The 115,343-nt window shown below is 51.1% G+C and carries 109 protein-coding genes and 3 tRNA genes (1 of these 112 running past the window's edge); 49 read left to right on the plus strand and 63 right to left on the minus strand.

Going from position 1 to position 115,343, the window contains the following annotated elements; all coding sequences use genetic code 11:
• Positions 1-165 precede the first annotated feature (165 nt).
• Complete coding sequence (locus IE092_RS16795) at positions 166-942, minus strand: enoyl-CoA hydratase (protein ID WP_189358536.1); 777 nt, start codon at positions 940-942, stop codon at positions 166-168.
• A 92-nt stretch (positions 943-1,034) separates the two neighbouring features.
• On the opposite strand from IE092_RS16795, the gene IE092_RS18970 reads away from it, so the two are divergent.
• Positions 1,035-1,160 (plus strand): hypothetical protein, encoded by a 126-nt coding sequence (locus IE092_RS18970; RefSeq protein ID WP_268249286.1) that lies wholly within the window; start codon positions 1,035-1,037, stop codon positions 1,158-1,160.
• Position 1,161: 1 nt separating this feature from the next.
• Here the strand turns inward: IE092_RS18970 and apaG are convergent, their stop codons facing one another.
• Positions 1,162-1,536, minus strand: coding sequence for a Co2+/Mg2+ efflux protein ApaG (gene apaG, locus IE092_RS16800; protein ID WP_189358538.1), 375 nt, complete (start codon positions 1,534-1,536; stop codon positions 1,162-1,164).
• A gap of 139 nt (positions 1,537-1,675) precedes the next feature.
• Between apaG and rpe the strand changes: the two genes are divergently transcribed.
• From rpe to IE092_RS16840, 8 genes are all read left to right on the plus strand, one after another.
• Positions 1,676-2,341 carry a ribulose-phosphate 3-epimerase gene (gene rpe / locus IE092_RS16805; protein WP_189358540.1) on the plus strand — a complete coding sequence of 222 codons (666 nt, stop codon included), beginning with the start codon at positions 1,676-1,678 and terminating at the stop codon, positions 2,339-2,341.
• A 93-nt stretch (positions 2,342-2,434) separates the two neighbouring features.
• Positions 2,435-3,124: a phosphoglycolate phosphatase gene (locus IE092_RS16810; protein ID WP_189358541.1), complete on the plus strand. Its 690-nt coding sequence runs from the start codon at positions 2,435-2,437 to the stop codon at positions 3,122-3,124.
• Between the two features lie 241 nt (positions 3,125-3,365).
• Positions 3,366-4,862 (plus strand): anthranilate synthase component I, encoded by a 1,497-nt coding sequence (trpE, locus tag IE092_RS16815; RefSeq protein ID WP_189358543.1) that lies wholly within the window; start codon positions 3,366-3,368, stop codon positions 4,860-4,862.
• Positions 4,863-5,432, plus strand: a complete 570-nt coding sequence (locus IE092_RS16820) for an anthranilate synthase component II (protein ID WP_189358545.1) — start codon at positions 4,863-4,865, stop codon at positions 5,430-5,432. It begins immediately after the preceding gene.
• The gene (trpD, locus tag IE092_RS16825) at positions 5,432-6,463 is read left to right on the plus strand and encodes an anthranilate phosphoribosyltransferase (RefSeq protein ID WP_189358547.1); all 1,032 of its coding nucleotides are present in this window, start codon (positions 5,432-5,434) and stop codon (positions 6,461-6,463) included. The genes IE092_RS16820 and trpD overlap by 1 nt, the downstream gene beginning before the upstream one ends.
• Before the next feature lie 15 nt (positions 6,464-6,478).
• Positions 6,479-7,279, plus strand: a complete 801-nt coding sequence (gene trpC, locus IE092_RS16830; RefSeq protein ID WP_189358548.1) for an indole-3-glycerol phosphate synthase TrpC — start codon at positions 6,479-6,481, stop codon at positions 7,277-7,279.
• A 756-nt stretch (positions 7,280-8,035) separates the two neighbouring features.
• A complete protein-coding gene (locus IE092_RS19050; RefSeq protein WP_189358550.1) occupies positions 8,036-8,230 on the plus strand; it encodes a helix-turn-helix domain-containing protein in 195 nt (64 codons plus the stop codon).
• A 63-nt stretch (positions 8,231-8,293) separates the two neighbouring features.
• Complete coding sequence (locus IE092_RS16840) at positions 8,294-9,400, plus strand: DNA cytosine methyltransferase (RefSeq protein ID WP_189358552.1); 1,107 nt, start codon at positions 8,294-8,296, stop codon at positions 9,398-9,400.
• Here the strand turns inward: IE092_RS16840 and IE092_RS16845 are convergent.
• The 6 genes from IE092_RS16845 to IE092_RS16870 all read right to left on the minus strand — a co-directional run bounded on the left by IE092_RS16845 (position 9,390) and on the right by IE092_RS16870 (position 16,267).
• On the minus strand, positions 9,390-10,493 hold the full coding sequence (locus IE092_RS16845; protein WP_189358553.1) for a hypothetical protein: 1,104 nt from the start codon (positions 10,491-10,493) through the stop codon (positions 9,390-9,392). The genes IE092_RS16840 and IE092_RS16845 overlap by 11 nt on opposite strands.
• Positions 10,494-11,116: 623 nt before the next feature.
• Positions 11,117-12,970, minus strand: a complete 1,854-nt coding sequence (locus IE092_RS16850) for a M61 family metallopeptidase (protein ID WP_189358555.1) — start codon at positions 12,968-12,970, stop codon at positions 11,117-11,119.
• Positions 12,971-13,020: 50 nt separating this feature from the next.
• Entirely contained in the window at positions 13,021-13,497 is a 477-nt protein-coding gene (locus IE092_RS16855) for a DUF3429 domain-containing protein (protein WP_229793233.1), read from the minus strand.
• A gap of 178 nt (positions 13,498-13,675) precedes the next feature.
• Positions 13,676-14,299 carry a nucleotidyltransferase family protein gene (locus IE092_RS16860; protein WP_189358557.1) on the minus strand — a complete coding sequence of 208 codons (624 nt, stop codon included), beginning with the start codon at positions 14,297-14,299 and terminating at the stop codon, positions 13,676-13,678.
• Positions 14,300-14,302: 3 nt separating this feature from the next.
• Positions 14,303-15,034, minus strand: a complete 732-nt coding sequence (locus tag IE092_RS16865; RefSeq protein WP_189358559.1) for a DsbC family protein — start codon at positions 15,032-15,034, stop codon at positions 14,303-14,305.
• A gap of 36 nt (positions 15,035-15,070) precedes the next feature.
• Positions 15,071-16,267 carry an FAD-dependent monooxygenase gene (locus tag IE092_RS16870; protein ID WP_189358561.1) on the minus strand — a complete coding sequence of 399 codons (1,197 nt, stop codon included), beginning with the start codon at positions 16,265-16,267 and terminating at the stop codon, positions 15,071-15,073.
• Between the two features lie 156 nt (positions 16,268-16,423).
• Here IE092_RS16870 and IE092_RS16875 point away from each other — a divergent pair.
• The 3 genes from IE092_RS16875 to IE092_RS16885 all read left to right on the plus strand — a co-directional run bounded on the left by IE092_RS16875 (position 16,424) and on the right by IE092_RS16885 (position 18,213).
• Positions 16,424-16,499: transfer RNA gene (locus IE092_RS16875), tRNA-Phe, on the plus strand.
• A gap of 152 nt (positions 16,500-16,651) precedes the next feature.
• Positions 16,652-17,632: a hypothetical protein gene (locus IE092_RS16880; protein WP_189358563.1), complete on the plus strand. Its 981-nt coding sequence runs from the start codon at positions 16,652-16,654 to the stop codon at positions 17,630-17,632.
• Between the two features lie 41 nt (positions 17,633-17,673).
• On the plus strand, positions 17,674-18,213 hold the full coding sequence (locus tag IE092_RS16885; protein ID WP_229793234.1) for a hypothetical protein: 540 nt from the start codon (positions 17,674-17,676) through the stop codon (positions 18,211-18,213).
• On the opposite strand, the gene IE092_RS16890 is transcribed toward IE092_RS16885, so the two are convergent.
• Positions 18,210-19,208, minus strand: coding sequence for a phage integrase (locus tag IE092_RS16890; RefSeq protein WP_189358567.1), 999 nt, complete (start codon positions 19,206-19,208; stop codon positions 18,210-18,212). The two genes, IE092_RS16885 and IE092_RS16890, sit on opposite strands and share 4 nt — an antisense overlap.
• 50 nt (positions 19,209-19,258) lie before the next feature.
• Positions 19,259-19,870, minus strand: coding sequence for a hypothetical protein (locus IE092_RS16895; RefSeq protein ID WP_189358569.1), 612 nt, complete (start codon positions 19,868-19,870; stop codon positions 19,259-19,261).
• 341 nt (positions 19,871-20,211) lie between these two features.
• Between IE092_RS16895 and IE092_RS16900 the strand changes: the two genes are divergently transcribed.
• The 21 genes from IE092_RS16900 to IE092_RS17000 all read left to right on the plus strand — a co-directional run bounded on the left by IE092_RS16900 (position 20,212) and on the right by IE092_RS17000 (position 41,700).
• On the plus strand, positions 20,212-21,576 hold the full coding sequence (locus IE092_RS16900) for a replication initiation factor domain-containing protein (protein ID WP_189358571.1): 1,365 nt from the start codon (positions 20,212-20,214) through the stop codon (positions 21,574-21,576).
• 8 nt (positions 21,577-21,584) lie between these two features.
• Positions 21,585-21,896, plus strand: a complete 312-nt coding sequence (locus IE092_RS16905) for a hypothetical protein (RefSeq protein ID WP_189358573.1) — start codon at positions 21,585-21,587, stop codon at positions 21,894-21,896.
• Between the two features lie 545 nt (positions 21,897-22,441).
• A complete protein-coding gene (locus tag IE092_RS16910; protein WP_189358575.1) occupies positions 22,442-22,660 on the plus strand; it encodes a hypothetical protein in 219 nt (72 codons plus the stop codon).
• 153 nt (positions 22,661-22,813) lie between these two features.
• Positions 22,814-23,068: a hypothetical protein gene (locus tag IE092_RS16915; RefSeq protein WP_189358577.1), complete on the plus strand. Its 255-nt coding sequence runs from the start codon at positions 22,814-22,816 to the stop codon at positions 23,066-23,068.
• Complete coding sequence (locus IE092_RS16920) at positions 23,065-24,624, plus strand: hypothetical protein (RefSeq protein ID WP_189358580.1); 1,560 nt, start codon at positions 23,065-23,067, stop codon at positions 24,622-24,624. Before IE092_RS16915 ends, IE092_RS16920 begins: the two co-directional genes overlap by 4 nt.
• A gap of 7 nt (positions 24,625-24,631) precedes the next feature.
• Positions 24,632-24,946: a DUF2523 family protein gene (locus IE092_RS16925; RefSeq protein WP_229793235.1), complete on the plus strand. Its 315-nt coding sequence runs from the start codon at positions 24,632-24,634 to the stop codon at positions 24,944-24,946.
• On the plus strand, positions 24,946-26,010 hold the full coding sequence (locus IE092_RS16930; RefSeq protein WP_229793236.1) for a zonular occludens toxin domain-containing protein: 1,065 nt from the start codon (positions 24,946-24,948) through the stop codon (positions 26,008-26,010). Before IE092_RS16925 ends, IE092_RS16930 begins: the two co-directional genes overlap by 1 nt.
• Positions 26,007-27,293: a type II secretion system protein GspD gene (locus IE092_RS16935; RefSeq protein ID WP_189358582.1), complete on the plus strand. Its 1,287-nt coding sequence runs from the start codon at positions 26,007-26,009 to the stop codon at positions 27,291-27,293. The genes IE092_RS16930 and IE092_RS16935 overlap by 4 nt, the downstream gene beginning before the upstream one ends.
• A gap of 1,429 nt (positions 27,294-28,722) precedes the next feature.
• Entirely contained in the window at positions 28,723-29,745 is a 1,023-nt protein-coding gene (locus IE092_RS16940; protein ID WP_189358584.1) for a type II toxin-antitoxin system PemK/MazF family toxin, read from the plus strand.
• Positions 29,746-29,981: 236 nt separating this feature from the next.
• Positions 29,982-30,060 (plus strand) — tRNA-OTHER (locus tag IE092_RS16945).
• 217 nt (positions 30,061-30,277) lie between these two features.
• Positions 30,278-31,039, plus strand: a complete 762-nt coding sequence (minC, locus tag IE092_RS16950) for a septum site-determining protein MinC (RefSeq protein ID WP_189358586.1) — start codon at positions 30,278-30,280, stop codon at positions 31,037-31,039.
• 47 nt (positions 31,040-31,086) lie between these two features.
• On the plus strand, positions 31,087-31,902 hold the full coding sequence (gene minD / locus IE092_RS16955; protein WP_189358588.1) for a septum site-determining protein MinD: 816 nt from the start codon (positions 31,087-31,089) through the stop codon (positions 31,900-31,902).
• Between the two features lies 1 nt (position 31,903).
• A complete protein-coding gene (minE, locus tag IE092_RS16960) occupies positions 31,904-32,164 on the plus strand; it encodes a cell division topological specificity factor MinE (RefSeq protein WP_189358589.1) in 261 nt (86 codons plus the stop codon).
• A gap of 245 nt (positions 32,165-32,409) precedes the next feature.
• Positions 32,410-33,102 (plus strand): response regulator transcription factor, encoded by a 693-nt coding sequence (locus IE092_RS16965; protein ID WP_189358591.1) that lies wholly within the window; start codon positions 32,410-32,412, stop codon positions 33,100-33,102.
• A 55-nt stretch (positions 33,103-33,157) separates the two neighbouring features.
• On the plus strand, positions 33,158-34,837 hold the full coding sequence (locus tag IE092_RS16970) for a FecR domain-containing protein (RefSeq protein WP_189358593.1): 1,680 nt from the start codon (positions 33,158-33,160) through the stop codon (positions 34,835-34,837).
• Positions 34,838-34,841: 4 nt separating this feature from the next.
• Complete coding sequence (locus IE092_RS16975; protein WP_189358595.1) at positions 34,842-37,253, plus strand: CHASE2 domain-containing protein; 2,412 nt, start codon at positions 34,842-34,844, stop codon at positions 37,251-37,253.
• A 79-nt stretch (positions 37,254-37,332) separates the two neighbouring features.
• The gene (hemA, locus tag IE092_RS16980) at positions 37,333-38,616 is read left to right on the plus strand and encodes a glutamyl-tRNA reductase (RefSeq protein WP_189358597.1); all 1,284 of its coding nucleotides are present in this window, start codon (positions 37,333-37,335) and stop codon (positions 38,614-38,616) included.
• A gap of 94 nt (positions 38,617-38,710) precedes the next feature.
• Positions 38,711-39,790 (plus strand): peptide chain release factor 1, encoded by a 1,080-nt coding sequence (gene prfA / locus IE092_RS16985; RefSeq protein ID WP_189358598.1) that lies wholly within the window; start codon positions 38,711-38,713, stop codon positions 39,788-39,790.
• A 115-nt stretch (positions 39,791-39,905) separates the two neighbouring features.
• Positions 39,906-40,406: a disulfide bond formation protein B gene (locus IE092_RS16990; RefSeq protein WP_189358599.1), complete on the plus strand. Its 501-nt coding sequence runs from the start codon at positions 39,906-39,908 to the stop codon at positions 40,404-40,406.
• On the plus strand, positions 40,406-41,245 hold the full coding sequence (gene prmC, locus IE092_RS16995; protein ID WP_189358727.1) for a peptide chain release factor N(5)-glutamine methyltransferase: 840 nt from the start codon (positions 40,406-40,408) through the stop codon (positions 41,243-41,245). Before IE092_RS16990 ends, prmC begins: the two co-directional genes overlap by 1 nt.
• 14 nt (positions 41,246-41,259) lie before the next feature.
• A complete protein-coding gene (locus IE092_RS17000) occupies positions 41,260-41,700 on the plus strand; it encodes a GNAT family N-acetyltransferase (protein ID WP_189358600.1) in 441 nt (146 codons plus the stop codon).
• On the opposite strand, the gene IE092_RS17005 is transcribed toward IE092_RS17000, so the two are convergent.
• Genes IE092_RS17005 through cyoA form a run of 7 tightly spaced genes read right to left on the minus strand, consistent with a single transcriptional unit; the run spans position 41,697 to position 48,444 of the window.
• Positions 41,697-42,233: a response regulator transcription factor gene (locus IE092_RS17005; protein ID WP_189358601.1), complete on the minus strand. Its 537-nt coding sequence runs from the start codon at positions 42,231-42,233 to the stop codon at positions 41,697-41,699. The genes IE092_RS17000 and IE092_RS17005 overlap by 4 nt on opposite strands.
• Before the next feature lie 14 nt (positions 42,234-42,247).
• The gene (locus IE092_RS17010; RefSeq protein ID WP_189358602.1) at positions 42,248-43,564 is read right to left on the minus strand and encodes an ATP-binding protein; all 1,317 of its coding nucleotides are present in this window, start codon (positions 43,562-43,564) and stop codon (positions 42,248-42,250) included.
• Between the two features lie 22 nt (positions 43,565-43,586).
• On the minus strand, positions 43,587-44,363 hold the full coding sequence (locus tag IE092_RS17015) for an SURF1 family protein (protein WP_189358603.1): 777 nt from the start codon (positions 44,361-44,363) through the stop codon (positions 43,587-43,589).
• The gene (cyoD, locus tag IE092_RS17020) at positions 44,363-44,803 is read right to left on the minus strand and encodes a cytochrome o ubiquinol oxidase subunit IV (protein WP_189358604.1); all 441 of its coding nucleotides are present in this window, start codon (positions 44,801-44,803) and stop codon (positions 44,363-44,365) included. Before cyoD ends, IE092_RS17015 begins: the two co-directional genes overlap by 1 nt.
• Entirely contained in the window at positions 44,800-45,432 is a 633-nt protein-coding gene (cyoC, locus tag IE092_RS17025; RefSeq protein ID WP_189358605.1) for a cytochrome o ubiquinol oxidase subunit III, read from the minus strand. Before cyoC ends, cyoD begins: the two co-directional genes overlap by 4 nt.
• Positions 45,425-47,410, minus strand: a complete 1,986-nt coding sequence (gene cyoB / locus IE092_RS17030; RefSeq protein ID WP_373295341.1) for a cytochrome o ubiquinol oxidase subunit I — start codon at positions 47,408-47,410, stop codon at positions 45,425-45,427. Before cyoB ends, cyoC begins: the two co-directional genes overlap by 8 nt.
• A gap of 20 nt (positions 47,411-47,430) precedes the next feature.
• Positions 47,431-48,444 (minus strand): ubiquinol oxidase subunit II, encoded by a 1,014-nt coding sequence (cyoA, locus tag IE092_RS17035; RefSeq protein ID WP_189358607.1) that lies wholly within the window; start codon positions 48,442-48,444, stop codon positions 47,431-47,433.
• A gap of 156 nt (positions 48,445-48,600) precedes the next feature.
• On the opposite strand from cyoA, the gene IE092_RS17040 reads away from it, so the two are divergent.
• Complete coding sequence (locus tag IE092_RS17040) at positions 48,601-49,938, plus strand: MFS transporter (RefSeq protein WP_189358608.1); 1,338 nt, start codon at positions 48,601-48,603, stop codon at positions 49,936-49,938.
• A gap of 72 nt (positions 49,939-50,010) precedes the next feature.
• On the opposite strand, the gene IE092_RS17045 is transcribed toward IE092_RS17040, so the two are convergent.
• Together IE092_RS17045 and IE092_RS17050 are read right to left on the minus strand one after the other, a co-directional pair.
• Positions 50,011-51,495 carry a sensor histidine kinase gene (locus IE092_RS17045; protein WP_189358609.1) on the minus strand — a complete coding sequence of 495 codons (1,485 nt, stop codon included), beginning with the start codon at positions 51,493-51,495 and terminating at the stop codon, positions 50,011-50,013.
• Positions 51,495-52,133, minus strand: coding sequence for a response regulator transcription factor (locus tag IE092_RS17050; protein ID WP_189358610.1), 639 nt, complete (start codon positions 52,131-52,133; stop codon positions 51,495-51,497). The genes IE092_RS17045 and IE092_RS17050 overlap by 1 nt, the downstream gene beginning before the upstream one ends.
• Before the next feature lie 313 nt (positions 52,134-52,446).
• Here IE092_RS17050 and IE092_RS17055 point away from each other — a divergent pair, with 313 nt between their 5' ends.
• The 6 genes from IE092_RS17055 to IE092_RS17080 all read left to right on the plus strand — a co-directional run bounded on the left by IE092_RS17055 (position 52,447) and on the right by IE092_RS17080 (position 61,706).
• Positions 52,447-53,127, plus strand: coding sequence for an energy transducer TonB (locus IE092_RS17055; protein WP_189358611.1), 681 nt, complete (start codon positions 52,447-52,449; stop codon positions 53,125-53,127).
• 1 nt (position 53,128) lies between these two features.
• Positions 53,129-53,848, plus strand: a complete 720-nt coding sequence (locus IE092_RS17060; RefSeq protein WP_189358613.1) for a hypothetical protein — start codon at positions 53,129-53,131, stop codon at positions 53,846-53,848.
• Positions 53,849-54,098: 250 nt separating this feature from the next.
• Positions 54,099-55,823 (plus strand): Hsp70 family protein, encoded by a 1,725-nt coding sequence (locus IE092_RS17065; protein ID WP_189358614.1) that lies wholly within the window; start codon positions 54,099-54,101, stop codon positions 55,821-55,823.
• Positions 55,816-57,651 carry a tetratricopeptide repeat protein gene (locus tag IE092_RS17070; protein WP_189358616.1) on the plus strand — a complete coding sequence of 612 codons (1,836 nt, stop codon included), beginning with the start codon at positions 55,816-55,818 and terminating at the stop codon, positions 57,649-57,651. The genes IE092_RS17065 and IE092_RS17070 overlap by 8 nt, the downstream gene beginning before the upstream one ends.
• A gap of 269 nt (positions 57,652-57,920) precedes the next feature.
• Positions 57,921-59,855, plus strand: a complete 1,935-nt coding sequence (locus IE092_RS17075; protein ID WP_189358618.1) for a tetratricopeptide repeat protein — start codon at positions 57,921-57,923, stop codon at positions 59,853-59,855.
• A gap of 207 nt (positions 59,856-60,062) precedes the next feature.
• Entirely contained in the window at positions 60,063-61,706 is a 1,644-nt protein-coding gene (locus IE092_RS17080; protein ID WP_189358620.1) for a tetratricopeptide repeat protein, read from the plus strand.
• Between the two features lie 260 nt (positions 61,707-61,966).
• On the opposite strand, the gene IE092_RS17085 is transcribed toward IE092_RS17080, so the two are convergent.
• The 5 genes from IE092_RS17085 to IE092_RS17105 form a co-directional block, all read right to left on the minus strand.
• Positions 61,967-62,785, minus strand: coding sequence for a penicillin-binding protein activator LpoB (locus IE092_RS17085; RefSeq protein WP_189358622.1), 819 nt, complete (start codon positions 62,783-62,785; stop codon positions 61,967-61,969).
• 22 nt (positions 62,786-62,807) lie between these two features.
• Positions 62,808-63,422 carry a penicillin-binding protein activator LpoB gene (lpoB, locus tag IE092_RS17090; protein ID WP_189358624.1) on the minus strand — a complete coding sequence of 205 codons (615 nt, stop codon included), beginning with the start codon at positions 63,420-63,422 and terminating at the stop codon, positions 62,808-62,810.
• A gap of 39 nt (positions 63,423-63,461) precedes the next feature.
• Positions 63,462-63,857, minus strand: coding sequence for a YcfL family putative periplasmic lipoprotein (locus IE092_RS17095; protein ID WP_189358626.1), 396 nt, complete (start codon positions 63,855-63,857; stop codon positions 63,462-63,464).
• Between the two features lie 19 nt (positions 63,858-63,876).
• Entirely contained in the window at positions 63,877-65,439 is a 1,563-nt protein-coding gene (locus IE092_RS17100; RefSeq protein ID WP_189358628.1) for a COG3014 family protein, read from the minus strand.
• 142 nt (positions 65,440-65,581) lie between these two features.
• A complete protein-coding gene (locus tag IE092_RS17105; protein ID WP_189358630.1) occupies positions 65,582-66,556 on the minus strand; it encodes a dienelactone hydrolase family protein in 975 nt (324 codons plus the stop codon).
• Between the two features lie 132 nt (positions 66,557-66,688).
• On the opposite strand from IE092_RS17105, the gene IE092_RS17110 reads away from it, so the two are divergent.
• The 3 genes from IE092_RS17110 (at position 66,689) to IE092_RS17120 (ending at position 71,772) form a co-directional block, all read left to right on the plus strand.
• Positions 66,689-69,037: a Tex family protein gene (locus IE092_RS17110; RefSeq protein WP_189358632.1), complete on the plus strand. Its 2,349-nt coding sequence runs from the start codon at positions 66,689-66,691 to the stop codon at positions 69,035-69,037.
• A gap of 747 nt (positions 69,038-69,784) precedes the next feature.
• Positions 69,785-71,305 carry an aldehyde dehydrogenase gene (adh, locus tag IE092_RS17115; protein ID WP_189358729.1) on the plus strand — a complete coding sequence of 507 codons (1,521 nt, stop codon included), beginning with the start codon at positions 69,785-69,787 and terminating at the stop codon, positions 71,303-71,305.
• Positions 71,306-71,370: 65 nt separating this feature from the next.
• Positions 71,371-71,772: a DUF779 domain-containing protein gene (locus IE092_RS17120; RefSeq protein WP_189358634.1), complete on the plus strand. Its 402-nt coding sequence runs from the start codon at positions 71,371-71,373 to the stop codon at positions 71,770-71,772.
• A 15-nt stretch (positions 71,773-71,787) separates the two neighbouring features.
• On the opposite strand, the gene IE092_RS17125 is transcribed toward IE092_RS17120, so the two are convergent.
• The gene (locus IE092_RS17125; RefSeq protein WP_229793239.1) at positions 71,788-73,791 is read right to left on the minus strand and encodes a sigma-54-dependent Fis family transcriptional regulator; all 2,004 of its coding nucleotides are present in this window, start codon (positions 73,789-73,791) and stop codon (positions 71,788-71,790) included.
• A gap of 313 nt (positions 73,792-74,104) precedes the next feature.
• On the opposite strand from IE092_RS17125, the gene grxD reads away from it, so the two are divergent.
• Both grxD and IE092_RS17135 read left to right on the plus strand, forming a co-directional pair.
• Positions 74,105-74,416 carry a Grx4 family monothiol glutaredoxin gene (gene grxD, locus IE092_RS17130; RefSeq protein WP_189358636.1) on the plus strand — a complete coding sequence of 104 codons (312 nt, stop codon included), beginning with the start codon at positions 74,105-74,107 and terminating at the stop codon, positions 74,414-74,416.
• A gap of 2 nt (positions 74,417-74,418) precedes the next feature.
• Positions 74,419-75,027 (plus strand): UbiX family flavin prenyltransferase, encoded by a 609-nt coding sequence (locus IE092_RS17135; RefSeq protein ID WP_189358733.1) that lies wholly within the window; start codon positions 74,419-74,421, stop codon positions 75,025-75,027.
• Here the strand turns inward: IE092_RS17135 and IE092_RS17140 are convergent.
• The 9 genes from IE092_RS17140 to petA form a co-directional block, all read right to left on the minus strand.
• The gene (locus IE092_RS17140; protein ID WP_189358638.1) at positions 75,016-77,433 is read right to left on the minus strand and encodes a two-component system response regulator; all 2,418 of its coding nucleotides are present in this window, start codon (positions 77,431-77,433) and stop codon (positions 75,016-75,018) included. The genes IE092_RS17135 and IE092_RS17140 overlap by 12 nt on opposite strands.
• On the minus strand, positions 77,430-79,250 hold the full coding sequence (locus IE092_RS17145; protein ID WP_189358640.1) for a PAS domain S-box protein: 1,821 nt from the start codon (positions 79,248-79,250) through the stop codon (positions 77,430-77,432). The genes IE092_RS17140 and IE092_RS17145 overlap by 4 nt, the downstream gene beginning before the upstream one ends.
• A gap of 147 nt (positions 79,251-79,397) precedes the next feature.
• Positions 79,398-81,587 (minus strand): S9 family peptidase, encoded by a 2,190-nt coding sequence (locus IE092_RS17150; protein ID WP_189358641.1) that lies wholly within the window; start codon positions 81,585-81,587, stop codon positions 79,398-79,400.
• A 180-nt stretch (positions 81,588-81,767) separates the two neighbouring features.
• Positions 81,768-81,843 (minus strand) — tRNA-Thr (locus IE092_RS17155).
• A 55-nt stretch (positions 81,844-81,898) separates the two neighbouring features.
• Positions 81,899-82,375 (minus strand): ClpXP protease specificity-enhancing factor, encoded by a 477-nt coding sequence (locus tag IE092_RS17160; protein ID WP_189358735.1) that lies wholly within the window; start codon positions 82,373-82,375, stop codon positions 81,899-81,901.
• A 105-nt stretch (positions 82,376-82,480) separates the two neighbouring features.
• Positions 82,481-83,092, minus strand: a complete 612-nt coding sequence (locus IE092_RS17165; RefSeq protein ID WP_189358644.1) for a glutathione S-transferase N-terminal domain-containing protein — start codon at positions 83,090-83,092, stop codon at positions 82,481-82,483.
• Positions 83,093-83,239: 147 nt separating this feature from the next.
• Complete coding sequence (locus IE092_RS17170) at positions 83,240-84,004, minus strand: cytochrome c1 (RefSeq protein WP_189358646.1); 765 nt, start codon at positions 84,002-84,004, stop codon at positions 83,240-83,242.
• Between the two features lie 25 nt (positions 84,005-84,029).
• Positions 84,030-85,445 carry a cytochrome b gene (locus IE092_RS17175; protein WP_189358737.1) on the minus strand — a complete coding sequence of 472 codons (1,416 nt, stop codon included), beginning with the start codon at positions 85,443-85,445 and terminating at the stop codon, positions 84,030-84,032.
• A complete protein-coding gene (petA, locus tag IE092_RS17180; RefSeq protein ID WP_189358648.1) occupies positions 85,445-86,059 on the minus strand; it encodes a ubiquinol-cytochrome c reductase iron-sulfur subunit in 615 nt (204 codons plus the stop codon). The genes IE092_RS17175 and petA overlap by 1 nt, the downstream gene beginning before the upstream one ends.
• 306 nt (positions 86,060-86,365) lie before the next feature.
• On the opposite strand from petA, the gene mscL reads away from it, so the two are divergent.
• The gene (gene mscL / locus IE092_RS17185) at positions 86,366-86,788 is read left to right on the plus strand and encodes a large conductance mechanosensitive channel protein MscL (protein WP_308427152.1); all 423 of its coding nucleotides are present in this window, start codon (positions 86,366-86,368) and stop codon (positions 86,786-86,788) included.
• Positions 86,789-86,844: 56 nt separating this feature from the next.
• Here mscL and IE092_RS17190 read toward each other — a convergent pair whose 3' ends face one another.
• Complete coding sequence (locus tag IE092_RS17190) at positions 86,845-87,612, minus strand: Nif3-like dinuclear metal center hexameric protein (RefSeq protein WP_308427153.1); 768 nt, start codon at positions 87,610-87,612, stop codon at positions 86,845-86,847.
• Positions 87,613-87,620: 8 nt separating this feature from the next.
• Here IE092_RS17190 and IE092_RS17195 point away from each other — a divergent pair, with 8 nt between their 5' ends.
• Both IE092_RS17195 and IE092_RS17200 read left to right on the plus strand, forming a co-directional pair.
• Complete coding sequence (locus IE092_RS17195) at positions 87,621-88,781, plus strand: Do family serine endopeptidase (protein ID WP_189358650.1); 1,161 nt, start codon at positions 87,621-87,623, stop codon at positions 88,779-88,781.
• Positions 88,782-88,783: 2 nt separating this feature from the next.
• Entirely contained in the window at positions 88,784-89,482 is a 699-nt protein-coding gene (locus IE092_RS17200) for a DUF2461 domain-containing protein (RefSeq protein ID WP_189358652.1), read from the plus strand.
• Positions 89,483-89,494: 12 nt separating this feature from the next.
• On the opposite strand, the gene tatC is transcribed toward IE092_RS17200, so the two are convergent.
• The 28 genes from tatC to IE092_RS17340 all read right to left on the minus strand — a co-directional run bounded on the left by tatC (position 89,495) and on the right by IE092_RS17340 (position 114,273).
• A complete protein-coding gene (gene tatC, locus IE092_RS17205) occupies positions 89,495-90,262 on the minus strand; it encodes a twin-arginine translocase subunit TatC (RefSeq protein ID WP_189358654.1) in 768 nt (255 codons plus the stop codon).
• An 8-nt stretch (positions 90,263-90,270) separates the two neighbouring features.
• Positions 90,271-90,774: a Sec-independent protein translocase protein TatB gene (gene tatB / locus IE092_RS17210; RefSeq protein WP_189358656.1), complete on the minus strand. Its 504-nt coding sequence runs from the start codon at positions 90,772-90,774 to the stop codon at positions 90,271-90,273.
• 33 nt (positions 90,775-90,807) lie between these two features.
• Positions 90,808-91,005, minus strand: coding sequence for a Sec-independent protein translocase subunit TatA (gene tatA, locus IE092_RS17215; RefSeq protein WP_189358658.1), 198 nt, complete (start codon positions 91,003-91,005; stop codon positions 90,808-90,810).
• 44 nt (positions 91,006-91,049) lie between these two features.
• On the minus strand, positions 91,050-91,412 hold the full coding sequence (locus tag IE092_RS17220; protein ID WP_189358660.1) for a histidine triad nucleotide-binding protein: 363 nt from the start codon (positions 91,410-91,412) through the stop codon (positions 91,050-91,052).
• A 29-nt stretch (positions 91,413-91,441) separates the two neighbouring features.
• Positions 91,442-91,792, minus strand: a complete 351-nt coding sequence (locus IE092_RS17225) for a phosphoribosyl-ATP diphosphatase (RefSeq protein WP_189358662.1) — start codon at positions 91,790-91,792, stop codon at positions 91,442-91,444.
• The gene (hisI, locus tag IE092_RS17230; protein WP_189358664.1) at positions 91,789-92,190 is read right to left on the minus strand and encodes a phosphoribosyl-AMP cyclohydrolase; all 402 of its coding nucleotides are present in this window, start codon (positions 92,188-92,190) and stop codon (positions 91,789-91,791) included. The genes IE092_RS17225 and hisI overlap by 4 nt, the downstream gene beginning before the upstream one ends.
• On the minus strand, positions 92,187-92,951 hold the full coding sequence (gene hisF / locus IE092_RS17235; RefSeq protein ID WP_189358666.1) for an imidazole glycerol phosphate synthase subunit HisF: 765 nt from the start codon (positions 92,949-92,951) through the stop codon (positions 92,187-92,189). The genes hisI and hisF overlap by 4 nt, the downstream gene beginning before the upstream one ends.
• Positions 92,948-93,742, minus strand: coding sequence for a 1-(5-phosphoribosyl)-5-[(5-phosphoribosylamino)methylideneamino]imidazole-4-carboxamide isomerase (gene hisA / locus IE092_RS17240; protein WP_189358668.1), 795 nt, complete (start codon positions 93,740-93,742; stop codon positions 92,948-92,950). Before hisA ends, hisF begins: the two co-directional genes overlap by 4 nt.
• 60 nt (positions 93,743-93,802) lie before the next feature.
• The gene (gene hisH / locus IE092_RS17245; RefSeq protein ID WP_189358670.1) at positions 93,803-94,441 is read right to left on the minus strand and encodes an imidazole glycerol phosphate synthase subunit HisH; all 639 of its coding nucleotides are present in this window, start codon (positions 94,439-94,441) and stop codon (positions 93,803-93,805) included.
• 15 nt (positions 94,442-94,456) lie between these two features.
• Entirely contained in the window at positions 94,457-95,059 is a 603-nt protein-coding gene (gene hisB / locus IE092_RS17250; RefSeq protein WP_189358672.1) for an imidazoleglycerol-phosphate dehydratase HisB, read from the minus strand.
• The gene (hisC, locus tag IE092_RS17255; protein ID WP_229793240.1) at positions 95,056-96,135 is read right to left on the minus strand and encodes a histidinol-phosphate transaminase; all 1,080 of its coding nucleotides are present in this window, start codon (positions 96,133-96,135) and stop codon (positions 95,056-95,058) included. The genes hisB and hisC overlap by 4 nt, the downstream gene beginning before the upstream one ends.
• 54 nt (positions 96,136-96,189) lie before the next feature.
• Complete coding sequence (locus IE092_RS17260; RefSeq protein WP_189358749.1) at positions 96,190-96,975, minus strand: DNA-methyltransferase; 786 nt, start codon at positions 96,973-96,975, stop codon at positions 96,190-96,192.
• On the minus strand, positions 96,975-98,303 hold the full coding sequence (hisD, locus tag IE092_RS17265; protein WP_189358674.1) for a histidinol dehydrogenase: 1,329 nt from the start codon (positions 98,301-98,303) through the stop codon (positions 96,975-96,977). Before hisD ends, IE092_RS17260 begins: the two co-directional genes overlap by 1 nt.
• A gap of 23 nt (positions 98,304-98,326) precedes the next feature.
• Positions 98,327-98,980 carry an ATP phosphoribosyltransferase gene (gene hisG, locus IE092_RS17270; RefSeq protein WP_189358676.1) on the minus strand — a complete coding sequence of 218 codons (654 nt, stop codon included), beginning with the start codon at positions 98,978-98,980 and terminating at the stop codon, positions 98,327-98,329.
• Positions 98,977-100,230, minus strand: a complete 1,254-nt coding sequence (murA, locus tag IE092_RS17275; protein ID WP_189358678.1) for a UDP-N-acetylglucosamine 1-carboxyvinyltransferase — start codon at positions 100,228-100,230, stop codon at positions 98,977-98,979. The genes hisG and murA overlap by 4 nt, the downstream gene beginning before the upstream one ends.
• Entirely contained in the window at positions 100,230-100,466 is a 237-nt protein-coding gene (locus IE092_RS17280) for a BolA family protein (protein WP_189358680.1), read from the minus strand. The genes murA and IE092_RS17280 overlap by 1 nt, the downstream gene beginning before the upstream one ends.
• A gap of 19 nt (positions 100,467-100,485) precedes the next feature.
• Positions 100,486-101,250 carry an ABC transporter permease gene (locus IE092_RS17285; RefSeq protein WP_189358682.1) on the minus strand — a complete coding sequence of 255 codons (765 nt, stop codon included), beginning with the start codon at positions 101,248-101,250 and terminating at the stop codon, positions 100,486-100,488.
• Complete coding sequence (locus tag IE092_RS17290; protein WP_189358684.1) at positions 101,247-102,167, minus strand: ABC transporter ATP-binding protein; 921 nt, start codon at positions 102,165-102,167, stop codon at positions 101,247-101,249. Before IE092_RS17290 ends, IE092_RS17285 begins: the two co-directional genes overlap by 4 nt.
• 133 nt (positions 102,168-102,300) lie before the next feature.
• On the minus strand, positions 102,301-102,582 hold the full coding sequence (locus IE092_RS17295) for an STAS domain-containing protein (protein ID WP_189358685.1): 282 nt from the start codon (positions 102,580-102,582) through the stop codon (positions 102,301-102,303).
• 9 nt (positions 102,583-102,591) lie between these two features.
• Positions 102,592-103,230 (minus strand): MlaC/ttg2D family ABC transporter substrate-binding protein, encoded by a 639-nt coding sequence (locus tag IE092_RS17300; RefSeq protein WP_189358751.1) that lies wholly within the window; start codon positions 103,228-103,230, stop codon positions 102,592-102,594.
• A gap of 56 nt (positions 103,231-103,286) precedes the next feature.
• Entirely contained in the window at positions 103,287-104,051 is a 765-nt protein-coding gene (locus IE092_RS17305; RefSeq protein ID WP_189358687.1) for an MlaA family lipoprotein, read from the minus strand.
• Positions 104,051-104,527, minus strand: a complete 477-nt coding sequence (gene mlaD / locus IE092_RS17310) for an outer membrane lipid asymmetry maintenance protein MlaD (RefSeq protein ID WP_189358689.1) — start codon at positions 104,525-104,527, stop codon at positions 104,051-104,053. Before mlaD ends, IE092_RS17305 begins: the two co-directional genes overlap by 1 nt.
• A 74-nt stretch (positions 104,528-104,601) precedes the next feature.
• A complete protein-coding gene (mlaE, locus tag IE092_RS17315; protein WP_189358691.1) occupies positions 104,602-105,369 on the minus strand; it encodes a lipid asymmetry maintenance ABC transporter permease subunit MlaE in 768 nt (255 codons plus the stop codon).
• Positions 105,366-106,169 (minus strand): ABC transporter ATP-binding protein, encoded by an 804-nt coding sequence (locus IE092_RS17320; protein WP_189358693.1) that lies wholly within the window; start codon positions 106,167-106,169, stop codon positions 105,366-105,368. The genes mlaE and IE092_RS17320 overlap by 4 nt, the downstream gene beginning before the upstream one ends.
• 206 nt (positions 106,170-106,375) lie before the next feature.
• A complete protein-coding gene (locus IE092_RS17325; protein WP_189358695.1) occupies positions 106,376-106,600 on the minus strand; it encodes a hypothetical protein in 225 nt (74 codons plus the stop codon).
• Positions 106,601-106,903: 303 nt separating this feature from the next.
• Positions 106,904-108,367, minus strand: coding sequence for a glutamate synthase subunit beta (locus tag IE092_RS17330; protein WP_189358697.1), 1,464 nt, complete (start codon positions 108,365-108,367; stop codon positions 106,904-106,906).
• Positions 108,368-108,428: 61 nt separating this feature from the next.
• Positions 108,429-113,123 (minus strand): glutamate synthase-related protein, encoded by a 4,695-nt coding sequence (locus IE092_RS17335; protein ID WP_189358699.1) that lies wholly within the window; start codon positions 113,121-113,123, stop codon positions 108,429-108,431.
• Between the two features lie 439 nt (positions 113,124-113,562).
• On the minus strand, positions 113,563-114,273 hold the full coding sequence (locus IE092_RS17340; RefSeq protein ID WP_189358701.1) for a transposase: 711 nt from the start codon (positions 114,271-114,273) through the stop codon (positions 113,563-113,565).
• A 270-nt stretch (positions 114,274-114,543) separates the two neighbouring features.
• On the opposite strand from IE092_RS17340, the gene IE092_RS17345 reads away from it, so the two are divergent.
• Positions 114,544-115,343: the beginning of a methyl-accepting chemotaxis protein gene (locus tag IE092_RS17345; RefSeq protein ID WP_189358703.1), read on the plus strand. Its footprint extends 826 nt past the window's final position; the window shows 800 of its 1,626 coding nt (coding positions 1-800); its start codon is at positions 114,544-114,546; its stop codon lies off the right edge, out of view.

A 115,343-nucleotide genomic window follows, 5' to 3' on the forward strand; every position in this document is an offset into this window, starting at 1 on the left:
ACATTTATTGGCTGTTGATTGTTAAAGAACTGTATTCTTTTCTGCTATCGCTGCGAAGCGTTGTGTTCGTCAGCAGCAGAGAAACGAGATTATGACGGACATCCCGGCGTTTTGCAAGCCCCTTCGCTCAAAATCATTTATACCGGGATTGTCGCCAGCCCAATCTCACCGGTGTTTAAATTCCGCCGGACGTTTTTCGAGGAAAGCACGCATTCCTTCTTTCTGATCTTCGGTGCCAAAGGTTGCCTGGAACATGCGGCGCTCAAAATGCACACCTTCAGCCAGCGTTGTTTCGTAAGAGCGATTGACTGACTCCTTAATCATCAGCACAGCCGGCAACGACATGGAAGCAATCGTATTCGCTGCATTCAGGGCTTCTTCCATCAGCATCTCCAGAGGAACGATGCGGGAAACCAGGCCAGCGCGCTCTGCTTCAGTCGCATCCATCATACGTCCGGTCAGACACATATCCATCGCTTTGGATTTAGAAATCGCACGTGGCAAGCGCTGCGTACCACCGGCACCGGGAATAGTCGCCAGTTTAATTTCCGGCTGACCGAACTTGGCATTATCCGCCGCAATAATAAAGTCACACATCATCGTCAGCTCACAGCCACCGCCGAGTGCATAACCAGCTACCGCTGCAATCACAGGTTTGCGAATCGTGCGGATTGTTTCCCAGTTACGGGTGATGAAGTTCCCTTTATAGGTGTCCATAAAGGTGTAATCCACCATCGAAGCAATATCAGCACCCGCAGCAAATGCTTTTTCGCTGCCGGTCAGAATAATGCAGTGAATACCGTCATCCTGGTCAAATGCTGTCAGCGCGTGACCCAGCTCAGACATCAGCTGATCATTCAGCGCATTCAGTGCTTTTGGACGATTCAGGGTAATCACACCCACTTTTTCTTTTGTCTCTACGATAATGCATTCGAAATTCATGGGAACTCCTGTCAGTGATAAGGTGATGGCTTCAAAAAGAGCGTCATATACTCTGAGAAACCACCGGGTACATTAAATAGAAAGGCACAACGATGTGGATACTGTTACTGGAAGCCGGTGTCGCGATGCTGATCCTGGTAATGATTGTCTGGTGGACGATGTTCAGCAGCAAAGCCGACAAACGCACCGGTCAGCAAGACGACCAGCAATCAAAATAAGTCAGTGTAAGGTGCGTGGCAGAGAAAGCGTGAACTCCGGGATATCCACATCAAACCGGTGCGCGTCTTCCGCAACGCAAAAGTAGCTGCCGCGCATCGTACCCTGCGGCGTTTTCAATACGCAGCCACTGGTGTATTCAAAGCTTTGCCCCGGACGGAGAAATGGCTGATGCCCAATCACACCCAGGCCTTTCACTTCGTCACGATGGTTAGCCGCATCTGTAATCACCCAGTGACGGGAAATCAGCTGCGCCGGCACATCTCCGTTATTGGTAATCGTAATGGTATATGCGAACGTAAATTTCCCGTGATCAGGGTCGGACTGTTCTGCCAGATACTCTGTAACGACTGCGACTTTCATCTGATACTTGGTCATGAATAGCTTTCTGAGTAGTCCTGAATCAATGTGCATGCTGAAAATTGCACAATAGCATCACCGTATTTTGCCAGAGCTTCGCCCATCCGGCACAACGAGGCGCGGTAAAATAGAGCATCTTTTTCAGCAGGAAACAAATATGACTACCTACCGCATTGCCCCGAGCATCTTATCCGCCGATTTCGCCCGCCTTGGCGAAGAAGTCCGGAATGTCGTTGCTGCAGGCGCAGATATGATCCACTTTGACGTGATGGACAACCATTACGTTCCGAATCTGACTGTCGGCCCGCTGGTGTGCGAAGCAATTCGCCCGCATGTACAGGTGCCGATTGATGTGCATCTGATGGTCAAACCGGTGGATCGTATTATTCCGGATTTTGCCAAAGCCGGTGCCAACTACATCAGCTTCCATCCGGAAGGTTCAGAACATATTGACCGCAGCCTGAAACTGATCCGTGATCATGGCTGCAAAGCCGGTCTGGTACTGAATCCGGCAACGCCGCTGCATGTGCTGGAACACGTGATGGATAAACTAGATCTGATTTTGCTGATGTCGGTGAATCCTGGCTTCGGCGGACAATCCTTCATTCCGCACACACTGAAAAAACTGGCTGCAGTCAGAAAACTGATTGATGAATCGGGTCGCGACATTCTGCTGCAAGTCGATGGCGGCGTGAAAGTCGACAATATCGCAGAAATCGCAGCGGCCGGCGCCGACACCTTTGTCGCTGGCTCTGCAATTTTCGGAAAACCAGACTACGCCGCGGTAATCAGCGCAATGCGCGCAGAACTCGCCAACGTCTGATTCACGGATATCACCACCCCGCCGCCTTCAGCGCCGGGGTTTTGTATTTCTGTCTTTCGCCATCCCGCGTTTTACCTATCTAAAATTCTCACCATGCAAAAACTGCAGCCCGTCAAAGCCCTGATTATCGATCTCGACGGCACACTGGCCGATACTGCTCCCGATTTCGTTGTTGCGATAAATCAGGTGCGCGCTGAACTGGATCTGGCGCCGATGCACAGCGACGCTGTTATGCGGATGGTCGGAAAAGGAGCCGAGCACCTGATTCTGTCGATGCTGAAGCTGGAATATCCGGAAGATCAGGCAAACGCCAAGCATACAGCTGTACTGGAAAGATACTTCCATCACTACCAGGCGGTGAACGGTAAATACGCGCAATTATTTCCCGGCGTCAGAGAAGGTTTGCAGGCGTTGCAGCAACAAGGATTTCGCCTGACCTGCGTCACGAATAAATCGCTGCAGTTTGCAGAAGATTTATTACAGCTGACAGGTATCCGCCACCATTTTGAATTCGTGTTCGGCGGTGACAGCTTTGCCCGCAAAAAACCCGACCCGACACCGATGCTGGAAACCTGCCGGGCGCTCACACTTTCACCGGAGCAGGTTCTGGCGATCGGCGACTCGGAAAATGATGCACGCGCAGCCCGTGCCGCAGGTTGCCCTGTGCTGATTTTGCCATATGGATATAACCACGGCGAACCTATACAAACAATTGAAAGTGATGGTATAGTCGATTCTCTGATGGTAGTAGCTGAGCTGCTGGCATCAGTAAATACCCAATGAATTTCTCATTCAACATCACGAATGTTTCTCGATAACAAACGTCTGACAGTAATACCAGGTACCTATGAGGCCTGGCTATGGCGACGCTGGCAATTCTGAACCACTGAATGCCGCGAGTGGTTGTGCACATCCTTCGTACAACCACCCGTTTGTTAACTCTTCCCCCGTTTTATTTTTTCAACACCCGGTCGCGCTGCTGCCTGCTTTGGCACAGTTGTATCCGGGCGGCTGAGGAAAATCCATGACAGAACTCGAATTCAAATCGCTGGCCGCGCAGGGCTATAACCGCATTCCTATGATTGCGGAGGCGTTTGCGGATCTGGAAACACCGCTGACGCTGTATCTGAAACTCGCTCAGAGCAAAAATTACGGCAAAAATACCTTTTTGCTGGAATCCGTCAAAGGTGGCGAACGCTTTGGCCGCTACTCCTTTATCGGTCTGACCGCTACCACGCTGATCCGTGCCACAGGTAATCAGGTTGAAGTGGTGCGTGATGATCAGGTGATTGAACAACACGACATGAATCCGCTGGATTTCATCGCGGAATATCAACAGCGTTTCCGCGTCGCAACGCGTCAGGGCTTGCCGCGTTTCTGCGGTGGTCTGGCTGGTTACTTCGGTTATGACGCTGTGCGTTACGTTGAAAAACGTCTGGCCGGCAAAGCGCCGAAAGATGAACTCGGTATGCCGGACATTCAGCTGATGCTGACTGAAGAAATTGCCGTCATCGACAATGTCTCCGGCAAACTGTATCTGATCGTCTACGCCGATCCATCCAAACCGGAAGCTTTTTCTCTGGCGAAACAGCGCCTGCGCGAATTGCGCGCCATGCTGCGTCGTCCGGTGGATGTTCCGGTGACTTCTGCCTCTGTGCGCACAGAAAGTATCCGCGAATTCAAAAAAGAAGATTTCCTGCAAGCGGTGCTGAAGGCCAAGGAATACATCATGGCCGGCGATCTGATGCAGGTACAGGTCGGTCAGCGTATTAAAAAGCCGTATGTGGATTCGCCGCTGTCTCTGTACCGCTCGCTGCGCTCGATCAATCCTTCGCCTTACATGTATTTCTATAACTTCGGTGACTGCCAGATCATCGGCGCATCGCCGGAAATTCTGGTGCGCAATGAAGCACTCAGCGATGGCAACCGCAAAGTTACGATCCGTCCGCTGGCGGGCACCCGTCCACGTGGTGCGACTGCAGAACTGGATGAGCAACTTGCAAAAGAATTGCTGGCCGATCCGAAAGAAATCGCAGAACACGTGATGCTGATTGATCTGGCGCGTAATGACATCGGCCGCATTGCCCAGACCGGCAGTGTGCGCGTCACCGAGCAAATGGTGATCGAAAAATATTCCCACGTGCAGCACATCGTTTCTAACGTTGAAGGCTTGCTGCGTCCGGAACTCAGCAATCTCGATATTCTGAAAGCCACCTTCCCTGCCGGTACCTTATCCGGCGCACCGAAAGTTCGTGCGATGGAATTAATTGATGAACTGGAGCCGGTCAAACGCGGCGTCTACGGCGGTGCCTGCGGTTACCTGTCGTTTGGCGGCGAAATGGATCTGGCGATTGCCATCCGTACCGGTGTGCTGAAAGACGGCATGCTGCATGTACAGGCTGCAGCCGGTGTGGTGGCTGATTCGGTACCGGAAATGGAATGGCTGGAAACAGAAAACAAAGCCCGCGCTGTATTGCGTGCTGCTGAACAAGTGCAAGACGGACTGGATGGAGAAATTTAAATGTTACTGATGATCGATAACTATGATTCGTTCACCTATAACCTCGTGCAGTATTTTGCAGAGCTCGGTGAAGATGTCCGTACTTACCGGAATGATGAAATCACGATAGAACAGATCGAAGCGCTGAAACCGGATCACATCTGCATTTCGCCCGGCCCGTGCACACCGAAAGAAGCCGGTGTGTCGATTGCCGTGATTCATCACTTCGCCGGCAAAATCCCGATTCTCGGTGTCTGCCTTGGCCATCAGAGCATAGGCGCTGCATACGGCGGCAATATCATCCGCGCCAAAGAAGTGATGCATGGCAAGACTTCCGCGATTGCGCATACCGGCGTCGGCATTTTTAAAGATATTCCAAGTCCTTACACCATTATCCGTTATCACTCGCTGGCGATTGAACGCGCCAGCTTGCCGGATTGCCTCGAAGTCACGGCATGGACAGATGACGGCGAAATCATGGGCGTACGACATAAAGAATTTAATTTACAAGGCGTGCAATTCCATCCGGAATCGATTTTGTCCGAGCATGGTCATGCCTTACTGCGCAATTTCCTGAAAGGAGAGCAGTGATGGTGATTTCTCAGCAAGAAGCATTAACCCGCTTAATCGAACACCGTGAAGTGTTTCACGATGAAATGCTGTACCTGTTCCGCCAGCTGATGGGCGGAGAATTATCGCCGGTAATGATTGCGGCAATCACCATGGGCTTGCGCGTGAAAAAGGAAAGCATCGGTGAAATCACCGCTGCAGCGCAGGTCATGCGTGAATTCTCGACCAAAGTACCGCTGGCAAATAATAAGCATCTGATTGATATCGTCGGAACAGGCGGTGACGGTGCACATACGTTCAATATTTCGACCGCATCGATGTTTGTGGTGGCTGCTGCCGGTGGTCGCGTTGCTAAACACGGTGGCCGCAGTGTGTCTTCTTCATCCGGCAGTGCGGATGTACTGGAAGCGCTGGGCGCGAATATCAATCTGACGCCGGAACAAATCGCACAGTCGATTGCACAAACCGGCATCGGCTTTATGTTTGCACCGAATCATCACGGTGCGATGAAGCATGCAGCGCCGGTGCGTAAAGAACTGGGCGTGCGGACGATTTTCAATATTCTGGGCCCGCTGACCAATCCGGCCGGTGCACCGAATATTCTGATGGGCGTATTCCATCCGGATCTGGTCGGTATTCAGGTACGTGTATTGCAGCGCCTCGGTGCGCAGCATGCGCTGGTGGTCTGGGGGCGTGACAATATGGATGAGGTATCGCTGGGCGCGCCAACCATGGTGGGCGAACTGGTGAATGGTGAGATCCGCGAATATGACATTCATCCGGAAGACTTCGGCCTGCAAATGGTGTCGAACCGTCAGCTGCGTGTGGAAGGTGCCAGCGAATCGCGCGAAAAAGTGCTGGAAGTCTTGCGCGATACCGATGGTCCGGCACGCGATATCGTGGCGCTGAACGCGGGTGCGGCCTTGTACGGCGCCGGTGTGGCAGCATCGATTGCGGACGGCGTGAAAAAAGCGCAGGAAGCGCTGGCTTCCGGTGCGGCACTGAGCAAACTGGAACAGTTTATTCAGGTTACCCGCCAGCTGGGAAAATAAGTCAACGGAGTCGGTATGTCAGATATTCTGAATAAAATCCTGGCGGTGAAGGCGGAAGAAATTGCGGCTGCCAAAGCGCAGTTATCCGCCGCCAGCCTGCAGGCACAGGTAGAGCAGGATCAGGCGCTGCGCAGCAATCTGCGTGGCTTTGAACAAGCAATGCGCAAGCGGATTGCTGCCGGTGATCCGGCGGTGATCGCTGAAATCAAAAAAGCGTCGCCATCCAAAGGTGTGCTGCGGGCAGATTTTCATCCGGCAGACATTGCCAAAAGCTATGCGGCACATGGCGCAGCCTGCTTGTCCGTGCTGACCGATGAACAATTCTTTCAGGGCAGTCCGGCGTATTTGCAGGCAGCGCGTGCCGCCTGTGATTTGCCGGTGCTGCGCAAGGATTTCATGATCGACACCTATCAGGTGTATCAGGCCAGAAGCTGGGGCGCGGATTGTATTCTGCTGATTGTGGCGGCGCTGGAACTGGGGCAAATGCAGGAGCTGGAAGCCTGCGCCCATGCGCTGGGGATGGATGTACTGGTCGAAATTCACGGTCAGGATGAACTGGACGCGGCACTGCAACTGAAAACGCCGCTGTTAGGCATCAACAACCGCAATCTGCGCACGTTTGAAGTCAGTCTGGATAACACACTGCAACTGCTGGATCAGTTACCGGCAGACAAACTGGTGGTCACTGAATCTGGCATTCTGCAGCGCGCAGACGTGGAAATCATGCGCAAAGCCAACGTCCACAGCTTCCTGGTCGGCGAAGCATTCATGCGGGCAGACAACCCCGGCGCTTGCCTGCAGCAATTGTTTTACTGAGCAAATTCGGTACGGGTCTGTGCAAATATCGTCATTTGATATTTACAGAGGCCCGGACTTTCTGCCGACGACCGCCGGATGGCTGTGCTGAAGTCCGCATTTGAGGCAAAACGGGCATTTTTCGGGTAGAAAAAAGATGGCAGAGCGGCGGAAGAAACGCTGTGGCAATACGCATCAACAAACAGTCCATTGCCAATGCCAGCCAGACGGTTTCTCCCAATCAGCAGCCGCCCGGCATCAGCTGCAACACGCTCTGACGCTGAAGTTCAACCACCCGTTATCAACAAAGGGCACTTAAGAAACGAAACAACGCCCGGCATAAGCAATGCCCCACGCTCATTACTTTACCGTTTTAATGCCAAAATGCGGTGTTCGGCACAGCAACCCGGCTGTCGTCGGCAGAAAGTCTCGGCTTGCGGGAAATTGAAATGACGATATTTGCACATAGGTCAGAATTAACTCCGATTTATGTTTTTTCAGCAACTCAGGAGCGCTCCCAATCGGCGCATTGTAATTCGCCCTACGGAGTACGTCTTACGGCCTTGCGCAAATTCGAGACGGAATTCAGGACTGAATGTCGGTCGCGTTGTTTATTCGTTATTTCACCTAATTGCTTACGGGGTGCTGCATAACACCTCTAATCAGGTGGCTAAATTCAGTATGCCACTACAAGTACCCAGTCCTGCGAGCCGTGTATGTTGAAAGAGGAGTTATAGCAAAGATATACTGCAGCAATGTCCGAAAGTGAACGAAATAATGGCAGATATACTACTAACAACGTCTCAAGCCGCTGAGTTTCTTGGGGTTACGCCTTCAAGAATTAGGCAGCTTATCCTTGAGAACAGGTTGCCCGCCATGAAGGTTGGCAGAGATCAGCTTATTAAAAAATGTGATTTGGAGCTTTTTGCTGAAATACCGCGAGCAAGGACAGGGAGGCCTCCGCAAACATGATCTAACGCTTGAGTTAGGACATATTGTGCGTTACAATTTCTTTGAAAAAATTTTAGGTGCGATATGAAAACAGCGATCTCCCTGTTTAGTGGTATTGGTGGCTTGGATGAAGGACTTCATCAAGCTGGTTTTGCGCCTTTATTTTGCTCAGAGCTTGACGATAACGCATTCAAGACTTTGCGGCACTGGAGTGAGCGACGAGGGGTTTCGCCACTATTTGGTCGCGATATAAACGATATTGACCCTGCCGCATTAAAAAGAAAATTGGGACTAAAAGCTAGTGAGCTGGACTTATTGGCAGGAGGGCCACCATGCCAGTCATTTTCCTTGATCGGTAGTAGGAGGGCAATGAATGATGACAGAGGGTTGCTACTCCTGAAAATGGTTGATTTTGCAAGGATCTTTAAGCCGAAAGCGGTATTGATCGAGCAAGTTAAGGGGTTGCTTAGTGCTAAAGGGGCAGACGGTAAAGCAGGGTCAGCAATACAGTCAATTATTAGTGATCTAGAAGAAATTGGATATGCTGTAAATTATAAAGTTCTTCGAGCTGCGGATTATGGCGTACCTCAACTACGCGATCGTGTATTTATCATTGGCCTTTTGGGAGGAAAGAAATTTTCTTTCCCAGAGCCTACTCACTTCGATTGGGAAAAAAAACCACATCAAAAAGGACTATTTACATCATCAAACCGGTACCTTACTGTGAAGGACGCTATTGGCGATCTCCCTCCGCCTGTAAAAAAAGGGGCTTTGGAAATTATCCCAAGTCATTTAGACATTACCCCAGCTAGAGATATAGAACGAATAACTGGAGTTCCTGAGGGTGAATGCCTTGCACGGCAATTGCATCTACCCGAAGACCAGCGACAACGTCTCAATCCCGAAAAAGATACAACAAAATTTCGTCGGATGTCATGGGATAAACCTGCACTAACATTACGTGGTGGTGAAGCATTTTATCACCCAACAGATAATCGTTATTTAACACCTAGAGAATATTTGAGAATTCATGGCTTTCCTGATGATCATATTATTTTTGGTCCAATTCGAGGTAGAAGCGGTAGTGTAAAAGACCTAGATCAACATAGACTTGTCGCTAATGCAGTTCCACCACCACTTGCAAAAGCGGTGGCGGAAGAAATTTTAAATCAACTAAAGTTTAAAGTTTGATAATTGCAGATAGCTCACGCCTTAGTACTGCCTTAAGAAGTTCTCTTTTCTCTGGGTATATTTTTGGGAGGAGAATGTCTGTACACTCATCACTTCCGTCGAGTTTTATGCCAGAATTCTTTTCAACATAGCTTGAAAGAGTTAGGGCGTTTTCGCCTTTTTTGCCTTGGCTGTATTTCATGCTTAGGAAGTTTACCTTTCCGCTTTTGTGCTCACTTTGCGAAGAAGACTCGATACTAAGCTTTGTTGTTAACTCAATATTTTTAAGCAATTGATCTTGAACTAGCCAAATCGTCTTACCCCCCCAGAATTCGGCTAATGCTGATTTTGCAAAAAGTTGCGTTGCCATCCTTCCCCAGACCTGTCGTTTATTAATTCCCGGACAGTTATGTATATTTCCAAGTATTGCTGATGTAAAAGAGGATGCAATATCTGTTCCTGCTGCTGTATCTGAACCTGATGTGCTTGCGGTCATTACTTCAATAATAAATGGCTCATTCAAATTAGGGAAATACTTAATGTTTTTGTTGGGGTCAAATTTCCCAGAAATGTATTTTCCGGTTTTTGCAGACTTTTGAATTTCTTCAATATCGGAAACAGCGGCTATATCATGAAGGGCTATTGCTTTCGAGAAAGTGATATCCCGCTCAATTTTCGAAATGATAAAATCAAAGTGGTAATTAATTGAAGCTTCATCATCTCCATATTGCAAATAGACTTCAGACCAGACGCCTAGCTCTACATTCTGTGGTAGTCCTGCCGCAAGAAGTGCTTCTTTCTCATGCAACTTTAATGATTTGTTTACTGATATTTCCTCTGGACGTGATTTGAAACCCAGAAGTCTTCTAGGGCAAACAATCCATACATCATTTCCATATTCTATAGAGCAAATACCTGGTATTACTGATGAAAGATCAGAATCGAACTTATCTCTCAATGGAGAGTTGTCGAGTCGAATTTTAGTTTGATGACGATTTCCACCGCCATCGCAGGTGCTATCCGTAAATGGGCAATAGGCCGATGCTCTTTCAGACACGACTTTGGGCGAGTTGTCATATACATCATTCCCATAGACTTCATAAAACTTTGGCATGTATCTCTCTTTTGAATGTTTTGACGCCTACGTGGTTTATAGGGCTTGGCATTGGGTCTTAGCCCTACGATTGTCGCTACTTGTCGTGACTTACACAAGATTACTACATTCATCAAACTCGCCTCTTTAGCCCAGGCTAACCTTCCATCGGTATTTAGTTCACCATCAGGCGAATGTAATACAGCGAAATTCTCTTGATTTTGTTTCTTTGTCGAGTCTTCCAAATATTGAACCGGCGACCGGTAACCTAATGTCGAATATTACCGTGTAAAGACCTGCGGTTCTGGCTGTTCTGATAATTACACGTCTAACAACACCACTTTGTGCCAGTTTCCGCATTTGCTTTTCACGGACAGCCAGACTTTCTGCCGACGACCGCCGGACTACTGTGCCAGAATCCGCATTTGAGGCATTTTCGGGCTGCGGCGGGCACTTTGGGGCAATTCGGGGGCAAGCGAAGATACGGACAGGCCGTCCTACGCTCAGATTCAGGCTCAGCAAGTGCAGGAACCACGAGCAGATCGCATTTTCCACAGCAGCTTTCCTGCAAAACAAAACGGCGCACTGATTGGTGCGCCGTTTTGTTTTCTGCTGTCAGACCGGTTTATGCACCGGCCGGAACATCAGCGTTTGCCTGCTTTACGGAACGTCGGGCGATGCGTCTGCAGCGCGGCCTTAGTGCCATCCAGCAAACGCAATTGCTGCGCCGGCACATCGTCCGCCTGCAGGGTGGCTTTGACGATAATCAGCTCATCGCGACGGAATGCGTGAATTTCTACCGTTTCACCAACGCGGTAACGCGCCAGCTGACTGTTTAAGCCATCCGCAGCATCGGCGGCTGTCACACGCAGGCCATTGATCGCCACCAGAATATCCAGTGCGGACAAGCCCGCCAGATGCGCAGCGCGGCCTTCGAAGGCACTGGCGATTTTGCAATCGTTACCGTCTTTCACCACGCGCACACCCAGACCGGCTTTGACCGGTACCGGCACTTCCAGCGAGACGCCGAACGGTGCGTACAGTTTTGCCAGCGGCACGTCTTCGGTGCCGTATACATGTTTGCTCAGGAATTTGCGCAGATCGACGCCGGTGACTTCTTCAGCAATTTCAGCAAATGCCAGTTCCGGCACACCTTGTTGTTTGCCTTCGGCAGTCAGCGTGTAGAAATCGCGGCCATAACGCTGCCACAGTGCGCGCATCACATCATCCAGCGATTTTTTACCGGCAGTTTCTGCGCGGATCGTCAGATCCAGACCCAGTGCGACCAGTGAGCCTTTGGTGTAATAGCTGACAATCGCGTTCGGGGAATTTTCATCCTGACGGTAGTATTTGGTCCACGCATCAAAGCTGGACTCCGCCACACTTTGTTTCAGACGACCACTGCCGCGCAGCACGCCGTTAATCGTTTTGCTGACCAGTTTCAGGTAAGCCGCTTCATCGATCAGGCCGGAACGCACCAGCATCAGATCGTCGTAATAACTGGTGAACCCTTCAAACAGCCACAGCAGGCTGGTATAGCTTTCCTGACGCAGATCGTAGTCGGCAAACACCGCCGGTTTGATGCGCTTCACATTCCATGTATGGAAATATTCATGGCTGCACAGACCGAGGAAGGCTTTGTAGCCTTCGCTCATTTCCGGATTGTGTTTGACCGGAATGTCGTTGCGGTTGCAGATCAGCGCGGTCGATGCGCGGTGCTCCAGACCGCCGTAGCCCTCGCCCACCACCATGGTCATGAACACATAACGGTCCATCGGTGCTTTGCGGGTTTTCGGTTCGAAGAAGGCAATCTGCGCTTCACAGATTTTCTTCACATCGGCCACCATGCGGTCCATGTCCATATTCGGCACACGACCAGTGATCACGAAGTCATGCGGAATGCCGCAGGCGTCAAACGAAGCGATCGCGAATTCACCGATTTCCACCGGATGGTCAATCAGCTCGTCGTAATCCGCTGCAATATACGTACCGAAGCCGTAACGTTTTGCTTTCAGTTCCGGCAGTGAAGTCGCCACGCGCCAGGTTTTGCAGGCCGCATCCGGCGCACGCTGGATGTCCACGACGTGCGCTTCGCGCTCTTTGCCTTCTGCGCACAGGAACACACTGGTGCCGTTAAAGAATGCATGGCTCTGATCCAGATGCGCAGCACGCACGGACAAATCCCATGCATAGACTTCGTAACGCACTTCCAGCGCTTCTTTGCAGGCTGCCGCTTTCCAGCTGGTTTTGCTGAGCTTTTTCAGCGCAACTTTTTTGCCGCCGCTGCGTGCCTCAATACGAATGATGTTGCGCGCAAATTCGCGCACCATGTAGCTGCCCGGAATCCAGACCGGCAGACTCAGTACCTGTCCGGCAGGATCAGGATGCTGTACCGTCAGGCTGACTTCAAACAGATGACCGGCCAGATCTTTCGGCACGATCGTATATGCCACTGCAAACTGCTTATCCCCGGTTTGGTTTCTTTTTAATGTTGCCATTTTCGACAATCTTTCTGTATTTCTGTGTTATGTACAACCGTGTGCCGCGCTCAGTTGCGCACGTTTGCCGCGATAAACGTCAGGATCTGGGTCGTGACCACAACGCGGGTCAGCTGCAGACGCAAACGGATAAACCAGTCCGGCATGTGATACGCCTCGTACAGTTTTTTATCGATTTTGTAAGAAGCGATAAATCCGGCTACCTGCACAATAAAACCGACCAGCATGTTACCGATGGAAAACCAGCCGATCAGAATCGGGATCACACCCCAGATCAGCGCCTTACGGGTTTGCTCATCGTTATCATCACGCGCCATGATGGTTACACCCCAGTGCAAACCACCGAGGAAAGACAAAATCACAATGCCGTACACCAGCTGCGCTTTAATGAAATAACCAAGCCAGTCCGGATGCACGACCCAGCAACCCAGTGTCATCAGGAAAAACGGGATCAGTCCAACCAGACCCAGACGGGTCAGCAACTTCTGATTTTGTACATGCATCATGTCAGCACACGTCACTTTCATTTCAGGATTTTCCGGATTGCCGGATCAATCTGACAGAGATTTCACCGTAAATACGTCAATTCTGAAAATTTTTTATCAAAAAAAGGAAAACGCTATTCTAGGGGCAAAAAGCACGGCGGAATACAGTTATGCAAAAAAGCTGCACTGCATTTCCGTGTTCCGCCACACTCTGTTTATTTCAGGGAAACTTACTGTTGTCATTCTGGCTGCCGGCCGCCTGCAAATCTGCGGGAAAATCAATATCCTGCACGACACCGGCATCTGTCACCGGCACCTGCAACAGCGGGAAACTGCGTAACAAAGCCTTTGCACCCTGATCACCTTCCAGTGCCATCAGTTGCGGGTACAGGGCTGCAGGAAACCGCACAGGATGTCCGCCCTGTTTCTGAAAGACCGGCTGCACCACACAGGATTCTCCCTGTGCTGCCTGCGCCAGCAATTGCAGGGTTGCTTGCTGCACAAACGGCATATCGGCCAGCGCGATCATCACCGATGCGCTGTCAGCTGCTGCCGCAACGCCCGCCGCCAGACTGTGTCCCATCCCATGCTCTGCCCCGGCACACAACACGATCTCACAGCCGGCTTGTGCGAACAGCGCAATCAGTTCCTGCTGTTCAGGACGCACAACGGCGATCACACGGGCAAAGATGCTGCAGTACAAGGAGGCAGATTGCGCGGCAACACGGTTTCCGGATGGTAAAAAGGCCAGCAGCTTTTGCTGCCGGCCTTCTGCATCAAACCGTGTTCCCTTCCCTGCTGCCAGCAATACTGCCGTACATGCGGCGGCGGAAATCCGGCTCATCGCTTATCGTTTTGGCGCCTGACCAATACTGGCAAACTTTTCTTCCAGCGTTTTCGCATCCACTGCACCCGGAATACGGGTGCCATCAGTAAAGAAAACTGCCGGAGTACCGTTCACATTCAGCTTACGGCCCAGTGCATAGACTTTGTCGTGGGGTGTCACGCAATTTGCCGGTGCAGTAGCCGTCGGCATTTTGCCGCTCAGCATCCACTCATCCCAGGCTTTATTGCGGTCAGATGAACACCAGATGTTTTTCGATTTAGCAACGGAGTCTTCCGACAGAATGTTGTACATGAAAGTGTACACAGTGACGTTGTCCAGGCTGGCCAGTGTTTTACGGAAGCGTTTGCAATAACCGCAGTTCGGATCTTCAAACACAGCGATCACACGTTTGCCGTCGCCTTTAACCATTTTCAGTGCGGAATCCAGCGGCAGATCGGAGAATTTGATCTTATTCAGTTCTTCAACACGGTTGCGCGTATAGTTTGTGCCGGATTTTGCATCCACCACATTACCGACAAACAGAAACTGGGCCTTTTCATCGGTATAAATAATATCGCCGCCGACGCGCACTTCAAACAAACCGCTGTAGGGCGTTTTTACGACGCTGTCGACTTTGACACCATCGCCCAGACGCGGCTCCACCAGTTTTTTCACGGCCTGTTCCTGCGCTGTCTCCGCCATCACACTGCCTGCCAGTAATAACAAACCGGCAAATACACCTTTTTTCAGCATTTCATATCCTTATTATTCCGGTCGCGGATAATCTGCTTATCCGCGTCCCATTGCATGGGAAATCAACCGGTTTTTAATGACAGGCAAGCGGTCCAGCAAATGCATGCCAGCCTTTCTTGCCAGACGTACCGGTGCCAGATCTGATCCGAACAAACGGGCCAGCCCGTCGGTTGCCACCTGCATCAGCAATACATCTTCTTTGCGTGCACGGCGGTAACGTTCCAGCAAACGGCTGTCACCGCAATCTTCCGTATCGCCTGCACGTCCGAGTATCCGCAGCAGATCAGCCACATCGCCAAAGCCCAGATTCATACCGTGCCCGGCCAGCGGATGCACCACATGCGCAGCATCCCCCACCAGTGCAACACGCGGAGCGATCAGGCTTTGTGTACGGATCAGGCGCAAAGGGAATGCCTGTACATTCTCCGGCAACACCGGCGAGAGCTTACCATGAGTGGCATAACAGTAGTGTTCAAGGCGGCTGATCAGATAATCCATACCGCCGCGTACCAGCTCGTCTGCCAGCAGATCCGGTGCCGACCAGACCAGCGATACACGCTGTCCCGGCAAAGGCAACAATGCAATGATGCCCAGATCTTCAACAAACCACTGATGCGCCACGCCATGATGCGGCAGACTGGCCTCAAAATTCGCGACCACGCCTTTTTGTCCGTAAGAACGGTAGCTGATGCCAATATCACACTGACCACGCACCCAGGACTGCGCGCCATCCGCACCGATCACCAGCTTGCTGCGAATCTGCGTACCGTCCTGCAAAGTAATGCAGGCGTGATCCAAATGCTGCTGCAATCCGGTTGCCGTTCCGGCGACGGCCTGAACACCCGGCACAAAGCGCATTGCTGCGTCCAGCGCCAGCATCAGATTACGGTTCTCCAGTATCCATGCCAGTTCGTTACTGCGCGCACCGTAAGCGTCAAAACCCAGCTGACCATCCTGTAACTGCTCACCGCCTTTCACATGCATCGCAGTTACCGGCTCAATACGGGCTGCATTCATCGCATCCCATACGCGAATTTGTTTCAACAGGGTATGCGCTGTATGGTTCAGTGCAAACACGCGCACATCCCAGTCTTCAGAAGGCAGCACCGGCGCCAGTGACGGACTTAACACCGTGACCTTCCAGCCCGACTGCGCCAGCGCCAGCGCTGCAGCACGTCCGACTGCACCGTTACCGACTACACAAATATCGCTTTCATACACCTGAGCAGACATGATTTCATCCTGGCTGAGATTAAAGATGCGCCATTATACGGCAGCCATCTGCTGCTCAAAAATGCGCTAGCGCAAGCGCATACAGCGCAGAGATTTCCTTTTTTTACCCGCGGCTCTTGCAAAACCCCTCCCACTTCCCTATAATGCGTCCTCGTTGGCCTGGTAGCTCAGTCGGTAGAGCAGAGGATTGAAAATCCTTGTGTCGGTGGTTCGATTCCGCCCCGGGCCACCAAGATTTAGTATAAGAAACAAGGGCTTACAGCGATGTAAGCCCTTTTTCTTTACCTACTAAAGATTGTTGAGTCAACAGAGTGTCAACGAAAACTCCCCCCTCTATTACTTGTTATCATTTAATATCCTAAAAAATACAATTGAGGATATTAAATGGAACAACAGTTTGTCCAAAGACGAGCCTACTACAAGCGAGGCGTCTTCCTAGCGAAAGATCATCGATCCAATCTCCAAGACAGTCTTTCTCAAGCACTAATGGATTGCAAAACTCTGGGCAAGCGAAAAGAAAGTCTTGGCGAACAAAGTAATAATGTTCGCGCAATTATTTATCATCGTTCATTTAATAATATTCTTTTTGGAATCCTTGCTTCTTATGAAAGAGGCACGCACCAACTAACAATTGCAGAGGATGATGAGGCAGAAATGTTATCTGTTGAACAGGTTTCCCCTCCAGAGTCATCAGATAACAAAAAGCGTGAGTTCCTTGAAGGCGTTTGCTATTTTGCAATCCTTAAGAATCATGTTGCCATTGTGCAATCAACATCATTGCGCAGCAAACACCTCGAGCGGCACCTAAATTGGCTCTTACTTAAAGGCAACGTAATAACGCAGGAAAATCGCATTAGTCTTTCAGACTTCGTCGTTAAAGCCACACGCGAAAAACTAGAGAAATTTCACGTCAAAGAGTTCGAGATTGGCAGTCCTCTGATTGAGATGGATCCTCTCGACGCAATAAGTGAGCAAATTAGTCCAACAAAATCATTAGCCGAATTTGCCGGCAGGGGAGTCAAAGCACTTCAACAGTTCTTTTTTGAAAACCAGCTAAATGCCTTGAAACTTTCTGATGCTATTGATGGAAATATTAATGTCGCTGTAAAAGTAAGCTATCGACGAACCACTACTTCCAGTGGTCATGCACTATTAGATACGTTAGCAAATGCCGCAAGACATCTTGATGAAGATGAAGTGAAATTAAAGCTAACTGACGGTAGTACCGTAAAAGGTAGTGAGTTAAAACTTTCAAAGAATTTGAGAGTAGAATCATTCAACGGAGTTCCCAATCCAGACAGTATTTTCCCTAATATGTCTGAATGGCTCCGGTCGATTTTGGATAATCAAACTATTGATCCATGACAGTGTTCCGGTCAAATTCAGGGTTCACATATGCAAACTCGTTGCTGGGTGTGCTCCTATTTTGCCTTTTTTTTGCGATGGGTTACATCTCTCCAGCATTCCTCCGGGAATCATTTATTCAAGCAATTTTGAAATTATTGGTTTCTACGAATGTTGCAATTTGGGGCTTTGCCTGGCTGGCTTACGGAAAGCTATCAGACACGACAGATGTAACCGCTCTAGACTATATGCAACATCGTAGACTTGATGAGATTATTAGAAAAAAAAATGAGAGATTTTGGAAGTCTGCATGCATCCTAGTAATTGTGGCAATTGTCATGGTACTTCCATCTATATATGCCGATTCAGCGATAGATATTCCACGCATCACCTATGGTGCATCATTTTCCGCTTACGCATTTGCCCTCATCTTTTTTTTCTCATCAATTAGGCAACTAGAAGAGATTAGGGAGTTCAAGTCAAAAATCAAAGAACAGGAGCGGCAAGAGAAATTACGTAGTGAGCAACTACAGAAGATAACTTCCACCGATACAAAGCCTTGGGAAACTGATCCAAATTTGAACGGGTTCAGGAAAAACTAAGAATTCAAATTCGATAACGGGTTTAGCCTTACAGCCTCCTGTAAGTGCTCTGGCGCCAAATGCGCGTACTTCATTGTCATTGCTAAGCTACTGTGACCCAATATACGCTGCAGCGTCAAAATATTTCCCCCATTCATCATGAAGTGACTTGCAAATGTATGGCGTAATACGTGTGTAAGCTGCCCATCCGGCAGTTCGATCCCACTCCGCTGAATTGCACTTCTGAAAGCTGCTGCCGAACTTTTAAACAACCGACCGGCAATGCTTTGATTCGCTGTATCCTGCAATTCTGCCAATAACTCCTCACTTATCGGTACTGCACGACTTTTCCCTGACTTCGTCAAAGCAAACTGCAACACCCCTCTTTGAATTTGCGTGTTTCGCAACTCTTCAGCCTCACTCCAACGTGCCCCGGTTGAAAGGCATATTTTCGTAATTAAAATTGCATCACGATTTCGCCCCAGCTCAAGCTCACTCAAAAGTCGCTTAATCTGCTCATCCGTCAGAAAAGACAATTCCCTCTCTTGAATCTTGAATTGGCGAATATTCGCCAGAGGATTTTCTGCTTTCCAATAGCCAAGCCGGGTGAGCTCGTTGAATACCGACCTCAGATAGGCATGTTCTCGATTTAGATTATTTTGCGAAATCCCCTCTTCCATTCGCTTACGCCGGTAATTCGCAAACATTTCGGGTGTAAAGCGATCAGCTAATGGATCACCTAATGCAACGCAAAGATGCTTCAGTCGGCTGTAAGTGTTTTTGCCAGCACGAAGGCCGGAGCCATGATGTTCAAACCAGATATCAACAAGTGCAGAAAGGCTTCGCAAATCTCGCTTTGCTGGTTGCCATTCCGGCGCCTCAATGACTTTTGTTTTTAACCAAGCCTCGTAAGCTTTTGCCTCGGCTTGTGTTTTGAAAGTTTTGCGAAAACGTTTTCCGCCACGCCCGCCCGGCTGGCTATCAACCAACCAGCCTGATTCGCTCTTTTTAATCACAACAGATACTCAATTCTATTTATGCAATTGTCCATCCAGCAAATCATGCACTAATCCTTTGATGCCCCAAAGTTCTTTAGCTGAATAGATAAATCAAAGTCTTCAAACGAGACATAATCAAGCTTATCTCGTTTAGTAAGACTTGCTTCTATCTCCTCATTTTCAATTTTCACAAGAGATCTCTCTTGCTCCTCTCTGATCTTTTTTTCTCGATATGCTTCTTGCAACAATGAATAAAAATGCTCAACTCTTTTTTGGCTCAGACTCAAATCGATATCACCCTCTTGCTTAGATCTTAATCTTGATAGGTGAATACATTTGTCAAAATAGCTGTATGCAGCAGTCCGGTCCCTCTTCCGAAAACTCCGTTTTATTATTGCCTTCCCTTCCTCATCCCTTGTCCAAATGTCGATCATTTCTGCATCAGGCCTTTGATGGCCGTGATCGCTGTCGGCTATTCCTGTAGCTAACCAAAACGCATATCTCGGCCAAATCATCGAGAGCATCTCAATCATTTCAACCGTTGGCCGCTGCCCGCGCGTGTATGCCTTCCTCCAACTTACTGCTGGAATCCCGGACATATCTTCAAGACTTTTGAATTTCGTTTTGGACGGAATACAAAAATCTATTAACTCGATAAATCGATCTGTAATTTTCGACATGAATTTTTCTTGACGCAAGTACAAACAGAACTTATATTAGTACACATGGTACGAATATAAGAACAAAAGGTTCTTTTTTGGGATTTTTGAGTAAACTTTTACGTAAACATTTCACTAATTATGGGTGACCTTCCTAAATTTGACCAGTTAACGGGAGTAGCGCTGCCAATGAGCGCCACTCTAATGAGCCGAGAAAAGTTCGCTGACATGATCGGTATTCCGGTAGGTGTTGTAGTGGGATGGTGCGATCGAGGCTATTTGCCGGTAGTGCCTATTGGCAAATATTCATTAATCAATGTCGCCTTACTTCACAAGCAATGCCTCGCAAGGGAGTTTTCATTATGAGTAAGGTAAAAACCCTGGCGCAGGAAACTACGCAAGTTCGCGGCAAGCGTCAGTCCGCCCGCAGCGGCGCATGCCGCGAGGACGGCCTGACAGGGCGCCGCGAAGCGCCAGGGCAAGAGCGCGCCGGAGTGAAAAAATACCCCCCCACAGTAAACACGGGGGAACGTTCAAAACTGGACGCGCACTCAAATATGCTCAGAGTCGAAAAGTATGAGCAAGATAGTGATTTAATTAGCAACTATCAATCACCTGCTTCCGCTCCGATTCAGCTATGCATGAGAGATGGAAAAATCGTCATGCAAATGATCAGGATTCCAGCTCAGTCAGAGTGCTGCACGATTGATACCGTACGAATCACCATGAATGAGAAAACCGTCTTCAATAAAGTAGGCGGCTCGATGATCTCCGACGACGACATTGCACGTGGCTTTTCAAAATGCATTGAAGAAATCTTCGGCTTTGGTATTACCCGCCAGTACGAAAAAGGACGTGATTTTTTCTCATTTGCATGGGAGCTTGGTGATAATTATGGTCACTTTGCAATGGGTGGCATCAGGCAACGCGATTCCGTTTTAATTGCGATTAATGGACAAGGCTGCCTCGCCGCAAAACCCGGTTGGGAACTACGCCTCTACCAATTCATAACGTCATCGGATTGCATCTCACCCCGCATTACGCGTGTGGACTTGGCACACGATGATTTTGAAGGCGCACAGTTTTCAGTGCATGACTTTGATCGTGTGTGGGAAACGGGTGGATTTGACCGCTTCGGAAATCGTCCAGAACCTCACAATTACGGCCCTTGGAAAAATAACGACCCTCAGGGTAAAGGTCTTACTTTTTACGCCGGCACAAAAAGCAGCAGTCAATTATTCCGTGGCTACGAGAAAGGTAAGCAATTAGGCTCACCTTTTAGCCCTTGGGTTCGCGCTGAAGTTCAGTTCAGTAACCGCGACAAAATTATTCCCTTTGAAATCCTCATAGATCCGTCCAGTTACTTCGTGGCTGCGTATCCAATACTGCAGCAATACAGTCCGCAAAAAACAGGCAAGCGCACGACAACGACCAAGAAAATGGCTGAAGCCGGCGTAGAGCATTTCACGAAATATACCAAGCTCGGATACGGCAAATTCATTCGTATAGCCAGACAGTTATACGGGGATTCAGCCTTTCTCGACATGGTGCAATCAGACACTGACGATTGGCCATCGCGCCTTCGGATTCCCAATTACGAGTTTTCACCAACACCGATTCACAAGCAACAAATGCCTGAGTCGTGTGTTCCTTTCGCTGTAACTGCATCGGATTACGGCTATCCCGATGACACCAGTTCTATGTATAGCCATTACATACCTCAATAGGAACCGTCATGAAATTTCAAACAGAACTCAAAGTACTCGGCATGAAATCAAGCAAAGGCAAGATGGATAACGGCATGGAATTCGACAGCACAAAAGTGTATGTCGAAACACCGCTGGATGATTCTAAAGGCAACGCAAAAGGCTGTTCTGTTGCCGAATACAACCTCGGCCTGGCAGAAGAGTTCAATAAGTACAAGCACTTGCCATTTCCATTCATGGCAACAGCAACCGTTGAAGTGGTTGTCAGCGGTAAAAATCAGAAGATGCAACTGTCAGATCTCAAGCCAGTCGAGATGGCAAAACAACAGAAAGCTGCCTGATTATGCGGCGCGTTTTCATTGTTCAGGACAGAGAGAGCGCGCTGTTTCTTTGTCCTAAATATGGTGATGTTGGATACACCCAATGGCTACACGAAGCCGGGCGATTTGATGACGAAGAGTCTGCTGTAGAAACGGCAAATTTCCATTGTACAGAGGGTTTTAACGTCTCTTCGTTCTTTGAACATACCAACATCTTGAATTAACGAATTTATGGCAAATGGATCATTGCAGACCGTCGTGATTTGCTCCCCAGCTACTACGGCAAACGCAACGCAACAAGCGGTTTGTCCGAAGATAGGGACGCAGTTTTATGTACCGACAAAAGTACAGGCGTACCTGCTTGATCCAAGCCAGCAGAGCAAATTTGATGCAGCGTTTGGACCGTTTGACTATGCATATGCATCTGCAATCTGGACATTTGCATTCAGCACTGTCGTCGGTCTGTACTTTGTATCACACGGGATCGGTCAGGTTCTCGGCATTGTTCGCCGGGGGTGATTGTGCGACTGGGCGCGTTCCCAGATTTTTAAACTTGGAGTTTTAGCATGAACAAAAATATTCAACGCGGTTTGGCATTGGTAGGTGCTTTTGTTGTTTCCGGTGCAGCGATGGCTGCAGATGGACCAGATCTGTCCCCACTGACCAGCTCCGTCAACTTTTCATCGGTCATCACTGCAGTACTCGCAATCTCTGCATCTCTGATGACGCTGTATCTGGCAATTAAAGGTGCGCGTACCGTTATCTCAATGGTTCGCGGCAAATAATCTGGCCGCATCAAAAAAAAGGGGGGGCCACCCCTTTTTTCATTTGGAGAAAAGAAAAATGACGATCAATCAGCTTTGGTACTTATTCATGTTCGCATTTGGAATTGTTTGCGGCTGGGTTGTTGTCGCCGCTTTAAAAAACTAGGAGGCAATATGTGGGAAATTTTCCTGAATTTGCTCGGAGTTCTTTTCATCATTTACTACGCGGTGGCTTTCGCACTCATCTACCACAATGAAGAGAGTTCACCATTTTGGGCAGCCTTGGTCGGACCTGTATTTATCCCATTTTGGATTGTCTATGAATTCAAACGTCGCATCGCTGAAGTCGCCATCGCCTATGCCGCCATCATCCTATTTATAGTTGTGTTTTTTAAAATTATTTTCTGGCTCGCGGGGATTTTTCGATGAACTTCGTCTATCGTCACAAGAGAGCCATTCTGTGCGGCTTAGTTTGCGCTACGCTGCTTGCGCATCAATTCCCAGCTCAGTCCCAAGCGCTTCCGGCACCCGCTGCAAATTTTGTAGTGAATAGAGCAATTGGCGGAGTGATTACAAGAGTTGCTGTTGCACGTGGATTCGCAGCAAACGATCCGAGAATTGCGGCAACATTAACAGGTGCATCTCAATCGCTCACAGCAGTAAACGCAGTGTCAACTGTTGCCGGGGTTACTCTTGCCATCGCTGGCGCTCCTGTTTGGTTAACGATTGCGGCCAGCTTAGGCGTTTTGGCAGTAGGTGCCGCAATTGTTGCGGGAAAATCGACTATCAAATTGCAAAATGGCGGGATTGTCTTTTCTGAAGGAGTGCAATCTAACCCTACTCCCTATACGCCAGTAGCAATAACCAACTCTCAAAATTTCTATCAACGCTTTGCAACACAGGGTTTGAAAATCTATAAAGATGCGTACTGCAAGCCATCACAGTTTTGCAATCTCTTTCCATTATTGCCCAGTGAACCGATTCTATTTAAATGGACACTGCCAGTCGTTGACCCTGTCTCACATGGATACGCATATGCAATTTTTAATAGCCTCGAAGATCTAACCGCAAATTTCCCCGCCTTCGATCTGATAAAACCTAATGTTGGTAGGGCGGTTGAGTCTGATGTAGGGCCGATCATCCGCTCCTGGTCATGGCTGGTTCCGCCATACTTTGAATTTTCTGCAAACGGATCTCCACGGCTTCTTGGACAAGGACTCATAAAAATTCAATGCATAGACATTCGTGATGACTGTTTAGAGTGGCAAAACGGAAAAACACCTTCCCCTTGGAACTCTCAAACTGCAGAAATTCAAATTGGATCTATCGATATCGCAGTGCCATATAAGAATTTGGATGATGCGAAGAGGGCAGTATCGCCTTCCATCAGACAGCAGCCCTTATCAGACAGTGCTTTGGCAAAATTGGCTGATCAAGCATGGAAACTCGCAGCGTCAGCACCCGGCTATAAAGGATTGCCATATTCAGTGACCAGTCCTATTACAGAAACGGATGTGGCAGGCTGGCGCGTTGAAAACCCGAAGGCTGTTCCTGTTGTCGAAGACTTGTTACTGCCTGCGAATTCAGCAGCAGCTACTGAAGTTGTAATCAGTCCGGTAGCGAACGCGGCTACTCAGCCTGAGAACCCGAAAAACCCGGATCCTAACGCCATTTATAACGTTGCAGTCGTCAATGCACCTCGTGTTGATCTCGGCGGAGATCCACAGGTCGCATCGCCAACACTCACCGATGCACCAACAGCAGACTCCGCAATTTCACCGCTGACTCAGCTGTTTCCTGAACTGAAAAAATTTCAGGTCCCTCAACATGCATCTGAGTGCCCAAAACCAGAGTTCGATGCCTTCGATAAGCACTTCGTTATTGATACACACTGCAATTTAGCGCAGCAACACAGTGCCACGATTGGCAGCATCACATTGCTCATGTGGGTAATCATCGGCATTTTAATTTTGCTTTCAGCGTGAGGAAGATATGCCAGCAGCTTTGTTTGGAATCTTACTATCTGCATTTAACAGCATTTTTGGCTTCGTTCTTCGAGCCGCTACCATCAAGTTTATTTTGTTCACGGTTCTGTATCTGGCAATCCGCGAGATCATTCCGATTCTTAAAAATGCAGGCATGCTGCCCGGCGCAGAGCAAGCCGGATCATTAAATAATGCCTTGCTCGGAATTCCGTCAGGCGTTTGGTATTTCCTAGATCTGATGAATTTTCCGACAGGACTTCGCCTGGTCGTTTCGGCTTACGTAACGCGGTTCATCATCCGTCGCATTCCATTGATCGGATAATGATGGCGATCAATGCATACGTTGGGCTACAGGGGTCTGGCAAAAGTTTCGAAGTTGTTTCCTCCGTGATCGTTGACGCAATCGCACAAGGGCGTCGCGTCGTGACCAATGTCGCCGGGATCAATGAAGAAAGAATTCACGCATACCTGATAAAAAAGCGCGGGTCTGAACGCGAACAACTCGGAACCATCGTTCATATTGAAAACGATAGGATTAGCCAGCCACAGTTTTTTCCCGACGAAGAAAAACCGGAATTAGAGTCCATCGTAAAAGGTGGTGATCTTGTGGCGATCGATGAAGCTTGGCGCTTCTGGGGAACGGACAGCGGCAAACTATCGCATGAACACATGCAATTTTTCCGGATGCATCGTCACTATGTCCATGCGGAAACAGGTATTACTTGCGACGTGGTGTTGATGACACAGGATATTTCCGGCTTACATCGATCCGTACGCAATGTCATCGAATTCGCCTTCAAGATGCATAAACACAAGTCCCTCGGGCTCACAAAGCATTATCGTGTCGAGATCTATGAGGGCTGGAAAATCAACGCAAAAACGCGAATCGATAACCGCCAGAAAAAATACGATCCTGAAATCTTTCCGCTGTATCAGAGTTACACAGGCGGTTCTGGTACCGAGCAATCTATCGACAAACGACAAAATGTCTTAGCAAATAAAGTACTCTGGTACTACGTCACCGGCGTTCTTATTCTCGGCGCTATTTCGACCTATACCGTTTGGAAATTTTTTCATCCGGCACAACAGTCTGCGAAAGCGCCACTGGCTGAAAGAATTGACCCAGTTACGCCCCAACAGATACCTGCAGCACAAGCACAAGTAAAAGCGATGTCGGAATCGTGGCATGTCGTCGGAGAGATTTCGCAAGGTAACGAACGCTGGATAGTCGTCACAAATACAGCCGGAAAACTACGCGTCGAATCGCCATCGATGTTCTATGGAAGCAATGCGTCCATCATTGGTGACTTGGAAGGTGAACGTGTTACGCGCTGGTCCGGTAACCAGCCAACACAGAATCAGGTGGCGGGAGGTGCTGCAAAATGAAAATGCCGATATGCATTCTTGCGGTTGCCTGCGGCACAGCTTTTGCTGAACCGGTCAAAACGCGACCACCGGAAAAGATGGCGCCGCAAATACAAACAAAGGCACCTGTAAAATTTGATTTTCAGGGTGTGCTCGTTTCACAGATCATCGGCTTTGTGTATCTGGAAGCATTGAAGCAACCTTTCGTCATAGATCCTGCGATCCTGAAAGATGATCGGCTGGTTTCATTCCGCTTTGACTCAAGTAACGGAGATCTCAAAACCTTTTGGGAAAACTTTCTGAGTTCGCTGGATCTTTCCGTCGAACGAAAAAATGGCGTGGACTTCGTAGCGCCTATAAAGGCATCAAAAGCTTCTGAAGCAGCGATGGAAATCAGCGTCTATAAACCGCGCTTCCGGGCTGGCTCATACCTTGTTTCCTTGTTGTCTCCGCTTTTTAAAACTGGTGGCTTCACTATTAGCCGGGCTGTTCATCAAACGTCAACAGATAAAAAATCGCCCACAGAAGCACCTCCAGGCACTGCAAGTGCATTGATCGATCAAGAAAGTGACACACTTGTTTTTCATGGAACAAAGGAAGAAATCGCCGTACTCAATGCTTTGCTCCCTCAAGTCGATATCCAGGTCGGAGAGATTTTTGCAAAAGCAGTCGTTTTTGAGGTATCCACGGGCGAAACAGATTCATCTGCATTCGAACTGGCCATCAACTTGCTGAACGGCAAGTTAGGTCTCGCAATATCTGGTACTAGTGCTCTCGCCAACTCGATTTCAATCAAATCCCCGAGTTTTAATTCCGCACTTTCTGCACTGTCCGGCGATACGCGATTCAAAGCAATCTCAACCCCACAGGTACGCATTAAATCAGGCTCACAGGCGCGTTTTACGGTTGGGCAGGACGTTCCTACCCTCGGGGCAATTAATTACGCTGCAAACAGCTCTCAGCCCTTCCAGTCGATTGAATATAAGTCTTCCGGGGTCATTCTGAGCCTGTCACCGACTGTTAGAGATGCTGTAATCGATATGTCCATAGAACAGCAGATCAGCGATTTCGCCAAAACCGAAACCGGGGTCAATAACTCCCCAACGTTGACGAAGCGACAAATCACGACAAACATCAGCGTGGCCGATAAAGAACTCATCGTGATTGGTGGACTTAAGCAGAATAAAGAGACCGCCACACATAATGGCCTTTCCTTTCTTCCTAAGCGGCTTCATGCGAACAGCATCAACACTTCTCAGACTGAAATCCTGCTTCTCCTGCAGGTCGAAAAGATCTCGAATTGATCTCGATTTGTGGGTAAAAAACCGTACGTTACGTTTTCAAATTGACGGTTTTTCACCCACAAACTATTGCTGTTTTCACCTCAAAATTTAGCGCGCTAAATCGAATTCCGGCATATTTTTGCGAAGTTTTAACCAATTTTCGATCAGTGAATGCACTTTTCAGCAGACAGTTTCCGGAATTTGCATGTTTTACGGTGTTTTACCCACACGATTTGATGAGTTTTCATAGGGAATTTGTGGGTAAAAAACCGTACGTTACGTTTTCAAATTCACGGTTTTTCACCCACAAGACATTGCTATTTTCACCACAAATTTAGCGCTCTAAATCGGGTTTCAGTGCTTTTTCGGGAGTGTTTTAACCAATTTTCGGTCAGCAAACGTACGTTTTGGCGAGCAGTGACCGAAATCCTCCTGTTTTACGGTGTCTCACCCACAAGATTTGATGGATTTTCATGGGGGATTTGTGGGTGAAAAACCGTACATTCGGTTTTCAAATACACGGTTTTTCACCCACAAACTAATGCTGTGCGCATTAAATTTAGAATGTAGTTCAAGCTTCTAATGCCTTGCGCTATCTTTGATGTGTAGCCTTATTTATTTGCTATTGGCGAAATAGAGGTATGCGAGTCCAACTGGCGCAATAAAAATTGCAAATGCCCAACATAGTGTCATTGTAATTAACTTAACAATAAGCATGAAAATCGCGTTAACATAAAATACATTTTTCCCGACGATAAAGCCGATAACACTCTCGTAGACGAATCTGGAGTATGGATAAAGCAAGGAATTAACCACAAAAAGAACATACGAAAAAATTGGGGTTGCCACCTTCGCTTGTCCAGTCATGAATACAACAATAGTTGGAAACAACAATCCAAAAACAAACTGCCGAAAATAGTACTCTTTTGATAGTCCACCAAACGTCTTTTGAATAACCGGATGCATTTTAGCCCTCGATGTTGTTTATTGGAAATATTTACATATTGCCACTTATTTTCATTTACGACAACTGTTCGTATTTTCAAGCTAGATTGCTACTCGGGGCCTTTCTAGCGAAATACTTGTCAAGGGCGAGGCAAAAAGAATTTCCCGCGATCAGACGAAAATACTGTTGGATGACTTTTTTTGACTACTCGAAAAAAACTTTTGCTGGCTGGCGGGAAATTGTTTTTGAATCGGCGCAGCGCACCCTTTACAAGTGTGCAGCGATGTACGCTCACGGTAGGGATGCAGGCAGAGCGAAGCGACCCGAAGGGTTGCCTGCACCCCTGCCACGTGGCGAACGCCGCCGGAGGCTTTGGCAAGTCAATGAGCGCTAAATTGCTTTTATAGCAATAATATTACCTGTTACTTCTGTTAAAATTCTTAGCATTATTTATAAAAAAAATGGCAAATTTGTTTTTCAAATTCTCCTTCTGCATGGAAAGTCATGAATAGTATTGAGGTTAAATATTTCGAATTAGTAAATCAAATGGCTGGAGCAGTATCTTTACGGCAGATCGGGTCGGAACTGCTTAACGAGATAGATGAAGTACTGATTCCAGTAAAAGATAGTTTTTTTATTAAGAAATTTTTCGATATTAACCAATATGTATGGCATGTTGAAGACGTTTCCGTATCGCCTAAAACAACTACGCTACCAACAATTTACACAATTTTTTTGAGAAGAGAAATTTCGGCGCATCCCATTGAATATCTTCAACAAACAGTAAAAAAAAATCGTTTTGCTGTTTCTAGAATTCTTTGGTCAGGTACTTTGGTTGAGGTGGACTATGGCTTTTTTCAGAGTGCTGGCCATATGGATGGTCAAATTAAATCAAACAAGCGCTATAGCGACACGCTTCAGTTAGGCGAAATGCAAAAGAGACGACTAGCTATTGTCGTAAAGGCATTTAGTAACCGGGTGCAAGTCATACCAGTCACGTCGGCAGAACCTGATGCCGGTGACAAATCTGCTTTTAAATTAAGTAGAGATACTCTTAGTGACCTTTGTTTTTATGGTTCTTCTGGCAAGGATAGTTGGGCACTTTGCTCAATGCTTGAGACTGTTTCAATAAGGAGAATATTGCCGCCAGCAACGTATTTTCAGCAAGGAAAATTTCGGAAACAAGGAAGAAAGACAAACTACTTTAAAAAATTGTCTGCCCATGAGAAGCGTCTCATGATGTCCGCTCTCATGCACTCAATTGGTGTTACGGATTATGAAGCATGCAAAGAAAAGCTCAAGGAGCAGGAAGCTGAATTAATAAAAATGCATGCACTAGAAGAAGAGATAACTAATTTACAATCAAAATATGACGATTTGTTAAAGAAAAATAAAGAATTAGAGTTAATTAAAGAAATTGCAGTGTCGTGGGAAAGTCATTTTGGTCAAAATGCGCTTGAAATCCAAACACAAGAACTTCGTGACTTGTATCAACAAATCCAAGCCGAAAAGTATTTGACAGAATAACCGGATTTGAGTAAGATTTCTCCAACTGGTGGGAAATTTGGAGCAGTAACAAATTCCCGCGACGGCTTAATTGCCTTACTGCAGATAAAACGATCAATAAGAAACCGCCGATAAGGCGGTTTTTTATTGCCGCAATAAAAGTAGTGGATCTCACCCAGTCGACCAATTGTCAACAGGAAAGCGGCGCAACCATCCACTAAAGAGGTATAAGAGATTGTAAACTGCTGATTTATTGGGTAAAGTTGGCTAATGTGTAGGTGTTAGATAGGATTGAAAATCCTTGTGTCGGTGGTTCGATTCCGCCCCGGGCCACCAAAATATACAAAACGTCGCCTAGTGCGGCGTTTTTTGTTTTCTGCGCCGAAAAATCACTTCTCCGATACATCTCCCACACTGTTTCTTGCGCCACCACCACATCCAGCGCTGAGTTTTTTGCAATCCTGTGCAGCAGTTGGTAGCATTAGTCTTTTAGCAGGTGATCCGCTGCATCCGTGTATGATCAGTCTGTTGCGCGTATTTACTTATCCGACTTATGCAAATCAATTCCAGCGGCAAGGCGATAGAAGTCAAGATATCCACGGTGGTGGCAGTTGTTATTTCAATCAGCGATGCCGATCCTGTCAGAATGGAAGAAGCTCTGCGCGCCATGACAGCAGGCTCTCCTGACTATTTTGACGATGAACTCGCTGTCATTGACGTCGCCGCAGTCAGCGGTCAGCAACCGGACTGGACTGCGATGCTCGCATTGTTGCGACGCTACGGGTTACATGTTGTCGCTGTAAGAAACGCCAGCGACGATGAAGAAGCCGTGTTACGCGAACTGGGACTCAGTATTGATATTGTGAGCAAATCCCGCTCCGAACATGTCGCCGAAGTGAGTTCCGAGATTACTCAAGCGCCTGCCACACCAGAACCGGCGCCAGCACAGGAACCTCAGATTGTGTACCGTAGCCAGCCTGCCATGGTAATTGATCATCCCGTACGTGCCGGCCAGCGCATCTACGCGCGCGGCGGTGATTTGATCATCATGGCTGCAGTGAATAACGGCGCAGAAGTCATCGCTGATGGCAGCATTCATATTTACGCGCCGCTACGCGGGCGCGCACTTGCCGGCGCCACCGGCGACACACAAGCCCGGATTTTCGCCCGGATTATGGAACCGGAACTGGTTTCCATTGCGGGCATCTACCGAACGTTTGAAAACGGCTTTCCAGACCTGCCCGGCAACACACCGGTACAGGTCAAACTGCAGGGCGACAGTATTGAATTGTCCGCCGTCAGTTCAGCAAGCTGAATCACCGGCAAACATCCATCATTTCAGATTCATTAAAGGAGCGATTTGTGGCAAGAATCATTGTTGTGACATCCGGTAAAGGCGGAGTGGGCAAAACCACATCCAGCGCCAGCTTTGCATCCGGTCTCGCGTTGCGCGGCCATAAAACCGCTGTGATTGATTTCGACGTTGGCCTGCGTAATCTGGACCTGATCATGGGTTGCGAACGCCGCGTTGTGTACGATCTGATTAATGTTATCAGTGGTGAAGCAACACTGAATCAGGCACTGATCAAAGACAAACACTGCGACAACCTGTTTGTATTACCTGCATCACAAACACGCGACAAAGACGCATTAACTGAAGAAGGCGTGGAAAAGGTTCTCAACGACCTCGCAGCAATGGAATTTGAATATATCGTTTGCGACTCACCGGCCGGCATTGAGAAAGGCGCAGTCATGGCACTGACCTTTGCGGACGAAGCAATCGTTGTCACAAATCCGGAAGTGTCATCGGTTCGTGATTCCGACCGTATTCTCGGCATTATTCAGGCCAAATCACGCCGTGCGCAGAACGGTGGTGAACCTGTCAAAGAACATTTGCTGATTACCCGCTATTCCCCGAAACGCGTTGAGGCAGGTGAAATGCTGTCCTACACCGACGTTCAGGAAATTCTGCGTATTCCGCTGATCGGCGTGGTGCCGGAATCAGAAGCGGTATTACATGCATCCAACCAGGGTACGCCGGCAATTCATATGAAAGGCTCGGATGTGTCCGAAGCGTATCAGGACATCGTTGCCCGCTATCTCGGTCAGGAGATGCCGCTGCGTTTTATCAACTACGAAAAGCCCGGCTTACTGCAGCGCATTTTCGGAGGTAAATAATATGGCCCTGCTTTCGTTTTTATTTAACAGCAAACCAAAAACAGCGAACACTGCCAAAGAACGCCTGCAAATTATTATTGCGCGCGAAAGAACAGGAAATGGCTATGATTTCCTTCCGGCACTACGTGAAGAACTGATTGCCGTTATTTCCAAATATACCAAAGTCAACCCTGATGACATTAAGGTATCACTGGACAGACAGGGCAACCTCGAGGTTCTGGACGTGAATGTAGTATTGCCTGACATGGAAAATCGTAGTTAACCACGCTGTAACAGACTGACGCCCGACATATGAAAAATATTGTGTTGCGTTTTATGCTTGCAAATTCCTCATGCTCAGATATTCTTGGCAGACAAAATGCGCAAAACCTCTGTTTCAACGAATATCCCGGCAAAAGGGAGTGAGCATCGCACTGCTCACCGATTCGACTGAAGCTGCGGGTTTTGTTCATACATTCGTTATAATGACAAGAAACACAACCCCCGCCTGTCACGACGGTAATAATTATGAGAATCGCTGTACTCGACGACGATAACAATCTGCTGGAACTGGTCTGTACCATCCTGAATGCTGCGGGTCATACCTGCCATCCTTTTCTGAGTGGGAAGGATATGCTGCATCAGTTACGTCGTGAAAGTTACGACATGCTGATTCTGGACTGGCAGGTTCCTGATCTGAGCGGTACGGAAGTACTGCACTGGGTGCGAGAAAAACTGTCTCCGACGCTGCCCGTTCTGTTCATGACCAGCCGCTCAGGCGAAGAAGATATTGTTCAGGGTCTCGCTGCGGGTGCGGATGATTACATGATCAAACCGATACGCCGCAGCGAACTGGTCGCGCGCGTTCAAGCGCTGCTGCGTCGCGCCTATCCTACCCAGACAGCCTCCGAAACCCTGCAGTTCGGCAACTATAAATTCGAAACACGTGCCGGTCGCGTAACGATGAATGATGAAGCGATCGAAATGACCCAGAAAGAGTTCGATCTGGCATTACTGCTGTTCCGCAATCTGGGTCGCCCTTTATCGCGTGCCTACATTCTGGAAGCTGTATGGTCACGTGATGTCGATATCCCGTCCCGCACGATGGATACGCACATATCCCGGGTACGCAGCAAACTGGAGTTGCGGCCAGAGAATGGCTACCGTCTGGCGCCGGTCTACAGCTACGGCTACCGACTGGAACAAGTCACTGCAGAATAAAGTATTCACGGGTCAGCTAGTCTGACCCGCTTCGTTTTGACCACCGGGTTTTCTTATGCGTTCAGCCATTCCTTCCGTTTCTCTCGCCTTTCTGATTTCCGCTTTGTATCAACCAGCCCTGGCAGCTCTGGCGCCGGTAAATCCGGCTGAACTGAAAACCACCGCCAGCGACCTGATTTACACAACGCGGCAAGGCGATACGCTGATGGATATTTCTCAGCAGTTCACCGGAACAACCCGCAACTGGTCGGCGATCGGACAACGCAATCAGATCAGTAATGACCGTACGATTCCGATCGGAACGAACATACATATCCCGCTGACCCTGCTGCCGGATGAAGAAAGTGAAGCGAAAATTGTCGCGATGGCCGGCTCACCGGTGATACGTCCGCTGAAAGGTGCTGACACTGTGGCAACGGTTGGCGCAATTCTCAAAGAAGGAACGGAAATCCGTACCGGAAAAGGCGGCTTCATGACACTGGCATTGCCTGATGAGTCGCGCATTTCCATCCCGTCAAACAGCGCGGTATCACTGAGTAAATTGCGTAAAACCCGTTTCACCTCCAGTCCTCGCACCGAAGTATCAGTACTCGAAGGCAAAGTAGAATCACGGGTAACGTCACTGGTCAGCAATAAAGGGCGTTTCGAAGTGCGGTCGCCACTGGCCGTTGCGGGTGTGCGCGGCACACACTTCCGTGTCGGTGTCACTGATACCGGTACTGCAAGTGAGGTACTGGAAGGCGGCGTCGCTGTCGGAATGGCTGCCACCAAAAAAACAAAGCAAACACTGGTTACTGCCGGAAAAGGCAATCTGACTACGGGCAAAGGCGTCGGCGCTCCGGTTGACTTGCTGCCTCCGCCTCAGCCTGATACTGCGAGCCAGCTACAGATCCGCCCGACCATGGTATTCAATGTGCAAGCCGTCAGCGGTGCCGTTGCCTACCGAGCGCAAATCGCCCGTGATGCAGAGGCGCTGGATATTTTGCAGGAAGGCAGGTTCACGCAACCGCGCTTTAAGTTCGACAGCCTTGACGATGGCCGCTATTACCTGCGAACGACAGCTATTGATGCCCAGGGCCTTGAAGGAAAGCCATCTGTTACCGCCTTTACCCTGAAAGCAAGACCAGAGCCACCATTTACTTCGGAACCCAAAAACAAGATCCGCGCAACACAAGTCCGTTTTGTGTGGACAGAAGCCGCTCAGGCAAATGCATACCGGATTCAGGTCGCGACAGAGCCGGAATTCCGACAACCGCTTATCGATCAGCCTGATCTGCGTGATACGCAATTCAGCACAGACCAGCTCGGAGACCAGCGATATTACTGGCGGGTTGCCAGTATCGCGCAAAAAAACGGCATAGCTGACCAGGGACCGTTCAGCGACACACAGACGTTTGTTAAAATGCCTGTGCAGCCGGGCGCGAATTTCCGCGACTCAGAAGGTAAAGACATCACAATTAACTGGCAATCCGAACCGAGGCAGCGTTTCCTGATTCAGATTGCAACTACAGCGGATTTTTCCAGCCTTTATCTGAGCAAGGAATTAACTGAAGCGGAACTGAAACTGCCGCGCCCGCCTTCCGGCGATTACTACATTCGCGTCAAAGCGACGGACGCAGACGGCTACGTCGGCGCATTTTCTGCCGCTCAGAAAATCCGGATTGAGGCTCGCTGGACAGACAGTAGCGGCGAAGCCATTCGCAGCAATGATGGCGTAGTCCGTACCGGATTCTGATCTCATGAGTAAGCATCGTTCAGAAGTCCGGCAAATCGCTTTTCGGGAATGGCTGATCCTCAGTTTGCTATTGCTGATTCTGACAGCAGTGGTCAGTGCCTCAGGCATCCTGCAACGCTCAGGACTTGGTCTGTACGACCGCATGATGCAGCTCGACTCCCGCCCCGCTCGTGAAGATATTCTGATCGTGGCAATTGATGATTACAGCCTGAATGAGCTTGGCAAATGGCCCTGGCCACGGCAGCATCACGCTGCACTGATTCGTCAGCTGAGCGCAGCAAAACCGCTGGCAATCGGCATGGATGTACTTTTCACGGAGGCTGATAATTCAGTCGCTGCAGATGCAAGTGTACCGGCTGATCAGGCGCTGGCCATGGCCATGAAAGAAGCCGGAAACGTTGTGGTACCAATCACATCTCAAAGCGCAGGTCAGGGATTGAGTGCGGCAAAACCGGCTGCACAGATTGCGGCCGCAGCAAGGCAGGCCGGACACATTCATATTGAACTGGATGAAGATGGTGTGGCTCGCAGTGTATTTCTGCGGGAAGGAACCGGTACGGAATGGTGGCCTCACTTCTCGCTTGCCTTGAAGAACGTCGGCCAGAATATTGCATCCGGCACAGAAACCTGGATTCCTGGCAGTCGCTTACCACTCTCTGAACGAAAGACTTCGCCAAACCAAAGCAGCTGGTTGCGTGACTACCATATGCAGATTCCCTATTCGGGTGGTGCGGGACATTTTACGTCCGTGCCATACGTAGCAGTTCTGCGTGGCGAGGTTCCGGCCAGCTTTATTCAAGGTAAATATGTGCTGGTCGGCCCGACAGCAACCGGTATGGCTGACTCCTTCCCCACACCGGTGACCGGTAATGACGGTGTTGTATCCGGCATCGAAATCAATGCCAACATCCTCGCAAGCCTGCTGGAACACCGTGCGATTGAACCGGCATCGGTCTGGCTGACAGCGATTGTCAATCTGATTCCCGTTTTACTCGCGATGTGCTGCCTGCTGTGGCTGACGCCACGCAAAGCGCTGATCGGCACGACCACAATCTTCGTACTCACTGTCATCAGTAGCGGTGCGCTTTTACACGCAGGACACTGGATCAATCCGGCACCCGCCCTGCTCAGTCTTATCATCGCCTATCCTTTGTGGAGCTGGCGCCGCCTGGAAGCAGCAATCCGCTATCTCGGCGCAGAGCTGCACTTACTTGAGCAGGAACCAGATCTTTTGCCTGAATTTCAGGACGAAAAAGCAGAAAGCGAACTTCAGACCGTTCTGACTGACAAACTGGAAAAAAATATTCAGGCGGTGCACGATGCGGCAAGCCGCGTCCGCAATTTACGCCAGTTTGTGACAGATAGTCTGGCCAGCCTGCCGGATGCGACACTGGTTACCACCACGGACGGCAACGTTGTTTTATCCAATCAGCCGGCCCGCGCCTATTTTGCCGGCATCGGGATTCCGCAGGTCAATGATGCACTGGTGCCGTATCTGTTCGCCAAAATGTCGCAGCCGGTCAATACAGATCCTGTGCACTCACAGAGTTTCAGCTGGTGGGATTTACTGGATTTGAAGCAAACACGCCTGATGGCGCAGGGAATTGAGGTACGCGATCCTGCCGGCAAAGACTTACTGATTAAAAGTGCGCCTTGTTACGATGCAGATAAACATCTGACCGGCTGGATCGTCAGCATGGTGAACATCACCGCGATTCGTGCTGCAGAACGCAGCCGTGATGAAACGCTGCATTTTATTTCTCATGATATGCGTGGCCCTCAGGCTTCCATTCTTGCGCTACTGGAAATGCAAAAGGATCCGGAAACTGCGCTGGACAATGATGAATTCATGAATCGCATTGAACGCGCATCGCGGATTACGCTCGGACTGGCAGATAACTTTGTTCAGCTGGCCCGCGCAGAGTCGCAGGATTACCGGTTTGAAGAAGTCGATTTTCAGGACATGCTGATCGATGCCACCGAAGAAATGTGGTCACTGGCACGCAGTAAGAAAATACGTATCCGCACTGAAATTCCGGAAAAAGAATTTCCGGTTCGTGCTGACCGTTCCCTGATGACCCGTGTACTGACTAATCTGATTTCGAACGCCGTCAAATACAGCCCGCACAACACAACCATTACCTGTACGCTGGAATTGCAACAGGATATGAATGGTTCGGTCATACAGTGTCACATCGCTGATCAGGGATACGGCATACCGCGGGCGGAACAAAGTAAATTATTTCAGCGTTTCCAGCGGTTCAAAACAGCGGAACAACCTAAGAACGACGGCGTCGGGCTTGGAATGGTATTCGTGAAAGCCGTGATAGACCGGCATATGGCAAATATCAGCTTTCAGAGCGCGCCGAACGAAGGAACTACCTTCACAATACAAATGCCTTCGAGCCAGTTTTGAGGCATATCAAATCCACGCTGTCGGTCAGACTCGGGGATACCGCGCTATAATGCAGGCTGAACTTTGAATCCTGATGAGCATGATACTGACCGCTGTAGGCCTGAACCATACAACTGCCCCGCTGGCATTGCGGGAGAAGGTTGCTTTTGCGCCTGAGCAAATTGGTCAGGCGGTTGCTGCAGCGCGCAGCTGGTTCGGTCAGCGTGCCTCGGGTTCATCATCCGGCAATAATGAAGCTGCCATTCTGTCCACCTGCAACCGCACCGAATTGTACGCGGCCTGCAGTGCAGACAATCCGGTCGATGCTGCCGCACATTTTCTTGCTGACTTTCATCAGCTTTCTTACGGTGACCTGCGCCCGCATCTGTATACGCTGCCGCAGGACAACGCTGTCCGCCACGCATTCCGTGTCGCTTCAGGGCTGGATTCCATGGTACTGGGCGAAGCACAGATTCTTGGTCAGATGAAAAATGCCGTGCGCCAGGCGGATGAAGCCGGCGGACTCGGCACTTATCTACATCAGATGTTCCAGCGCACGTTTGCCGTCGCAAAGGAAGTTCGCAGTACGACCGAAATCGGCGCGCACAGCGTTTCCATGGCGGCTGCCGCAGTACGCCTGTCACAACGGATTTTTGATGATATTGCCGGTCAGAATGTGCTGTTCATCGGCGCAGGCGAAATGATCGAACTCTGTGCAACGCACTTTGCGGCGCAAAATCCGAAATCACTGACGATTGCTAACCGTACACTGGAGCGCGGCGAATCACTGGCACACCGGTTTAATGGGAAAGCGATTCGTCTGGCTGATTTACCCGAGCAATTGTCTCAGTTCGACATTATCGTGTCCTGTACAGCGTCGTCTTTACCGATTATTGGCTTAGGACTCATGGAGCGCGTTGTTCGCGCACGCCGCCACCGCCCGGTGTTTATGGTCGATCTGGCGGTTCCGCGCGATATCGAGCCTGAAGTCGGCAAGCTGGATGACGTTTTTTTGTATACGGTTGATGATCTTGGCTCGGTTGTTCAAACTGGCATTGAAAACCGTCAGGCTGCCGTCGCTCAGGCAGAAGCCATCATTGAAAACCGTGTGCGTTCGTTTATGCACTGGATGGATGGCCGCGCCATTGTGCCGGTCATTCAGGATTTGCATGAAAGCTCCGAACAGTTACGCCTGGCTGAACTGGATCGTGCCCGCCGTATGCTGGCGCGTGGCGATGATGCGGAACAGGTGCTGGAAGCGCTGTCTCGCGGACTGACGGCTAAATTCCTGCACGGCCCGCAACAAGCCCTGCATCAGGCCAGCGGTGATGACCGTGCGCGCCTCGCCAGTCTGCTGCCGCAATTATTCCGCACTAAGCGTTAGATACCCGTCCCTTCGCAGGCAATGCATTCGCACTGCCTGCTTCAGAATATCAGCCCGCCGGGCTGTCTCGTAACACCCTCACCGATTATTCAAAATGAAACCTTCAATGCTTGCCAAGCTGGAACAGCTGGCGGAACGATTACATGAAGTGTCCCAGTTGCTGATACAGGAAGGTATCACCAACGATATGGAGCAATACCGGAAGCTGAACCGGGAACATGCAGAGCTGGAGCCAGTGGTTGCCTTATATCACCAGTACCAGCAAGCGCTCAGCGATCAGGCAGATGCGCAGGAAATGCTCGCAGATCCGGAAATGAAGGCATTCGCTCAGGATGAAATTCAGCAGGCACGCGAGCGCATGGAGCAATTACAAAAAGAATTGCAAACCATGTTGCTGCCAAAAGATCCGAATGATGAAAAAAATATTCTGCTGGAAATCCGTGCTGGGACTGGCGGTGATGAAGCTGCTTTATTTGCCGCCGATTTGCTGCGGATGTACACACGCTATGCAGAACGACAACGCTGGCAGATTGAACTGATGTCTGCATCGGAATCCGAACTCGGCGGCTACAAAGAAGTGATTATCCGTGTTGCCGGTTTCGGCGCCTACTCCCGTCTGAAATTTGAATCCGGTGGTCATCGCGTGCAACGGGTTCCCGCAACGGAAACGCAGGGCAGAATTCACACATCAGCCTGCACTGTTGCGGTGATGCCGGAAGCGGATGAGCTGAACGATGTTGTTATCAATAATGCAGATTTGCGCATTGATACCTTCCGTGCCAGTGGTGCAGGTGGTCAGCATATTAATAAAACAGATTCCGCAGTCCGTATTACGCACATCCCAACCGGCATTGTGGTTGAATGTCAGGACGGCCGCAGTCAGCATCAGAACAAAGCGCAGGCAATGCGTGTGCTGGCAACCCGCATCATGGACGGCCAGATCCGCGAAAAACAAGCGAAAGAAGCTGCGACACGTAAGAGCCTGATCGGTTCCGGTGACCGTAGTGAACGTATCCGTACCTATAACTATCCGCAGGGCCGCATGACGGACCATCGCATCAATCTGACGCTGTACAAGCTGGATTTCATCATGGACGGTGAACTGGATGAACTGACCAATGCCCTGATTGCAGAACATCAGGCAGAGCTGCTTGCGGAACTGGGCGACGATTAAACAGTCTGAACAAGTCAGAACAATCGTGCTGACCTGCCGTGGCCTGCAAAACCAGTCGCATCTGCAAGCCTGAATTCAGGTAAGCTGACGACCTCCTCTTATTTGAGTGAACACCATGCGTTTGAATTCTTATGTTTATTTTGGTATCGCCGCAATCTGCTTCAGTCTGATCGGTGCCGCGTTGTACATGCAACTTGCGCTGGATATGCTTCCCTGCCCTTTGTGTGTTTTGCAGCGCTATGCATTTATCGGTATCGGTTTATTTGCGCTGATTGCCGGCTTGTTTAATGGCATTCGCCGCCCTGCAACCGCACTGGCGCTGGTTTCTGCACTGGGGGGAGCAGGTGTTGCGGGCAAACACTTATATGTCCTCGCGAACCCGGCCACCTCCTGCGGCATCGATCCGCTGGAAACCGGATTGAATAAAATTTTCCTGGCAGACTTACTGCCATCCGTGTTCCGTGCAGATGGCCTGTGTGACACGCCTTACGCACCGATTCTTGGCTTATCGATTCCCGGCTGGACCATGGTGTGGTACTGCATGATGGCAATCGTGCTGCTGGTCCTGCTGCTGCAAAAGAATCGTCCGGTCAGCATTTTCTCGGACGCGCGCTGATGAAAGACTGGCGCCAGCCCGGCCTGACTCTGGCGGAATATGAGCAACTGGTTCCGCTGGATAAAACCGATATCCGCATGCTGCTGATGTTTGTGACCGGTAAGTCGCGTATTCAGCTGATTACGCAAGGTGATACCGTACCGGAAGCCGCGCAGGCCGAGAGTATCCGTGTGTTACTGGAGCGCCGTCTGTCAGGTGAGCCCATCGCCTATCTGACCGGTGAACGGGAATTTTTCGGCCTCAGCTTTATCACCACGCCTGCTGTTCTGATACCGCGTCCGGATACGGAGTTGCTGGTTGAACTGGCACTGGAAAAAGGGCCTGCGAATGCCAGCGTTCTGGATCTTGGCACCGGCTCCGGTGCGATTGCCATCAGCATCGCCAGTCATCGCCCAGACTGGCAAGTCACTGCTGCGGACATCAGTACGGCCGCTTTAGAGGTCGCAAGACGAAATGCGCACAGGATTTTGCCGACGTCCGCACTAACTCTGGTTGAGAGCGACTGGTTCAGGACGATTCCTGCACAACGCTGGGATCTGATCGTTTCGAATCCGCCGTATATCGTGGCCGGTGATCCGCATTTATCGCAGGGTGATCTGAGGTTTGAGCCTTTGTCCGCACTGACCGATCATGGTGACGGCCTGAGCGCATACCGTACACTGACCCGCGAATCGCGGACTCGTCTGCAGCCCGGCGGCTGGCTGCTGATGGAGCATGGTTATGATCAGGCCGCAGCAGTGCGTGCCTTGCTGGATGCTGAGGGTTATACCGAAGTACAAAGCTGGCGGGATCTTGCCGGCATAGAGCGCGTCAGTGGCGGTCGCTGTCCAGTGAACTGAAACAGGAGAGAAAAATGGAAATCCGGACCGATCTTCAACAGATGGATCTCGATGCGGTTTACCGTTTTCTTTCAGAACATTCCGCCTGGGCAAAAGGATTGCCGCGCGCTGTTTTCGATAAATCCTTACAGCATTCCCTGTGTTTTGCAGGCTGGGATCAGGGACAGCAGGTCGCATTTGCCCGCGTCATTACCGACCACGCCACTTTTGCATATCTGGTTGATGTCTATGTAGAGGAAAATGTGCGCGGACGCGGCTACAGCAAATTGCTGATGCAACAGTTACTGGCCCATCCGGAATTGCAGCATTTACGCCGGTTTGTACTGGTGTCCAGTTCTGCGCGGGGGCTGTATCAGCAATTCGGCTTCAGCGCGCTCGCAAAACCGGAAACATATATGGAAATTCTGCAGCCTGACCTTTATCTGCGGATGTCAAAGGACAAGCCCACAGATTAACGTACCTGCTGTTTACTGAGTTTGCGTGCGAGAGTTCGCCTGTGCATACCGAGCCGGCGGGCCGCTTCTGAAATATTGAAATCCGACTCCACCAGCACTTCGTGGATTCTTTCCCATTCCAGTGTCTTGATAGAGGTTGCACGATTCGGTAACTCGGGTTCACTGACACCCGCAACATGCCCGAACGCGGCTTCAATGTCATCCGTGTTCGATGGCTTCGCCAGATACTGACATGCTCCCAGCTTCACTGCCTCTACAGCCGTCGCAATACTGGCAAAACCCGTCAGCACCACGATCAGCATATCTTCATTATGACGGTTCAGCATTTGCACACAGGCCAGCCCGGATGCATTGCCATTCAGTTTGAGATCCACCACTGCATAACCGGGTTTGTGCTCAGTCAGCAATGCACTGACCTGCTCGAGATTGTCAGCATGCAGCACGGTGTAACCGCGACGCTCAAAAGAGCGCATCAGCGTCCGCGCAAATGCGGTATCGTCTTCCACGATCAGTAACAGACGATTGTCTGACATGCCACCTATCCTTATTAAAGCTTAAACGCCGTTACCGGCAACTGCACTTCGACGCAGGCGCCGCCGGAAGGCAGATTCTGCGCACTGACTGAACCACCCAGCTTACGCACAACATTCATCACAAAGAATAACCCGAGTCCGCTGCCGGCACGCCCCTTAGTCGATTGATATGGCTGCCCCAGTTTTTCCAGTATGGCTGCCCGGAAACCGGGACCGCGGTCGGTCACACGCAGGGTCAGCGCATCCTGCTCGCGCAAGACCTCGAAACAAATCCAGTCCGGCGATGCTTCCAGTGCGTTATCCAGTACATTACAAATCATCTGCTTCAGCGCCACATCGGACACGACCGGAATATCTTCCGGATTACGGTTGTGATACTCAAATCCTGTTACCTGACGAGTCGTTCGAAACTCTTCCGCCAGCGCATCCAGAAAATGATTCAACGTCGTTTTTGCGGCTGATTCTCCGCGTGCTTCACCGGCTGACAACAATACACCACTCACGATACTCTTGCAGCGCTTGAGCTGATGCTGCATTTCATTCAGTTCTTCCAGCAATTCCGGATTATCACGAAACTCCGGCATACGTCGCCAGTCGCCAAGAATCACTGACAAGGTCGCCAGTGGTGTGCCCAGCTCATGCGCTGCACCGGACGCCAGCAAACCCATGCGAACGATGTGTTCCTCTTCTGCAGCCTGCTGCTGCAAACCGGCCAGCTGCACATCGCGTTCTTTCAGATTGCGGTTAATCCGGGTCAGGAAATACACCAGCAAGCCTGCATTCAGCAAAAAGCAGATCAGCATGCCGTCCCGGTACAGACCAAACAGACTGAACGGAGAATCAAAAGGAAGCTGCAAAGGCAGCGAATAGCGTGACAGCCCCATCAGACAGACTGTCGTAATGGCGACGACCAGCCAGGTTGACCAGACTTCCAGCAGAACTGCACTCAGAATAACCTGCAGAAGATATAAAAATGCAAAGGGATTGCCGGTTCCGCCACTCAGATACAGCTGAGCGGTCAGCGTACCGATATCGACCAGCAGCGCGAAAAACAGCTGGCGGTTAGAAACACTGACCTCTTCATGCCAGCGCAGATGGCTGCCGATATTGAATGCAATCAGTACCGCCAGCACGTACAGCATTGGCAAAATCGGCAAACGGATTCCGAATCCCTGCGTTGCCAGCAGAATCGTGGAAATCTGTCCGATCACTGCCAGCCAGCGCAGATGGATCAGCTGCAGCATATTCTTATGCCCGGCAAAGTTCTCAAACTCTGCCGCACCCGCAGACAAAGACTTCCAGTGCTTTTGTAAGGCACTTCTGGCAGACATCAGACTCTCCTGCTATCAGCGCTCAGTCGCTGTCATCACGACGATGGTGACGAATTAACCGGTATCCGACCAGTGACAATGCAGCAAGGGTAAACCATGTGAGGGCATATACAACATGGCTGTTCTGAAAGCGGATCACTGTCAGTCCGGTAACCGGGCCGTCACTGACTTCTTTACCCGCCTCCTGATCGACAAAATACGGTGCAGGATCTTTCAGCCCCATCGCCTGCCCCATCGCAGCCACATCACGGGAGTACCAGCGTCTGGCGGCTGGATCATTCTGCCGCAACAAACTTCCGGCAGGTTCGCTGATCCGCAACAGGCCGGACAGACTGAGCATTTCGCTGTCACTGCGTTTCAGTTCTGCATCGAATGCAGCCATATTTTTGACAAACCCGCGGTTGATCAGCACCTGCTCACCGTTATCTCGCGTCAGCGGTGTCATGACCCAGTAACCACTGCCATGCACGGTGGATGCAACAACCGGCAGGCTCAGACTGTAATGCAGACGCCCCTGCAAGCTGACATGCAGGTATTCCGACCGGTCCCTGCTGACAGCTGGCCAGTCTTGCCGTCCGGGGGCATTCACCGCTGCCTGATGTACCCGGCTTTCAACGCGCTGAATCAGATCCAGCTTCCATTGCCAGCGATATACCTGCCAGCAACCGAGAGAAAATAAAATGACAAAAACCACTCCGGTACAAATTGCCAGCCAAAGGCTGGCAGATTGACGGGAGTGGTCACCGGAGCCGGTTACGGCCTGCGCCGTAACCTGATTACCGTGATCTGCCGGAGACATTACATGTTCGGCATTTTCTGGCCATCCTGCTTTACCGGCTCCTGCTGAAAGGACTCCGGTTTCGGCTCATGATCCATGATCATCGATGGCATCATATTGTGGTTCAGGTGATGCATTACCCACAAAGAACCGGTCAGCATAATGACGACCAGAATCGTGGTAAAGATCAGCGACAACATGTTCCAGCCGCCTTCCGATTTGGAATTCATGTGCAGGAAATAAACCATATGAACAACGATCTGTACCGCTGCAAATGCCAGCAAGACATAACCGGTGGTTGCAGGATCTTTGATCACTTTGCCCATCACCAGCCAGAACGGAATCGCTGTCAGAATCACCGACAGAATAAAGCCCGTCGCGTAACTTTTCAGATCGCCATGGCTGTGATCATCGTGATGGTCGTGATGACCATGTGCGGAATGTTCGTGATGTGCACTCATGGCAGAACTCCCATCAGATAAACAAAGGTAAATACGCCAATCCAGACAATATCCAGGAAGTGCCAGAACAAAGACAGGCAGTTCAGACGGCGCATGTTAGCACCGGTCAGACCGTGACGCTTCAGCTGGAAGCACAGTGTTACCAGCCAGACGATACCAAAAGTAACGTGCAGACCGTGGGTCGCGACCAGAGAGAAGAACGCTGTCAGGAAACCACTGCGCTGCGGACCTGCACCTTCATGCAGCAAGTGCATGAATTCGTACAGTTCCAGGCTGATAAAGCCGGCACCGAAGATACCGGTAACGACCAGCCACAGAATCGTTGCATTCAGACGTTTCTTCTGTGCTTCCAGCATCGCAAAACCATAGGTAATCGATGACAGCAACAGCAACGATGTATTGATTGCCACCAGTGGCAGATCAAACAATTCAGCACCGGTAGGACCACCTGCATAGTTACGGCCGAGCACCGCGTACGCTGCGAACAGACACGCAAAGATCAGACAGTCACTCATCAGATAAATCCAGAAGCCCAGCATAGTGCCGTTTTCCGGATGATGTTCCAGAACGTAGTAGCGAGAATTCCCGTGGGTTTTCTGCACTTCAGGAGAAATAACGATATCAGACATGATTAGCTAACAAACGTGTGCGTTCATCTTCAGTGCGGGTGACTTCTTCCGCAGAGATGTAGTAATCGCGGTTGTAATTAAAGGTATGGATGATGATGGCAGCCAGCAAGACAGCGAAGCCAACCACTGCAACCAGCCACATGTGCCAGATCACAGCAAAACCAACCAGACCACTCAGCGCGGCGATAATGAAACCCGCACCTGTATTTTTAGGCATGTGAATCGCGATAAAGTCTTTTACCGGACGTGTGTAGCCATTTTTCTTCATATCAGCCCATGCATCAGATTCATGTACATGCGGCGTGAATGCGAAGTTGTAGTTTGCCGGTGGAGAAGAAGTTGCCCATTCCAGAGTACGGCCACCCCATGGATCACCGGTCACATCACGTAACTGTTCACGACGCATGAAGCTGACGAACAACTGAATCAGGAAAGAACCGATACCCAGCGCAATCAGTACAGCACCGATAGCAGCGATCACGAACCAGATTTGCAGGGAACCATCTTCAAAGTGGCTCACACGGCGGGTCACGCCCATCAGGCCCAGTACGTACAGCGGCATAAATGCCAGATAGAAACCGACTACCCAGAACCAGAAGGAGCATTTACCCCAGAAATCATCCAGCTTGTAGCCGAATGCTTTCGGGAACCAGTAGTTAATCGCTGCGAATGTACCGAATACAACACCACCGATAATCACGTTATGGAAGTGAGCGATCAGGAACAGACTGTTATGCAGAACGAAGTCAGCAGGCGGAACAGCCAGCAGAACACCGGTCATACCACCGATCACGAAAGTAATCATGAACGCAACGGTCCACATCATCGGCAATTCGTAACGGATACGACCACGGTACATCGTGAACAACCAGTTGAAAATCTTCGCGCCGGTCGGGATCGAAATAATCATCGTAGTGATACCGAAGAACGAGTTAACACTCGCACCCGAACCCATAGTGAAGAAGTGATGCAGCCATACCAGATAAGACAGTACGGTAATCACAACGGTTGCGTACACCATCGATGTGTAGCCGAACAAACGCTTGGAGCAGAAGGTGGAAACCACTTCCGAGAACACACCGAAGATTGGCAGAACCAGAATGTAAACTTCAGGATGACCCCAGATCCAGATCAGATTCACGTACATCATGGCGCTGCCGCCCAGGTCGTTCGTGAAGAAGTTTGTACCGAACAGACGGTCAACCGACAACATTGCCAGCACTGCTGTCAGTACAGGGAATGCAGCAATAATCAGAACGTTAGTACACAGCGCTGTCCATGTGAAAACAGGCATTTTCATCATGTTCATGCCCGGTGCGCGCATCTTAACGATGGTAACTACCAGATTCACACCGGACAACAGAGTACCGACACCGGCAATCTGAAGCGCCCATATGTAGTAGTCGACCCCGACATCCGGACTTCCCAGAATACCGGAGAGTGGCGGATACGCGAGCCAGCCCGTACGTGCGAACTCACCGACAAACAGGGATACCATCACCAGCGCTGCACCGAAAGTCGTCATCCAGAAACTGAAGTTATTCAGGAACGGGAATGCAACGTCACGTGCACCGATTTGCAGCGGCACCACATAGTTCATCAGACCTGTCACGAATGGCATCGCGACAAAGAAAATCATGATCACACCGTGAGCAGTAAACACCTGATCATAGTGGTGAGGCGGCAGGAAACCCGCGTTATCGCCAAATGCCAGCGCCTGTTGCGCACGCATCATCAGCGCATCCGCAAAACCGCGCAGGAACATGATCAGACCAAGGATCATGTACATGATACCGATCTTCTTGTGATCGATACTTGTAATCCATTCACGCCACAGGTAGCCCCAGAGGCGGAAGTAAGTCAGTGCACCCAGCAATGCCGCGCCGCCAAGGGCAACGCCGCAGAAGGTCGCAATCAGAATTGGCTCGTGGAGGGGAATTGCATCCCAACCCAGTCTGCCAAGCAATAGCGTAGACATATCCATTTGATTCAACATCCTTATTTCGCAGTGGTAGTCGTTGGTGTCGTACAGATTTCAGCTTCCGGACGACGACCTTGCGGGCTCTGTACCAGCATATTGCCCAGCTTGCCGTTCATGGCGTTTTTCACGTTCGCATCAACAGTCATCATCTTGTCGAGACAAACTTCACCATCACGGACGCAGCGGTTCAGAATGGCGTGGTACAAATCTTTATCCACATTCGCAAACTGACGCACAGGATCTTTGATACTTGGTTTTTCCAGTTCCAGATAATTTGCGCGGTTCAGTTCACCCTGACCTGCTTTGGCTTTCTGCACCCATTGCGCAAACTCTTCTGTGCTCAGGCCGTGGAAAGTAAAGCGCATATCCGAATAGCCTGCACCGCTGTAGTTTGCGGAGAAGCCTTCATATTTACCTGCTTTATTGATCACAGCGTGTAACTGTGTCTGCATACCAGGCATCGCATAAATCTGACCAGCCAGCGCAGGAATAAAGAAGGAATTCATTGCGTGCGTCGCAGTAATTTTGAACTGGACGGGCACATCGACCGGCGCAGCCAGTTCATTCACAGTCGCAATACCTTGCTCCGGATAAATAAACAGCCATTTCCAGTCCATCGCAACCACTTCAACCACCAGTGGTTTTACCGACGCAGGCAACGGACGGTTTTCATCCAATCGTTCCAACTTTCGATATGGATCAAGCTTATGCGTATAAATCCATGTCACCATGCCCAAAGCAATAATGATCAAGAGAGGTGCACCCCAGATCACGAGTTCGAGCTTAGTCGAATGATCCCATTCCGGATCGTACTTTGCGGAAGTGTTACTTTGACGGTAACGCCAGGCAAACAACAGGGTCAGCAAAATCACCGGAACGATGATCAAAAGCATCAAAACTGTCGAAATGACAATCAGCTTGCTCTGCTGAGCAGCGATGTCCCCGGATGGATTCATCACTACAGTGTTGCATCCAGCCATCAGTGCTGCGGAAAGCAATAGCAGTCCGCGACGAGCTAAACGTGAGTTCATGCAGAAAAGTCCAGTCGAATCATAAAATCGTGGTAATGTACACTGACTGATAGGCATTAGCGATTGGACGTTTTGTCCTACCCCTCCTATTCTGAAAACGGAACAGAGGGGCGTGTGCGAGGCGTCCGTACATCAACCACAACGACGGAGACGACTATGCACATCATCAGCCAGAACGGCGACATCCGTGACGCCGGAGACCTCCCTACTTTGACTGACACCAGTCCAGCCAAACCATACAGCGTTGCCCCCGGCGAAATCGCCATCGGCGTGATTATAGGCCGAGCGTCGGAGTATTTCGACTTTTTTGTCTACGCAATTGCTTCCGTACTGATATTTCCTTCGGTCTTTTTTCCGTTTGCAGACAGACTTGAAGGTACTTTGTACGCGTTCACCATCTTTTCTTTTGCCTTTTTAGCACGTCCTGTTGGCACTATGATTTTCATGAATGTGCAGCAAAGACTGGGAAGGGAGGCGAAGCTGACCATTGCACTGGTATTACTGGGATTCTCTACCGCCGGAATTGCGTTTCTCCCCGGGTTTGATCAGATTGGTACCAAGGCAATTGTGCTGTTAGCGCTCTTCCGCATAGGACAGGGACTGGCGCTGGGCGGTTCGTGGGACGGCCTCCCCTCGCTGCTGGCACTCAGTGCACCGGAAAACAAACGCGGCTGGTATGCGATGCTGGGTCAGCTTGGCGCGCCGACTGGCTTCATTCTGGCAGCCGGCATGTTTGCCTATATGCTGGCAGAACTGAAACCGGATGATTTCCTTGACTGGGGCTGGCGTTATCCTTTCTACGTCGCTTTTGCAATTAATGTTGTCGCCCTGTTTGCCCGTCTGCGCCTGGTATCCACTGATGAATACACACATTTGCTGGAAGACCGCGAACTGCAACCTGTTAATGCACTGGAATTACTGAAAAATCAGGGCCGCAATGTCATTATCGGCGCGCTGGCTGCACTGGCAAGTTATGCACTATTCCATCTGGTCACGGTATTCCCGCTTTCCTGGATCACTTTATATTCCAACCGGAATCTGAGTGAGTTCCTGTATCTGCAAGCAGGATTCGGTGTTCTGATGGCAGGCTCCATCGTGTTGTCCGGTGTTGTTGCCGACAAAATCGGCCGCCGCAACACACTGGGAACCCTCGCTGTACTGATCGGTATTTTCAGCGCCTTTGTACCAACACTGATGAAAGCTGGCGAAGCAGGTGAGAATATCTTCCTGTTTTTCGGCTATATCTTACTGGGTTTGTCTTACGGACAAGCTGCAGGTGCAGTGACCGCCAACTTCAGTGCGCAATACCGCTATACTGGCGCTGCGCTGACTTCTGATCTGTCATGGCTGATCGGTGCCGGCTTCGCGCCACTGGTTGCACTCGGGCTGTCTGCCCATTTTGGTCTGGCTTATGTCAGCCTGTACCTGCTTTCCGGCGCCGCCTGCTCGCTGGCAGTTTTGCATCTGAACCGCGCACTGGAAATCCGCAAGTAAGCCGGTTTTCGAATTCCGTGACCAATGAAAAACGGACGCAGCTGCGTCCGTTTTTCATTCCCTTTTTGCTTGTCAGCTTTGACTGCCATGTAAAGGCAGACTAACCCGTATCTGACAACCCACTCCCTTCGCTGCTCTGATCTGAATTTCCCCGTGCAGCGCCATCACTCTTTCCCGCATTCCGGCCAGACCGATCCCCTGACTCGCCTGCCCCGGCTCAAATCCGCATCCGTCATCGCTGATCTGCATCAGCAAGTGATTTGATTCCGCGTACAAATGCAGACGGAAGGTGTTTGCCTGCGCGTATTTCATCGTATTCGATAAAGCCTCTTGCGCAATGCGGTAAGCAGAAATCGCTAAGCGCTCGCTCAGTTCCGGCCAGTTTTCCTGTGCCTCAAATTCAAAGCGCGTTGCCGGACAAGATTGCTGCGCAACCCGCAGCATTTCCTCAAGCGCGCCAGCCAGACCCAGCACTTCCAGCACTTCGGGACGCAGGCGCTGCACCAGCTGGCGTCCGTTTGCGTATAAAGATTTACTGATTTCAGCGATTTGCCCTGCCAGTTGCACAATATCCTGCTGAGACTGCTGATGACCGCCCTGCGCCAGTTGCACAATTCGCTGCGCCAGTAATTTCGTTCCGACCAGAGAAGCGTTCAGTTCGTCATGGATTTCAACCGCAATACTCTGACGTTCCTGCTCAATCGCCTCATGCATACGGCCAAGCAAGTGACGTATTTCCTCGCGCGCTGCCCAGGCATCATTACGCGATTGTTCCAGCTCCCGCGTACGTTCTGCGACCAGTGCTTCCATACGATGGCGTGCTGCATCGAGACTGTCACTCATCTGATTAATGCTTTGCTGCAGCTCGCCCAGCTCTCCCTTATCCAGCGCGACCAGGCGCTCCGGACGCTCGCCCTGCCGGATTGCACGAATCGCCTGCATGGCCTGCTCCAGCCCGTTAGTCAGCCTGCCGGATAACTGCGCTACAACGAACATACTGACCAGCAATGCCAGCGAAGTAATCAGGATACCGACCGAAAATTGCTGGGAACGTTTTGCCAGTGCCTGTTTTGCCGTCAGGGCAATGCGGATCGTGCCGATTTTTTCCTGATTCAGCATTGCCGGCTGCGTGCCGGATGCACCACCGGACTGCTGCAAACTCACCCAGTACACAGGCTTATGCACCACCGCTTCGGTCAGCACATCCGGCGGGCGTATCGGGGTTTTACCGTTCGTTTCATGCAGTACCGGCTGACGCTTTTCACCGTAAATCGTGACGGACAGTATCTCCGGATCAGATTTCAGCAAGGTTTGCACACTTTCCCTTACCTGTGTCAGCTGCCCCTGACTCAGTGCATAGGCAGTGCGGTTCGCCAGTGTGACTGCCGCCGTCTGTCCGTGACTGCGCAATTCTTCACGTACCTCGCGGTCACGGGCTGAATACGCATACCAGACCACAGAAGCAAACAGATACAAAGTCGGCAGCACACATAAGGCGATAATCTGCCAGCGCAGACTGCCACTGGCACGCAGCAAGGATTGCCAGAGTTCGCGCATCACGGCTCAATTAAGCCATATTTCACAGCAAGACGCGTGATGTGCGCCGGACGATGCGCATCCAGCTTTTCTTTGATGGCCTGACTGGTATTACTGATCGTTTTCAGCGACAGTTCCAGGCGCTCTGCAATTTCGGCGTTGGTTAAACCCTCCGCCATCAGGCGGAAAATTTCCAGATCGCGCTCATTCAGCACCGATTGCGGCGACATATCACCACGCACCGACAGGTTCGCCAGCCGCTCAGCAATCGCACGCGGAAAATACAGGCTGCCTGCCGCTGCTTTTGTGACGGCTTCTAATAACTCGGCCGGATCACAGTCTTTACTGACAAAAGCACGCGCACCGGTGCGATACGCTTCACGAATCAGGCTGTCCTGATCAAACTGACTTAAAAAAATCAGATTCGCATCCGCATCCTGCTGCAGAATCTGGCGTGCTGCATCCAGCCCGGTCTGGCGCGTGCCAAACCGGATATCCAGCAAGGCCACGTCCGGCCGTAATGCCTGATACTGCGCCAGCGCCTCTTCCGGCGTGCGCGCCCTGCCAACAATTTCCAGACCCGCCGAAGCCAGTGTCATAGCAAAGCCATCCATCACAATCGGATGATCATCCGCCAGCAAAACCCGCAAACCTTCCATAGCAACACCTCAAATTACGCTTGAAGCGCAATTTTAATGCACTTCGAGTGCAATTTTGTTGTTTTCCATCACTTCATCAGCCGTTCAGTTTTCAGCTGTCGAAATTCACTTCTTGCGGGAATCTGCATTAAAAACGGTGAAAATTCAGAAAAAATCCGGCAAAACACAGCAATTCAATACCCTAAAAGCGGTTACTTCCAAAGCTGCCCACAATATTTTTTCCGCACGCCAATCCAACAATTGCTTTTCAAGAGCATTTTTTATTGCTATCGTAAAACCATCAAAACAACTCACTGATAGCAAGGAGGCGCACATGAACATCGCAATGCATCATACCTTCGGAGAGAAAACCGGAAAACTTGCGCTGGTGGCAGGATTGCACGTCGCACTCATATTCGGTCTGATTCAGGGCATGCAGGTTTTTCATTCGCCAGCACGTACGGACGGGCCTGTCGTTTTATTGCCGCCAGAGCCATTAAAACCAGTCGAACCGCCGCCACAGCCTCAGCCACCGGCTGGCAGGCTCAGCGATCCGGTGATCCATCCGTTTCCGATACCGGATGAATTTACAACGAAGGAAACAAGAACTATCTCTGATACGCCACCACTCCACCCGCCCTGCCGCCCCGGCGAATGCGAGAAAACCGGCACTGGCGATGCAGTCAGTAAAACAGACTCTGTCATCCAGCCAAAACCCGCCGGCAAAACCAGCCCGCCGGTGGTGGATATGCAAAGCTGCACCAAACCGGTGTATCCGCTGGCTTCAGTACGGAATGGTGAAACCGGTACGGTGACGCTCAGTATGCTGATCGCACCGAATGGTCAGGTCAGCGATACGCGGGTTGATCAGTCCTCCGGCTACAAAGCGCTGGATAAAGCAGCACGCAGTGCCTTATCCGCCTGTCACTTCCAGCCAGCCATGCGCGACGGCGTCGCAGAATCAGCATGGGTACAAATTCAGTATGTATGGAAACTTGATGACAACGGAGGCTGAAATGCAATCCACATCCCTGATACAACAATCCCTGAAAGACAGCTGGCAACTATTGTGCCGCTATCCGGTGCGCTGGCTCACGCTGAGCATCATGCTGCTGATATTCGCCGAGCTGTGTATGCTGATCCCGCTTGCCGGACCGGCGTTGAAGTTACCGGTCGCCACCCTGCTCAGCGCACAATTTTGTCTGCTGATACACCGCAGTCAGCACGGCAGCAAACCCGGCTTCAGTGGCTTGCTGCGTGGCTGGGACATTCGCTGGCAAGCCGCTGTCACACTGTCGCTGGTGGCATTGCTCAGCGTACTGTGCGGACTGAGCCTGCTGGCACTGAGCGGACACAGCGACAGTCTGCAGGCATTTTTTGCCGGCCCCGGTAAATTCAGCCGTATTCCTTTGCAGGATTTACTGCTGTTCAAACTCGGCGCTGCACTGGCAGGTACGCTGATGTTTTACTGTCTGCCACTGCTGGCACTGGAAAAGCAAGCGGTCACCGTCCTGTTAAAACGCGGATTCAGCGGATTACTGCGCCATCCGGCTCCTGCCTTGTTATCGCTGATACTGCTCAGCCTGCCGGATGGTTTGCTGTTGTTATCTGCGCGAATGCAGCTCGGCATACCGGCATGGCTGCTGTTAATACCCGGATTTTTTCTGCTGATCTGGCTACCGTTTTTCCGCTACAGCAGTACCCGCAACAATGGCTTGTTGCCGTCTGTCTCCTGAATTCACAAATATAGAAAAAATCAGTATCAAAAGATGCACATAGCATTACAAAATCCGTTATTGTTGTGGTTTTGCTTCTGATTCAGGCTTGATTTCCCGCCTTCCGGCGCTGCCCGACACCGGACTATGCATACACTGCATGCCCGTCTGATGATGAGGTCAGGCAGCGCTGTCTCTTCGCCCCGCCTGCTCCCGTCCTGCTGCACGGAATCCGCACCCTTATCCGGCCTGCTTTTACTCTGACACGACTATGATTATTGGCATTGATCTCGGCACCACCAACAGCCTCGCCGCTATCTGGCGCGATGGCAAAGCAGAACTGATTCCTAACAGCTTAGGCCAGATGCTGACGCCTTCCTGCGTCAGTCTGGATGAAGACGGCAGCGTACTGATCGGGCAGGCCGCGAAAGAGCGCCTGCAAACGCATCCGGAACGCACCGCTGCCGTGTTCAAACGCTTCATGGGCAGTGACAAAGTCATTACCCTCGGCGATAAAAAATTCCGTCCGGAAGAATTATCCGCACTGGTACTGAAATCGCTGCGCGCAGATGCTGAAGCCTATCTGGGCGAACCAGTGACTGAAGCCATCATTACCGTACCGGCGTATTTTTCTGATGCGCAGCGCAAAGCCACACGCAATGCCGGCGAACTGGCAGGCTTGCGCGTCGAACGCTTACTGAATGAACCAACCGCTGCCGCGCTGGCGTACGGCGTACACAATACCCACAGCGAATCCAAGTTTCTGGTCTTCGATCTGGGTGGCGGTACGTTTGACGTATCGATTCTGGAGCTGTTTGAAGGTGTGATGGAAGTACGCGCATCTGCCGGTGATAACTTCCTCGGCGGTGAAGACATCACCAAGGCGATTGTTGATCTGTTCTTCCAGCGTCAGGAACTGAATACCAGCCTGCGCAATGACGGTCGTTTAATGCAGCGCCTGACTGCCGCGGCTGAGCAAGCCAAGCGCGCACTGAGCGCCGGCGAAAAAGCTGAGATCGATATCTTCATTAATGAGCGCCAGCACACGATGGCACTGGGCGAAGGCGATCTGGAACAAGTCTGTGCGCCAATTCTGAAGCGTTTGCGCGATCCGGTAGAACGTGCGCTGCGCGATACTAATCTGCGCACTTCAGAACTCGATCAGGTGGTGCTGGCCGGTGGTGCCACTCGCATGGGTCTGGTCAAACGCTTAGTGACACTGATGTTCGGCCGCTTCCCTTCCTGCGACATCAATCCGGATGAAGTGGTGGTGATGGGCGCGGCGGTCCAAGCCGGTCTGAAAATGAAAGACAGCGCGCTGAACGAAGTCGTGATGACCGACGTGGCACCGTATTCGCTGGGTATTGATGTTGCCGTGCGCGTCAGCCAGAACCAGAGTTCATCCGGCCACTTCTCACCGATCATTGAGCGTAACTGCACCGTACCGGTCAGCCGCGTCAAACGCTATTACCCGGAAACCGATAATCAGGCTTTTATCCAGCTGGAAATCTATCAGGGCGAATCACGCATGGTGAAAGACAATATCCGTCTTGGCGAGTTACAAATCACGCTGCCGCCGAACAAATCCGTTGATGAGAATGCGATTGACGTGCGCTTTACCTATGACGTGAATGGCTTGCTGGAAGTGCTGGTCAAACATGTGGAAACTGGTAAAACCGATACGCTGGTGATTCAGGGTAATGGCGGCATGATGTCACCGGAACAGATTCAGGCTCGTTTTAAAGAACTGGAAAAAATCAAACTGCATCCGCGCGACACACTGGAAATCCGCACCATGCTGGCACGCGCAGACCGTATCTATCAGCAATTGCGCGGCGATATCCGCCAGTGGCTGGGGCAGCAAACCACCAGCTTTGAAAGCGTGCTGGAAACGCAGGATGCGCGTCAGATCGCGCAAGCCAAGCGCCGCTTCCAGGAAATTCTGGATTCGATTGAAAACGATAACCGCATTCACACCGATCTGAACGATGAATGATATGTACTTGCCGGCTTTCGTCCGGCGCTACGAATTACCGGCAGACAGCGACGAGCGGACACTGAAACGCACTTACGCACGGGAACTGAAAAAAATCGATCAGGTCACCGAGCTGGAGGCGTTTCAGGATTTACGCGACAGCTATGAAGAAGCGCTGAACTGGCTGCGCTATCGCGATGAAGAAAATGCCGAAGACAACGCAGAAGTGCATGCCGGTGACGGCACCGGCGCCGAATGGCAAACCGCATCCGGTCTGAACACACCACCGCAACAAAGCAACAACACAGAAAGTGAACGCGATGCAGCACCGGCTCAGCCGCCGGAGACCGTGCATTTTCAGGGGTCTGATCCGCTCGCGACTGCGAAGCAAGCCTTTGAGCGGATTAAAGCGCTGACGGAAAGTGCAACGGTATCCGAACAAGCCATCGCCGATCTGTTACGGGAACAAGCCGAGCATCCTGAAATGCTGAATATGGATGCACGCTTCCTGTTTGAAACCGGCATCGCACGCTATCTGATCGATGGCTGGCAACCGGGGAAAGAATTACTGTTTTTCAGCGCCGCACAGCATTTCGACTGGCTGAACCGCCAGGAACGCCTGAACTATGCCAGCGACTACGCTTACGTCATTCAGAACGCCATCAATGAATGGCGTGAAATGCAGAACAAGCATATTTCCGTCAAAAGCAAATATCAGGAACTGATACAGGCGGCGCGCGAGCACCGCACACTGACGGCTGACTACCTGCGTATCAACCGTCAGCTACTGAGCCGTATGACAGAACATTACGGCAGCCTGTTATATCTGATCACTGACCGCGCGCAGATACAGCAATGGATAGAGCAAACGCAGACAGCGATTGCGCAGGCTGAGCAGGCGGCGCAACTGGCTGCACAACAAGCGTTAGAAAATGCAAACTGGCTGCAAAAACAGTGGCTGAAATTAAAAGGCCGCAGCAATGAAGAAAAATCCAAAACAACTGCCGTCCTTGCCACAATCCTGTTCGCTATGATCGTAGCGCTGGCCTATTTCAAAGGTAACAGTAAGGGACAGCAAGAATACAGCGGCAGCCCCGCCGACATCGCCTATCAGCAAGCCGAGGCCGCATTAAACGGCAGCAACGGCCAGCAGCGCAATCCGCAAATGGCGATGGGCCTGTGGTCACGCGCATTTGAACTGGGTCGTATTGATGCAGGTTTGCGTATTGCTAAGCTGTACAAGCAAGGTGACGGCCTGCCGAAAGATCCCTCTCTGGCGTTGTACTGGTACGAAAAAGCCGCTCAGAAAGGCAATCAGGAAGCGCAGGCCAATGCCGGAGACATGTATTACCGGGGTACAGGCACCAATAAAGATGAGGTCAAAGCGCTTGAGTATTTCCAGCACTGCGCCATCACCATTCCGTATTGTCAGACTATTTGGGCCATCATTCTGGAGTATGGCAAAGCCGGAAAAAAAGACAGTGCGAAGTCGCTGGAATTACTGCGCGCTGCCGCTGCAAAAGAGGAGTCCAATGCGCAGCGCTGGCTGGCAATCGCTTATCTTCGAGGTGATTTCGGGTTAAGGATAGATGCACAAGAAGGCATTAGAAGGCTGGAACAAACTGCGCAAACAGATCAGTTCAGTCAGCACTATCTTGGCCTTACGTATGAAAATGGCTGGGAAGTCAAAAAAGACCTGAACCTCGCAAAAACCTGGTATCTGCGCGCAGCAAAATTCGGTTTTCAGGACAGCTTCGATGCGATGGAGCGTCTGTGCAAAGGTGCGAAAGATCCGCAATGTCAGGACTGGCAAGCCTTCCGCGCCAACAAACCCGCCGCAACACCCTGACCGCATTCCATCCTGTTTTAAGCTGCGGTGTTTTCTGAAAAACTTAATTCAGAAAACACCGCAGACTCGTTGGTGACACTGAAAACCGCCCGAAAACACCCGTTTTGCGGATTCAGGCACAGCCATGCGGTGCTCGCCGGCGAAAAGTCTGGCTGTCCGAAAATGCCTGATGCGGATAGCTGCACAATACGAAGCACTGCCCGTCACCGGATCTGACGGCTTAAACACATCCTGAACGCATCATCAAACCACATCACTGAAACACACGTATGAATCGCCCGTACTTACCGCCGTTCTTTACTCTTTATGATTTACCGGCCGACAGCGACGAACGCACGCTGAAGCGCACTTATGCGCGGGAGCTGAAAAAAATCGATCAGGCGACTGAACTGGAAGCGTTTCAGGCATTGCGCGACAGCTATGAGCAGGCGCTGGCGTGGTTACAGCATAAGGTGCAAGCAGACCTCAGCGCGGACGCGGAAATTCCTCCACCGATTCCGGAACAGTATCAGGAACCTCAGAAAACAGAGGCAGAACCCGACCACCCGGACATCAACGGGCAGACCAGTTATCAAAAGTATCGGGGGCCCGCACCGGAAATCATTGCACGACAAGCATTCTCCTCACTCCGTGCAATTGTAGAAAAACCGCAAGTGACGTTTAGCGAGATTGATGAATTTCTGAATACGCAGGTAAACAGTGAAGTGCTCTTACATGTCGATGCACGCTTTTTATTTGAAATTCAGGTTGCCGCCTATTTATCCGAAGGCTGGTGTGACGGAAAGCACTTCCTGTTCAGTTCTGCCACCGAACAATTCAACTGGCTTGAGCAGCAAGTAAGGCTCAATATCCGCAGCTGGGAATTACACAACCTTCTGGAAGCACTCCGGCAATGGAAAAAACACCGGGACGATCATCCTGACTATCTGAACAAATTTCTGGAAATATTCGAACTTGCACGTCAGCATGACACTCCGGACGACACTTTTCTGCTGAAGACACATGACATTCTGCAATTCATGTCTTCGAATCTCAGCCTACTCATGTGGGTAGTGACCGATTCAAAAAAAATACAGCAATGGACTGAGCGTGCAGCGTATCTGTTTGCACATCAGCCAATTCAAAACTGGGCAGACTTTCATCAGAAAGCGAAAATTGATATCGGCTTCGGGCACCAGCTCAAGCATGCGCAAAACAACAATCAAACTCCCGGCATTGACTTTGCTGGCTATAGTGATCGTGACTCGTTCACGCAATTTCAGACTAGTCCGGATCAGAAGCATTCGTCACTGCTACAACGTCTCGCTTATCTCCTGCATTACCTGACATCGTTGCGTTTTTTCTTTGCCCTCGGCTTTGCATTTCTGCTGGTTTGTCTGGTAACACTTGGAAACCTGGTCGAGCAAAAGAAACATTCAAAAAAAACGCACTCCCCCCAAACTTCCTTATCGGCTGAAGCACTTTTCATTGCCGGTGAAGACGCTTACTTCGGCAGAAACAAAGTCAGCAAAAGTATTCCGGATGCCATAGAGTTGTGGCAAGCAGCGGCAAACAAAGGTTCCGTCGATGCGGCAAAATCGCTGGCTGAGCTTTATAAGAATGGGACTGAAGTCAAAAAAGATTTAAAGCAAGCACTGCACTGGTATGAACATGCCGCCAGATTAGGAGATGCGCGTTCTCAGTTAACCGCAGGAACGATGTACTACTTCGGCAAAGGCAGTAATGTCAGTGATCAGAATGCGCTTCGCTTATTTCAGCAATGCGCCACAAAAGAAGCGTATTGCAAAACCATGTGGGCAAGCCTGTTACTGGACAATGCACCGGATGATGCCGCGCAGAAAAAAGCGCTGGAATTACTGCATCAGGCAGATGATGCGGGTGAATCGAATGCGCAGCGGCTGCTGGCGGTGGCGCAACTGGAAGGCAGCCTCGGCATGAGCAAAAACACGGAAAAGGGGTTGGATCAGCTGTTCCGCAGTGGCTACGGCGACGCGAAAAGTCAGTATCTGATCGGCCAGTATTACGAACAGGGCAAATACCTGCGCCGTAATCTACCGGAAGCAAAAGCATGGTATCTGAAGGCGACAAAGCAGGGACATAGCGATGCGATCACCGCCCTGCAAAAGCTGTGTAAATCCCCCACAGACAAAGATCCGGGTTGCGTGGCATGGCGGGAATTACAGGCAACATTGCAGGCATCCTGAGTAATCCGGTGCCAGCAAGCCTGAAAACTGCCTGAAAACACCCGTTTTGCGGATTCAGGCACAGCCATGCGGCTCTTGCCGGCGGAAAGTCTGGCTATCCGAAAATGCCTGATGCGGATATCTGCACAATACGAAGCGCTGCCCGTCACCGGATCTGACGGCTTGAACGCATCCTGAACGCATCATCAACATCACTGAAACACACGTATGAATCGCACGTATTTACCGCCGTTCTTTACTCTTTATGATTTACCGGCCGACAGCGACGAACGCACGCTGAAGCGCACTTATGCGCGTGAGCTGAAAAAAATTGATCAGGCGACTGAACTGGAAGCGTTTCAGGCATTGCGCGACAGCTATGAACAGGCGCTGGACTGGTTACGCAATAACGCTTCGGAAACGCATACATTTTTTCAGGACGCGGCTGTTACGCCGGTTTCTGATGATCAGTCCATAGCTGCGAAAACTGCCCCGGCTATCATCGATTCTGCTAACGGTGAAGCAGTGCCATCTGACGACAGCGATACGCCATCGTTTGATGCGTTCCGTCGTGCAAATGGCATTCCTGTCACACCTGACAACATGGAATTCACACAGCGTGATCCGGAAGTCCTCGCCAGGCTGGCGTTTGAAGCCGTCGTGGCTGCGGTGAACAGCACGCAAGCCTCTGAACAGGCAATCGACGCAGCTCTGTTTGCACAAATGGAAAACCCGGACATGCTGAACATGGATGCGCGTTTCCTGTTCGAAACCGCCATTGCGCGCTATTTGCTGGATGGCTGGGCGCCCGGAAAAGAATGGCTGTTTCAGAGTGCGGTCCGGCACTTTGAATGGCTAGCGCATCAGGAACGCGCAAGGCAAGCCAGTGATCAGGCTTTCGTGCTGCTGAATGCCATCGGTGAATGGAATCAATTACAGCGTGTGAAAGTTGCTGTGCGCAACAAACTGCTGGAGATTATGCAGCTGGCGCGTGAGCACCAAATACCGCGTAACGACTATCTGCGTACCAATTTCAGCCTGCTGTGCCGCTTAGCTGAAAACTACGACCACTTACTCTGGCTGATCACAGACAGAAAACAGATACAGCAATGGATCATGCAAACCCGTGCAGAGATTGAAGAAGCAGAACGGATTGCGCGGCAACCGGTCAGGCCCTTAAGTGGCCGCGAGAAATGGAAGGCATTCTTTCAGCGCGACAATCTCATCTTTTGGATCAAGGATCATTTTGCCGCAATACTGGCTATTGCCTTCTTCTCTTTCTGGATCTGCCTTGGATTCTTTGGAAAAAATGACCACGACAGACGTGAAATCAGAAGTCAAACCGAACTGAGCCTGAATAATTACAGTAAGGCTCACGGGCTATTTCTTGCCGGTGAAGACGCCTATTTTGGCAGAGATAATCAACCCAAAAATACCGAACTGGCCATTCAGTTGTGGGAGCAAGCGGCCAAACTTGGCTCTGTTGCCGCCGCTAAATCACTGGCACAGATGAATTCAGATGGAAATGAAACCAAACGGGATTTAACGAAAGCGCTGCACTGGTACTCGGTGGCAGCGGGGCTCGGCGATGTTCCTTCACAACAGCGCGTCGGCAAAGCCTATTACTGTGGCGAGGGAACGAAAGTGGACCGGCAAAAAGCAATGGCTGCATTCGGATACTGCGCTAATCAGGATGTTGTTTGTGATTCGATGCATGTCCTGATGCTCCGCGATGCCAGATTTCCACCTAAGAGCAAGGCTGATATCCCGCCTGATACAGCACAACAGGACCCGCATACCCGATACGCCATGGAAATAGCCAGACATTTGTGCACGCCAGACAAAGAGCGTTCGAGTCGCTCATCAAAATAAGTTTTATTGATATCAGCGCTTCGTGAATGCCAGCAGGCAATGCGGCAGGCCGCCAACGGCCCGCCAACCCATGAAATGCGGACTTTCGCACAGCTATGCGGCGCTCGCCGGCGGAAAGTCTGGCTGTCCGAAAATGCCTGATGCGGATAATTGCATAATCCGTGCTTACGCATAACAGGATGAACGGAGCTGAGCACTGCTGGCAAAAGGCAATAAAAAACCCGCCTGAACAGGCGGGTTTTTCTTTGTACTGCTGAAAATCAGCGGTAGACAGTCACCGGTTCCGGTTGTGGTGTGACGACCGGTTGTGCGGCGTTGCCGTTGGCGTTGGCCGGACGGTTCATGCCGCGTGGCAGGCCGAACTGCACCATCAGTTCGTTGTAGGCATTGTCAGCCAGTGTGCGGGACGTTTCCTGCATCACTTTGCCGCGGTTGAATACCACGCGGTCACCGGCGCGGCTGATGATTTTGGTATCCACGCCGGAGCCTGCAGCACTGAACGCAGCTTTGACTTCAAAGGTTTTGGTATTGATCAGGCTGAAATCAACGACCAGATCCAGCGACAGCGATGCGGTCATAGAATTGCCGTATTGCAGCTGATTGCTTTCCTGACGGAACTGGATATTGCTGACCGTGCCGAACAGCACATAGTCTGCGCCCGGATACATACCCTGTTTGATACGACCGATAATGTCGTAAATTTTTTCCATCGGCTTGCCGACATACGGACGTGCCTGTACCAGATGCACAGCGCCGCCTTTCAGCAATGCACCTTTCAGATCAGCGGTGTAGGTTTTCAGTTCACCGCGGTCAATGTAGGTGTAATAGCCTTCGGCTTCGTAGTAGCTGCTTTCGCTTTTTGCATTGATATTGCCGCGTTGCGAATAGCTGCGGTCGGTTTCACGTTCGCTGTAGCTGCCTTTGACGCTGCTTTTGCTGGAGGCAGCAACCACACGGAAATATTCACTGACTTTTTCTTCATAAGTCAGATCGGTCACGGCGATTTTCGGCTCTGCAGCCCATGCGCTGAGGCTGGACATCGCCAGCACGGCGGCACTGATAAAGTATCTGCGTTTCATCGTTTTCCTTTACGCCGTTTAATCAGCGTTTAGAGGTTTTACGGATTTCTTTTTCATCCTGCCATTCGATCGTGCCTTCCTGCACGTCGTACAGTTTCAGCGTCATTTTGTAGAACACGTCTTTGGTATTGGCGTTTTGCTTCACGATGGAAACGATTTCACCTTCCAGTGCGTATTTTGCCGCTGCCATCTGACCGATTTTTGCTTTGCCTTCATTTTTGTACAGGCCGCTCTGGTTCTGACGCTGCAGCTCATCCACGCCTTGCTGCATTTCATCTGCACTGCGGGTGAATTTCACTTTACGGCTTTTGATCAGCGCGGTCTGAATACTGTTCATGATCGATTTGGTATCGATGTATTCAGAGGTTTTGTTACGTACGCCGCCCAGTGTCAGGGTAGGACGGTTCGCCAGTACCGGATCTTCCAGCAGCGAGCCAACCATTTTTTCTGCGATCATTTGCAGGTCGGTGGAACCGAATTCATTGGTCACGGTTTCAACGGCTTTGTTATCACCATAGCTGACCTGACGCGCAAGGCTCACGGTAGGCTGGGACAGTTTGGTCTGGCAACCGGTCAGGGCGGCACCGGCAACAGCGATAACGCAGGCTGCTTTGGCAAATGCTTTTACGTGTTTCATCGTTTTTCCTTATTCTGAATATTTCAATTAATTTTCTGATCAGCGTGGCTCTGCGCTCATTTCAATTTTGAAATCAGCTGCTTGCGGGCCAGGCGCGGTGCTGCGGATGAACTGGCTCTGACGACCCAGCATCATCAGCGGTTTCCAGACTTCACCGTCGCCCACTTGCATGCCGGACACATCCAGCCAGCGGAAGCGGTAATACACGCGCACGTCTTTGTCGATCATGCTTTGCAGTTCAGCCTGCACCACCATCACATCATTTTTACGCTGCGAACGCAGATCCACAACCTGCACGCCTTCCAGTGTGCCGCGTACGAGCATTTTGGAAGCGATGCCCGGAGAAATCGCATTCGGAATATCCGCTGCGGCTGCCGGAACAGCCTGCAGTGCGCCCGCTACAGCGGCGACCATCAGTAATGTTTTGAATTTCATGGTTCAGTCCTGTTCTGAATTAATTGGTTTTCACCGCCGCACCGCTCGTCGCGGTGTTTGATTTCGCCTTGGCTGGCTTTTTAGCTGCCGGTTTGGTTTCCGTTGCAGTGGCTGCCGCTGGTTTGGTTTCCAGTTGCGCAACCGGTGTCACGTTACCGAACTTCGCCAGATCGCCGACATAGGTTTTGTTGTTATACAAACGCACCGGCACCACCAGATAACGGCCATCGACGGTGATATGGCTGACATCACCCGGACGACCGGTAAAGTTGACATCATACTCACCCGGTGGCAGGAATGCACGGGCGATGAACACACGCTCCGGCAGACTGCGCCACAGACGGTCATCCGCAGGGCCTTCGGTCGCAGCGACTGCAATATTCGCTGCCAGACCAGCTAAAGGACCAAAGTTTTTATTCACCTGATCCTGCGCCACACCTTTGACTACAGCGCGGATTGCAGCGCGGGTATAAATGCCCGGCAGTTCATCTTTCAGTGCGCGGCGTGCCATCACGTTGAAGTCGGTAACCAGTGCCGTTGGCAACGCTTTATCGCCGACGCGGATGGTGCTGATTACCGGCGCATCCGGATCAGGATAAATCACCGGAAATGCGAACGAAGCGGTGATCAGACCACGTCCGGTCGGAATCGGGAATTGCAGTTTTTTCGACTGACGTGCAGGCGAGTTACCGGCTTCCACTACGAACAGCACGTCAGTCACGCCTTTCTGACGACGGAAACTGGTACGCTGATCCAGACCTTTGAGGCCGTCTTCCAGTACCGGCAGATCAGGACGCAGTTCAATCGCTTTACGGTAACCCGGCGCTGCCAGGCCAGGTTCATTCAGTGCTTCGTACACGAAACCGGCCAGATAGTGGCTGAGTGCATTCTGATAACCGTTTTTCAGTTTCAGCACTTCCGGATCATTCAGAGTTTCTACCGGATAACCATTGAGTTCTTTATTGCCGGTGGTCACGCCTTTGGATTTGGCTTCTTCTTCCGCTGCCACGGTTTCTTTGGCGCGGAATTCCGCAATCACGGCTTCGCGTTCATGCGTACGTTTGATATCGACGCGAGCATTGTCCAGATCACCCAGATTGATGCGGTCCATCGCCATGCGCGTAGTCAGCATGACTTTTTCATAGTCCTGACCTTCGTAATCGCGGGTGGCGTCGCCGAGGAAAGTCGCCGAAATCTGGCTCATCACTTTCTGTGGATTGGACTTCACGTTTTCTTCCCATTCTTTGACTTTCGCATCAGAAATGGTCAGCGCATTCAAACTGTCCTGATAACGCTTACCGATGCGCATCAGTTCGCCTTTTTCCAGATTCAGCAAAAAGTCTTCTGCATTTTTTCCTTGTGTCTGCGCTTCGATTTGCGCAATTGCTTCATCGATCTGGCCGGTCTTGGCAACGGCCAGCGACTGCGACACTTTGCTGTCATGGGTTTGAGTGGTTACGCAACCGGTCAGGGCAATTGCTGCCGCCAGCGGCGTCAGTCTGAGCAGGGAGATAGGCTTCATAGTGAAATGTGGGAAAGGATCATTCGGAGCGACTTCCGGCAACTGCGATACCGGAATCAAAAATCAATCCCGCATTATAAAGTTGCATACACTTTCAATTATTGAAACAAATGCAATTAGATAGATGAATTTGTAATAATTTGTAATAGGCTTAACTTTTCGCAGACCTGTGCGTGGCGTCCGTGCGACATCGCTGTTCCGCTCAGCGTGCGGAAGTCACCGCCAGACTGTAGCAATCCGCATCATCCGGCGCTGCCATCAGCCAGCGTTCAATTTGCCACATCAGATCGGGCAGGCGCGAACGTTCGCCGGTATGAAAGCCGTGGTCTGCTCCGGCATACTCGCAAACCCGCCATAAACGCTGACGCGCAGGACTTAAGTTTTGTTGCAATTTTCTGCGCGCATCGTCAGGAATTAAGCCGTCTGCGCCGCCATACGCCCAGAAAACCGGCACAGTGATTTGTTCCAGCAGAGCAAGATGCGATACCGCCGCCAGTTCTGACCAGTAACGCCAGCTGCGGCCGTGAATACGCGCCGCATCCGGATCGGCCGGTGGCTCACGCAAGCGTCCCTGCAGCGTACGCCAGCCTGCGCGCATATGCGGATATCGCTGCGCCAGCGCCTGATAGGTTTCCAGCGCACCGGAACCGCTGTGCGACAACAGAATCACCTGTGTCAGCTCTGGCACAGCGGGAGCCAGTCCGGCCACCACTTCTGCCCCTTCCGAAATTCCCATCAGAATCACGCGGCGCGGACGTTGCGGCGCCTGCTGCAACTGACTGCGTATCCATGCCTGCTGATCGGCCAGCCAGACCGACCAGTGATCCTGCCGGATGAAGTCATCGCTGCACTGTTTGCCATCGTCAGCGGGCGCAATACCGCGCTTTTGCAGGATGAAAAAGCGGGTCAGGCCGGATTCGCCTTCCAGCCCGCGAAAATACGCAGGCAGAAACGCCTGCAATCCGGCACAACCGGAGCCCGCCACCACAAAAATCCAGTTTTCCGGCAACACCGGATGCGGCTGACCTTTGCTGAAGCTGTAGCTCCACGCCTGCGCACCGTCCGGCAGCCGGAACAGTTTTTCCTCAACCTGCTGCGCCTGCCCGCAAACAGCCAGCGCCAGCCCTGCGAAGAAGGCGGCACAGCGTAACCACAGCGGATTCTCAGAAAAAGGCATCGTTGTTAACAGAAAGTATCGGAAAGACAGGCGGATATCCGGTTCTAGCCCGACAAAGGGCTGGTGTCAAGACTGGTAAGTCGCGCCAATTTGCGTATCATCAGCGCCTTCATTGCACTGGAAAACCGATTTATGTTGCCTTCTATCGAACAAAGACTTGCTGTTGAACTCGCCGCCCGCCCGAATCAGGTTGCGGCAGCTATCGGGCTGCTGGACGAAGGCGCGACCGTGCCGTTTATTGCGCGTTACCGTAAAGAAGTGACCGGCGGGCTGGACGACACCCAGTTGCGTACGCTGGAAGAGCGCCTGCGCTATCTGCGCGAGCTGGAAGACCGCCGCGCCACCATCATCGGCTCGATTGAAGAGCAAGGCAAAATGACGCCGGAACTGTTGCAAGCGATTTCGCTGGCAGAAGATAAAACCCTGCTGGAAGACCTGTACCTGCCGTACAAACCGAAACGCCGCACCAAGGCGCAGATCGCAGTGGAAGCCGGTCTGCTGCCGCTGGCAGAAAGTTTGCTGAGCCAGCCGGAACTGGTACCGGAAGAGGAAGCCGCCAAATACCTGAAACCGGCCTTCACCGGCGCGAACGGCGATAATCCCGGCGTGGCCGATGCGAAAGCCGCACTGGACGGCGCACGTCAGATTCTGATGGAAAAATTCGCGGAAGACGCCAGCCTGCTGGCAGCGCTGCGCGAATACATGAATGAACACGGCATCGTCGAATCCAAAGTCATCGAAGGCAAGGAAGATGCCGGTGAAAAATTCACCGATTATTTCGATTACAGCGAAACTCTGCACACTATTCCTTCGCACCGCGCACTGGCGCTGTTCCGTGGCCGCCGTGAAGAAATCCTGAATGTCAGTCTGCGTCTGGATACCGAAGAAGAAAAACCGAAATGGGATGCACCGCTGAATCCTTGCGAAGGCCGCATCGCCAGCCATTTCGGCATCAGTCAGAAAGGTCGTCCGGCCGATAAATGGCTGGCCGACACCGTGCGCTGGGCATGGCGCGTGAAAGTCTTCATGCATCTGGAAACCGAACTGATGGGCAAGTTGCGTGAAGAAGCCGAAGCCGAAGCGATCCGCGTTTTCGCCCGCAATCTGAAAGATTTGCTGCTGGCAGCACCAGCCGGCCCGCGTGCAACGCTGGGGCTGGATCCGGGCTTGCGTACCGGTGTGAAAGTGGCGGTGGTCGATGCCACCGGTAAAGTGGTGGATACCACCGCGATTTATCCGCATGCACCGCGCAATGACTGGGAAGGTTCGCTGCACGTGCTGGCACAACTGGCGCGCAAACATCAGGTCTCGCTGATTTCTATCGGTAACGGTACCGCATCGCGTGAAACCGACAAACTGGCGCAGGATCTGATCAAACGCCATCCGGAACTGGGCATGACCAAGATCGTGGTATCGGAAGCCGGTGCTTCGGTGTATTCCGCATCGGAATATGCATCGAAAGAATTGCCGGAACTGGATGTATCGCTGCGCGGTGCGGTATCGATTGCACGCCGTCTGCAGGACCCGCTGGCGGAACTGGTCAAAATCGATCCGAAATCGATTGGCGTCGGTCAGTATCAGCATGATGTGAGCCAGACCCAGCTGGCGCGTTCGCTGGACGCGGTGGTGGAGGATTGCGTGAATGCAGTTGGTGTCGATGTGAATACTGCTTCTGCACCGCTGCTGGCGCGTGTTTCCGGTCTGACAGCCAGTGTGGCACAAAGCATTGTGCATTACCGCGATGCCAAAGGCATGTTCCAGAGCCGCGCTGATCTGCGCTCGGTACCGCGTCTGGGCGATAAAACCTTTGAACAGGCGGCCGGCTTCCTGCGCATTATGAACGGCAGCAATCCGCTCGATGCCAGCGGCGTGCATCCGGAATCCTATCCTGTGGTGGAAAAAATTCTGGCGGATATTCAGAAGGATGTGAAAAACGTCATCGGCGACAGCAGCCTGCTGAAAAAGCTGAATCCGGCAAAATACGCGGATGAACGTTTCGGTGTGCCGACCGTGACCGATATTCTGAAAGAGCTGGATAAACCAGGCCGCGATCCGCGTCCGGAATTCACCACCGCCACCTTCAAGGAAGGCGTGGAAGAAGTCAAAGATTTACGTCCGGACATGATTCTTGAAGGCGTGGTGACTAACGTGGCGGCCTTTGGTGCGTTTGTGGATATCGGCGTGCATCAGGATGGTCTGGTGCATATCTCGGCGCTGTCCGACACCTTCGTCAAAGATCCGCATACCGTGGTCAAAGCCGGTCAGGTGGTTAAAGTGAAAGTGCTGGAAGTGGATGTGAAGCGTAACCGTATCGCGCTGACCATGCGTCTGACCGACAGTGCACCGGCCGCCGGCAGCCGTCCTGAACAACGCGGCGACCGTCAGGATGCCAAACGTCTGCAGCAACACCGCGCGCAATCCGGCCGCACCGAAGCACCGTCAAATGCAATGGCAGCAGCGTTTGCGAAGCTGAAGCGCTGATGTACTGATGCGCTGATCAGCCGGAACGCTGATCTTCAGCGGATTCAGCGAAACATGAAAACCGGGCTGCGGCCCGGTTTTTTATTGCTCAGGCAAAGCATGTGCTGCTAATTGCATCCCCCGTACTGATCATGACTTGCGTGGTTCCGCCATTCCCGCTTCTGCCGTCTTACGCCCCCCGAATACCGTGATGGTCAGTGCAAATGCCTGCGGAATTTTTGCTGTGGAAAAGCACTACCTTTTGCACAGGGCGCAGCGTCAGCCTGAGCCATTCCGTAGTCCTCAGAAAGTAATAAAAACCTGTGCTGTTAAGCCAGTTTTCATCCGGCAATTCCGCATCAAATCAGATACTCCCCCCTGTTTTCAGAAAAATCGCCTTGTCGTCGGCATGAATGCTGGGGCTTTTGAGATACCCCCGGGGGTATTTTTTGGCCATTTTCAGGCATTTCAGGCTGCCGCAGACGGCGCTCTGACGGTGTGCGCAGGCGGTGCCAGCCCGCTTCGCTGTGGCATCGCATGTGTCACAGCAGCGTCTCAGCCTGACACAGTTGTCACAGCGCACTGTTCCGTTTCGTGACACCTGACACAGCGCCATTGCAGCGCAACAAACCCGCCATGTCCGCCGTAACCCTTTATCGTTATTGGGTTTAACGCGATTCCGCATGACTGGCACAGCGTTTGCAAACTCCTGTTTGTGCACGCAAAACTGCGCTGCCAACCATCACAACAAAACAGGAGACACGCATCATGAATCTGGCCGACATCAGCCATCTGGGTATTCAGAATCCGTTCAAATCGCGTTACGACAATTTCATCGGCGGCAAATTTGTTCCGCCGGTGAAAGGCCAGTATTTTGAAAATATCAGTCCGGTCATCGGACGTGCGTTTTGTGAAATCGCGCGTTCCACTGAAGACGATATCGAACTGGCGCTGGATGCAGCGCATGCTGCCAAAGCAGCGTGGGCAAAAACCTCGCCGGCAGAACGCTCCCTGATTCTGAACCGCATCGCTGACCGTATGGAAGCGAATCTGAGTCTGCTGGCAACGGCAGAAACCATTGATAACGGCAAGCCTATCCGCGAAACCACGGCGGCCGATATCCCGCTGGCGATTGACCATTTCCGTTATTTCGCCGGTTGTATCCGTGCGCAGGAAGGCACGGTCGCGCAGATTGATGCGGACACCTATGCTTACCATTTCCATGAACCGCTGGGCGTGGTCGGTCAGATTATTCCGTGGAATTTCCCGATTCTGATGGCGGTCTGGAAAATGGCACCGGCGCTGGCGGCCGGTAACTGTATCGTACTGAAACCGGCAGAACAGACACCGGCATCCATCATGGTGCTGGTGGAACTGATTCAGGATTTACTGCCGCCGGGCGTGCTGAATGTGGTCAATGGTTTCGGTCTGGAAGCCGGTAAACCGCTGGCATCCAGCAAGCGTATCGCCAAGATTGCATTCACCGGCGAAACCGGTACCGGCCGCCTGATCATGCAGTATGCGGCGCAAAACCTGATTCCGGTGACACTGGAACTGGGCGGCAAATCGCCGAATATTTTCTTTGACGATGTGATGGATAAAGACGATGCCTTCTTCGACAAATGTCTGGAAGGATTCGCGATGTTTGCACTGAATCAGGGGGAAGTCTGCACCTGCCCCAGCCGCGTGCTTGTGCAGGAATCGATTTACGAGCGCTTTATCGAACGCGCGATTGCACGGGTTTCCGCGATCAAACAGGGCAATCCGCTCGATGCCAGCACCATGATCGGTGCGCAGGCATCGCAGGAACAGCTGGAGAAAATCCTGTCGTATCTGGAAATCGGCCGTCAGGAAGGCGCTACCGTGCTGACCGGTGGCAAGCGCAAAGAACTCAGCGGCGATTTTGCCGGCGGTTATTACGTGGAACCGACGATCTTTAAAGGTCACAACAAAATGCGTATCTTCCAGGAAGAAATTTTCGGGCCTGTGGTATCGGTCACGACCTTCAAAGATGAAGAAGAAGCGCTGCATATCGCCAACGATACGCTGTTTGGTCTGGGCGCCGGTGTCTGGACCCGCGACGGCAGCCGTGCGTTCCGCGTTGGCCGTGGCATTCAGGCAGGTCGCGTCTGGACTAACTGCTATCACCTGTATCCGGCACATGCGGCATTCGGCGGTTACAAGCAATCCGGTATCGGCCGCGAAACCCACAAAATGATGCTGGAACATTATCAGCAAACGAAAAATCTGCTGGTCAGCTATAACCCGAATGCACTCGGCTTCTTCTGATCTGCTGCCTGCACTGCACTGCCAGCCGTCCGGCGGTGCAGTGCAGTTTTTCGTTGCCTGAGATCATGCACACACCACCTCCCCGCGTTGTTGCTACCGTCGCAGCGCTTGGCCTGCTGTCGCAGCTGGAAGTCCGCTACGGCAGGCTACTTTTATTTCAGTCCGGTGGCTGCTGCGATGGCAGCACACCGATGTGTTATGCGCAGGGTGATTTTCTGACCGGTGACGCCGATATCTGCGTCGGCTTTGCAGGTGAAACGCCGTTTTATATGACACCGGAATTGTTCAGTTACTGGCAAAACTGCCAGATCGTGCTGGATATTGCCGATGGTCGCGGCGGCATGTTTTCGCTGGACAGCGGCACCGGCAAACGTTTCATCACGCAATCGCGCTTGTTCAGCGATGCAGAACTGGCGGCGCTGGCAGCAATCACAATAACCACCTCCGCCAGTCACGCTGCGCGCTGAACGCAGCAAATACGCTCAGTCGCTTTCAGCCGCAAGCTTGCGGTACAGGGTATTGCGCGAAATGCCGAGCTGTCGCGCTGCAGCGGATACATTGCCTTCGCAGGCAGCCAGCGTATCGCGGATCAGCTGACGCTCGGCGGCGGCAACGGTCTTGACCGCTGCTGTTGCCTGCACTGAAGAAGCTGCAGCCATCGCCGCCGCATCGGCAGTTTGTATTTGTGCTGCAGGCAGCGATTCCCAGAAATCCTCCGGCAAATGCTGCACTTCGATCAGGCCGCTGTCGTCTGCCATCAGCATCGCGGTGCGCAGTAAGCTGTGCAACTGACGCAGATTGCCCGGCCACGGATGGCGGCGAAATTCTTCCATTACTTTCTCGCTGATTTCCCATGTGCGCTGGCAGTCCAGTTCCGCCAGTATGCGCTGCACCACCACCGCCAGATCCGTCCGTTCACGCAGCGCTGGCAAGCGCACCACCATGCCGTTCAGGCGGTAATACAAGTCTTCGCGGAATAATTTATCTGCAATCATTTGCCGCAACGGCTGATGGGTGGCGCAGATCACTTCAATGTCCACCGGAATCGCGCTGACCGCCCCGACCGGCAATACGGCGCGTTCCTGCAGCACGCGCAGCAAACGCGCCTGCAAGCTGAGTGGCATATCGCCGATTTCATCCAGAAACAAAGTACCGCCGTGCGCCTGCAGAATTTTGCCCTTCTGGCCTTTTTTGCGCGCACCGGTGAATGCGCCTTCTTCATAGCCGAACAATTCCGCTTCGATCAGGGTTTCCGGAATCGCCGCACAATTCAGCGCAACAAAAGGCTGATGACGACGGGCAGAACTCTGATGAATCGCACGGGCAAAGCGTTCTTTGCCGCTGCCGGTTTCGCCGGTCAGCAATACCGGAATCCCTTTACCTGCGACTTTGCTGAGTTTGGTGATAATCGCGTCAATCTGCGCATCGCCGCTCGCCAGCACTGCCAGCCCGTCCGGAACAGCATCCGCCTGCCGCACAGTTGGCGACGCGTGCTCACGCAGTGTGAGCTGCGATGCGGCATGGCCAATGATACGGCGGCTGTGCAGGCCATCGCTGCCGCGCACATAGATGCGTATTCCGTTCAGCAGTGTCAGCGCCAGCAAGCCACCGTCAGCATGACGCAGTCTGTCCATCAGTTGCGCAACGGAGATCCCGAACAGGGACTGAAAACTGTGCATCTGCAGTGCTGCCGCATGCATGCCGGTCTGAAAAACGCCACTGCGGCTGGCCGCCAGAAACTGCCCGTCGGGACGGAAACAAATCAGACCTTCCATCAGCGTGCCGATGAATTCGGGGCGGCTGTGTACATGCAGTAACACGGCATCCGGATAGCTGCTGGTAAATAACTGGTTTTCTATCATTTGCGCCGACATGCGCACCAGTCCCAGTGTATGGCGGTGGAAATGGTGCTGATCGCCGGTTACGTCCAGCACGCCGATCAGTTTGCCACCGGCATCCATAATCGGTGCGGCGGAACAGGTCAGGAAATGGTTAGCAGACAGATAATGCTGTCCGGCATGAATAACGGTAGCTGACTGCTCGGCAATTGCCGTACCAATCGCATTCGTACCTTTGCTTTGCTCTGACCACGCAACACCGGGGCTGAGCGCCACGCGATCGGCTTTCTCCAGAAAATCAGCGTCGCCGATGGTATGCAGAATCGCGCCACTGGCGTCGGTCAGCACCACCATGTGATGGGTGTGAATAATCTGCTCATACAGCGATTCCATGACCGGCGTCGCATGCCGGTACAAAGCCTGATGACGATCCAGCAGAATGCCGAGTTCTGCACGGCTCAGCGGCGTGTAATCCGCAGCACTGTCGGGTGTCAGGCCATAAGCAGCAGAACGCCGGTGCGCCGACGCAATCAGCGTTTCAGGCGCCGGAACAGCGGGCCATGGTGAACCATGTGCCACCGGCATTCCCGGCAGGGTAACGGCGCCGCCGGGCATTGCTGCCGCCGCGCCCGGAATCATTCCTGACATCTTTGTCTCCTTGCAAAGAGCGCAGCCACCGTACGCCGTACACTGCTGTGCCGGTCGCCTGTTTTATTGTGGTCGTGTGTGCCGCGCTCAGACCGGCGGTTTGCCGGATGATGATGACTATCCTGATACGAACTTTCCGACTCTAGCACCAATCCTGCGGTTTACCAATCCGGATCCATATGACTTCCCTGCGGGAAAGCAAAGACGGATCAGACAGTGAAAGCTGCACATCCGGCAAACCCTATCCGGGGTCAATACATGCCCTTTGAAAATCTGGGATAATGAAAGTTATTTTCGTGTTGAAGGAAGTGTCATGAGCGACGTACAAAACTGGATCAAAGAAACCGTTACCCAAAACCCTGTCGTGCTGTTTATGAAAGGCACTGCACAATTCCCGCAATGCGGCTTTTCCGGCCGCGCTGTACAGATTCTGAAAGCCTGTGGCGTACAGAATCTGGTGACCGTGAATGTGCTGGAAGACGCCGAAGTCCGTCAGGGCATCAAAGATTACTCCAGCTGGCCAACTATCCCTCAGCTGTATGTCAAAGGCGAATTCATCGGCGGCTCTGACATCATGGGTGAAATGTTTGAAAACGGCGAACTGCAGACTTTGCTGAAAGACTGATGATGCAGCACACCGCAACGGAACCACAACGTCTGATCGTCGCGATCACCGGTGCCTCCGGCGCGGTGTACGGTTTGCGCCTGCTGCAGGTCTTGCAGCAGAATCCGCAGGTCGAAACCCATTTGCTGATTTCGGAAGCCGGTGTGCTGAATATCCATCAGGAAACCGGTCTGCGCCGCAAAGATGTGGAAGCGTTTGCCGACGTTGTGCATCCGGTGCGCGATATCGGCGCCAGCATCGCCAGTGGTTCGTTTTTATCGCATGGTATGGTGATTGCGCCGTGCTCGATGAAAACCCTGGCTTCTGTAGCACACGGTATGGCTGACAATCTGATCAGCCGCGCTGCTGACGTCGTACTGAAAGAGCGCCGCCGTCTGGTGCTGATGGTGCGTGAAACCCCGTTCAATCTGGCGCATCTGCGCAATATGACCGCTGTCACGGAAATGGGCGGCATTATTTTCCCGCCACTGCCCGGCTTTTATCACCGCCCGTCCAGTATCGATGAAATGATCGACCACACCACCGGTCGTGTGCTGGATTTATTCAATATTCCGCATCAGCTGACACCGCGCTGGCAAGGCATGCATGGCGCTGATAATTCACGCAGCTGAATGCCGGCTTAACCAGTCAGCCGTGAAAAATTCCGCAGGCTGCGGCCGTTCAAAGTAATAGCCCTGCGCAGCCATATTTGCCATCTCTGACAGCAAACCTGCCTGTTCTGCCGTTTCTATACCTTCGGCCGTCACCTCCAGCCCCAGACTGTGTGCCATCCCCAGCATGGCTGATACCAGCCCGGTATCCTGTGCACGTCCCGGCAAAACACCGACGAAGGAACGATCTATTTTTATGCGGGATACCGGCAAATGCCGCAACAGGGAAACCGAGGAATATCCGGTACCGAAATCATCTATCGCCACCGTACAGCCAAGGGTGCGCAATGCTTCGACAATGCGTTTGCTGCGCTGAAAATCCTGCAGTATGGATTCTGTAATTTCTATTTCCAGCGATTCACCGGACAATTGATAATGCTGCAGCGACTGCTGCACGATCGCGCCAAAATCCGCGTGCATAAACTGGCGCGGCGATACATTAACTGCCATAAACAAAGGACGATGCGTCATTTGTTGCCAGATCTGAATTTGCTGCAATGCCTGCTCCAGCACCCAGGCGCCTATCGGCTCAATCAGTCCGCTTTCCTCTGCCACCGGAATAAACTGATCCGGCGACAACAAACCGGATACCGGATGCTGCCAGCGCAATAAGGCTTCGAAACCGGCGAGTTGTCCGGTATTCAGATGAAAGACCGGCTGATAGTACAACTGCAGTTCCTGACGTTCGAGCGCATGATGCAGGCTTTGCTCAGTCTGCAAACGGGTGCGCACATAATCCGTCATCTCAGCAGCATATTCACAGGCGCGGCCTTTTCCCTGATGTTTTGCCGCATACATGGCACTGTCAGCCGCGCTGAGCAGCGTATGCAGATCCTGGCCATCCTGTGGATAGCTTGCGATGCCGATACTGGCACTGATACGTAACACATGCTCATCAATCTGCATCGGTTCGGCAATTTGCCGGAGCATTTTTTCTGCCACCAGCCTCGCATCGCTCTGGTTAGCCAGATTGGGCAGAATGACGACAAATTCATCTCCACCCAGACGGATTGCCTCATCATGACGCCGAATTTGCGACTGAATACGCCGGGCAACTTCCTGAATCAGCTTATCGCCGACATGGTGTCCCATCGAATCATTGATCGACTTAAACCCGTCAAGGTCAATGAACAGAATCGCAAGGCAAGCCTGCTGACCGTTCGCCAGACGCAATTCCTGCATCAGGCGCTGATCCAGTAAATAGCGATTTCCCAGCCCGGTTAGCGGATCATGAAACGCCAGATGCTCAAGCTGACGTTCTGCTTCCCGGATAAAGCTGATATCGGAAATCGATAATACAAACTGCTCTGCCTGTCCTGTATCACTGCGCACCGCACAGACATGCTGCAGCGTCGCGATCAGACTGCCATCTTTACGGCGACAGCAGGTTTCGCAGGTCCAGTAACCCTCCGGGCTGGCGGCAATCTGGGCGTAAGTCGGATCTGCCTCACGCCTGACCATCAGAAAATCCTGCGGCTGACGTCCGATCACATCCCCGAGACTGAATCCTGTCATGCTGCTGAAGGCCGGATTCGCGTTCAGAATATGGCCGGTGGCACTGAGTATCAGCATCCCTTCTGCTGCCGTACTGAACACAACACTGGCCTGCCGCAGATTTTCTTCCATGGTTTTGCGCAAGGTGATATCACGCAGCGCACCGATCACCAGTTCCTGCCCTTGTGGGTTCTGCAATAATTTGCCGTAAATTTCCAGCCAGCCGAATTCATGATGGCGGCGCTGTATACGAAACTGATGGTGAAAATATCCGGACTGCCGGAACAATGCCTGTACCTGCGCCTGATCGTCAGGATGCACCTTTCGTATTAATTCCTGCAGACTGGTTTGCAGCGGGCGCAGGCTAAACCCGAGCAACTGATGAAAGCGGGCATCACCCTGCACGTTATCCGGTCCGGCATCCCATTCCCAGCTTCCCATCTCAGCCGCCTCCAGCGCAACCGCCAGACGCTGCTCTGAACGGGTCAGACTGATTTCCGCATCATGCCGTGAACGCGCCACCTGAATCACCGCCTGTAATTCTTTATTTTCAAATGGCTTCATGACGTAGCCAAACGGGCGTGTCCCTGCGGCCCGCTCAACGGTTTCATCATCTGCATACGCTGTCAGAAATATCACCGGAAGTTGCCAGCGCTGATAAATCTCACGGCAGGTTTCAATCCCGTCGCGGTCACCATCAATATGGATATCCATGAACACCATCGTTGGCTGCGTTTCCTCTGCCAGCCCAATCGCATCTGAAAAGCTTGCACCGATACCTGTTACTGCATGGCCAAGCTCCAGCAGACTTTGCTGCAAATCGAGGGCAACAACCGGCTCATCTTCGATAATCAGGATACGCTCACTGTTCATGCAAGTCCCCCTTCCTGCGCAAGGGTGACGCTCACCAGCGTGCCGGTGGTACTGCTTTCATGGGAAAGCTGTCCATGTAACTGTCGAACAAACATCGGAATCAGCTGCGATCCCAGACCCTGCTGTGATTGCCAGCTGAAATTGGCGGGCAAGCCCTGGCCGTCATCCTGTACGCTGATCACAATCCGGTTACCGCTGCGGACCGCACTGATCGTAATTAAACCACTGCGACCGGAAGGAAAAGCATGCTTGATTGCATTCAGAATCAACTCGTTCACAACCAGTCCGCAAGGAATCATTTGCTGCACATGCAGACTGATACCAGTGTCATTACCCGGATTCAGTAGAAGGCGTATTCCTTTCTTTTCCGTCGCATACAATGGTGCCGACAGTGCGATCAGATTCTTGAGAAAATCATTCAGATTCACTTCGGACATATGATGCGATTCGTAAAGCAACTGATGTATCAGCGCCATCGCTTTAATCCGCCCCTGACTTTCCGCAAGAACCGCCGCCACTTCCGGACTGGCTTTACGTGCCTGCAAATTCAGTAAACTGGAAACGATCTGTAAATTATTTTTAACACGGTGATGGACCTCATGCAGCAGAGTCGTTTTCTCTTCCAGTGCCTGTTCCAGCATATGCATTTGCTGTTTCTGATGTGATACGTCACGTGCAAGCTTACAAGCACCGACAACCTGCCCTGATTTATCACGCAACGGTGAAATTGTGACTGACACATCCAGCAATCGCCCACTGCGGTGAATACGCTGCGTTTCAAAACCAGGAACACGCTCACCCTGTGAAATCTTTCGCATCAGCACTGCTTCCTCAGCCATCAGCTCTGGCGGAAAAATGGTGGTAATTGGTTTACCAAGCATTTCCGCAGCCTCGTAGCCAAGCAGACGTTCTGCCGCTGGATTCCAGCTGGTCACTCTGCCATCGAGTGACTTGGTAATAATTGCGTCGTCAGATGACTCAATAACAGAGCGCAGATGCTCTTCCGAGCGATGCAGAGCCTGCTCACTTTCATGGCGTTTGGAAATATCAATGCCCGATGGAATCAGATGGGTAATGCGTCCGTATTCATCACGCAACGGCGCCAGCATGAACTCTATCCACATCAGGACGCCGTCACGCATTCTGACCGGCACATCATAGCGACTGACCTCTCCTTTAATGCAGCGTGCCGCCGCCTGCCTGAGTTGCTCCTGCACTTCTGCTGAATATGACCACCAGTAGCAATCCCAGAATTTTTTTCCTTCCACATCGGCAGGCTGTATTCCCGCAGCTTCCAGCGGCGCCCTGTTTGCATGCAGCAAAGTACCGTCCAGCTCAAGAACACCGACAAATGCAAATAAATTATCCAGCACACGGAGCAGGCGCTCTTCACTTTCCTGCCTTAGGGTCGCCTCAAAGTCGTCAACACTAGCGTCCTGAATCACCCCAAGAATCAGTCTTGTCTTACCGTGCTCGTCCAGTAGCGGGTAATAGGATGCCAGTCTGTGCACCAGTACACCATCAAAGCGTGGATGACGGCCTTTAATTCGCTGGTGAATCAGCGGACATGCGTACTCGGCGACAAACTGCAGTTTAGGCTCGATTACATCAGCAACATGTGGTAAATATTCACGCAACGTCTTTCCCAGCTGAGCATCAAGCGGTAAACGATTGAGCTCTGCGTGACGCTGATTTATAAACAGCAAACGAAAGTCACGGTCCAGCACCACAATTCCAAGTGGTAGGTGCTCAGCGAGTAACTCAAACACTTGCTGAACCTGTTCATCAGAAAGTAAGTGGGAAGTCATCGTGGTCATATCGTCATTTTCTCTAGATCACTATATGTGACATAGCAAAAATTTCAATCAGAAATCTGCTGCATGCCAAATTACTCTGGAGACAACAAAAAAGGGAGCACAATGTGCTCCCTTTGCTGAGTGACTTCTTTATGTAAGGTTGGTCGCTTACAAATTTTCTTTCAGGAATTTCCATTTCGCTTTTTGCAGCGACCAGATTTCCCAGGCGCCGCGCGGACCATGTCCCATGCCTGGATACAGTTGCAAACTGTACTCTTTATCATTTTTTATCAGCGCATCAATCAGCATCACCATGTTTTGCGGATGCACATTGTCATCCATGGTGCCGTGCATGATCATGATTTTCCCGCTCAGCGCAGATGCCGCCTTAATCACGCTGCTGCGTTCATATCCTTCTTTATTTTCAGAAGGCAGTCCCATATAGCGCTCGGTATAGATGCTGTCATACAAGTGCCAGTCTGTGACCGGTGCGCCTACAAAACCGATCTTCCATGCCTTGCTGTGCGTCATTGCATACGAAGTGAAATAACCGCCATAGCTCCAGCCGTTCAGGGCAACTCTGTCCATATCCGCCCAGCCTTTCCCACGCAGCCATTCCAGACCATCTAACTGATCCTGCAATTCACCGGCACCCAGATTGCGGTGTATTCCCCATGCGCTGGCAGCGCCCTTGTTACTCGCACTGCGGTTATCCATAACCCAGACAATGTAGCCCTGCTGGGCAAGGAAATGCGGGTACAGATCATTGCTCCAGCGGTCGTTCACCTGCGGTGCCATCGGTCCCGCATAAAGATGCTGATAAACAGGATATTTACGTGCCGGGTCAAAGTCCGGAGGGAGATACAACAGACTTTCCAGCAGGAAGCCATCGCGGGCTTTTACTTGCTGCTGGCTGACTTTCGCCAGTTTCAGCGCCTGTACCGCAGCGGGTATTGGTGTTTCGTCAGTCTGTTTCAGTAGCTTCCCGTCCGCACTGAAAACACCTTGCTTAGGCGGATGCTGCAGACTGCTCCAGATATCGATGTAATGGCTGAAATCGCCGCTCCAACGAATCTGATGCGTACCTTTTTCCCGCGTCAGACGACGCATGGATTTGCCATCCAGTGCCGCTGCATACAAATCATTGCCAATCGGGTTGCGCTCATTCGCCGTGAAATACACTTCACCCGACTTTTCATTCACGCCATGCAGCTCACGCACGTCCCACTCACCTTTGGTAACAGGGCCAAGCAGTTTGTAATCTGCCTGATAGCGATAAATGTGACGGTGCCCGGTCCGGTCAGACTCCCACAAGAAGCCTCCATCTTTCAGAAACACGGGGAATGGCAGGCGCTCCACCCAGGCTGGCGAAGTTTCCCTGACCATGACTTTACTTTTCTTCAGATCTGCATCGTACATCCGCAAATCCAGCCATGTCTGCACCCGGTTCTGCCAGGATGAAAGTAACGTACCATCCGGTGTCCAGCCCACCTGTACGATCAGGGTTTCCTGATCCGGATAAGGATTTTCTGTCCAGCTCAGTTTTCCGGTTTTATCCAGAATACCAAGTCTGACTACCGGGTTAGGATCTCCTGCCTTCGGATAACGTGTACGCTCGGTACGGACCGGCTGAACATGCTCTCCGGGCAGCGTGTACACAGGCACTTTACTCTCGTCAAAATTCAGAAATGCCAGCTTACTGGAATCGGGAGCCCACCAGAATGCGCGCAGTTTACCCCGGCCATAAACCTCTTCCATGTAGACCCAGTCCAGACGACCATTGAAATTGGTTTCGCTGCCGTCATGCGTGAGGCGGGTCTCTCTGGCTGTCACGATATCTGTCAGGTAGATATCATTGCCCTTCAGGTATGCCACTGACTTCGCATCAGGCGACAAAATGGACTCATCTTCTGCCTGATCAGGCGTGTGGGTCAGTTCGCGAGCAAGACCCGCTTTTAAGTCCAGCAACCACAGATCATTTTGGTAGGTAAAGAGATAAGAAGATGCACCGGGGCGAATTTCAGCGCCGAGTTTGTCAGCGATCCCGATGACTTGCTTCTCTTCTATGCCAGCTTTGCGCAAAATCGCCGTAACCGGATTTTCTTTACCGAGCGGCGTTTTTTGCCAGCTCTGCAAATCAACCATGGCTTGCTGCAACACACCTTCGTTCATCGCTGACTCAATCAGACGATTCTGTGCATCCCAGCTCAGACGCGTCAGTGGCTTCAGCTTGGTATCAATTTTCTGATTCGGGTGATACAGCATTTCGAGGGTCATACGACCATCACCGGCTGCTGAGGCAAGTAAAGGCGTGGCAATCAGGATGCCCGTTGCACAGTATTTAAATAATGGACCCATGTCTCTCTTTCCGTTTCTTTGTGATCGTTGTCAGTACGCGTAAATTCTGATTGCTCGGCACTGCCGCAGATCTGACACGGATGCCCTGAATTTGGTTCCTGCGGCAATCGATTCAGTATCTGACAAAAAATGCACGCGAAAAGAAAAATCCCGTTGTTATTACTAACAACGGGATTTTATTGGTGCCGGCTGCCGGAATCGAACTGGCCACCTGATGATTACAAGTCAACTGCTCTACCAAATGAGCTAAGCCGGCGTAAGCTTTACAGCGCCTTCTGAATTTCAGTATCGCTGAAGACACGCATTATAGACTACTTTACGATCTTTAGGGAAGGCCTTTCCGGTTTTTTTTGCGATTTTTCTTCAACCGCAACGTCGGTACCGGATGATTCCACATTTTCCTGCACCAGCCCCAGCGCCGGAGACGTCTCTGCCGACACCGGAGCATCCTCGGCTACCTCGGTAAGGTCTTCAGGTAAGCTCAGCTCAAACGCCATTCCCTGACCATTTTCGCTGGCATAAATAGCAATAACATTTCCGACAGGAATACAGATATCACGTGAGATGCCGCCAAATCGTGCTTTAAAGCTGACTTCTTCGTTATCCATTTTCAGACTGCTGGTTGCACCAAAGCTGATGTTCAGTACAATTTCTCCATTCCGGACAAATTCCATTGGCACTCTGACGCCAGGTGTGACTTTCACTGCCAGATACGGGGTATATCCGTTATCAGTACACCATTCATAAATTGCCCTCATAAAGTAGGGCTTAGTAGAAGTTTCCCGCATGTTCTCGGCCAAAATCACAATTCAAAGGGTTAGCATATACTTACCTCAGAAAAACAACAAGGCTGACCTGCAAGGGTCAGCCTTGTTACACGGCTACGCCGGCAATCAGCGGCGCATCACTTTTTCAGAAGGAGTCAGCGCTTCGATATAAGCAGGACGGGAGAAAATACGTTCTGCATACTTCATGATCGGCGCTGCCGTTTTGGACAATTCAATGCCGTAATGATCCAGACGCCACAGTAAAGGCGCTACGGCAACGTCCAGCATAGAAAACTCGTCACCCAGCATGTATTTATTCTTCACAAACAATGGTGCCAGCTGCGTCAGACGATCACGGATTTCCAGACGCGCTTTTTCCTGCGCTTTCACAGCATTCGGACCTTTATCGTTTTCCAGTGTATGCACGTGGATAAACAACTCTTTTTCGAAATTGAACAACATCAGGCGCGCACGCGCACGTTGCAGAGGATCTGCAGGCATCAGTTGCGGATGCGGGAAACGTTCGTCAATGTACTCATTGATAATATTCGATTCGTACAATACCAGATCACGCTCAACCAGAATCGGCACCTGGCCGTAAGGATTCATGGTCGAAATATCTTCCGGCTTATTAAACAGATCCACATCACGGATTTCAAAATCCATGCCTTTTTCGAACAATACCAGTCGGCAACGTTGGGAGAATGGGCAAGTAGTACCCGAGTAGAGAACCATCATCGTAGCAGTTCCTTCAAAAACGATCAGGGCGAGACACAAAAGTGCCTCACCCATGGTGATAAATCACCCGCTTACTACGTATAAAAAGCGGGCTGACGATAGCAGACGCCGGAACCGGCAGAATCCTGATTCCGGCAATTATTGCACTTATTTGACCTCTTTCCAGAAAGAGGCATTCAAACGCCAAGCAAGTGTCGCTAAAACCGCCATAAAAATCAAGACCACAACACCTAAACGTTTGCGGGTATTTTGTGCCGGCTCACCCATCCATTGCAAATATGCCACCAGATCGCCAACCGCCTTGTCATATTCTTCGGCATTCAGCTTACCCGGAGAAACCGTTTCAAAGCGATCAAACTGATGCAGCACTTTGGACGTATCATGCGGATCTTTGACTTCTTTAAATTTGGCTTCACGCACCCCCTGCAACTCCCACAACACATGGGGCATACCGACGTTCGGGAAAACCAGATTATTCCATCCGGTAGGACGGGAGTCATCTTTGTAATAAGTACGCAGATAAGTGTAAAGCCAGTCAGCGCCAGTTCCGGCATCTGAAGCTTTGGAACGTGCGATCACCGATAAGTCCGGAGGTACTGCACCAAACCATGCCTTCGCATCCTTGGCTGACATCGTGTTCTTCATCAGGTCACCAACTTTTTCACCTGTGAATAACAAGTTCGTTTTAATCTGGTCTTCTGTAAGACCGATTTCACGCAAGCGGTTATATCGCATCGCCTGCGCAGAGTGACAGTTGAGGCAATAATTTACAAAAAGCTTTGCACCATTTTGCAGCGCTGCCAAATCAGTTGAACGGTCAGGTGCTTTATCCAAAGGATGCGTCGCACCGCTTGCCATCGCAATTGCCGGAACAAACGCCGCAACTGCCAGTATTTTTTTCAGTAATTTCATACGAATTTTCCTCGCTCATTCAGGCTCAGTGCGGTGTGAATGTCACACGTTTCGGTACAGGCTTAAATGTACCGGCTGTACTCCACCAAGGCATCAACAGGAAGAAGCCGTAGTAAATCACCGCACATACCTGAGAAATACGCTCACCTGTAGGAGATGGGGCTTGCACACCGAGGTAGCCCAGAATCACGAATGCAATCGCAAAAACGATATACACCAGTTTGTGCCAACTTGGACGATAACGAATCGACTTGGCAGGCGAGTGATCCAGCCAGGGCAGGAAAGCGAGAATAACCACCGAGCCACCGAACAAGACGACACCCCAGAATTTGGCATCCAGTGCACCCGGCATCATGCCGGCAATTGCCACCAGAGCGATCGCTGCGATTGCAGTTTTAATAGTTTTCGCGAGGCTGGATTTCACGAAAATAAATGCGACATACGCTGCCAGTCCACCTTGCACGACAAACAGAAATTCCGAAGTCGTTGCACGCAGAATCGAGTAGAAAGGCGTGAAGTACCAGGTCGGCGCAATATGCGGTGGTGTCTTCAAAGAATCTGCAGGAATAAAGTTATTGTATTCTAGGAAGAATCCGCCCATTTCCGGAGCAAAGAAAACAACTGCACTGAACAATGTCAGGAATACAGTCGCACCGAAGATGTCTTTAGTCGAGTAATACGGATGCGACGGGATACCATCAACGGGATGACCGTCTTCGCCGATATTGTCCTTAATCTCAACACCATCAGGATTGTTAGAGCCTACCTCATGCAATGCAATCAAGTGCGCTGCAACAAGCCCCAGCAATACCAGCGGAATTGCAATTACGTGGAATGAGAAGAAACGATTCAGCGTCGCATCTGACACAACGTAATCACCACGTATCCACAGAGACAGATCAGGGCCAATAAACGGAATCGCACCAAACAGGTTGACGATCACCTGCGCCCCCCAGTAAGACATCTGTCCCCAAGGCAGCAGGTAACCAAAGAATGCTTCTGCCATCAGACACAGGAAAATAGCAAAACCGAACAGCCAGATCAGTTCACGCGGTTTGCGGTAGGAGCCGTACATCAGCGCACGGGCCATATGCAGATACACCACGATAAAGAATGCGGACGCACCGGTCGAATGCATGTAGCGCACCAGCCAACCCCATGGCACATCACGCATGATCGTTGTCTCTACGGAGAAAAACGCCAGATTCGCATCTGGTTTGTAGTGCATTACCAGGAAAATACCGGTCACGATCTGGATCATCAGCACCAGCATCGCCAGTGAGCCAAAGATGTACCAGAAATTAAAATTTTTCGGGGCGTAATATTTACCCCACTGATCATTCCACAACTGCGTCAGCGGGAAGCGTGAGTCCACCCAGTTCAGCGCTTTCGCTGCTGCGGATGCATCGTCCGGAAGTTTTTTCTCAACAAATGCCATGATTACGCCTCGCCTTTTTCATCTTTACCGATCAGGATTTTCGTGTCCGACAAAAACATATGTCGTGGCACATCCAGATTTTGCGGAGCTGGTTTGTTTTTGAATACGCGGCCAGCTAGGTCAAAAGTTGAGCCGTGGCACGGGCATAAAAATCCGCCCTGCCAGTCGTCTGGCAGAGAAGGCTGAGCGCCGGCCTGGAATTTAGAACTAGGGGAGCAACCGAGATGTGAACAAATGCCTACGGTCACGAGAATCTCCGGATGTTCTTTACGGGAACGGGACTGTTTTTCGCAGTACTCCGGTAAATCCATGGTGTACGGTTTTACAGACTGCGGGTCAGCGACTTTGTCTTCCGTTTTTGGCAAACTAGCCATCATCTCCGGCGTTCTTTTCAGAATCCAGACCGGCTTACCACGCCACTCTACCGTTGTCATTTCGCCGGGTTTCAGCGTGGAAATATCCACTTCCACCGGAGCACCTGCTGCCTTTGCGCGCTCTGATGGCTGAAATGTACTCACAAATGCCCCCGCCGTTGCCAAACCCGCTACGCCGCCTGCTGCGCAAGTGGCAACGAGTAGTCCACGACGGCCGGAATCGACCTGTTTCTCGTCACTCATACCAACCCCAATCTGTAATATCAAACCCGATAAAGCTAAGCTAACTTCAAGTAACGCTGGATTATAAAGTACCGAAATATGCTTTCAAAGCAAAAGATCTGCAAAAAATGAAGTTAAGCGATTTTCAGATCTTTTTCACGTTTTTTTGATATTTTTCGAAGCAAAGTAATGTTTTTTGTGGTTATTCAGAAACCCGGAAACGATCTTTGACAAAGATCAGAACACCGTTTTAAAAATCTACTATTAGAATAGTCTGGTCAAAAAAATATACTGACATAAAACCAATCAAACAGGGAGTTTTTTATTATGAGTATGTTGCAGGAATTCAAAACCTTCGTCAGCAAAGGTAACGTGATTGATCTTGCGGTCGGTGTGATTATCGGTGCCGCATTTAACAAAATTGTGGAGTCCCTAGTAGGCGATATAGTAATGCCACTGCTGACACGAATTCTCGGGGGAGGACTGGATTTCAGTAACTACTACATTCCTCTGAACGGACAAAGCACAACCCTGGCATTGACTGAGGCAAAAAAACTGGGCGGTGTTATTGCATACGGTAACTTCATTACCATTAGCCTGAATTTTCTGATTATGGCTTTTGTCATTTTCCAGATGGTGCGACTTTTTAATAAACTGAAAAAAGAAGAACCTCAGGCAGCGCCGGCACCGGCAGTCACTCCCGAGGATATCGTTTTACTGCGCGAAATCCGCGACTCTCTGAAGAAATAAATATTAACAAAGGCGACTGACATGTCAGTCGCCTTTGTCCAGCTGTCAGTTACTTTTCAGACCGGGTTATCAATATCGATAAACTCGCACTCCAATCCAAATTTCTCCTGCAAAAGTTTGCCCAGAGCCATTACACCGTACCGCTCTGTTGCATGATGGCCTGCTGCAATATAAGTGACACCCGACTCTCGGGCCAGGTGCACAATCGGTTCAGAAATTTCTCCGCTAATGTAAGTATCAGCACCTGCATTTATCGCCTGCTCCAGATAGCTGTGAGCGGCTCCCGTACACCATGCAACTTTACCCGGAGATTTTTCCGGATCACCAATTACCAGTGGTACTCTGTTAAGTACCCGCTGAATTAATGTCGTAGCAGCCTTTATATCCGGCACTTTCTCCGGCGCCCAGCCCCCCATCCAGCCAAGATTTTCATCCCCGAAATATCCGTCTGGCGTTAAACCAAGCAACTGGCCTAACTGCGCATTATTTCCTATTTCCGGATGTGCATCTAAAGGCAAATGATAAGCAAGTAAGTTAATCTGATTCTGAATCAGCGAAGATATGCGCTTATATTTCTGACCAGCGATACGCATATCCTCTCCTCGCCAGAAATACCCATGGTGCACAATGATCGCATCAGCTCCGTGGGCTATTGCAGCATCGATCAGTGCCTGACAGGCTGTAACACCGGTTATTACGCGGCGAATGAGCGGTTTCCCTTCCACCTGCAGTCCATTTGGGCAATAATCGCGAAAGCGGCTTACCTGCAGCTCGTTGTCAAGGAAGCGGATGAGCTCATTGCGGTGAATTTCTTTTTCTTTCATATATTGTGATGAAACGACTTTGGTTACTGTTTGCGCAAACTGTTACGGTTGCACTTGCACTCTGGTTTATTGTAGCGACACTGAAGCCGGAATGGCTGCGTCATAACGGAAATAACTTCCCATCCATTCAGGCAGGTTTGAATGGCATTAATAACGCTCCATCAGGCAACTCTCCCGGTACAGCCTCGTACAGGGATGCTGCGGGAAAAGCGATGCCATCAGTTGTTAATATATATACATCGAAAGAAGTGAAGCGGCAACGCAATCCCTGGATGAATGATCCGTTTCTGAAGCGATTCTTCGGAGAACAGCCCCAGCGCGAAGAACGGCAGTCCAGCCTGGGTTCTGGCGTGATTGTCAGCGCATCCGGATACATCCTTACTAATAACCATGTCGTTGAGTCAGCAGACGAAATCGAGGTTGCGCTAACAGATGGTCGCAAAGCGAGTGCCAAAATTATCGGAACAGATCCGGAAACTGACCTGGCTGTCATCAAAATTGATCTTGGAAATCTGCCGGTGGCAACTCTCGGGAACTCAGATCAGGCCCAGGTGGGTGATGTTGTACTCGCGATAGGAAACCCCTATGGCGTCGGACAGACTGTAACTATGGGTATCGTTTCGGCAGTAGGCCGTACGAATCTGGGAGATAATGGCTTTCAGAGTTTTATCCAGACCGATGCTGCTGTTAATCCGGGGAATTCCGGCGGCGCACTGATTGATGTTCATGGTAATTTACTCGGCATTAATACCGCGATTTACTCTCAAAATGGCGGCTCTGTCGGTATCGGGTTTGCGATACCGATAGCGAGTGCACGTCAGGTAATGGAGTCAATCATCAGTCAGGGACAAGTTGTCCGTGGATGGATAGGCGTTGAATTACAGGAAATCACACCCGAACTTGCTGATAGCCTGGGCTTGAAAATGGCATCCGGTGCAATCATTGCAGGCGTTGTTCGCGACGGTCCGGCGTTCCGTGCTGGCATCAAACCTATCGATATTCTGGTGGATGTAGAAGGGAAAGCCGTACACAGCACTAATGACATGCTGAATCTGGTTTCTCAATTAAAGCCGGGGAGCAATGCAAAAATTAAGATTTTACGCAACAATACCGAAATGGTATTGCATGTTGTTATCGGAAAACGTCCGCAGTTTAAGAAAGATGAGTAAACATGCACTTATCTGATTTGCAAGCTTTCTTATCGGAGCTCAGTGAAAATAATCACCGTGCCTGGATGGCAATGAATAAGCCCCGATACGATATTTTGCGCAATGAGTTCCTCGAACTGACGGGGGCGCTGATTAACAGTCTACAGCGTACCGACCCTGCAATTGCAAATACCAATCCGGCAAAAGCACTATTCCGGATTAACAGAGACGTTCGTTTCAGCAAAGATAAGTCGCCGTATAAAACAATCTTTTCTGCTTCTATCGTACCTGATGGACGAAAAAAACCTTCTGAAGGTGGTGGTCCAGCGTATTACTTTCAGTTTGATGCGCAAGGCGTTCTGCTCTTCGCAGTAGGAGAATATCTGCCGCCACCACACAGGCTCCGGCAAATACGGGATCAGCTTATATCTGATGGAAATGGATTTCTCGATGCGATTAATCAGGATCCCTTTCGCTCAAATTTTCCTGCAATACTTTCTGAAGGGCGATTAGTGAAAGTACCTCGAGCCTATCCTGCAGAGCACCCGATGGGGGAATGGCTGAAATATAAAAGCTTTATTGCCGTCAATGAAATCAGCTATCTTGGTATGTCAGCCTCAGAAGTAAAAAATCAACTACTGATGGCTTTTGAAAGTGCGAAACCATTGATTTACTGGCTTCGCACCTCACATCACATTGCAGTTAATGCATACCCTGAATAATAACCGCTCAGATTAAACCGACTCTTCAGGCTCAGGCGCCTTTGTTACCCTGACAAACAGCGGAGCTACTAACAAACCAAGCTCATACAATAGCCACATTGGCAAAGCCAGAGAGAACTGGCTAACAACATCCGGTGGCGTAACAATCGCTGCAACCACAAATGCACCGACAATAACGTATGGTCGGATCGCCTTGAGCTTCTCCAAAGGGACAATTCCCATTCTGACCAAGACCACGACAACGACTGGTACCTCGAACGTCACCCCGAATGCAAGGCACATGGACATAATGAAGTCCAGATAGTTTTCTATGTCCGGTGCGACATGGATAGACTGTGGCGCAAACTCATTAATGAAATGAAAAACCCGGCCAAAAACCAGAAAATAACAAAATGCGACTCCAGCGACAAACAAGAGCGTAGATGAAATCACCAGCGGTGCAATCAGGCGTTTCTCATGTGCATATAATCCGGGTGCAACAAATGCCCAGACCTGATACAGCACCCATGGCAACGCAATCACAAATGCCGCCAGTAACGTTACCTTCATCGGAACAAGAAATGGTGAAATGACGCCGGTCGCAATCATTTGAGAACCAGCTGGCAACGATTCCAGCATAGGCTGAGCAAGGAAATCATAAATAGTTGCCGGTCCGGGCCAAACCATCAGAATCAGACAAACCAGCCCTAGCCCATACACGGCTTTTACAATGCGATCCCGCAACTCAACCAAATGAGAAATGAAGCTTTCTTCAGCTGCACCGCCGTTACTGTCACTCATGAATTTTTTCAGAAAAAGCTAACTGGACGCCGTCCATTAGCACGAAACTTCGCCATCCTCGCGGAACCGGAAATAACGTGCTGTCGTGTTTGATGGCGACTTTTATACCATTGGGGCACTGCCGATGTACGTGCGAGTTTTTTACGGCGAAAGGTGTTTCGCTTGCGAATAATGGATGCAGGGTCAGCAACAAATTCTGTCAATGGAGCAGATACATCAGCCGACGTAGCATCCGAAAACGCAGAACCCACATCATTTGATACATCCTGCCAGCCCTGATTGATTGATTGACTCACATTTTGTGCAGCTTGCTCTACTTCTGTCTGCATCTTTCGCAAAGACTCCAGTTCAATCTCTTTGCTGACTTCGGCTTTAACATCATTGATGTATCGCTGCGCCCGGCCAAACAGCGTGCCAGCCATGCGCGCAACCCTGGGCAATTTTTCAGGCCCGATGACAACCAACGCCACTACGCCGATCAGTGCAAGCTTACTGATGCCGAGATCAATCATGATCCGTCCCTGTCGAAAAGCGAACGATCACGATCAGATTTTTTCTTTGTTTTCAACAGTCTGATTTTGTACTTGCTGCGGTGTCGAACTATCCGCACCATTCACGCCATCTTTGAAGCCTTTGACTGCCTTACCAAGGTCAGACCCGACATTAGCCAGTTTTTTCGTACCAAATACTAAAACAACAACGACCAGCACAATCAGCCAGTGCCAGATGCTAAAAGAACCCATTTCATACTCCCGGGGAGTGCTGCTCCCCTCATTATTTCAGTTAATCAACGCCAGGGTTTGGGACCGCCAATGACGTGCATGTGCAGATGATACACCTCTTGCCCGCCATCAGGACCGCAGTTGATCAGTGTTTTGTAACCACCGGTCAGACTGCCATCCGCCTGCAAAACTGGTGCACAACCTGCTTTTTCCGCAAGCTGAGATGCAAGTGTCAGCATTTTACCGAGCAATCCCTCATGCTCCACACCAACAGAAGACAAGGTATCAAAGTGCTTCCGGGGAATTATCAGTATGTGAACCGGGGCAGCCGGGCGAATATCATTAAATGCAATCAGATCCTCATCTTCATATACGATGGTCGCCGGAATCTGCCCTGCTGCAATTTTGCAAAAAATACAGTTATCCAATTTATTTCCAGATTTATTAATGGAATTTATCAGTTATCGCCACGCGATGCCTTTTCAACCAACCCGGAAAGACCCTCACGTCGCGCCAGCTCATCCAGTATCTGTTGCGGATGCACATTATAGTTCGCCAACATGACAAGCGAATGAAACCATAAATCTGCACATTCGTAAATCAGATCAGCGACATCACCACTGATGCGGGCATCTTTTGCCGCTAGCACAGTTTCTGTTGCCTCCTCGCCAACCTTCTTTAGGATAGCGTCATCACCCTTCGAAAACAGCTTGGCAACATAGGAAGTCGCCGGATCGCCACCATTCTGCGGCTTACGGGATTCAATCAGTTCGCTAAGGCGATTAAGAATTATTTGCTGATCTATCATTTATAAATCACCCCCGGGTCTTTCAAAACAGGTTCAACTGCTACCCATTCAGCATTCTGAACTTCTCCATTCAGCTTTTGAAAAAAGCACGAATGGCGGCCCGTATGACAAGCAACCGAACCGGTTTGCGTGACTTTAATCAGGACAACATCTTCATCACAGTCCAGGCGAATTTCGTGGACTTTTTGAACATGCCCTGACTCCTCCCCTTTGTGCCAGAGCTTTTTACGCGACCTACTCCAGTAAACAGCCTCACCGGATTCAACGGTTTTTGTCAGTGCCTCACGGTTCATCCACGCGAACATCAGGATGTCATTGCTTCCAAGCTCCTGAGCAATGACAGGCACCAAGCCATTTTCGTCCCAGCGGACTTTATTCAGCCACTTCGCAGCACTCATAGCAACCTCACGGGAATTCCCTGATCGGCCATAAACTGCTTTGCCTCACCAACTGTGTGCTGTCCGTAATGAAAAATACTTGCTGCCAAAACGGCATCAGCACCACCCTTCCGAATACCGTCTGCTAAATCCTGCAAGCCACCGACACCGCCGGACGCGATCACCGGAATTGGTACCGCATCGGATACTGCCCGCGTCAGCGCCAGATCGAATCCTGACCGGGTACCATCCTTATCCATACTGGTCAGCAAAATCTCACCTGCACCAAGCTCAGCCATATGCTGCGCCCACTCAACCGCATCAAGCCCAGTCGGATTACGACCACCATGGGTGTAAACTTCCCACTTACCTGGTTTAACCTGCTTTGCATCAATGGCAACCACAATGCATTGGGATCCATACTTATGTGCTGCATCAGCAACTAAACGCGGATTCGTTACTGCCGATGTGTTCATGCCGACTTTATCTGCGCCAGCATTCAGCAAACGGCGAACATCTTCGACGGCACGCACTCCGCCACCCACCGTGAGTGGAATAAATACCTGAGATGATACCGCCTCAATAATTGGCAATATCAGGTCACGCCCATCGGAAGAAGCGGTAATGTCAAGAAAAGTGATTTCGTCTGCACCTTGCAGATTGTAGCGCCGCGCAATTTCAACCGGATCGCCAGCATCACGTAATTCCTGAAAGTTAACACCTTTGACAACACGTCCGGCGGTCACATCCAGACAAGGAATAATCCGTTTAGCAAGTGTCATTCCTCAGTCACTTCCATATCATCGAACTCACCGCTGAGTTCATCAGCACGATTTTGTGCCTCCTGTAAATTCAGGGTACCTTCATAAATTGAGCGGCCGCAGATTACCCCTTCAATACCTTCATCCTGCACCTCACAGAGTGCCTCAACATCTTTGATCGTATGGACACCACCGGATGCAATTACCGGAATATTCACCGCCTGCGCCAGTTTTACGGTGGCCTCGATATTGACACCACCCATCATTCCATCACGACCAATGTCAGTATAAATAATCGACTCAACACCGTAGTCTTCAAATTTACGTGCCAGATCAATCACTTCATGACCGGATAATTTACTCCATCCATCCGTCGCGACCTTACCGTCTTTAGCATCAATGCCAACGATAATCTGGCCGGGAAATGCACTGCATGCGTCAGCGAGGAATCCCGGATTTTTTACTGCTGCAGTACCGATAATGATGTAAGAAATACCATCATCAAGATATCGCTCTATCGTGTCGAGATCGCGGATACCACCACCTAACTGCACGGGTATTTCTTCCGTACCGGTTTCTTCAGCAAAATCGCGCACTGCCTGCAAAATTGCTTTTACCGCACCTTCATTTTTTGGTTTTCCGGCAAACGCGCCGTTCAGATCAACTAGATGTAATCTGCGTGCACCATGACGCAACCAGTGGCGCGCCATATCAGCAGGATCTTCGGAAAATACGGTAGCTTGTTCCATATCGCCTTGCTTAAGGCGTACGCAGTGACCATCTTTCAGGTCGATAGCAGGGATGAGCAGCATGATGTAAAAAGTGACGTCAGAGAATCTGAAAAATCAGGTTATAAGCTTAAAAAGACGCAATCAGGGTTTCCAGTGTACAAAATTCTTATACAGTTGCAACCCGGCAGATGCACTCTTTTCAGGATGGAACTGTGTTGCAAAAATATTGTCTTGGGCAACAGCGCAGGTAAATGTAACGCCGTACTCTGTCACCGCACTCGTATCAGCTGAATTGTCGGGACAGGCATAGAAACTGTGTACAAAATAAAAGTAGGCATCTTGTTCAATGCCAGTCCACATGGCATGCTTTTGCGTCTGGCGAACACGATTCCAACCCATTTGCGGAACCTTGTAACGGGAGCCGTCGGGCTGCTTAAGTCCCTCTAGTGAAAAACGCACGACCCGTCCTGGTAACAAACCAAGCCCTGGCGTATTTCCCTCCTCACTGACATCAAACAGCATTTGCTCACCGACACAAACGCCAAACATCGGCTTATTCCGACTGGCCTCCAGCACGGCCTCCTGTACGCCGGATTCCTGCAAACTGCGCATACAGTCAGGCATTGCCCCCTGACCCGGTAATACGATACGTTCAGCAGCACGTATTTGCTCAGGATCTCCGGAAATTAACACCTCAGCTTCAGGGGCTACAGCCCTAAGCGCCTGCGCAACAGAGCGCAAATTTCCCATGCCGTAGTCAACTACAACGATTTTTTGCATGATCACATGTACCCGTTACAAACAACCTTTAGTGGATGGGATCACGCCCGCAGAGCGAGGATCCAGTTCGGTTGCCATACGCAGTGCACGTCCGAACGCTTTAAATACCGTTTCCGCCTGATGATGCGAGTTGTCTCCACGGAGATTATCTATATGCAGGGTCACCTGAGCATGATTCACGAAACCCTGAAAAAATTCACGGAACAGGTCAACATCAAATCGCCCGATCGCGGCTCTGGTGAACGGGATGTGATAGCTGAGACCAGGACGGCCTGAAAAATCGATCACGACTCTGGATAAAGCTTCATCCAGCGGCACATATGCGTGACCATAACGGCGGATGCCCTTCTTATCACCGACAGCCTGTACAAACGCTTGTCCCAGCGTAATGCCGACATCTTCCACCGTGTGATGATCGTCAATATAGGTATCGCCCTTAGCTTCAATCTCAAGGTCGATCAGACCATGGCGCGCAATCTGATCCAGCATATGATCCAGAAACGGAACGCCGGTATTCAGCTTTTGCTGACCAGTACCATCAAGATTAATTGCAACACGGATTTGTGTTTCACTGGTATTGCGGGTCACCGCCGCAATGCGGTTTTCTGAAATAGTCATGATGAAATAGATGCTGCAAATGCAGCCAGAAAACGGGTATTTTCTTCTCGAGTACTGACCGTAACGCGCAAACAGTTCTCAAGCAGTGGATGCATTTTACCCACATTTTTTACAAGGATCCGGTGCTGCAGTAATTTGCCGAAAACTTGTTCGGCCTGTGCAACACGAATTAACAGGAAATTGGCTGCTGACGGATAAACCTGCACACCCGCCATATTCTCCAGTGCGCTGGAAAGTATGGTGCGCTGCGCTCTTAACTCTGCTGCCTGCTCTTCAAGTACCTGCGCATGCCGGAGCACGAAACACGCCGCTGCTTCCGTCAGCACATTGATATTGTACGGAGGGCGTACTTTCTCAAACTCAGTCATCAGTTCAGGTGAGCCTGTCATGTATCCAAGGCGAATTCCCGCCAGCCCCAGCTTGGAGACCGTGCGCATCACGACCAGCTGTGGATAGCGAGGAATCTGATCCATCCACGATCGCTGCGCAAATGGCTGATATGCCTCATCCACCACAACAATACTTTCCGGACTTGCTGAAATAATGTCGTGCATGACAGCATCATCAAACAGCGCACCTGTCGGATTATTCGGATAAGCGAGGTATATGATGGCAGGACGGTGTTGACGTATAGCGCTGAGCATCGCGTCACGGTCAAGCTGAAAATCCGGGGTTAGCGGAACACCGACAAACTCCATTCCCGCCAGTTTTGCTGACATGGCGTACATCACAAATCCGGGTACCGGTGCAAGAATTTTTGCGCCAGGCTTTGCACAGGCAACAGCCAGCATGGAAATTAATTCATCCGAACCATTTCCCAGTACAACAGGCCAGTCCTCCGGCACATTAAACTGCGTCCTGATATGCTTTTTCAGCGCAGTATAAGCAGGTGCCGGATAACGATTCATCGGCACTGCGGCAAGATGCTTCGAAAGCGCTTGCTGCAATTCAGCAGGAAGGGAATACGGATTTTCCATCGCATCCAGCTTCAGAAAGCCATCTGCATCCGGGACATGATAGGCCGATAAGGCCAGTACTTCAGGACGGATCACAGCCGTCACAGGTGAGGAACTCACAATACACTCCGGGTATCGTTAACAGGGACAGGCTGAATACCGGATATCCTGTAATCATGCCTGTATCGCTTCGCACAGCGCTTGATCCTGCAATGCGGCCAGGCGCTGTTCTATCATGGCGCAATAATCCGGATTTAATTCAAATCCGGAAAAATCGCGTCCACAGCGGCGGGCAGCAACAGCGGTAGTGCCGCTGCCCATAAATGGATCAAGAACAACACCACCTGGTGGGCAGGATGCCTTGATCATACGTTCAATAATTTCCAGCGGTTTTTGTGTCGGGTGATCTTCCCGTTCTGCATGTTCACGGTGCAGACGAGAAACACTCCAGACATCCTTGGGATTAAAGCCCAGCTCGAGCCACTTGGCACCTTCAAAAATTTTTCTGGTCCTGGCTTTTTTTGTTGCCTCATCGTAAGGGATACGAATTGCGTCAAGATCAAAATAATAGTCTTTTGCGTTGACGAAAAAACCTATCGTATCGTGTACGGAAGAGTAACGCCGTACAGAGCCTCCCATCGACGGTACACGCCTGTCCCAGATAATTTCGTTCACCATTTGCATGCGCTTTTTCAGCATGACAAAAATTTCCGGCGAATATCGCCAGGTCAGAAAAATATACAGGCTGCCGTTTCGCTTGAGTTTTGGGAGTGCCAGATCGATCCAGGCTGACATCCAGTCCAGATATGCATCTGCCTCCAGCTTATCGGAATCATTGCCATAATCTTTTCCCAATCCATAGGGCGGATCAGCAAGAATCAGGTCGATACTGCCGTCGGGAATGCGCTGCAATCCCGTCAGTGCATCTTCGCAATAAATCCGGTTTCGCCAAGATGGCATCATGCTTCCCCGCGATCCTTCAGACGCATCTCAGCGCTGCGGGCATGTGCCTGCAAGCCTTCACCATAAGCGAGCTCTGCGGCAATTTTTCCCAGTACCTGAGCCCCCTCTTCGGAAACACAGATGACGGATGAGCGCTTCTGGAAGTCGTACACGCCCAGTGGCGATGAGAAACGTGCCGTACGGGAAGTGGGTAGAACGTGATTTGGTCCCGCGCAGTAGTCACCAAGAGATTCTGACGTAAATCGTCCGAGGAACATCGCACCGGCATGCCGGATTTTATCTGCCCAAATGTCAGGGTTCTGCGCTGAAATCTCCAGATGTTCAGGCGCAATACGATTCGCAATATCACAGGCCTCATCCATGTCAGCGACCTGAATCAGGGCACCACGATTCGCCAGAGATGTGCGGATCACATCCTGCCTTGGCATTTGCGGTAACAGGCGGACAATGCTCTCCTCAACTGCATTCAGATATGCAGCATCAGGGCAAAGTAATATCGATTGCGCGAGTTCGTCATGCTCTGCCTGAGAAAATAAATCCATCGCGACCCAGTCGGGGGGCGTGGTGCCATCACAAATAACCAGAATTTCAGAAGGTCCGGCGATCATATCGATACCAACCGTTCCGAAAACACGACGCTTGGCAGCCGCGACATAGGCATTGCCCGGGCCAACAATTTTATCAACCTGAGGAATCGATTCTGTTCCGTAGGCCAGTGCGCCGACTGCCTGCGCACCGCCTATCGTAAAGACACGGTCAACACCGGCTATCGCCGCAGCCGCCAGTACCAACGGGTTTTTAACTCCGTCCGGCGTCGGCACCACCATAATAATCTCGCCGACTCCGGCTACCTTTGCCGGAATTGCATTCATCAGTACAGACGAAGGATAAGCTGCCTTTCCACCGGGTACATAAATGCCGACACGATCCAGCGGTGTTACTTTCTGACCAAGACGAGTGCCGTCTGCTTCAGTATAAATAAAGCCATCTGAGCCGCACTCAGCTTTCTGACGTTCATGGTAAGCACGCACTCTAGCGGCAGCGTTCTCCAGCGCAGCCCTGCGTTCCGGCGTCAGACTTTCGAGGGCGGCCTGCAACTCTGCCTGCCTGAGTTCAAGACTGGCAACATTGTCAGCCTGCATACGATCAAAACGGTTCGTCGCATCAAGTACAGCGTTGTCACCCTGTGCACGGACACTGGCAAGTATTTGCGCAGCAGCCCTGTCAATAGCTTCATCTTCCGTTGCTTCAAAAGCCAGCAATGCGTGAAGTCGTCGTAAAAAATCCGGTTCCGCAGAATTGAGTCGTGATATCAGTGAAGCCATGAATTTACTTTCTTACCTTTATTTCAGACAGAGCGGCGTGCGGCCTGCTCAAAGGCCTGCAAGATCGGTTGCAAACGTTCGCGTTTCAGCTTAAGGGCAGCCTGGTTCACAATCAGACGTGATGAGATATCCATAATGTGCTCAACTTCCACCAAATTGTTTGCACGCAAGGTGCTGCCGGTACTGACCAGATCCACGATCGCATCTGACAATCCCACCAGCGGTGCGAGTTCCATAGAACCATACAATTTGATCAGGTCAACGTGCACACCTTTTTTTGCGAAGTGCTCACGAGCGGTCTTGGTATATTTGGTAGCCACCCGCAGTCGTGCTCCCTGACGTACAGCCTTGTCGTAATCGAATCCGGCAGAAACAGCGACCGAAACACGGCACTGTGCAATATTCAGATCAATAGGCTGATACAAGCCTTCACCACCGTGCTCATGCAACACGTCTTTTCCAGCCACACCGAAGTCAGCAGCACCATGCTGAACATAAGTCGGGACGTCAGATGCACGCACAATGATCACACGTACCGCCGGGTCATTCGTTGCCAGAATCAGTTTGCGGGATTTTTCCGGATCTTCAGTAACACGAATTCCGGCAGCCTCGAGTAAAGGCAAAGTTTCTTCAAAAATACGGCCTTTAGATAACGCAAGCGTTAATTGCTGGCTCATGATTTCACCCGTTCAATCTGCGCACCGACACCTTTCAGCTTGACCTCCATACGGTCATAACCGCGATCCAGATGGTAAATACGATCCACCAGCGTTTGTCCTTCTGCAGCCAGACCAGCGATCACCAGAGACGCCGAAGCACGCAAATCTGTTGCCATCACCGGAGCACCAACCAGACGCTCTACACCGGTCACAATGGCTGTATGTCCATCGATATCGATATTTGCCCCGAGACGGTTTAACTCCTGCACATGCATGAACCGGTTTTCGAAAATAGTTTCTGTTACGCGACTACTGCCCTGTGCAACACAGTTCATCGCCATAAACTGTGCCTGCATATCTGTTGGAAAACCCGGATATTCCGTTGTTCGGAAACTCACGGCTTTTGCTCTTCCGCTCATTTGCGCACGAATCCAGTCTGGTCCGGACGTCAGGATGACGCCTGCCTCACGCAATTTGTCGAGTGCGACATCCAGTATATCGCTGCGAGTGCGTGTCAGAGTCACGTCACCACCGGCAGCTGCAACAGCGCACAGGAAAGTTGCAGTTTCAATACGATCAGCAATCACACTGTGGCTGGCACCATGCAGTGTCTCAACACCCTGGATCACCAGGCGATCCGTACCAATGCCGTCAATTTTCGCGCCCATTGCTACCAGCAAGTGCGCGAGATCCGTTACTTCCGGCTCACGCGCTGCATTTTCGAGTACGGTTTCGCCTTCCGCCAGCGTTGCCGCCATCAGTAAGTTTTCCGTACCGGTCACCGTAATCATGTCGGTTACGATACGTGCGCCACGCAGTTTCTTCGCTTTCGCGTGAATGTATCCTGCCTCGATCGTAATTTCAGCGCCCATCGCCTGAAGACCCTTGATGTGCTGATCAACCGGACGGGATCCGATCGCGCAACCTCCAGGCAACGATACTTTCGCTTCACCAAAGCGCGCCAGTAATGGTCCGAGAACCAGAATGGATGCACGCATGGTTTTAACGAGATCATACGGTGCTTCAAGTTTATTAATTTCTGCGCCGTTGAGCACAGTAACGCCATTTTCCTGCGTAACCTGCAAACCCATCTGACGCAATAATTTCAGCATTGTGCTGACGTCTTGCAGAGATGGAACATTACTCAGAACAACATCACCTGCGGTCAGTAAACCCGCGCAGAGAATTGGTAAAGCCGCGTTTTTTGCACCTGCGATTTCGATTTCGCCGTTCAGGCGCTGACCGCCTGTAATCAGTAACTTATCCATTATGCCTGGTACTCTTCAGGTGTCAGTGTTTTCATCGACAGAGCGTGAATTTCCTCACGCATACGGTCACCCAGCACCGCATAAACCATTTGATGGCGCTGAATCAAACGCTTGCCGGCAAACGCGGCGCAAACGATCACAGCCTGAAAATGCTGACCATCACCCTCAACTTGCAGATGTGTGCAGTCGAGACCTGCTGCGATGTACTGATGAATTTGTTCTGGGGTTGGTAACACAATAAATCTCCGGCAAAAATCAGTGGCGTAATTTATAGCCACTGCGCAACATTTGCAGCGACAGTGCTGCAAGCGCAATCAGAAACAGACTGACAATCAGCATACTGTGCAGCGGATCAACGTCAGAGACGCCGAAAAAGCCGAAACGGAAGCCGTCAATCATGTAAAAAAACGGGTTAAAGCGGGACAAGCCCTGCCAGAATGGTGGCAGTGAATGGATAGAATAGAACACGCCTGACAAGAAAGTCAGCGGCATAATCAGGAAGTTCTGAAACGCTGCCAGCTGATCAAATTTCTCAGCCCAGATTCCCGCAACCAGACCCATCGTACCCAGTATGGCAGCACCGAGCAAGGCAAAAACGAAAATCCATAAAGGCGCGACAAAATGCAGGTTTGCAAACCACGCCGTCACAACAAAAACACCCAGTCCTACCGTCAGACCACGCAGCATCGCTGCCAGCACATACGCACCGAATAATTCCCAGTGCGACAAAGGCGGCAGTAACACAAACACCAGATTGCCGGTAATTTTGGATTGAATCAGCGACGATGACGAGTTTGCAAACGCATTCTGCAACACACTCATCATGACCAGACCTGGAACCAGGAAGGCGGTATACCGGACACCCGGATAAACCTGCACATGCTCTTCAAGCACATGTCCGAAGATCAGCAGATACAACAAAGCTGTCATCACCGGTGCCGTGATTGTCTGGGTTGCCACTTTCCAGAAGCGTAAAACTTCTTTGTACAGCAGGGTTTTAAATCCTGTCAGATTGCTCATTTGTGTCCCTCCATCATTTGCAGGAACACATCTTCCAGATCAGCCTGCAGCAACTGCATATCTTCAATTTTCCCGCCAGACGCACGAATCGCGGCGAGCATGGTCTCCACCTGAGAGAAATCCGTCACACGCAGCACATGCTGTCGAGGGTCAGCCGTGGTTTCATGACTCACAACGCTCGGCAACAAGGAATCCGGTAACCGGGTCTGACCACAGGCTGCAAGCGTTACGCGCAGTTGGGAGCCGGAAATACGGTTAATCAGATCAGAAGTCTTGTCGAGTGCCAGCAATTTTCCGAGCTTCATCATCGCAATACGGCTGCACAAGGCCTGCGCCTCTTCCAGATAGTGCGTCGTCAGAATAATCGTATGGCCCTCGCGGTTCAGACGCGAAATGAACTTCCACAATGTCTGACGCAACTCCACATCCACACCGGCTGTTGGCTCATCCAGCACAATCACCGGCGGCTTATGCACCAGCGCCTGAGCGACCAGTACACGCCTTTTCATGCCACCCGATAAAGCACGCATATTGGTATCTGCTTTGTTCGTCAGATCCAGATTTGCCATAATTTCGTCGATCCAGTCATCGTTGCGACGGATGCCGAAATAACCTGATTGCATACGCAGGGTTTCACGTACAGTAAAAAACGGATCAAACACCAGCTCCTGCGGGACAACACCGAGGTGGCTGCGTGCTTCGCGGTACTGATTAACGACATCATATCCCTGAACTCTGACTGTTCCGGAGTCCGCACGGCTGAGGCCTGCGAGTAAAGAAATCAGTGTCGTCTTGCCAGCCCCGTTCGGGCCAAGCAATCCGAAAAATTCACCTTCTTCCACGGTGAAAGAAACGCCGCCCAACGCTTGAAGGGCCCCATAGCGTTTGTGTACATCCGTAATTTGTAGAGCTGCCATTTGGCGTGCTTTGCTTTCGTAATGAGAGAATCAGGGATATCTGTCCGGACGACAGAAAACTACCGATTATAGGGGATTTTCGGCAGTAGAGCCGAAGGCTCCCGGTAGATACGGGAGCATCAGACCGTGAGCGTCAATGTCGCTCAGGAACAGGTGCAGAAGAAGTGAAATGTGCGCTGAGGCCATACAAGGCCATCAGACTTTGCAAAGTGGAAGGCACTGCCTGAAAAGCGAGTGATACACCCAGCTTACCGGCTTCACGTTGCCATGCGACCATTGCGGCTACAGCAGCGGAATCCGCTTTTTCCGTTGCGGAAAAATCGAATATATTCTCGCCGCTGCGCATTGCCTGCAAACCCGCTTCCAGAGCGGACATCAGGTTTGCCTGTGACAATTCATTGCCGACAACGTACACACATCCTCCTTATTTACCGCCTTTAGCAGAAGCAGCGGCCAGCTTCTTGTTTTTATCCGACAGCGTCTTGATCAGACCATCAATACCGGACCTGGAAATTTCAGCAGAAAAACTGCCTTTGTAAGTTTCAACCAGCCATGCACCCAGCACGTTGATATCGTAAATCTTCCAGCCTGTTGCAGATTTTTGCAGACGATAATTCAGCTGAATCGGTTCACCACGGGATTGTACCACTGAAGTCTTCACTTCGACGTCAGTATCATCCGCAGCAGCACGGAATGGTTTGAATTCAACGCGCTGGTCTTTGATTTGCGACATTGCGCCGGAGTAAGTGAAGATCAGCAAAGTACGGAATTCAGTCGTCAGTTGCTTTTGCTGTTCCGGCGTGGCTTCGCGCCAGCTTTTACCTGCTGCCAGCGAAGTCATGCGCTGAAAGTCGATAAATGGCAGGATTTTGCCTTCCACCATGTCATAGATTTTTTTCTGATTTCCAGCCTGAATATCTTTGTCATTCTTGGCTGTATCGAGAATTTCCTGACTCAGGCGTTTGATCAGCTGATCAGGCGCTTCATCTGCTGCATGCGCCAGACCTGTTACGGCAACAGCGGAAATCATCAGCGCTACCAGTGTATTCCAGAATTTTTTCATCATCATTCCCTTCTTTCGCCGGAACACCGCACTTACCGGGTCCGAGTAGTTAATTTTTATTCGTCTTCCTGTTTACGGATGTCATTCGCACGTTTTTGCAGGTAGGCATCACGAATAAATACATATTTATCCAGCGCAGCCTCTTCCAGCAGCGTACCAGCATCCAGCACGGATGCACGTTTATCAACCAGCTTCAGAACCGTACCGGAGTTACGGATATACACAGGCTCTTTGTAACTCCAGAGATCCGCTTTCATATCGACCGGCATCGCAGCTGTATCACGCAAGGTAGAAGAGCCCAGCATTGGCAATACGATATACGGACCGGAAGGCACTCCCCAGACACCCAGCGTCTGACCAAAATCTTCTTTGTGCTTTTGCAACCCTGCAGGTGATGCAATATCAATCACACCGCCAAGACCAAATGTCGAGTTGACTGCCACACGCATTACATCTGACATGCCATCACCGACTTTGCCTTGCAGGATGTTATTAACCGCACTCCAGACATCACCGATGTTACCGAAGAAATTACTCACGGCAGTCTGAAAAAAGCCCGGTGTCGTATCGCGGTACACGCGGGCTACCGGTTGTAATACGTTCTGATCAACCGAATCATTGAAGTTGAACATCAGTCGGTTAAAGCCCTCAAGCGGGTCACTCGGATTTTTTCCGATATTGGTTTTGGTACTGATGGCATCTATGGTCTGATCGGTTTTGGCACGAATTTTTTCTGTGTTGACAGTACTGCAGGCACTCAGTACCAGTCCGCACAAGAGTATCAGAGCAGCACGCAGCAAACGTGCGGAAATCGGGAACATTATTTTTTCTCCTCGCCACTGCTGTCAGCCGCTTTGCTGAACAGGAACTGGCTGATCAGATTTTCCAGAACAACGGCAGACTGCGTCATTTTGATGCGGTCACCGGACGCCAGATTGGCAGTATCCCCCCCCGGCTCCAGACCGATGTATTGCTCACCGAGCAAACCTGCGGTCAGAATTTTCGCAGAGCTGTCTTTCGGAAACTGGTAACGGGACTGCAATTCCAGAGTGACATTTGCCTGGAAGGTTTTGTCATCAAAGGTAATCGATTTCACACGGCCAACCACAACGCCGGCACTTTTGACCGCAGCACGCGGCTTGAGGCCACCGATATTATCGAAGCGCGTCGTCACTTCATAGGTCTGGTCCAGCGTTAATGAACTCATGTTGCCGGCTTTTAATGCGAGGAACAGCAGGGCAGCAGCGCCCAACAGTACAAATATGCCGACCCAGAAGTCAAAATTTTTCTTTTGCATTCTTTATCCTTCCCGATTGCTGCTTTATATCAAATGTCGATTGCAGCGATATTTCATTGTGTAACTGCGGTGAATTACTGGAACATCCATGCGGTCAGCAGGAAATCCAGCCATAACACCAGCAATGATGACTGTACGACAGTGCGAGTGGTAGCGCGCGAAACACCTTCCGGCGTCGGTTGTGCTTCATAGCCCTGAAACAGCGCCACAAAAGTCACGGCAAAACCGAACACAACACTTTTGATGACACCGTTACCGATATCCTGCATCACATCCACGCCAGCCTGCATCTGCGACCAGAAAGCACCGGCATCGACGCCGATCAGCTTGACGCCGACCAGATAACCACCGATCACACCCATTGCATTGAAGATCGCGGTCAGCACCGGCATCGCGATAATGCCCGCCAGAAAGCGTGGTGCCAGTACGCGTTGTACCGGATCAACCGCCATCATTTCCATTGCGGTTAATTGCTCACCTGCTTTCATCAGACCGATTTCCGCTGTCAGCGATGTTCCGGCGCGGCCTGCAAACAGCAAGGCGGTGACAACCGGCCCGAGCTCGCGGACCAGCGATAACGCCACCAGCAAACCGAGCGCTTCTTCAGAGCCGTAGCGGTTCAGCGTGTAATAACCCTGATAGCCGAGCACAAAGCCGACAAACAGGCCGGAGATTGCAATGATCACCAGCGAATAATTACCGATGAAATGAATCTGATCCGTGATCAGTCGCGGGCGGCGCCATAAGCCGGGCGCAACGCCCAGAATATTCATAAATGCCCTGCCAGCAAAACCAAGGCCGGAAACGGTTTCGCGAACCGCAGTGCCGAGTGCGGTAATCATGCCGGCTCCTTCAGTCCCAGATCCTGCGCCAGACTGCTGCCAGGGTAATGGAAAGGAACCGGACCGTCCGGCTCTGCGTGCACGAACTGGCGTACGTACGGGTCTTCAGATGCCATCATTTGTTCCGGTGTGCCGTGGGCAACGATTTTGCCCTGCGACAGGAAATAGACATAATCCGCAATCGCAAAAGATTCGTGTACATCGTGCGATACCAGCACTGAAGTGGAACCGAGCGCATCATTCAGCTGACGAATCAGATTCGCCGTCACGCCCATGGAAATAGGGTCCAGACCGGCAAAAGGTTCATCGTACATAATCAGTTGCGGATCGAGCGCAACTGCGCGGGCCAGTGCGACACGGCGCGCCATACCACCGGAAATTTCGGATGGCATCAGGTGCGCAGCATTACGCAAACCGACCGCGTGCAGCTTCAGCAACACCAGATCGCGGATGACGGATTCAGAAAAATCGGTGTGTTCACGCATAGGGAATGCGACGTTATCAAACACACTCAGATCGGTGAACAGTGCGCCGTGCTGAAACAGCATGCCCATTTTGCGGCGCAGGCTGAACAGTGCATTTTTGTCCAGATCGTTCACCGACTGCCCGTCCACCTTCACCGAACCGCTGCGGGCGCGGATCTGGCCACCGATCAGGCGCAGTATCGTTGTTTTGCCCGAGCCGGAACCTCCCATCACGGCAACCACTTTGCCACGGGGAAAATCCATTTGCAGGCCGGAGAGAATGGAGCGCTCTGCGTAGCCAAACTCAACATCCCGGATTTCGACTAAGTTAGACACGGAAATTTGTTGTCACTGGTAAAAGCTGCATTGTAATGCAGAACAGAATTTCCCGTTGCCACCGCTTCGGCTTGACAGAAAATCATGAATGCAGAAAATTTCAAAAAATCTTTTTAAATCAGAATTTCATTCCACAATAAAATCAATTGACGGAACTTCATTCCAAAAATTACTTAAAAGCAAATGCAAAATAAATGAACTCTGAGTCAGTTATTTTGCATAAGTTCCTCTTTTTCAGGATTTTTTCGCCAATAGTCGCGTAAAACGAGACCCTCCGGCGCAAAATACTCGCCCCTCCGGCTGCGTCTGTCTTTTGTACCGTTTTCGTCACAGCCACCTCCCGCAAAGCCAGCAAATTCGCGGACGTCCGTGTTTTTTGTGACGGATTTCTGCATTTCACCGCTGTGCGCCGCTTTTTCCTGTTTGCGCATGCTTTTCGCTGCGTGCCGCATCTGCTGAGCTTAGCGAATTGCCCCTTCAGAAACCCTGCCAACTCACGCTCTGATTCCCCCTTCTGCAGACTAGCCGTTAGCACGGATTGTGCAAGTTTCGTCCGGGCACCTGTCCGGAGAGCCAGCAAATTCGCGGACGTCCGTGTTTTTTGTGATGGATTTCCGCATTTAAGGCCAAAAATGCCGGTTTTCCGGCGGTCGGGCAGTCAAGGATGCCGGACAAACAAAAGGGTGTCCGCAGACACCCTTTTTCAACGACACGCTGCGTCTGTGTTGCGCAGATCAGCGCGGCAGTACGCTTTCACCCATCAGGAAAGCATCGACTTCGCGTGCGCACTGACGGCCCTCGCGGATTGCCCATACCACCAGTGACTGGCCACGGCGCATATCACCGGCAGCAAACACTTTATCGGCATTGGTTTTGTAGCAGCCTGCGCCATCCGTTGTTGCACGGGCATTGCCGCGTGCATCACGGTCAACACCGAAGGCATCCAGTACTGGTTGCACCGGTGACACAAAGCCCATCGCCAGCAACACCAGATCCGCTTTGACTTCGAATTCGGAATCCGGCACTTCCTGCATACGGCCGTCTTTCCATTCAACGCGGCAGGCGATCAGTTTTTCCACTTTGCCTTTGCTGCCTTCCAGACGTTTGGTGGCGACCGACCAGTCACGCTCGCAACCTTCTTCATGGGACGAAGAGGTACGCAGCTTGGTCGGCCAGTAAGGCCAGACCAGTGGTTTGTTTTCCTGTTCCGGTGGCTGCGGCAGTAACTCGAACTGCGTAACGGCTTTCGCGCCGTGACGATTGGAAGTGCCGACGCAATCCGATCCGGTATCGCCACCGCCGATCACCACCACATGCTTACCGGCAGCGGAAATCTGGTCTTTGACTTTATCACCGGCATTCACTTTGTTTTGCTGCGGCAGGAATTCCATCGCGAAATGCACGCCTTTCAGCTCGCGGCCCGGCACCGGCAAATCACGCGGTGTTTCTGCGCCACCGGCGATGATGACGGCATCGAATTCTTTCTGCAGGGTTTCCGGCGAAACGGTTTCTTTCGCCCAGTTGGTAATACCGGCCGGAAAATCTTTACCGACCAGCACACCGGTGCGGAATACCACGCCTTCGCCTTCCATTTGTTTGACGCGCTGATCAATCAGGTTTTTATCCAGTTTGAAATCCGGAATACCGTAACGCAGCAAACCACCGGCGCGGTCATTTTTTTCAAATACGGTGACTGCATGACCTGCACGTGCCAGTTGCTGCGCGGCCGCCAGACCGGCAGGGCCGGAGCCAACAACAGCCACTTTTTTACCGGTGGAAACCGCAGCTGGTTGAGGTGTCACCCAGCCGTTTTCCCAGCCTTTATCGATGATGTAATGCTCAATGGATTTGATACCAACCGCATCTTTGATAATGCCCAGCGTACAGGCTGCTTCGCAGGGTGCAGGACAAATGCGTCCGGTAAATTCCGGAAAATTATTGGTGGAATGCAGGGTATCCAGTGCTTCACGCAGCTTGCCGTTGTACACCAGATCATTCCAGTCAGGAATGATGTTATTCACCGGACAGCCGTTATTACAAAACGGAATGCCGCAATCCATGCAGCGCGCTGCCTGCGTTTTCGCTTGTGCATCATCCAGATGCATCACAAATTCTTTGTAGTGCTTCTTACGGCTCTGCGGCGCTTCACTGGCTTCCTGCAGACGCTGGTATTCCATAAATCCTGTTGCTTTTCCCATGATCTTCCTCGGTCTGAATTCGGTTCTGCACTGAACAGGCGGCGCGGGCCGCCTGTGTTGCTTAGACTGCTTCGGCTTCGGTTGCCGCTTCGCTGGCAACCTGTGCTGCCACGGCCATTTCAGCCAGGGCGCGGCGGTATTCGTTCGGGAATACCTTCACGAAGCGGGCACGGCTGCGCGCCCAGTCATCCAGCAGATTGCGTGCACGGGTACTGCCGGTGTGCTTGAAGTGACGTTCGATCAGGCGACGCAGAATCGCTTCATCGGTTTCACGCTCACCATTGCGTGCCACGCTGTGCCAGTAAGCCTTGTCGAGGCTGGCCAGTTGCACATCGCCCGCCACCACTGGTTCCAGTGTCACCATTGCAGTGTTGCAGCGAGCTGCGAATTCACCGTCGGGATCGTAGACATACGCGATACCACCGGACATCCCTGCGGCAAAGTTACGGCCGGTTGCACCCAGCACAATCACCGTGCCGCCGGTCATGTATTCACAACCATGATCGCCGGTACCTTCCACCACGGCAGTCGCGCCGGAATTACGTACCGCAAAGCGCTCACCTGCCACACCGTTGATGAATGCTTCACCGGAAATCGCACCGTACAGCACGGTATTGCCGGCGATGATGTTATCCACCGCCCAGCCACGGAATTCCGTATTCGGACGAATGATGATGCGGCCACCGGACAAGCCTTTACCAACGTAGTCATTGCCTTCACCGACCAGATCCAGCGTCACACCTTTGGCAAGGAATGCACCGGCAGACTGACCAGCGGTACCCTGCAGCTGAATGTGGATGGTGTCGTCTTCCAGACCGTCATGCCCCCACTTACGCGCCACCAGACCGGACAACATTGTGCCGACCGTGCGGTTCAGATTTTTCACCGGCGAGATAAACGACACTTTTTCGCCGGTTTCAAATGCGATGCTGGCTTGTGCAATCAGCTTGTGATCCAGCGCTTTTTCCAGACCGTGATCCTGAGATTCAATATGACGAATCGCAGTATCGGCACGCAGTTCCGGCATGTAGAAGATACGGCCGAAATCCAGTCCCTTCGCTTTCCAGTGTGTGATGGCGCGGGATTTATCCAGCAGATCAACACGACCGATCAGTTCGTCATATGTACGTACACCCAGCTGCGCCATGATCTGACGTAATTCTTCCGCAACGAAGAAGAAGTAATTCACCACGTATTCCGGTTTGCCGGAGAATTTTTTACGCAGTTCAGGATCTTGTGTCGCCACACCGACAGGGCAAGTATTCAGATGGCACTTACGCATCATGATACAGCCTTCAACCACCAGCGGTGCGGTCGCAAAACCGATTTCATCCGCACCCAGAATAGCGGCAATCGCGACGTCACGACCGGTTTTCATCTGACCGTCTGCCTGTACACGGACACGGCTGCGCAAACCGTTCAGCACCAGCGTTTGCTGAGTTTCTGCCAGACCGATTTCCCAAGGCGTACCGGCATGTTTAATTGATGACAGCGGTGATGCACCGGTACCGCCATCGTGACCAGCGATCACGATGTGGTCAGCTTTCGCTTTCGATACACCGGCAGCAATCGTACCAACGCCCACTTCTGACACCAGCTTCACAGAAATCGATGCTTGCGGATTCACGTTTTTCAGATCATGAATCAATTGCGCCAGATCTTCGATCGAGTAAATATCATGATGCGGTGGCGGAGAAATCAGACCCACACCCGGCACGGAGAAACGCAGCTTGGCGATATATTCGGAAACTTTGTGTCCCGGTAACTGACCACCCTCACCCGGTTTTGCACCCTGCGCCATCTTGATCTGAATCTGATCGGCAGAGCTCAGATATTCCGCTGTCACACCGAAGCGACCGGACGCAACCTGTTTAATACGGGAACGCAGCGAATCGCCTTCCTGCAAAGGAATATCGGCTTCCACCTGCGCTTTACCGATCACACTGGCCAGCGTTGCGCCGTTTTTGATCGGGATGCCTTTCAGCTCATTCTGATAACGGGCCGGATCTTCACCGCCTTCACCGGTATTCGATTTACCACCGATACGGTTCATCGCCACCGCCAGCGTTGCATGGGCTTCGGTACTGATAGAACCAAGCGACATCGCACCGGTGGCGAAACGCTTCACGATTTCTTTGGCAGGTTCCACCTGCTCCAGCGGAATGGCACGGGCCGGATCAATTTTGAATTCAAACAAGCCACGCAAAGTCAGATGACGTTTGGACTGATCATTGATGATCTGTGCGTATTCTTTGTAAGTGTTGTAGCTTTCGGAGCGGGTTGCGTGCTGCAGTTTGGCAATCGCATCCGGTGTCCACATATGGTCTTCACCACGCACACGGAAAGCGTATTCACCACCGGCATCCAGCGCGTTCGCCAGCACAGGATCATTACCGTAAGCGAGTTTGTGCAGGCGCAGTGCTTCATCTGCGACTTCAAACAAACCGATACCTTCGACATTCGATGCCGTGCCACGGAAGTATTTATCCACCAGCGAGCGGTTCAGGCCGACAGCTTCAAAAATCTGCGCGCCACAGTAAGACATGTAGGTCGAAATACCCATTTTCGACATGACCTTCATCAGGCCTTTACCGATTGCCTTGGTGTAGTTGTAAATCACTTTCTGCGGATCAGGATTGCCCGGCAATTCGGTTGCCATCGCAACCAGTGTTTCCATCACCAGATACGGATGTACCGCTTCTGCGCCATAACCTGCGAGCAGCGCAAAATGGTGGGTTTCACGCGCAGAGCCGGTTTCTACAACCAGACCGGTGGTGGTACGCAGACCGCGGCTGACCAGATGCTGATGGACCGTGGAAGTTGCCAGCAGCGCAGGAATTGCGACGTGATCTTTATCGGTGTTGCGGTCGGTGATGATCATGATGTTATGACCGGATTTCACTGCGTCCACCACTTCCGCACAGATCGACGCCAGACGCGCTTCAATACCTTCCTTACCCCAAGCCACCGGATAGCAGATATCCAGTTCATAGGATTTGAATTTACCGCCGGTATTCGCGCTGATGTTGCGCAAACGGGCGATGTCCGTGAAATCGAGCACAGGCTGTGCCACTTCCAGACGCATCGGCGGGTTGATGTTATTCGTATCCAGCAGATTCGGTTTCGGGCCGATGAACGACACCAGCGACATCACCATCGCTTCGCGAATCGGATCAATCGGCGGATTGGTGACCTGTGCGAACAATTGCTTGAAGTAGTTATACAAAGGCTTCAGCTTGTTCGACATGACTGCCAGCGATGCATCATTCCCCATGGAACCGATGGCTTCTTCGCCGCTGGTTGCCATCGGCGCCAGCACAAATTTCATGTCTTCCTGGGTGTAGCCGAATGCTTGCTGACGGTCCAGCAGACTTGCCGGATCCGGCAAAGCAGCCGCTTCCGCTTTCAGTGCATCCAGCTTGATACGGACGGACTGAATCCATTGCTTATAAGGCTTGGCGTTCGCGTAAGTGTCTTTGATTTCTTTGTCGTCGATAATGCGGCCGGCTTCCAGATCGATCAGGAACATTTTGCCCGGCTGCAGACGCCATTTCTTAATAATTTTTGATTCAGGAATCGGCAGAACACCGGCTTCTGATGCCATCACCACCAGATCATCATCGGTAATGATGTAACGGGCCGGACGCAGACCGTTACGGTCCAGCGTGCCACCGATCTGACGGCCATCGGTAAATGCCATCGCTGCAGGACCATCCCACGGCTCCATCATCGCGGCATGGTATTCGTAGAAAGCTCGGCGGTTTTCATCCATCTGGCTGTGATTTTCCCAGGCTTCCGGAATCATCATCATCATCGCCTGTGCAATCGGATAGCCGGACATCACCAGCAATTCCAGCGCATTATCAAAGCTTGCTGTATCAGACTGACCTTCGAAAATCAGTGGGTACAGTTTTTGCAGATCATCACCGAGCACTGCAGATTTCATCACGCCTTCGCGGGCGCGCATCCAGTTGAAGTTACCCTTCACGGTATTGATTTCACCGTTGTGCGCAATCATGCGGTAAGGGTGGGCCAGCGGCCATTCAGGGAAAGTATTGGTAGAGAAGCGCTGATGCACCAGCGCCAGCGCCGAAATACAGCGCGGGTCCTGCAAGTCTTTGTAGTAGACGCCAACCTGATCTGCCAGCAGCAAGCCTTTGTAGACCACGGTACGTGCCGACATCGATGGTACGAAATATTCTTTACCGTGCAGCAGTTTCAGCGCTTCAATTGCGTGTACTGCGGATTTACGGATCACATACAGCTTACGTTCCAGCGCGTCAGTCACCATGATGTCCGGGCCGCGGCCAATGAAAATCTGGCGGATTACCGGTTCTTTGGTGCGTACGGTCGGAGACATTGGCATCTCGCGGTCGACCGGCACATCACGCCAGCCCAGTACAACCTGACCTTCGGCGCGTACGGCGCGTTCGATTTCCTGCTCACAGGCCAGACGGGAAGCGATTTCTTTCGGCAGGAAAATCATACCGACGCCGTACTCGCCCGGTGGCGGCAGAGTCACGCCCTGCTTTGCCATTTCTTCGCGGTAAAACTGATCCGGTACCTGAATCAGGATACCGGCGCCGTCACCCATCAGCGGATCGGCACCAACCGCGCCGCGGTGGTCGATGTTTTTCAGGATTTGCAAACCCTGTTCGATGATAGCGTGGCTTTTCTTGCCTTTGATGTGGGCAACAAAGCCCACGCCACAGGCGTCATGTTCATTGCTGGGATGGTACAGACCTTGCGCTTGCATAACGTTCTCCAGATACCGGGGATTGAGCATTGGAATCCAGCATAGTGCAGTGCAAAACAAAGCGCAAACGAAATAAAACGGGGTCAGAGTCAATAAAAACGATCAATTATTTTGATTTATTTTTATTAGGGTCAGAGTAAATTTATTTGCATTCCCGCAGCTATAGGCTGCAACCCAACCACCTTAAAAAATGAAATAAATCATTTAAATTCAAATATTTACAGAGCAATTCGCGGATCTTCAGACATATTAGCACAGCAGTTTCCGTGCGCCGGAATCCGGCTTTGCTGTCAGCTTATTCTGGCGACGTCTGAGATTCTCTGTTAAACGTATAACAACTACTCAGAAAAAATCCGTTGCGTTGCCAAAAACAAGCGGTCTGTTTGTTGCATCGCGTACGCAACGCCGGTGTGCTGATGATGTTGCTGAATGAAGAGAATCAGACTGTGCCTGAGGCGGGCAAGACTGGTTTGCGCGGTCGTCCGCGTCTGGCGGGTGCGATGCGGCGCTGGGTTTGCTGACCCAGCGCCGTCATAAAAGCTTCGCTGCCGAGTGCCCAGGACTTATGGGTAGCATCGGACAAACGTTGCAGCATTTCACGGGACAAAGATTCGTCCATTTTCTGGCGGTAATTCGCTTCGCGCTGAAACGGCGTATTACCGAGCGCCCAGTACAGACGATGATCAGATACCAGCGGGTCGGTTTGCTGGCCGGAATGATGCAAATAACTGGACCACGGGTAAGACTCCGCACTGTGCGCCAGCCCTGCCCTTACCGGATGCGATTCGATGTAGATCGCACAGGGAACAAAGTAAGTTTCAGCTTCCAGCACTGTGGCACGGAAACGCCCCTGCCACAGGCTGCCGCTGCGCTGATAGCGACGGTTGAAATAAGGCACGTAACAGCGCCCTATCCACTGCATCAGTTTACTGACGCTGTCTTCAGCCACTGGCGTCAGCAGCAAATGAAAATGATCCGGCAGCAAAACATAAGCATGAATCCCGACTCCGAACTGGCGCGCACCTTCACGCAGCCAGCCCGCGAACTGCCGGTAGTCATCATCATCCCGGAACAAGACCATGCCACTGTGCACACGCTGCACCACATGATGCAACGCACCGGGAACCATTAAGCGCGGAAGTCTTGCCATAGTTTCATCAAAGTACATGCCGCCGGACTGCGCCGGTCTCATAAAACGGCTTTATTGTATGCGATCACACAGGAAAACAGCGCAGTACGCCCTGCAATTGCCGTTTTTCCGGTTTGTTTCGTCAGGTAATTACCGACTTCCTGATCAGGCACAAAAGCTTTCATCAATCGGAAGGAATGAAACGACTATAATTTTGCCCGTCGGAAATATGCTGATTTTTTCAGCATTTCCATGAAGAATCTCATATCTCTCACATTAAACCGCCTATTTATGAACAAGTTGTTATCCCAATTCTCCGTTGGAAAACGGCTGAGTATCGGCTTTGCACTGATTCTGACTTTATCCGCGCTGGCAGCGCTGGTTGGTCTGATTCAGCTGAACAAAGTTGCCAGTGCCACCAATCAGTTAATGCAGCAGCCACTGACGACAGAACGTCTGGTCAGTGACTGGTACCGCTATATTCACAGCGGCATCAAACGTACTGCAGCCATCGCCAAAAGCGCCGATCCATCACTGGCAAAATTCTTTGAAGCCGATCAGGCCGAATCCAGTAAAGCATCCGCTGAACTGCTGAAACAGATTACTGACTTGCTGCAATCTGAGCAGGAAAAAGCCCTGCTGAAAGAAATCAATGCATTGCGTGATGAGTATCTGGCATCCCGCAACAAAATTGTGGAAATGAAGAAAGCAGATCAGGCTGATGAAGCAAATCAGTTACTGGAACAAAAATTCATGCCGGTCTCAACCGCATATCTGAAAAAAATCGAAGAACTGGTGAAACTGCAACGCGCACAGATAGACGAAACCGCGCAAAAAATTCAGACCGATTATGAAAACAGCCGCATTCTGCTGATTGCCCTGATTCTGGTATCCGGCATGCTGGCAGTCATCAGCGCCGTTTTACTGACGCGTTCGATTGTGCGGCCGCTGCAGGAAGCCAGTGCGATGGCAGCCGAGCTGGCGCAAGGCGATCTGACACATACGATTCAGACCACCCGTCAGGACGAAATCGGCGATCTGATCCGTTCAATGAACGGTATTGGTCAGGGTCTGAGCCGTGTTATCGGTGA

Source organism: Cognatundibacterium squillarum (genome assembly GCF_014652435.1).
Lineage (GTDB): Bacteria > Pseudomonadota > Gammaproteobacteria > Burkholderiales > Burkholderiaceae_D > Undibacterium > Undibacterium squillarum.

Excerpts from the sequence above, each read along its gene's own strand:
- IE092_RS17260 (WP_189358749.1), bottom strand. The coding sequence starts at position 96,975 with ATGCCATCTTGGCGAAACCGGATTTATTGCGAAGATGCACTGACGGGA.
- IE092_RS17065 (WP_189358614.1), top strand. The coding sequence starts at position 54,099 with ATGATTATTGGCATTGATCTCGGCACCACCAACAGCCTCGCCGCTATC.
- IE092_RS17150 (WP_189358641.1), bottom strand. The coding sequence starts at position 81,587 with ATGGGTCCATTATTTAAATACTGTGCAACGGGCATCCTGATTGCCACG.
- IE092_RS16990 (WP_189358599.1), top strand. The coding sequence starts at position 39,906 with ATGCGTTTGAATTCTTATGTTTATTTTGGTATCGCCGCAATCTGCTTC.
- IE092_RS17335 (WP_189358699.1), bottom strand. The coding sequence starts at position 113,123 with ATGCAAGCGCAAGGTCTGTACCATCCCAGCAATGAACATGACGCCTGT.
- IE092_RS16810 (WP_189358541.1), top strand. The coding sequence starts at position 2,435 with ATGCAAAAACTGCAGCCCGTCAAAGCCCTGATTATCGATCTCGACGGC.
- hemA (WP_189358597.1), top strand. The coding sequence starts at position 37,333 with ATGATACTGACCGCTGTAGGCCTGAACCATACAACTGCCCCGCTGGCA.
- lpoB (WP_189358624.1), bottom strand. The coding sequence starts at position 63,422 with ATGAAACACGTAAAAGCATTTGCCAAAGCAGCCTGCGTTATCGCTGTT.
- hisD (WP_189358674.1), bottom strand. The coding sequence starts at position 98,303 with ATGGCTTCACTGATATCACGACTCAATTCTGCGGAACCGGATTTTTTA.
- IE092_RS16895 (WP_189358569.1), bottom strand. The coding sequence starts at position 19,870 with ATGTCGAAAATTACAGATCGATTTATCGAGTTAATAGATTTTTGTATT.
- trpE (WP_189358543.1), top strand. The coding sequence starts at position 3,366 with ATGACAGAACTCGAATTCAAATCGCTGGCCGCGCAGGGCTATAACCGC.
- IE092_RS17200 (WP_189358652.1), top strand. The coding sequence starts at position 88,784 with ATGCACTTATCTGATTTGCAAGCTTTCTTATCGGAGCTCAGTGAAAAT.
- IE092_RS17305 (WP_189358687.1), bottom strand. The coding sequence starts at position 104,051 with ATGTTCCCGATTTCCGCACGTTTGCTGCGTGCTGCTCTGATACTCTTG.
- IE092_RS16975 (WP_189358595.1), top strand. The coding sequence starts at position 34,842 with ATGAGTAAGCATCGTTCAGAAGTCCGGCAAATCGCTTTTCGGGAATGG.
- adh (WP_189358729.1), top strand. The coding sequence starts at position 69,785 with ATGAATCTGGCCGACATCAGCCATCTGGGTATTCAGAATCCGTTCAAA.
- IE092_RS16850 (WP_189358555.1), bottom strand. The coding sequence starts at position 12,970 with ATGGCAACATTAAAAAGAAACCAAACCGGGGATAAGCAGTTTGCAGTG.
- IE092_RS16915 (WP_189358577.1), top strand. The coding sequence starts at position 22,814 with ATGTGGGAAATTTTCCTGAATTTGCTCGGAGTTCTTTTCATCATTTAC.
- IE092_RS17330 (WP_189358697.1), bottom strand. The coding sequence starts at position 108,367 with ATGGGAAAAGCAACAGGATTTATGGAATACCAGCGTCTGCAGGAAGCC.
- IE092_RS18970 (WP_268249286.1), top strand. The coding sequence starts at position 1,035 with ATGTGGATACTGTTACTGGAAGCCGGTGTCGCGATGCTGATCCTGGTA.
- tatC (WP_189358654.1), bottom strand. The coding sequence starts at position 90,262 with ATGAGTGACAGTAACGGCGGTGCAGCTGAAGAAAGCTTCATTTCTCAT.
- IE092_RS17015 (WP_189358603.1), bottom strand. The coding sequence starts at position 44,363 with ATGTCTCCGGCAGATCACGGTAATCAGGTTACGGCGCAGGCCGTAACC.
- IE092_RS17165 (WP_189358644.1), bottom strand. The coding sequence starts at position 83,092 with ATGATGGTTCTCTACTCGGGTACTACTTGCCCATTCTCCCAACGTTGC.
- IE092_RS17040 (WP_189358608.1), top strand. The coding sequence starts at position 48,601 with ATGCACATCATCAGCCAGAACGGCGACATCCGTGACGCCGGAGACCTC.
- murA (WP_189358678.1), bottom strand. The coding sequence starts at position 100,230 with ATGGATAAGTTACTGATTACAGGCGGTCAGCGCCTGAACGGCGAAATC.
- IE092_RS17070 (WP_189358616.1), top strand. The coding sequence starts at position 55,816 with ATGAATGATATGTACTTGCCGGCTTTCGTCCGGCGCTACGAATTACCG.
- IE092_RS16970 (WP_189358593.1), top strand. The coding sequence starts at position 33,158 with ATGCGTTCAGCCATTCCTTCCGTTTCTCTCGCCTTTCTGATTTCCGCT.
- IE092_RS16795 (WP_189358536.1), bottom strand. The coding sequence starts at position 942 with ATGAATTTCGAATGCATTATCGTAGAGACAAAAGAAAAAGTGGGTGTG.
- IE092_RS17060 (WP_189358613.1), top strand. The coding sequence starts at position 53,129 with ATGCAATCCACATCCCTGATACAACAATCCCTGAAAGACAGCTGGCAA.
- IE092_RS17010 (WP_189358602.1), bottom strand. The coding sequence starts at position 43,564 with ATGTCTGCCAGAAGTGCCTTACAAAAGCACTGGAAGTCTTTGTCTGCG.
- cyoD (WP_189358604.1), bottom strand. The coding sequence starts at position 44,803 with ATGAGTGCACATCACGAACATTCCGCACATGGTCATCACGACCATCAC.
- IE092_RS17120 (WP_189358634.1), top strand. The coding sequence starts at position 71,371 with ATGCACACACCACCTCCCCGCGTTGTTGCTACCGTCGCAGCGCTTGGC.
- IE092_RS17190 (WP_308427153.1), bottom strand. The coding sequence starts at position 87,612 with ATGAAAGAAAAAGAAATTCACCGCAATGAGCTCATCCGCTTCCTTGAC.
- IE092_RS17000 (WP_189358600.1), top strand. The coding sequence starts at position 41,260 with ATGGAAATCCGGACCGATCTTCAACAGATGGATCTCGATGCGGTTTAC.
- minC (WP_189358586.1), top strand. The coding sequence starts at position 30,278 with ATGCAAATCAATTCCAGCGGCAAGGCGATAGAAGTCAAGATATCCACG.
- prfA (WP_189358598.1), top strand. The coding sequence starts at position 38,711 with ATGAAACCTTCAATGCTTGCCAAGCTGGAACAGCTGGCGGAACGATTA.
- hisI (WP_189358664.1), bottom strand. The coding sequence starts at position 92,190 with ATGAGTGCTGCGAAGTGGCTGAATAAAGTCCGCTGGGACGAAAATGGC.
- IE092_RS17125 (WP_229793239.1), bottom strand. The coding sequence starts at position 73,791 with ATGTCAGGAATGATTCCGGGCGCGGCGGCAGCAATGCCCGGCGGCGCC.
- IE092_RS17055 (WP_189358611.1), top strand. The coding sequence starts at position 52,447 with ATGAACATCGCAATGCATCATACCTTCGGAGAGAAAACCGGAAAACTT.
- IE092_RS19050 (WP_189358550.1), top strand. The coding sequence starts at position 8,036 with ATGGCAGATATACTACTAACAACGTCTCAAGCCGCTGAGTTTCTTGGG.
- IE092_RS17195 (WP_189358650.1), top strand. The coding sequence starts at position 87,621 with ATGAAACGACTTTGGTTACTGTTTGCGCAAACTGTTACGGTTGCACTT.
- IE092_RS17085 (WP_189358622.1), bottom strand. The coding sequence starts at position 62,785 with ATGAAACGCAGATACTTTATCAGTGCCGCCGTGCTGGCGATGTCCAGC.
- IE092_RS16940 (WP_189358584.1), top strand. The coding sequence starts at position 28,723 with ATGAATAGTATTGAGGTTAAATATTTCGAATTAGTAAATCAAATGGCT.
- IE092_RS17225 (WP_189358662.1), bottom strand. The coding sequence starts at position 91,792 with ATGATAGATCAGCAAATAATTCTTAATCGCCTTAGCGAACTGATTGAA.
- IE092_RS16840 (WP_189358552.1), top strand. The coding sequence starts at position 8,294 with ATGAAAACAGCGATCTCCCTGTTTAGTGGTATTGGTGGCTTGGATGAA.
- IE092_RS17080 (WP_189358620.1), top strand. The coding sequence starts at position 60,063 with ATGAATCGCACGTATTTACCGCCGTTCTTTACTCTTTATGATTTACCG.
- IE092_RS16920 (WP_189358580.1), top strand. The coding sequence starts at position 23,065 with ATGAACTTCGTCTATCGTCACAAGAGAGCCATTCTGTGCGGCTTAGTT.
- IE092_RS17135 (WP_189358733.1), top strand. The coding sequence starts at position 74,419 with ATGCAGCACACCGCAACGGAACCACAACGTCTGATCGTCGCGATCACC.
- hisH (WP_189358670.1), bottom strand. The coding sequence starts at position 94,441 with ATGCAAAAAATCGTTGTAGTTGACTACGGCATGGGAAATTTGCGCTCT.
- rpe (WP_189358540.1), top strand. The coding sequence starts at position 1,676 with ATGACTACCTACCGCATTGCCCCGAGCATCTTATCCGCCGATTTCGCC.
- IE092_RS17340 (WP_189358701.1), bottom strand. The coding sequence starts at position 114,273 with ATGGCAAGACTTCCGCGCTTAATGGTTCCCGGTGCGTTGCATCATGTG.
- IE092_RS17095 (WP_189358626.1), bottom strand. The coding sequence starts at position 63,857 with ATGAAATTCAAAACATTACTGATGGTCGCCGCTGTAGCGGGCGCACTG.
- apaG (WP_189358538.1), bottom strand. The coding sequence starts at position 1,536 with ATGACCAAGTATCAGATGAAAGTCGCAGTCGTTACAGAGTATCTGGCA.
- IE092_RS17105 (WP_189358630.1), bottom strand. The coding sequence starts at position 66,556 with ATGCCTTTTTCTGAGAATCCGCTGTGGTTACGCTGTGCCGCCTTCTTC.
- cyoC (WP_189358605.1), bottom strand. The coding sequence starts at position 45,432 with ATGTCTGATATCGTTATTTCTCCTGAAGTGCAGAAAACCCACGGGAAT.
- IE092_RS16865 (WP_189358559.1), bottom strand. The coding sequence starts at position 15,034 with ATGCTGAAAAAAGGTGTATTTGCCGGTTTGTTATTACTGGCAGGCAGT.
- IE092_RS16855 (WP_229793233.1), bottom strand. The coding sequence starts at position 13,497 with ATGAAAGTGACGTGTGCTGACATGATGCATGTACAAAATCAGAAGTTG.
- IE092_RS17325 (WP_189358695.1), bottom strand. The coding sequence starts at position 106,600 with ATGCGCAAACAGGAAAAAGCGGCGCACAGCGGTGAAATGCAGAAATCC.
- IE092_RS16965 (WP_189358591.1), top strand. The coding sequence starts at position 32,410 with ATGAGAATCGCTGTACTCGACGACGATAACAATCTGCTGGAACTGGTC.
- minE (WP_189358589.1), top strand. The coding sequence starts at position 31,904 with ATGGCCCTGCTTTCGTTTTTATTTAACAGCAAACCAAAAACAGCGAAC.
- cyoA (WP_189358607.1), bottom strand. The coding sequence starts at position 48,444 with ATGAACTCACGTTTAGCTCGTCGCGGACTGCTATTGCTTTCCGCAGCA.
- IE092_RS16930 (WP_229793236.1), top strand. The coding sequence starts at position 24,946 with ATGATGGCGATCAATGCATACGTTGGGCTACAGGGGTCTGGCAAAAGT.
- petA (WP_189358648.1), bottom strand. The coding sequence starts at position 86,059 with ATGAGTGACGAGAAACAGGTCGATTCCGGCCGTCGTGGACTACTCGTT.
- IE092_RS16845 (WP_189358553.1), bottom strand. The coding sequence starts at position 10,493 with ATGCCAAAGTTTTATGAAGTCTATGGGAATGATGTATATGACAACTCG.
- IE092_RS17285 (WP_189358682.1), bottom strand. The coding sequence starts at position 101,250 with ATGAGCAATCTGACAGGATTTAAAACCCTGCTGTACAAAGAAGTTTTA.
- trpD (WP_189358547.1), top strand. The coding sequence starts at position 5,432 with ATGGTGATTTCTCAGCAAGAAGCATTAACCCGCTTAATCGAACACCGT.
- IE092_RS17160 (WP_189358735.1), bottom strand. The coding sequence starts at position 82,375 with ATGCGGGAAACTTCTACTAAGCCCTACTTTATGAGGGCAATTTATGAA.
- IE092_RS17170 (WP_189358646.1), bottom strand. The coding sequence starts at position 84,004 with ATGAAATTACTGAAAAAAATACTGGCAGTTGCGGCGTTTGTTCCGGCA.
- IE092_RS16905 (WP_189358573.1), top strand. The coding sequence starts at position 21,585 with ATGAAATTTCAAACAGAACTCAAAGTACTCGGCATGAAATCAAGCAAA.
- IE092_RS16820 (WP_189358545.1), top strand. The coding sequence starts at position 4,863 with ATGTTACTGATGATCGATAACTATGATTCGTTCACCTATAACCTCGTG.
- IE092_RS17050 (WP_189358610.1), bottom strand. The coding sequence starts at position 52,133 with ATGGAAGGTTTGCGGGTTTTGCTGGCGGATGATCATCCGATTGTGATG.
- IE092_RS16935 (WP_189358582.1), top strand. The coding sequence starts at position 26,007 with ATGAAAATGCCGATATGCATTCTTGCGGTTGCCTGCGGCACAGCTTTT.
- IE092_RS16910 (WP_189358575.1), top strand. The coding sequence starts at position 22,442 with ATGAACAAAAATATTCAACGCGGTTTGGCATTGGTAGGTGCTTTTGTT.
- IE092_RS17075 (WP_189358618.1), top strand. The coding sequence starts at position 57,921 with ATGAATCGCCCGTACTTACCGCCGTTCTTTACTCTTTATGATTTACCG.
- tatB (WP_189358656.1), bottom strand. The coding sequence starts at position 90,774 with ATGATTGATCTCGGCATCAGTAAGCTTGCACTGATCGGCGTAGTGGCG.
- tatA (WP_189358658.1), bottom strand. The coding sequence starts at position 91,005 with ATGGGTTCTTTTAGCATCTGGCACTGGCTGATTGTGCTGGTCGTTGTT.
- cyoB (WP_373295341.1), bottom strand. The coding sequence starts at position 47,410 with ATGTCTACGCTATTGCTTGGCAGACTGGGTTGGGATGCAATTCCCCTC.
- IE092_RS17300 (WP_189358751.1), bottom strand. The coding sequence starts at position 103,230 with ATGAAAAAATTCTGGAATACACTGGTAGCGCTGATGATTTCCGCTGTT.
- IE092_RS16880 (WP_189358563.1), top strand. The coding sequence starts at position 16,652 with ATGGAACAACAGTTTGTCCAAAGACGAGCCTACTACAAGCGAGGCGTC.
- mscL (WP_308427152.1), top strand. The coding sequence starts at position 86,366 with ATGAGTATGTTGCAGGAATTCAAAACCTTCGTCAGCAAAGGTAACGTG.
- mlaD (WP_189358689.1), bottom strand. The coding sequence starts at position 104,527 with ATGCAAAAGAAAAATTTTGACTTCTGGGTCGGCATATTTGTACTGTTG.
- grxD (WP_189358636.1), top strand. The coding sequence starts at position 74,105 with ATGAGCGACGTACAAAACTGGATCAAAGAAACCGTTACCCAAAACCCT.
- IE092_RS17290 (WP_189358684.1), bottom strand. The coding sequence starts at position 102,167 with ATGGCAGCTCTACAAATTACGGATGTACACAAACGCTATGGGGCCCTT.
- IE092_RS17145 (WP_189358640.1), bottom strand. The coding sequence starts at position 79,250 with ATGACCACGATGACTTCCCACTTACTTTCTGATGAACAGGTTCAGCAA.
- trpC (WP_189358548.1), top strand. The coding sequence starts at position 6,479 with ATGTCAGATATTCTGAATAAAATCCTGGCGGTGAAGGCGGAAGAAATT.
- IE092_RS17045 (WP_189358609.1), bottom strand. The coding sequence starts at position 51,495 with ATGCGCGAACTCTGGCAATCCTTGCTGCGTGCCAGTGGCAGTCTGCGC.
- IE092_RS17005 (WP_189358601.1), bottom strand. The coding sequence starts at position 42,233 with ATGTCAGACAATCGTCTGTTACTGATCGTGGAAGACGATACCGCATTT.
- hisG (WP_189358676.1), bottom strand. The coding sequence starts at position 98,980 with ATGAGCCAGCAATTAACGCTTGCGTTATCTAAAGGCCGTATTTTTGAA.
- IE092_RS17140 (WP_189358638.1), bottom strand. The coding sequence starts at position 77,433 with ATGAACAGTGAGCGTATCCTGATTATCGAAGATGAGCCGGTTGTTGCC.
- IE092_RS17110 (WP_189358632.1), top strand. The coding sequence starts at position 66,689 with ATGTTGCCTTCTATCGAACAAAGACTTGCTGTTGAACTCGCCGCCCGC.
- hisB (WP_189358672.1), bottom strand. The coding sequence starts at position 95,059 with ATGACTATTTCAGAAAACCGCATTGCGGCGGTGACCCGCAATACCAGT.
- hisA (WP_189358668.1), bottom strand. The coding sequence starts at position 93,742 with ATGCTGCTCATCCCTGCTATCGACCTGAAAGATGGTCACTGCGTACGC.
- IE092_RS16860 (WP_189358557.1), bottom strand. The coding sequence starts at position 14,299 with ATGAGCCGGATTTCCGCCGCCGCATGTACGGCAGTATTGCTGGCAGCA.
- hisF (WP_189358666.1), bottom strand. The coding sequence starts at position 92,951 with ATGACACTTGCTAAACGGATTATTCCTTGTCTGGATGTGACCGCCGGA.
- IE092_RS16900 (WP_189358571.1), top strand. The coding sequence starts at position 20,212 with ATGAGTAAGGTAAAAACCCTGGCGCAGGAAACTACGCAAGTTCGCGGC.
- IE092_RS16925 (WP_229793235.1), top strand. The coding sequence starts at position 24,632 with ATGCCAGCAGCTTTGTTTGGAATCTTACTATCTGCATTTAACAGCATT.
- IE092_RS16870 (WP_189358561.1), bottom strand. The coding sequence starts at position 16,267 with ATGTCTGCTCAGGTGTATGAAAGCGATATTTGTGTAGTCGGTAACGGT.
- prmC (WP_189358727.1), top strand. The coding sequence starts at position 40,406 with ATGAAAGACTGGCGCCAGCCCGGCCTGACTCTGGCGGAATATGAGCAA.
- mlaE (WP_189358691.1), bottom strand. The coding sequence starts at position 105,369 with ATGATTACCGCACTCGGCACTGCGGTTCGCGAAACCGTTTCCGGCCTT.